We start from the raw sequence: 115343 nt of genomic DNA on the forward strand, positions 1-115343 counted from the left end.
ATGGGGGCGCCATAGCCTCGTTTTCCCCCTGAAGTATGTTAAATTATAGCGATTTTCCTCCTTGTATCTTATCATGGCAGATCAGCCCATGGGCGAATCTCAAAGAAAACTTTGAGTTCGCGCTCAAGATAAATACAACGCCACATCCAAGATGATGAACTTAGTTGGGCCTATCCGGATTCTAGAAAAATAGCGACGTAAGGGAGATGATCCCTTAGCTCGCCAATCCAGATTTTTAATCCGTCAAAATCACCCCATTAAACACCAAACCATCGGGGAGCAAAGTTTATCCATACTAGATCTCCTCGGTCTGCACTCATCTAGCAACCTCAGATCCTTGGCTGACCGCAATACGCTCGGCGATCTGGCTGGGAATGCGAGTGCCTAGACTGTATTTAGTGTTGCTACTGAGCTTGCCCCCGGCTATCGTACGGACCCAGCGGCTTTTCGAGCTCTGCAGCGAGAATTCAAACAAAAAATTCCCTATCACGTTAGGGTTCACTCAAATAATGACAGATGCGAATTTATCAATTCGATATTATTGATATAATTCGAACTAAATTCAAGAGCGCATGACGAAGCCCTTGCATGTTCCTCGAAATCCATGTTTACATATCGTTGGAGGCTTAGGGCAAAATCTTCCGGCTTATCCAAAGAGATCACCATTCCCCCTCCGCAGCGGGCTACCTCTCCCCAAGGTGTACGATCCGAGATCACAACGGGACATCCCGCCTGCAAAGCTTCAAATATCGCGTGACCGAACCCTTCCCCGAGCGTAGGAAGAAAAAATAAATCATAACTCCCTAAAATCTTTTTGACTTTAGCTGACGTTACCGCCCCTAGATAATTAACCTTAATGTTATCGGAAAGCTCCCGGATCAAGGTAAGACATTCTTCCCAGTAGGGCCCATCCTCAATTGGCCCGTATATGTCGAATTGCACCTCTCCCTTAACATTTCGAAGAGATGAGATGGCGAATTTCAAATTTTTCATTCTGCATATGCGCGATAGAAATACGAGTCTTAAAGAACCGCGTTGTTTGGGCATTTTCTCGAAAATGGGTTCCTCTCCGAGCTTAGTTGCAGATGGGAAATCCGGAGCTACGATCACCAGAGCTTTGGGTCCGAACACCTTGACGATCTCTGCTTCTTCTTTAATGCTTGAAGCCTGCCAGATTACATCCGAGTAAATGCCAAACCATTTCGCTAACGCTATGAATACCTTTTTCTTTAAGGGCTTTATAGATAATGCGCCCTCGGAAAACTCTCCTCTTGGAGCCAATACGGTTCTCTTTAAGTGCACTTTAAAGCATTTATTCCAAGTAACGGGCAGTATGGAGTATTGGAACGAAAAAAAACTGTTTAAGTATAAAACATCGAAATCCGTTTCGCGCATGATTCGTATGAGTTTTGTTCCGTTCCGTCCCGATAAGTAATAGATGTCGGGGACTCCCGGGATCCAGCGATTTAGCGGAAGCGGATAAGGATGTTTATCGCCCAAGTCTCTGTCGGAAGTTACGATCTTAAACTTTACTTTATCGAATAAATGATCGACGGAATTACGGATCGTCGTGGTCGGGCCTCCCGCCTTAAATCCCGGTTCGAAATACGGAACAAGCGTGAGTACCTTCTTTGGAGCGGCTTTTCCCCCTTCCGTCACGCTTATGATTTCCTCCAGATCGTTCGATTTACAATCGGAGTAAAGCTCTGGATGAGCTTGATCACTTTGCTCGCTACGTTCGAATCCGCATAATCGCCGACTAGGGAATAGGCTTCATCGTTATCCCACATTTGCCTGCACAGTTCAACCGATTGCATAATTTCGTTTGTCGTAATTCCGCCGATCAGAATGACGCCCTTATCGAACGTTTCCTGCCGCTCGGTAGAAGTTCTTATCGATACTGCCGGGAAGCCAAGTATGGAGGCTTCTTCCGGAAGTGTCCCACTGTCTGACAATACGCAGTACGCGTTTAATTGGAGCTTATTGTAATCAAAAAATCCGAGGGGCTTTGTTGTTCTAACCAGAGGGTCGAAATTATAATTTCTCTTTTCGATCATCTTCTGGCTTCTGGGATGCGTCGAATAGAAAATTGGGATTTGATATCTACGAGCGATTTCGTTAAGCGCGTTCATTAAGGAGAGAAAGTTATCCTCGTTATCGATGTTCTCTTCCCGATGAGCCGATACGAGAAAATAGCCGCGTTCCTTAAGCCCAAGGCGCTCGAGAACATTGCTATTCTCAATATTGTCCCGATGATGGAGTATGACTTCGGTCAGAGGAGACCCCGTGACGAAAATATGCTCGCTTCTGCACCCTTCCGCGATCAAATTTCTTCTGGCATTCTCGGTATAGGGCATATGAATATCCGAAATATGATCCACGATTCTTCGGTTAATCTCTTCGGGGAGATTCTCATCGAAACATCGATTGCCCGCTTCCATATGAAATACGGGAATCTTTAAGCGCTTGGCGGCGATCGCGGATAACGCCGAATTCGTATCCCCAAGAATCAGCAGCGCTTCCGGCTTAATCTCCGACATGAGCGCATAGGATTTCGAAATCACATTCCCCATCGTCTCGCCCAAATGATCTCCAATACACTCCAAGCAATAATCCGGAGGCCTGATGCCCAACTCCTCGAAAAACACTTGGTTCAGCGTATAGTCCCAATTTTGTCCGGTATGAACGAGTACGTGATCGAAGTAACGATCCATTTTCTTGATCGTTTCACTCAATCGGATCACTTCGGGTCTTGTCCCTACAATAGTCATGACTTTGAGTCGATCCATCGCCCATTTCCTTTCAATCTTTATCGTAATGCGGATACAACTCTTTATGCTGTTCCATCCAATCCTTCATGTCGGCGACCATGGTTTCGTATGACGGTACGACAAATTCAAAGTCCGACCTGTTGTTAATTAGTGATTTGTCCACAACGAGACTTTCGTTGGGATGAATGATCCTTGTGTTATCGGTGAAATGTTTATTAAACAGTTGTAACAAATCGAACTTACTAATAGACGTTTGATTAACAAGATGATAGATCCCGCTTAGCTTAACGATAGACGCCTTTTCTATCGCTTTCGCTAGCGTTAAAGTCGTAACTCCTGTCCATATTGCTTTGACGAATCCGGCCATTTCCTTCTTCTGTTTCATATACCAGTTCAATAATCCGATACCGTCGGGGTTTAAGTCCGGTCCGACCACAGAAGTACGAAAGGTAAGATCTTTAGGGTTGTCGATTTCACCAAGCGCTTTAGATCGACCGTATAAAGAAATTTCGTCCCGGTACACTTGTTCCGAATATCCCCCCTGAAGGCCTGAAAAGACGCAATCCGTGCTAATGTGAATAACTTGCGTATTCGTGTCCCTCGTCATATCACTTAAGTGATGGGGCAGAAAACTATTCACGAACACGGCTTCAGATGGCCGGGAATCGGCTTCGCGGTTAAGAATTCCGGAGCAATTGACGATTGTATCGTATGGTTCAGCTATAATCATTTCATTCAATCTTTTCAATTCTCTCACATCGCAAACCGTATGGGGAGTAAACGACAGTGGACGTCTGGCAACCGCGGTAACGGAATGACCTTGCTCGCTTAAGTAAAGGGTAACCGTGTGGCCGACCATACCTCCAGCGCCGATAATTAAGTATTTAATAAAACTTCCTCCCCCCGTTGCCCGATTGCTTCTTGTATACAATCCAATGTCAGTAATTTATTTTTAATCTCGCTTAATTGCAGCCGTCTGGCGCTGCTTGAAGAATATTCCCTATCAAGATAAGGAAGACTGTGCCTGCTCACGTAATCATTGCAATAATTCAACTCCCGATGATCGGCCGGAATTCTATAGAAGCTATTCAATTCTTCCGCGATCATGGATTCCTCATTCGTAAGTAACTTTTCATGCCACTTTTCTCCGTGCCGTACTCCTGTAACGACAATGTCATTGCTCGCTTTCAATAATTCTTTTATCGCCGTCGCCAAGTCTCCAACCGTACATGCTGGAGATTTATTGATCAAGATATCCCCGGTTCGGGCATGCATAAATGCAAATAGAACCAAGTCGACCGCATCCTCCAAACTCATCATAAACCTGGTCATATCGGGATGAGTCACCGTTATCGCACGTCCGGCTTTAATTTGCTCGATGAACAAGGGGATAACAGAGCCGCGTGACGCCATTACATTGCCGAAACGGGTACACCCGATCACCATATCTTTCGAGGATGTATGCCTTGATTTGGCAACTGCCAGCTTCTCCGTCATCGCTTTAGAAATTCCCATCGCGTTGATGGGATACGTGGCTTTATCCGTAGATAGACAAATCACTTTCTTAACCTTGTTCTCGATTGCTGCGTTCAATACATTTTCCGTTCCGATAATGTTGGTTTTAACGGCTTCCATCGGGAAAATTTCGCAGGAAGGAACTTGCTTTAAAGCCGCCGCATGAAAAACGTAATCCACATCGTAGAAAGCTTCTTTCAGACTGTGCGAATCTCTGACGTCGCCAATGAAAAATTTTAGCTTTCGATCTCCGAAATGCTTCCTCATATCGTCTTGCTTCTTTTCATCACGGGAAAAAATCCGTATTTCTTTGATATTCGACTGTAGTAACCTTTTCGCTACCGCATGTCCGAAAGATCCCGTCCCTCCGGTAATGGCAATCGTTCTGTCTGCTAACATTCCCGTCTCCACCTTAACCATATTTTTGCATCACTTTATTCAGCCTCTTGATAAACAACGTTTTTGAAAAGTGGTTATCATAATAGCTCCTAGCGCGTTGTCGAAAATGTTCATGTCTATTATTTTCGGATGCAAACTTGCGGATAATCGACGCTAGTCCCTTGTAGTCCTCCGCCGCTGTACAATATCCACATCCCGATTCTTCAATGACTCTTCTAGTCTCGCCATTGATAGCGCCTAATATCGGCTTGCTTGCAGCCATGTATGATTGAACTTTGTTCGGAAGCGTGTAGGATAGCGAATGGTTTGCTTTAAGAGTGACGATCATGGCATCCGCCATTTTATAGAAGAATGGGAGCTCATCCAAGGAAAGATGTCCATAGAAAGTCACATTAACTACGCCCAAATCCTCGGCCAGTTGTTGGCATTTCTTTCGGGATGTACCGCTTCCGACAATATGAAAGTGAATGCGATTCTCATCGATTAACTCTTTAGCCGCATACAGGATGGTTTCGACGCTTTGCATCTCTCCAATGTTTCCCGCGAAGACGAAATGGGTTTCCTCACAATTTCCCTTATCTAAATTGATTTCTTCGAAGATCGATTCGGCAAAAACCGGTAGATAGGCGAGCTTTCGCTCTATTCCCAATACATGGCGGAAATAATGCTCAAATTGTTTCGAACTGATGATAATTTCATCAGATTTTCGGTATAACCATCTGCTCATGGTCAACAGGAACCGGTAGAGAATGCCCCCTTCCTCGATTCCTCCCGCGGAAGCACTGGCCGGCCATAAATCATGGCAGTAGAGGATGAGGGGCTTTCCTGTTAGCCGCTTAAGAATAATTCCGGGTAATGCCATAGTGACCGGCGACAACTGATAAACGATGATTACATCGAATTTTTTTCTTAGAAATAAGGATTGAATGGAAGCCGAAATTGCAAAACTCAAGTAATTGAGCGATAAAGTAATCCGATTACGCCCTCGTCCCAAGATCGGCACGCGTTTTACAGTAACCCCGTGTATTTTTTCATTTCGTCTTTTGAACCGCCTGTATTCTGAATGGATGATTCCCCCAGGATAATTGGGGAGGCCGGTCAATACGGTTACTTCTGTTCCGGAACGAGCCATCTCGAAGCACATCTCGTTCACTCGGAACTGTTCTGGATAAAAATACTGGCAAACGACCAATACTTTCACAACAATTCCCCCTTTCCCCGATCAGCGCCTGCGCCCTCTCCCACTCTCTCTCTGTTTACCACTTTCATCATTGTCAAGAAAATAATCTTCAAATCGAGCAAAGTGCTCCTATTTACAAGGTACTCGCCGTCAAAACCAACTTTGGCATCGATCGAAAGAGTGTCCCTGCCATTAATTTGAGCCCATCCCGTCAAGCCTGGAATGATAACATTCACGCCGTAGCGCTCCCTTTCGAGAATCAAATCGTATTGATTCCACAGCGCCGGCCGAGGACCTACCAAACTCATTTCGCCCTTTAGAATATTAATGAATTGCGGCCATTCATCCAGGCTAGTTTTCCGCAAAAAAACCCCGATTCTGGTTGTATGCTTGTGAATATCGTCAAGCAGCAAGTGAGTAGGTACATCGCAAGGAGAATCTTCTTTCATCGTTCTGAATTTCAGAATCGTAAATGGTTGCTTGTTCTTGCCGATACGTTGTTGCTTAAATAACGCCGGCCCCTTCGATTCCGATTTTATCAAGATAACGATGATTAGCGACGCTGGCAAAAAACAGACAAGAGCGATTATCGAAACCAGGACGTCAATAAACCTTTTAATACAAGCATATCTCTTCATCGTCGTTTACTCTCCGTGGACAACCGTTCGCGTTCCGCTTTTTGCAATGCTTCCATTACATCCAGCATTAGAAACTGAGCTTGAAGGTTGTCATTAACATCGAAGACTCCTCGGCTCATTAAACGCTCGGTTTCAGGCAATTTATCTATCATTCCGATTCTTCTCTCGATCTCGTCAACCAGTAGACGAGCCTCATTTGAATACTCCCTGCGCTTATCTGCCAAGAGAGAAGCATCGGATCCGAGCCTGAGATTAAGCTCTATGGCGTTCTCGTAGAATCCGATTGACCAAGGAAAGAGTGCGACGGCTCTTCTTGCAACCTCATGAGCTCGATCGAAGTTCATCCTATCCATATCCAAATCGTAATTTATCTCTACTGCTTCGATGTTATACGGATCAATGGCTTTCAACCTGTTCAAAGCGTACTCCGCGGTCTTCGAGAAGCTTTCGTTCTTCGTTTCGCGATACATAAGTTGATTTAATTGAGCCATGGATAAAAGATATTGGGAATGTCCAGGCATCAAGTTCTCCGCTTGCTCTATTGCGGATTGAAAAGCATCGTATTTCCCCGCTGCGGCGAGCACGTTCATTGAGGATCTATAATATTCATCCGCTCGTAATGCTACAATACACTTGTAAATCATGAATATCGCTACCAGGAACAAGCCTGAGGCAAAAACCTTCGTTACTTTTCCTTTGCGCCAGATAGCTGCTATCGGTCTATTCGAGATTGCCGCCGTAGCTCCCAAAGTTAGAAAAACAAGGGAAGACATATAAAAGAAGCTCATGTCAAAATCGACGAGGCTGTGGCCTAGAATAACGATAGAAAAAACGGGAAATATCAACCACCGAATATCATCATTGGTTTCTCTGATCTTCTTCTTTATTTGACCGATTAATAAGACAAACACGTAACATAGGATAACCATAAGAACGATCAAGCCGAACAATCCCGATTCTAAATAAGTTTCTATATAAAAATTATGAACTTTGGAACTCGAATAAGGATAACTTTTGAACGACTCGGACAATACCGACCACGCGCCGCCTCCGGCGCCGAATACCGGATAATCCGCTCCTGCCCTTATTGCGTCTTCGTACAATGTATTTCTTAAGAAAACGCTAGTAGATTGAAGATTGACCCCCTCCAGCCTGGCGGCAATTCCAGTAGGCAGGACTTTGCTGAATGGAAAGTTGGATAGGATCAGAACATATAACGCCAGACCTAACGAGACAAGAACGAACGGTAACGCCAAACATTTAGGGCTCCATAGCTTGTCTGCTTTATTATTATCTAACCTGCCGAACCGCAGCCTTACGCCAAGAACAATCAAGCTTGCAATCGCGGCTATTCCTAGCACGAGCAACCATCCGAGTAATGATATCCCTTTCGAGTAATTTTCGAACAACTGCCCCCTTGTCTTGACTGCAAAACCATATATGGAAAATGCAGCTATCCCGACAATCCCTAGTTCCACCACGCTTATGAGTTGTCGTTTCCAAGGGAGCAAGGACAAATAGAGAATCAGAACGACAAATAGAACAAGCAGCGCCCCTCTGGAAAGGGTAAGCAGTAAGGACAAGAACACAGGTACCAGCATAAAAGCATGAAAAGCAACATATCTTTTCTTCCGAGAGGATTGAACCATGATCAAGGCGCATATCGCTATCGCGATTAAGTAGGCCGCATAAGCGTTCGGGTACTGAAAGACGCTAGATAATCGATCTGCTAGAACCGCATCTTGATAATGAGCGTTGCCGAACCAGTTCAGTAAACCAAACATAACGACCACATAACCTGAACCGATTAAAGCAAACAGTAATATCTTATAACCAGCGGAATGACGGGTTACATAGTAGCCAAGAACAAAAAATACGCCCCAACCCAATCTGACGAGAGCTTCGATGAAAGCCCATTGTCTCGTTATCGCCTCTAACGTCGCAATGAAATAGGATATCGGTATGATCCATATCAGAGCAACAAGAATGTCCCCGTGAGAAGTCATTTGCCAATCTCGATAAAGATAGACGCAAATGAATGTTAGACATACCAAGCTACAAACAAGAGCGACATACAAAGGTCTTTCGAAAGTGACTTCGTACCCCACGAACAACCCCTTTTGAAATGGCGCGAGGAACAAAAACATAACGGCGAAAACGGACGTTGCAGCGAAGATCCAACGAGTCGTCTTCCGATTAAGGTCGTCTTTCATCCCTTCCCTCCCTCGGTGCCAATGACCAATAAGTCCCTGGCTCGTTCCAGCCTGATCTTGTCCTTGGGCGAATAGTCCCTACTCGAAAGAACCCCCCCTACCCCGTTGGCCATTCCGACAATTTGAGTGGGTTGTAGAATGCGATCAACGATAATATCACCCCGGTTGCCTATGATGCCACCGGCTATTAAGCGAATGTTATCGTTAAAGCGCTCTCCCCTTACATTCATGTAGAAATTCGATACGTCCGGGCTGGACGACAGCAACGAGTACACAAAGCCTAGTCTGACATCCATGCGATTGCAAATGACGCCGTTCTCCCTGCTTGCCTTCAGAAATCCCGGAGAAAAATTATTAATGCCCCCGTCAATCGCGATCCCGCCTCTCTTCACGAGATAAGCCATTTCCTCTTGAACTACACCGTCAGCGGCAACGAAGGAAACCAATCCGTCAAATACAGAATCATTCGGCAAACTCTCAATCCCCTCAATAGAAGATCGAGAATATTTGGGCAGAATGGCATTCAATCCATCGGCAACCGTCCTCGCTTTGCTATAATCTCTGGATAGCATTTTAATGCTGGCATTCCTTTCGCATAATCGCAGAGCCAGCTTCGCCGATATATTCCCCGCTCCCAAAATCAATATCGTTTTCCCGCTTAATTGATCTTGGAAATGTTGCCTGACTAGCAGATCGGCAGCCTCAACACTGGCATCGTTGGGTTTATAAGCTACGATAGAAGAATGCTGGATATGCTTGGTGGCAATCTCCATCAGATCCAAGCTCTGTTTCGCCTCTACGTCCACAAGCACGATATCCACGATGCCATCCAGACGCTCAAAACAAAAACTCGCATCTTCCGGCCTAGAAACTAGAAAGTTAATACACTCAAAATGCTCATAAGATCTCCTTGGCAGTACCAGAAACTCGGCAAGTAGACGTGAGGTCGATCCGACGGAAGCGACTTTTAGTTTTGACGATCTGCGGATATTATCGACCTCGCATAAGACCTGATCGAAAATTCTAGAATCCATCTTAGATGTTCCCTTCTGAACGCTAATGAATAATTAATCCAAGCTTTCTAAGTAAGCGTCGCACACTGAAGCGGCATCGCCGAAATGAATCAGTTCTCCTTTGTGCAACCATGCCGCTTTCGTGCACAATTTTTTTACGGATTCCACGGAATGAGATACATAAATTACGCTCGCGCCGTTGTTCACGATCTCTGCGATTCGGGATTCGCACTTTTTCTGAAACTTCATATCGCCGACGCTCAAGATTTCATCCGCGATCAGAATATCCGGTCTGCTGATCGTAGCGATCGCAAAACCAAGCCGAGCCACCATTCCGGAAGAAAAATTCTTTATCGGAATGTCAATGAAATTCTCCAACTCGGAAAACGATATAATTTCATCGAAATTCTCGTTCACCTTCGCTCGGCTATGTCCGAGAATTGCACCGTTCAAGTAAATATTTTCCCGTGCGGTGAGGTCAAAATCGAAACCGGCGCCCAATTCGATTAGAGGGGCGATAGACCCTCGAACCTTTACCCTTCCCTTAGCCGGCTGCAACACTCCCGCAATCAACTTAAGCAACGTGCTTTTACCGCTTCCGTTCAAGCCGATGATCCCCAACGATTCCCCTCTCATCATCCGCAGAGAGACGTTTCGAAGAGCCCAGAACTCATCGATCGCCAGTCCCCCTTTTAGGCCGCGGATCAAATATTCCTTCAGGTTATCGGCTTTCTCGCGACTGATATTATATAGCATCGAAACCTCGTCGACTTCTACAAGGGTATCGGACATAAACACCTCTCCGTTCCATGTCTTACATGTATAAAACAAACCGATTTTGCGTCCGGTTGAAAATAAGCCAGCCTATGCCGAGCGAGACGATCCCGCATATCAAACAGATAAGATTAGGAACCATTCCGGGCATAACCCCTTCGAGAATCAATGATCTTAAGTAATCTATGTAGTAGTACATTGGATTCCATTCGTAGATCCAGGAGTACTTATCCTGGATAATGGAAATCGGATAGAAGATCGGGGTCATATACGTCCATAAAAGTGCAAGTACGCCGTACAAACTGTTAACGTCGCGGAAATAAACCGTCAGCGCGGATAAGAGCAAGGATAGCCCAGTCGTAAAAATAATCAGATAGAGGATCGGGATGAAGCTCAATAACAAGGTCGGTTTAAAGGGCGCGCCCGTTACCAACATCACGAGCAGCAATGCCACGAAAGCAAATGCTAAATTGACTAGCGAAGACAACACTCTGGAGAGAGGGAACAAATACTTAGGAATATATATTTTTTTCAACAACCCGGCGTTACCCACGATAGACATTGCCGCGGAAGTCGTCGCCTCGGTGTTAAACGAGAATAAAATGCTTCCAGTCAAAAAATAGACCGCATAGTTGGGCAACGTATTAAATAGTGAAGAAAATACAATCGTCGTGATAATCATAGTCAACAACGGATAGAGCAACGTCCAAAGCAATCCAAGCACCGATTTTCGGTATCTTACCTTAATGTCTCGAATGACTAATTCCTTAATTAAATTAGTATATTTCCAAACAACAGGAAGCCTGCTGTAGAGCTTTCGCACGGCCAAACCTCTCCTCGATGATCAATTCATTGTCTAGCTTTATCTCTATTTACCGAAACGCTTATGCCAAAGCCCCTTCAGTTTAGACGTCGCCTTGCCTATCGTGGCGCGCATCCCGTAATCCCTAAAGTGGTTTACGAGTTTCACGGCAATCGTCTCGATTTCGTCCAGTTGCATGCGTGTCGTGCGGACTTTAGGCACGGAGGAAACCAAAACCGCCGTCCGTTCGTATTCTTGGACGATCGTTCCGCAGAACGCCTTCTTGTTAACGACCTCGCCCATAAATCGTTCGGCCAAAATCCGGTTGACATCCGCTTGATCCGAATGGGATAACACGACTCGGATCAGTTCTTCCCAGCGAGGTCCGACTTGTTCAATGGAATATCTTCCAACCATTTCGCGCGCATTCGTTGACATTCTCTTCAATAATTCCGAATCGTCGAACAACGCCGATATTTTCGCAGCCATTGCCCGCATATCGTCTTGCGGAACGATATAGCCGTTCTCTCCATCCGCAATGATATCCTCAAGTCCGGGTATATCCACAATTACGGCAGGCAGCCCGTAACTTCCGGCTTCATTAAGAACTAACGGAAATCCTTCGCTATCCGATGTTAGTACGAATACGTCGCCTTGGTTATAGAAATCTTGCGTTCTCTCTTGTTCTCCGACGAATCGTACTTGTGAGTCGGTTACTCCCGTTCGTCTAAGCAACTCGCCTATCGTTTCCTTGGCATTTCGGGGAATTCTCCCTTCCAAATCATAAGAGCCTACGATCAATAGCCGCGCATCGGGATGACTTTCGAGCAGGTGGCGAAATGCGGTTAACACGCGATCCAACCTCTTTATCGGATCTGAAAACCTTCCAACGGCAATAACCGTTTTACCGTTTCGTTTATCGGAATCATAATCCGGAACGGAGAACGAGGTGAGCCCTTGCATGACTGCGGCGTTAGGATAAGCCATTCCGTAAGCGTTGGCGCTGAATCGGGTAAGAAAACACGACGCGTTCGCCTGAGCCAGCGCCTCGCTTCTGGCAATTACCGTGGAAGCCAATTCCGGAATTCTGTGTGGGAAAAAATAATATTCCAACGTATAAGCAATCGTTCGGATTCCGGATTGCCTGAATACGGGGTAAACGGCGGCTAGCTCGGGGATGCTGTTATTGTGGCCGATAAACAAATCGGGCGACAGCAGTCCGACTAGCTGGATAAGTCTCTCGATCCTTCGATCGTTCTCCAAAATAGGCACAAAAGCGATTGAAGGGTCCAATTGGAAGCCATTACTCCGGACCGGCTCAAAAACGGATATGATGATCCGGTATTTTTTGCGTGTCAAGTAATTGGTTAACCCTGCAATAAGCCGCTCCGCTCCGCCGAATTGCCACCCGTATGCGTGAAACAGCAGTACCGGCTCGCACCTCTCTTCGTTCAACAGGGGTTGAATGAGTTGCATTAACAATTCCGATACTTCGCTGAGCTTGGAGGTCCGAAAGATCGTTTCATCTAACAGCCGTGCCGCTTCATGAATCTCATCGGTCGTTCTGGCAAGTCGGCATGCGGCGATCAAGTTATTCATTCCGCGTTAACCTCTCACCCTGGTCTTAATTTTTTGCCCTGCTTTTCGCATAGCAACGCGAATTCCGTCATTTCTGGCGGAAACATAAAAACGCTTGCACCAACGTAGCGGTCTCGTCACTTTCCAGGAAATCGTATTGGAAAATTCCTGCGCTGCTTGTTGATAAGCCTCCGCATGAATGCTTGCCCGGAAATTCTTTTCGATCTCTGCCGCGATTTCCGAATGACTATCCGATTCCGTCTCAAGTTGCGGCTGAGGCACATTGTGCGCCCCTTTGTTTTCAATTACCAAAGAGATGTTTCTTTCGTACTCGCGAATGACTTTTCTCGAGAAGCTATCGTAATGCGCAGGAGGCTCCATAAATCGGTCGTTCAATATCGAATTCAGTTCGTCTTGGCCTTTGACCGACAGCACGGTGTCCACCAGCCTCTCCCATCTCTCGCAAATCCGTTGCCGTGCGAAACGTTCGACCAGCTCGTACGCCCGATTGCCCATTCGATCGCGCAGAACGAAGTCGGATAACAGTGCCGAGACTTTGCTGGCCATCAGATCCAAATCTTCTTGAGGAACGATATAGCCGCTTTCTCCGTCCGTAATCATGTCTTCCAATCCGGAAATATCGCTAATAACGCAAGGCAACCCGAATGTGCCCGCTTCGTTAAGAACCATCGGAATTCCTTCGCTCTCCGAGGTTAACAGGAGAACGGAAGCCTTCATATAGTACGGTTCGACGTTCTCTTGTTCTCCGACGAATAACATTTTATCTCTCGGTATTTGCAAGCGCGCAATCAGTTCCCCTATCGTTTCTTTGGAACGATTATCGGTTCGCGCGTTTAATTTGTAAGGTCCGACCAGATGCAATTCGGCATCGGGATGGCTCGCCATTACTTTGGCAAACACCTTCAGAATCCTATCCAATCGCTTAATCGGGTCATTGAACCTGCCAACGGCGAGCACGACTTTTTTATCCTTGGGTGCCTTTATCGGAGATTTCGGAAAAGTATTAGGCGTCGGCAGCAAAGCGCTGTTGTCGTTAAGCTGGGCATAAACGTTCGCGCTGTAAGAAGTAAGCCACGTGACGGCGTTCGCTTGATTGAAAGCCTCCGTTCGGCGTTCGATGATGGGATACAAATCTTCGATAACGTAAGGAAGGAAATAATGGCCGAAATTGCATGCGATGCTTCGAATTTCCATCCCTCTTAATTTCTCGTAGACGGAAAGCAGATTGATGTCGAAGTTCGGGCTGGCCAAGAACAAATCCGCGTCGAGCAAGGAGCAAACGACCGTCAGCTGAGTGGATAGATTCTCCATCGTCCCGACTTTTAATCGAATATGCGTAATCTCTTTAGCAATAGGGAAACCTTCTTTATTCAGAAGATCGTTGGAAACGATAAACCAATCGTACTTGTCTTTTAACGTCTCGGTTATCGCGGAGAATACTCTTTCGCCACCGCCTCGAATCCATACCCCGCTATAGACGACAATACGAGGTTTGCTTTTCTTCCTAGCCAATAGGGGAGATAAATTCCGTTCCCAGTTAATCGGGGATTGATCGATTTCCTTAATCCCGACGTCCGCCTGGATAAGAGCCGAGACCCTCTCTTGTTCTTTGGGATCTAGCGTAGACGAGCACAAATGTTTAAAGAGACGGTAGGCGCACATCTCGAATCCCATTTTTTTGAAAGAGTGATACCTGTGTTCGAGAATCTTATACGAATGCCCGTTGTATAGACCGACTTCCTCCCTGGATAAATCCCGAATCATTCGGCTCATGACGCGGTCGGCTTCGCGCGCGAGCCCGTCATGATACCTCTGGCTGTCTTGTTCTTCGTGCTGACGGGAACGGACAAGAACCTCTTTGACGTGCAGGAATGGAACGTTGCCGGCCATGCGGAACCACATATCGGCATCTTGGGTATATCGAAGCGCCGGATCGAACAATCCGAACCTATCGAAATATTGACGAGGAATCAGAAAAGCGCAGCCATGAAAGCCGACTTCATGCGAGATGGCTAGCAAAGCGCGAGTATTGTATGTTCCATGGGGGGAGACCAGATAAGTATGAAGCAATTTTCCCGCGGGGGAGATATGGCAATAATCGCTGAATACGACCGCCTGATCGCCGAATTGGCGCAAAGCATTCATTTGCTTTTCGATTTTATCGGGAGTGTACATATCATCATGGCTTAACCAAGAGAAGTAGTCTCCGGTCATTTTTTCGAGACCGAAATTCAGCGCCGTAGCCACTCCTCCGTTCTCTTTGGAGAAGTAACGGATTCTGTCGTCGTACGAGAGAGCGATTCGTTCCGTCTCTCCATCGTCGTTCGAGCCGTCGTTAACGACGACGACTTCAACGTTCAAATACGTTTGCGCCAAAGCGCAGTTTATGGCTTCATGCAAATAGTTCGCCCCGTTATACACGGGAATGACAATGGATACTTTAGCTTCCGCCGACACCAAATCATACACCTCTATATGTAAGTTTGCTCACAGAGTACATCATCCGAATTTCTAGATCCGCTCATTATTTTCGCAACTCGATTCCTTGAAACAACTCTTTCCAAACATGATCGCTATCGTTCCATAATTTATCGACGTGCGGAACATTCACCGAGCAAACTCGCTCCAAAGGCCAGTCATTTTCCTCGATTCCGTCCGCTTGGCCAGGGTCGAGAAACAGCAAAACATAATCGTTGCGCACGAGATCGTCCAGAACCTCTTGCAATTCTTTCGCTTCCTCGTACGTCCCGCCGCTACGGACAAAGAGAAGCCTTTCGGCCGTGGCTGCCTTCTCTAAAAAACGAGCTACCCGGCGGTCGTATTTGGTCTTGACGCTCGGATATGCCTCCAACAGCTTAGGATCGTTCTGCGCGATAAAAAAGTCATGATTGGAGTAAATGTCGTACAATTTGTCCTGCACGAGATAAAGTTTATCTCCCGCGGTTCCAATACACTCCATCTGATGGCGATCCATGAAGCCCTCGAACCGGTTCCGCAATAATCTATTAACGCTGCTTAAATTGGGAGATCCTACCCAGTCCAGCACGCCCGAATAGGGTCTAAGTCCGTTTTTTTCCAATTGTATGGAAATATAGCACAGTTGCCCTAAGCTAAAAATGTCGTCGTATTTACCTTTAATGTCGGCGATTCTCAATGAGCCTGCACTTCCTATCGTTATTTAGATAAAACGGTTCCTTTAAGAAGATAAGGACCAATGATTCTAGCCCTCGTACCGAGCGATTTGACCGTCAAAACATAGTTCTGAAAAGACGACTCTTCCCCCGTACTTACATCTATCTTGGTTAAAGCGCTATTAAAGCAATTTTCTTGAGTCCATTCGACAATTTCGCCGTTCAAGTCTTTTTTTCGAATCATGATTTCCAATTCGCCCAGATCGGAGGTGATCGGTTTATCCCATCCGATTTCTATTTCAAGCACGATTCGACAGGAGGGATCTAGTTTATCTAGCCATAGGCCCGTAAGCACGACCTCTTCGTCTCCGATTTCAATAGGCTCGAAAGTTCCAAGCTGAGCCCCCGAAGAAGCCAAATGTATAATCATGTTTAACTTATTCCTCCAATATTTGAATGTGGGAAATGGCGGAAATGCTTCGTTTATCCCGTCCCCCGAATCGTAATGATTCTCTCCGGACGGGCAGGGTCAACCTCGATTTTCTTGCGTAAATTACTGATGTGTACAGCGACCGTTCTGACATCGTCGCCGCCATAGGATAATGCGCTAATTTCACCTCGTCTTCCTCACGGCTGCTCAGAAACACGATAAGGATGCGATATAAACAGCATCCCCGCAACCTCTCAGATGAGCTTTCACCCAAGCCAATAGCCCGCCACGCAATGTGACAGGATATTTAAATTTTACAATTATGTATTTATATCGCTCCCGGTTTGCGCACACCGATTAGCTTGCGATCACTGCAGCATTTGAATAAAGTTGTATAACAAAGTCACTGCTGCACCCTGCTGCCCACAGCTACTGTCACCGTATCTGGAATCATATATATTTTATCATGGTAGATCGGCCCATTTGTGAAATGTAAAGAAAACTTTAAGATTGCGCTTGCAACGCACTTCTGGCAATCAGCATATATCCGGCCCCAAGAGATGTCCGAGCACATCGGACGATCCGAGGGTGATTATGGGGTATTGGATAGCTCGGTGCAAAGTCGAGGCGGAGAGCGTATTGGGTCACATCAAGGGCAACCGCTCGTTACGTCGCTTCTTGTGGCTTTAGCCCCCAACCTTCTGAAGGTGGTGGACATACGCCTCTCCACTTTTCTAAGAAAACAGCTACACAAAAAGGTTGGACAGAAAACTGTACGTTTTCTAGCCCAACCTTTTTATTTTGGGGACTTATTAGACAGCACATTCAAGATGATCTGCAACGTGGATCATATAGATTGGGATCCTGTCGCTGTAAATAGTCCATTTCGTCAGTGCGTAGCTTCTTGCCCAGCATGAGTATATTTCGAATAGATGCCAAACGCGATTGATCCTTCGTCTCACGCGCGTCCTTGTACTGCTGCATTGCTTTGAAATAATCACTGACCGGCTGCACGGATTTTACATTCACGCCATTCCCTCCGTCCATAACTTACAAATATTACTTCTAATTTATCATAGCTGATCCGTTCATTTGTGAATTGTAAAGGAAACTTTAAGTTCGTACCTACACACCTTGAGGGTGAACGTTTTGACAACTACCAAACCCGAGCCGAGCAGAATAAACCCCATTATTTTCGATATTTCGCCCTGCTTAAGCTACCGATCTTAACGCTAAGTTCGCGCTTACACCGAACCTCTGGCAACCAGCATATATCCCGTCCCCCGGATCGTCACAATTCTCGGGATTGGCAGGGTCGGACTCGATTCTTAGAACTACTGAATAATTGACCGGTACAAGGAAGCGATACAGAGAAGATCGACCCCGTCTTGCCGTCGCTCTCCGCTCGAACCGTTCCTCCATGCGCTTGTACGATTTCCCTGCATATCGCCAGCCCGAGCCCGCTTCCCTCTACCCCCATCTCCGCGCCCGGTTGATCAACCCTGTAATTGCGATCGAAGATTTGCTCGAGCTGCTCCGGCGGAATCCCCATACCTGAGTCTTGCACGCTAATGATCGCATAGCGGGTAAGATTCACCGCATCCACAGCTAGCGCAATACGCACCGCCCCACCCCCTGGGGTAAACTTCATTGCGTTCGACACCAGATTGAACAACGCCTGCTCCAGTCTTTGCCCATCCATCACGACAACAAGCGAATCAGATCCTTGATCTTCCTCATCTCCGCAATCCAGCCTGAAATCCAGACCTGCGTCACGCACAACCAGCTCATATTGTTCATAGAACCGGCGCAAGAAGTGAACCACATGAACCGGCTCCATGCGGTACGAGACTTGCCCCGTCTCCAAATGCGACAAGAAGCTCAACTCCTCGATCATCCGGTTAATCCTTATCGTGTTATCCCGGATATATTTCAGGTACTGATCATTGCGTTCCGGCTTGACTCTGTCCTGCACAGCCTCGACATAACCCAGCATGCTGGACAACGGCATGCGCAGATCATGCGTAATATAGGCAAGGAGCTTCTTCCTCCCTTGCTCGGATTGAAGCAACTGGTCATACGATAAGCGGAGATCGTCATGAGCTGCGGATAAGGCCTGTGTGCGTTCCTGCACGGTCCGCTCCAAATTCATATTCATTTCGGTCAGCTTGTTGTTAGCGCCCTGCAGCTCGCGCGCAATCCTCTCCTCGTTCGCTGCCGCCCTCGTAAATCTTGAAGAAAGCAGCAGCATCTGCGCGATTGTAAACACCAACAGACCAAGCGGAGAGGTATTTCCGATTAGAGACCATTCGTTGTAATATAGAAAATCGTTGATGACCGTCACTAAAGCAACCACCGACACCAGCAGGAAGACCAGCGCTCCCTCCGTACGCCGCAAAGCCGCTTGGACCAGCCCAACCATCAGATAAACCATTTGCAGAACAACCATCACACCGATCAGCGGTAACATTTTGGTATAGATAATAGCTGGGGCCGCTACTACAACGATACAGAATGCGCCGGTTAAGATCCGCGTGCCATGCCGGAACCACCGCGATATGTAATTTGGAAAGATGCATTCCGAGTACATCGTGATGATGTACCCACCGCTGCACAGAATCAGGTACTCGATCTTGAACTGCAATTCCCACGGAAAAGTCGGCCACAATTGTGTGAGCAAGAGCTCGCCGACCAGCAACGAGCGGATGCCAAACATTAGGGTGAACAGCCCAAAGAACAAGGGTGCCCTGTCTTTGCGTCGCAGGGCGAACAACAGCAAATGATACACGCCAATGACCAGCAGGCTTGCGATGATGAACACTTCAGCGGCGATGTTCAGATGGGTCCTGACCGTTAACGCATCACTACCGCCCAACTCGATAGGCTTAGTGATGCCGCCTCGATGATGATGGAAATTGGCAACTTGCATAACCAACTCCACCCTGTCATTCTCGGGCTGGAAGAACACCAGCTTCGTTGTCAGATGCGGAATCGCCATACTCTTGTCCCGACCAACCGTGCCGACTTCGGCCAGCAGCTCGCCATTTGCCCATAATTTATAGGCGTGAAAAATCGTAGGCAGCCGCAGAGCAAGCCGCTCGTTCCGATCCTGCTCGCTAAGGTTTATAACAACCCGAAAGGTTGCATAACCTGTACCGCTCAGCCGCTGGCCGTCTAACCGATAGCCTAGCCAGGAGCTCGGGATGCTGATCCAGCGAACATGATCGCCGTCCCTTGCCAGGCGATTCTGTATCTCCTCGGGCGACAGCAGCTCTTGCCAGTAGAACTCCCACTCCCCTGCTAACTTTAGCTGATTCTCACTGACATGAACCTGCGTTAAATCCAGAATGCCTTCTTTGCTTTCGAGCTTGGGGGAGTCCGGTGCAGGCATGACGACATAACTTGCAACCAAACCGACAGCAACGGCAGCAGCGATATAAAGCAGGATCTTACGAGAACCGAAGCGGAGAATTTCCCGCATGATGAAATCGACCCCAATCTACAGGATGCGAGTAAGATGATTCTCTTAATGATAACATCATTAAAGGAAATTGTGCCCTGCAAATCTGTGCGGAGCGTAGAATACAATTATCATGATGCGATCCTTTTTCTCCCGGCACAAGCTATGGTCCATGCCGGGCTCAAAGCAGAACAGCCCGCTCCGATGGGAGCAGGCTGTTCTGCCGTTCTGTGCCGGCGAAGATGACTGAAGATTACGGAGAGACGGACTGCCCCTGCGGATCATACTTCAATACGGTCACTGCGCTTGGGGCGGTTTCGCCGTTTTGGTTGTGCGTATAGATGACATACATATTGTCGTTGTTGTCGATCGCAAGCTGTGCGTCCCGGAGATTACTCACAGAGAAGCCACTATTGCCTACATAGCTCCACTCTTCCTCGTCGTATTTAACTACGCTCAACTTGCCGCCCGTGAGCGCATCCTGATACAGAACATAAGGGGCGCCCAATCCGTCGAAGGCGATATTGATCCTGGTTGTGAAGAACCCTAGGCCAGATGTCGTCCAACCGATCTTGAATGCGCCGGGATCACCGACAAGCTGCCAGGTTTCGTTAACAGAATCATATCTCTTCACAATAAATTCAGACGTTGGATCTCCTGCAGCGCTCTGATCTCTGTAAACGACATAAGGTGTGCCGTCCGGAGCAAGCGCAAACGATGCTATGTCCGTATTGTCTGTGCCGAGCGTCCTCCACCCGTTTGCTTCGTACTTCATCACAATCCACTGCATACCTTCTCTGGAGTCGTTAGGGTTTTTATCGTATAGATGGAATAGATAGGGCGTATCGTTCCGATCGAACGCGATGGTCGGGCGCTTGCTAGCCAGCTTTAACGTTTCGCCGCCGCTTACATCTCGCCAATCCCCTTGCTCTCCCCCATTGCCTTCCTCATACTTCACTACAATTAATGGATCCGCGTTCATCACCCAGCCGCTATGAGCCAAATAAGGAGTGTTCCCGTTGTCTAACGCAATGGTTGCATAGGTGAAAGGAAACGCCCTGCTGCCTACACGTTCCCATTTGCTGCCTTTATATTTATCCACCACTAACGCATCTTCACCGCTTGAATTTTTTCCCTGTGAAACAAGATAAGGAACATCGGCGCGATCCAGCGCGAACGCGTAATTAGAAGAGGTCCTGTCGAGAGGAGTACCCTCGGCGTTCCTCCACGCGCCTTGCTCGTATTTCTTCACGACAATTTGTGTCGGTCGGCCAGGTGCGCCATATGGGTCAGTCACATAAGTGACATAAGGAGTGCCCCGACTGTCGAATACGAGTCTTGATACATAACCTGATCCAACTATGTCACCTACTTGCTGCCACGCGGACTGCGTCCACTTCGCGTACAGCGTAATATCCGTCGTCACCGCAGTCGCGAAGTCATAGGCAGTCGTCCCGGCGAGATCGATGTACCAGCCCTCAAAAGTATGACCGGCCCGAACCGGCGCATTAGGAGCCGTCGCCGTGCCGCCAACACTCACCGTCTGGCTCGTCACCGCCGTCCCGCCGTTGCTGTTGAAGCTTACCGTGTAGCTATTCAATGTCCACTTCGCGTACAACCTGACATACCCCGTCACCGGCGCTGTGAAGCTGTAGCCATCCGTCAAACCGCTGTTGCTGAACCAACCGCCGAACGTATAGCCGCTCTTCGTCGGTGTGGCAGGCATCGTTGCCGTGCCGCCATATTCTACCTGCTGGTCAGCCACACTCGACCCGCCGTCACTGTTGAAGCTGACGGTATAAACTGCAGTCCACTTGGCAAATAGCGTACGGTTTGCCGTCACCACTGTCGCAAAATCGTAGGCTGTGTTCAGAGCGGCAGTTGTGTACCAGCCTTTGAACGCATAGCCTGCGCGCGTCGGAGCGACTGGCGCTACAGCCGTATATCCATGATTTACTTGTTGGGAATCCACGCTCGATCCGCCATTGCTAACGAAGCTCACCCAGTAACTATTTATCGTCCACTTCGCGTACAGCATGAGGTCGCCCGTCACCGCTGCGGTGAAGCCGTAAGCGTCGGTCAAGCCGCTATTGCTATACCAGCCGTCGAATGTATAACCGACTCTCGTCGGCGCGGTAGGCGCCACAGCCACTGCGCCTTCTTCCACCGTCTGGTCAGCCACCGCCGTGCCGCCTTTACTGTCGAAGCTCAAAGTGTAGCGGTTTTTCTGAACAATCGACCACTTCGCATATAGTGTGAGGTTAGCCGTCACCACCGCTGTCGTGAAGTCATAAGCGTTCATCAAGGCGCTTTCTCTGTACCAGCCGCTGAATACATAACCTTCCAGCGTTGGCGCGACTGGCGCCGTAGCTTGGGCGCCCTCGTTCACTGTCTGGCTTGTCACAGCCGACCCGCCCTTGCTATCGAAGCTTACCGTGTAGCGATGCAGCCACTTCGCGTACAACGTCACGTCCGCCGTCACTACCGCTGACGTGAAGTCGTAAGCCGTTGTCAGGCTCCTGTCGCTGTACCAACCGGCGAATGCCATGCCGTCCTGCGTCGGCGCATCCGGCAAGCTTGCCTTGAAGCCATATCCGATCGTCTGAGCATTCACCGTCGACCCGCCGCCACTATCGAAGCTCACCGTGTAGCTGTTCAGCGTCCACTGAGCGGTGAGCGTAACATTGTCCGAAGGCATTGTTGCCGGAGGGGCAGGCGACCATCCCGCGAACGTATGCCCCTGCCAGGCCGGATCGCCCAAATGTAACGATGTCGTTGCCCCATACGGCACGTTAACAGTTTGTGTCGCGATACCGGCTCCATTGTAATCCAGCGTCATCGCGTAATTATTGCGCTTATAGTACACCTTCAGAACCGTCGTGCCATCGCCCTTGATTACGGCCGCCTGTAACGTTCCCGGCACGCTGTGGTCGATCGTAAAGCCCGCATAGGATTTGAGCGTTACAGTTGTCGTATCGGCCATCGCACCAGTCGTCCCGCGATACGATTCCGTATCCGCAACCGTATACGTGTCGCTTCCGATATTTTGCAGCAAATAGACGACTTGGTAAGGCGTGTCCGCTCTCGCTGTCCACTTCGCGGTATAGGCGGTGTCCGCATTCGGCATCGTGCCCGGAACTTCCGGCGACCAGCCGGAGAACGTATACCCTTGCCTTGTCGGCTGCGGAATCCGTGCGGCGATGTTCTTGCCGACCAGTTCTGTGAACGTACTGCCAGGAGCGCCCGCATAGCCCAGATCGAACGTCATCTTGCGATTCGCCGGGTAGTAATACAGCTTGGCAACCGTCGAGCCGTCACCCTTGATTAACACACCGCTTAATGTGCTGCTCATATAGCCCTGACCCTCGTACTTGTTCGAGTTGATCCGGATCTCCGTATCGGTTGTTCCGGTCTTCGATTCCGTATATTCGGGAGTTGTCGCTGTTCGGGTGTTCGCGTCGATCAAATAATGTTGAACCGTATACGGCGTATCCGTGTTCGCCGTCCAATGCGCGTACAGCGTGACATCCTCCGCCGGCATGCGGCTCGGAATTGTCACCTGCGCGCCGCCGGAAGCAGCCGTATACCAGCCGTCAAACGTGTATCCCGCATATATCGGGGTTGCCGCGTTAACCACCGCGTTGTACGCGGCAGTGACCACCTGCGTCGCTTTGCCATTCTGTGGATGCAATTGCAGCGTATAGTCGCCCTTCCTGGCGAGATAGGTGAGCGGAATTACGCGCTGGAGCGGCTCGGACGTGAAGGACAGCGGCGCCCCCTTCCAGGTGATCACCAGATTGCCCTCGCTCACCGGATTGTTCTTGTTCACCACTTCGATCTTCTGGGTATACCTGTCATATCTGAAACTCGGATTATCGACCTGAATATCGAATCTTGAAGGGTCATACGTCTGGGTATCCGTCTCACCCGTCTTCAAATCGAATATGCTCATCGTGAGCCATGACTTGGGCACAAACGTATAGGTGGCGGAGCCTGACAAAGTGACTCCGAGTTTATCATCCTGCGGATAGGCGAAATCATCGACGTTCAGTTGCTCCCCTACCGAGTACAGCGGCCATGTGTTGTTGTAGATCGGCACGCTGGTCGAGAGCAATCCATCGCCCAGTGAGGCGCCTATTGCACTTTCCAGATAGATACCCATCTCCACAAACAGGGCGCCCAAAGATTTAGTGGATCGCACGCCATCCACATTTTTTAGTTGATAGTAAAAATATCCCCATAAGTTCACATAGGCTCCAGGTTCAACCGAAATCCCGATGCTATTGAGCTTAACGCTGCCAATTCCCGCTTTCAGCTCCAGTTGAATGCCCGCCCGCAATCCGATCGTCCCCATGACATAGAACGTAAACTGGTAATTGCCGTCGCCTGGCAAGCTTACGGTACTGCTCGTGGCTGTGAAACTAAGCACGCGCACGGTAGCGGAGAAGCGCTTGGCCGTCGTGTAGTTGAAATCAGCCCCGATCGTCAGGTTCACTTTGGCGCTGACCACGAACTCTGCTGAGAAGTTGACTTCAATGAGGCCAAAAACCACACGCACGCTCTGCTCAAAGAGCTTCTTCTTGATTAACGGCACCCACTCGGTGTCGTCCTCCAACATCTCTTTATATTGTTCCTTCAGTGCCGCTATGTCTACGGACGCATCTTGCACGCCGTCGAGCAGCGCTTGAATCTCTGTCGCAATGTCGCGCATCTTGCCTAGCTTGCCGTCGTAAAGTGCTTTATCCCAGTCGTCCAGCACATCCTGTAGCTTATCATGTTCGACGGTAGCGATCTTAGCCGTAATGTTGAGCCCTGTATAGCTATAGGCATCCAGATTGGCGGTGATCCGATAATCGCGCGGGTAAGGCACGCAGAGAATCCACACGCAGGCCTCTCCCCATTCCGTCCCCCCATTGACGCCGAGATTCAAACTGATCTCCTGAAGAAACGTGCCGGTCATATGAATGACGAGGTCGCTCTCTTCGTGGATCCGAATGACAATATCGGCTCCGACTTGAAGCGAAGCGCTGACTCCGGAAGTTTGTCCGGAAATATTCTTCACTTTCGTACTAAGTGAAGCGACGACGGTCAGATTCTCTACTTTTACTTTACCCACGGCTTTGGCCGATAGCATATTCACTTCCATCAGCGTCTTGAAGGCATCTGTCTCCGTGGCCAGAGTAGAGAGATAGTCCGCGGCTTGATCGACGAATCCGCTAGCGAGCGCTTGCTGCTCAATTTGATCCTCAAGCTGGGCGATCTCCTCATCCGACAGCAGCGTATCGCCATCAATCGCTTGCTGCTGATAGATGTCGAAAGTATGCTTGATCTCTTCTTCCGTGGCATAGTCATATGTAATAACGTCCATCTCCGCTGCGGGCGTAATCGACGTAATACGTCCATAACCGATTACTCTGGAGGCATCTTCGACTTTTGCACCCTCATAGAAAGCGATAAAATCCCCCACATCAACGGTAGTAAGCTCGCTCAAGCCGAGTGGCGCATACCCACTGTCGCTGTAGTTCATCGCGGTGTGCGCTACCGTGATGGAACGGTTGTTCGGATCTCCGTCCGTGTCCGCTTCTACGCTCACAGGAAGCACATCCGGCTTGAACAACACTTGCTTGACATCCGCGTGATCATAGGTGTAGGTCGTACCGTTCACCGCTGTAATCTGGACGTAGGCGACAGCGCCGTCGGCGGCGCCGGTTGTGCCTACCGTGCGCAAGTCGGGACGAACCCCTTCATAGATGGCAACGGTATCGCCAACTTGAATCGTCACAGCGCTTCCGGTATACGTGAACGTTCCGCTGCCCGCATTCGCTGCGGCCAGACCGCTTTCGCTGCCGCCCACCGTTGTCGTGACTACCGGAATGGCGGGCGAACCGACTTCCGCGCCATCGAGCATCATATTCGTGACATCTGCGAAGGGCAGATAGATCAAATTCGGATTGAGCGGAATTTTCATGACTGCTTGTTTGGCAACGCTGAACACATAGATGCTCGTCGTCGCATCTTGACCTTGGAAAGACAGATTGTCGTCCGTCAACGTCAGTTGATAGGTATTGCCTTCTGTGAACAGACTGTCTTCGGCTGCGGACGCTACCGTGAAGAGACCGTTCCCGCCGGTGACGGTAATCCCCGCGAAATCAGGGTCAGAGGTATCCTCGAACGTTATACGCTCTTGCACATCGAGTGCCGTCAGGCTGCCGCTCGCATCGTTGACAGCGATCGTGAAGCTCGGCGCCACATTCAGCACCGAGTAGCTGGGAATGCTCTGTATGGCTTTACTCACACTATCGATATACTTCGCATACAACTTCGTATCCTCGGTAACGCTACTTCCCTCCGCGAAGATCAGCGACAAATCGCTGTCCCTGAACCATCCTTGGAAGATATACCCCTCTTTCGCCGGGGCAGGCAGTTTACTCAGCGCTTCCCCTTCTCGTACCGTTTGGGCAGCTACCGCCGAGCCTCCTTTACTGTCAAAGCTCACTGTGTAGTGGGCAAGCCACTTGGCATACAACGTAATGTTGCCCGTAACCGCTGCCGTAAAACCGTAGTAGCTTGTCAAGTTGCTATCGCTGTACCAGCCGCCGAACGTATAACCTGCCCGCGTTGGGGCGTCGGGTGCCGCAGCCACGGCGCCTTCTTCCACCGACTGGTCAACCACTCCCGTACCACCGTTGCTGATGAACTTTACCGTATAGCTATTTTTTTTGTCAATCGACCATTTGGCATACAAAGTGATATTACCCTTCACCACAGCTGTGGTGAAGTCGTATGCGATCGTCAAGTCGCTATCACTGTACCAGCCGCTGAACACATAACCGTTCTTCGTCGGTGCGCTAGGTGCCGCAACCTTAGCGCCTTCGTTCACCGTCTGATCAGCTACCGCCGACCCGCCGTTACTATCGAAGCTCATCGTGTAGCGGGCAAGCCACTTCGCGTACAACGTAATGTTATCCGTCACCGTTGTAGTGAAGCTATAGGCATTTCTCAATATGCTGTCGCTGTACCACCCGCCGAACGTGTAACCTGTCTTTGTCGGTACTTCAGGTTCCACAGCCTTGGAGCCATATTTCACCGTCTGGCTAGTAACCGCAGTACCTCCGTTGCTCTCGAACGTAATTAAATGCTGAGAGTTATTGATATTGCCGCCACTTCCGCCGCTGCCTGAGCCACCACCGCCCCCGCCGGGTCCGGATGTCGGCATCGGTGTCGGTGTCGGTGTCGGCATCGGTGTCGGCGTCGGCGTCGGTGCTGTTGGATTCTGATTTTTCCACACCTCCACAATCGCGTTGTTGCGCATGAAGAAAACAGCCGCTTCCGCACGAGTCGCCTGTTGATGTGGATTGAAATTGCCATTGCTATCCCCGTCGAACACCCCCGCTTGCCACAGCTTCACAACTGCATCCGCCGCCCAAGAAGACACGTTCGCGAGATCGCCTGGCTGCGTAGTTACGGGATTGCCAGTTAGATAGGGAATCCGATAGCTTTCAAAGTAGCGCAAAGTCAGCGCCGCCATCTGCTCCCGGGACACGGTTGCATCCGGAGAGAAATTGCGAGCTCCCGTGCCGGAAGTAATCCCCTTCTTAACCGCCCACGCGACATAGGGCGCATACCAAATGCCCTCCGGCACGTCGGCAAAGCTCGTGGTGGAATACTCGCTTACATCCACGCCGGCCATTCGTCCAAGCGCCGTCACATACATGGCGCGCGTCATCGTTCCCTTGGGCGAGAAGAGACCGCCGCCCGTTCCGCTGAATATACCATTCTTCCGGACATAGGCGGCCGCTTCGTAGAACCAGTCCGTTGGTCTCACATCCTGGAATCCGCTTGGTTCTACCGCTGCCACCTGCTGCATCAGCAGCTCGGGCTCTATCGCCCGCTGTACTGGGAGTTCGGCCCCTGCCGCCTGCTGTACAGGCAGTACGGTCACGATCATGCTGACGATCAGCATCCACGCCAGAAGCCGTGATTTCGACGTCCATCCCCATTTTTTTGCCTTCTTCACACTTGTTCATCCCTTCTCATAGCTGGATATAGGAAAAATGATGTCGATTTTTCTCCTCTATTCTAGCAGGGCAGTTGGGACAACTTGTGAATTACAAAGAAAACTTTAAACTCGCTCTTGCAGTACAGGTAATGCGGCTCTTAAAGTTTTTACGAGTTATTGACGATACTATTGAGAGATAGCCCATACCGCAGTACCCCTATTGAAAGGAATTGGCTGTGTGAAAAATAGAAAGTTTCTCTCTCTAATTCTAATCGCTATCACTCTCTTGACGACGTACTTTGTTCTTCATTCCTTTCGCATATTCGAATCCAATAATACATTCACGGCGAACAACGGCGTTCTTTCGTTGGAGCATTGGGATCGTCAGAATGAACTTGAGCTTGATGGAGAATGGGACTTCTATCCGGAACAATTAATCGCCCCAAACCCGGACGAGGATGTTTTTGATCGTTATAAGACTCAACGCCAATCCATACCCGTACCCGCAGCATGGAATCGCTATAAATCCGAGAAGGCAGCTCCATACGGGACAGGCACGTATCGCTTGCTTATCCATGTTCCGGAAGATGACCTGTATGGCGTCAAGCTGAATACGATTCGCAATGCTAATAGAGTGTTTATAAACGGGCAGGAGCTTGGCTCGGCAGGCGTTCCTTCCCAAAGAGCCGAAGAATATCGCTTCGATTACAAAAAGTATGTCGTGCTGGGAAACAGTAAAAACAAACAAATAGAGCTTGTTATCCTCGTTGCCAATTATGACTATGCTGTTGGCGGGATTGTCAGTTCGATCGATTTCGGTCTAGCCGATCAAATATTAACCAAACAAGGACGCGTAAAATTCACGGAAGCCTTTCTCATTTCCGGTTATCTGCTGTTTTCGTTTATATACTTTACGGCCTATTTACAACACAAACGGAGATTTCGGTATGAGCTCTATTTCAGTCTATTCTGTTTAGCGCAGGCTTTACACATATCGACGATAAATGAAAGGTGGATCTACTTACTGTTTCCGGAGTTAGGCCCCTCTTCTCAACTAGTAATACAAGCCATCTCACTCACGCTTTTCGTATTGTTTTTCCTATTGTTTGTGTATCATTTCTTCAACAGGACCGCCAGCAGAAGGATCGTCGCCGCATTAAGCGCAATGCTTGGAATTCAGGCCTTGGCTGTATTTACGTTAAGCATGACGATCGATCTAATGGTAAACGTTTCATTTACGCTCATTCAACTCATTGTTTCAGGGACTACCGCTATCGGTTACGTGTATATTTTTATCATGCTGCTGAAAGCCTACAGGCAAAAAACGGATGAGTCCAACTATGTGCTGATCGTTGTTTATACTTTTGGTCTTTATGGTATCCTGCTTCTCATTGTCCTGCTATTTGAGGTGGATATCGAAATACCGTCATTTCTTTTATTCTTAATTATGGTGATGAGTTTGGCGCTATTACTGAGTCACCGTTCTCAGCAGGCGTATAATAAAGTAGAGGAAATGTCGAACGAATTGCTTGAATTCGACCGCATGAAGGATGAATTTCTGGTCAAAACCTCACATGAGCTTGGCACTCCGCTCCATGGGATTATGAATCTTTCACAATCGCTGCTGGAGGGGGTAGAGGGACCTTTGAAAAGGAAACAGCAAGAAAGCGCAATATTAATACACTCGGTTAGCAGAAGATTGGCAGGGTTGGTTAAGGATCTTTCATTCATTTCTAAAATAAAGCGAGGCGAGGTTTCTTTTACAGCCAAACCGATCGATATCCGAATGGTTGAAGAAGTGCTCGCTGAGATTGCCTATGTCATGCCCCCCTCTCCGTCTGTTCAAATCATCAATAAGATCCCGGCAAATTTGCCGCTTGTTTACACGGATGAGCAGAAGCTAAAGCAAGTTTTCTTTAATCTGATCTACAATGCGTTTAAATTCACCAAACAGGGAACGATCGCGATCTCAGCTCGAATCCTGGAGGAAGAGGCGCACATATCGGTTGAGGATACGGGTCCGGGCATTGCTGCAGAGCACCACGACCTCATCTTTACAACCTTCTATCAAGTTGATAGCAGCCGTGCCAGGGAATCGGAAGGACTGGGTCTGGGATTAAGCATTACCAAGAAAATTGTGGAGAGTGCAGGCGGGCGTATTTGGGTAACTTCCGAAATAGGTAAGGGCTCTTGCTTCACCTTCACAGTCCCGCTGGCTACTAACGAGCAACTAATGGGACATAAGGAAATAAGCAACTTCGTAGCGAACGAACAAGCTGCGACTGCCCAAGGGTTAGATCGTGAGTTGAAGCTGTCGCAGCCTGCCCTGTCTACAAGAGTGGAAGGATCAAAACCGTATACCCTATTAGTTGTAGATGACGAGCCTGCCAACCTGAAGGCGCTTATTAATATGCTTCATTCGCTTCATTATAGTGTAATTGCAGTAGGCAGCGGGCAGGAAGCACTCGACATCATTGAATCGGAACAGGTGGATCTATTGGTTTTAGATTTGATGATGCCCCATATGACGGGATATGAGGTCTGCCAAACGATAAGACAGAAGCTGGACTTGGTGGATTTGCCTATTATCATATTAACAGCAGCCGGACAGTTGTCCGACTTAGTGATATCCTTCCAATTAGGGGCCAACGATTACTTGCAAAAGCCTGTTAATTTGAAGGAATTAGAGATGCGAATCGAGTCGTTGCTATTAATGAAAAAATCAGCGCACGATGCTGTAGAGCATGAACTCAGCTACTTTTACGCTCAGATTACACCGCATTTCTTGTACAACACACTCAATTCGATTATTGCGCTAAGCTGGTCTGACCAGGAAAAAACCCAAACGGCATTAGAGCATCTCTCTACCTATTTCCGGGGAAAGCTGGATTACCAAAAGCAGCGCTCGCTTGTCCCTTTGGAGGAAGAAATACAATTAGTGAAAGCTTACTTGGCGATCGAACAAATGCGCTTTGAAGAAAGACTTCGAATCGAATATAACATTGATGAAACCATTCACACCTTTATCCCGGCACTGACCCTTCAGCCGCTAGTGGAAAACGCTGTGCGTCACGGGATAACCAAAAGAAACGATGGCGGAACGCTGCGTCTTACGATCGAGCGGGAGCAGCAGCAAATCAGAATCACGATAGAAGATGACGGGATCGGAATTCCACCGGAAAAGCAGCAAGAGCTATTGCGTGGGCGTAACGAGCGATTAGGCTTTACTAATCCATTTAGAAAGCTTGCGCTAGTTAAAGGAACTCGATTTCAATTGAATAGCGAGATGGGCAAAGGGACAACCATCATTATTCATATGCATGAGATCAAAGACAATTGAATGAGCGATCGCTAAAATTGGGGGCCCCCAAGATTAAAATATCATCAATTCATAATCTGTCGACCTTCCGCCGTGTTCATTCCGGCTTCCAGCAGCTTGACAATCCGATCTACGTCATAGACGCATCCCCGCCAAGTGCCGCCGCTCGCTGCTTGCAGCGCTGCCCACAGTCGCGTATCGTCGGGAAGTTCAGGGTCTTTCGCAAGATCGGGATGAGGCATTCTGGAAGCTAATATTTTCGTTCCGGCTTGCGAATCCTCCGGTTCCTCGCCGCAGCCCATCATCTCGATATGCCCCTCTAAGCGATGCAAATCGATACGAATATCGATCCAATCGCCGTTGCGAAGCTTGCCGACAGGTCCGCCAGCCAAGGCTTCGGGCCCAATATGACCAATACAAGCGCCGGTTGATACTCCCGAGAAGCGAGCGTCCGTAAGCAGCGATACATCCTTGCCAAAGGGCAGATGCTTAAGCGCTGAAGTCAGCTGATAGGTTTCTTCCATCCCGGTACCCGATGGGCCGCGTCCAATGAGTACCATAATATCTCCGGCAACGATGCCTTTGTTCTTAATCGCATGAATTGCCGCGCGTTCGGTCGTGAACACCTTCGCCCTGCCAACGTGGCGATAGACGCCATCGCCGTCAACCCTTGACGGATCAATAGCGGTCGATTTAATGACAGAGCCCTCGGGACTAATATTTCCGGTCGGGAAGGTCACTGTAGAGCTCAATCCCGCTTGTTGGGCACGTTCCGGACTGAAGATCACGCGATCGGGGTCAATTCCTTCGTTCTCGTGCAAGTGCCGGCGCATACGGTAACGTCGTTCCGACGATTCCCACCAATCCAGCGTCTCGCCGATCGTATTGCCCGTTACCGTAAGCGATTTCTCATCCAATACGCCAAGCTTACGCATATGCAGCATAACCTCGGGCACGCCGCCGGCAAGGAAAGCTCTTACGGTCGGGTGGTGCTCGGGTCCATTAGGAAGAACGCTAACCAATCGCGGTACAGAGCGGTTCATGGCCGCCCAATCCGCGACCGTAGGGATGGAAAGCCCGGCCGCATGGGCGATCGCAGGAACATGGAGGAGCAGATTGGTAGAGCCGCCGAAGGCCGCGTGAACGGCCATCGCATTACGAATGGCGCGATCCGTGACGATCATGCCTGACGTCAGTCCGATTTCCGCCATTTTGAGCGCAGCTCTCGCCGATTGTCTTGCCATCTCCTCCCACACCGGCTGTCCTGACGGCGCCAGTGCCGCATGAGGTACGGTCATTCCGAGAGCCTCCGCAATAACCTGTGCCGTCCCCGCCGTCCCCAGAAACTGACAGCCTCCGCCTGGCGTTGCGCAAGCGCGGCAGCCAAGTTCAGCCGCTTCCTCCAGAGATAGTTCACCGTTCGTATATCTCGCGCCAATCGTTTGAATCTTGCCGGCATCCTCGCCATGGGTCGGCGGAAGGGTAACGCCGCCTGGAACGATTACGCCTGGAAGCTTGCTCATCCCTGCCAGAGCCAGCATCATGGACGGCAATCCCTTGTCGCAGGTTCCTACACCCAGAACAGCCGAACGTTGCGGCAGGGAACGAATAAGACGCCTTAATACCATTGCGGCATCATTCCGGAACGGCAATGAATCGAACATACCTGTCGTCCCTTGAGAACGACCATCGCAAGGATCGCTTACGAAGCCCGCGAAGGGCACTCCGCCGCGGGTCGCGATTTCTTCGGCCGCGGCTTTCATCAAGATTCCAACTTCCCAATGGCCCGTATGATACCCGAGCGCGACGGGGCGACCGTCTTCCTCTCGAATTCCGCCCTGAGTTCCAAGGATGAGGATTTGCTTCCCTAGAAGCTTCGCGGGATTCCATCCCATGCCGACATTCTGCGTCAAACCGAATAGATCCCCGCTAGGCGAATGGCGCAGCATATCCGGGGTAAGCGGCAATGAGCCGCCTGGCCCCGGAGCGTGTGTATTGATATCAAAGTAAGAATCGATGTCCATCCCCATAATCGTTTCGAAACCCGAATTTGTGCTTCCCCCATCCATTCCCTATGTCGTCCTTTCGTTACGGCTTAATGAATACGGTTTTAATCGAAGTATAGAATTCAATGGCTGCCTGGCCTTGCTCTCTCGAATGCGAGCTGGACTGCTTCATGCCGCCGAACGGCGCTTGAAGTTCAACACCGGCTGTTTCTGCGTTAACACGGACAAGACCTGCTTCCACTTCTTGAACGAACTGCAAAGCGTTGCCGATATTGCGAGTATAAATTGATGCGCTAAGACCGTATTTGGTATCGTTCGCCAGTTCTATCGCTTCTTGCATATCGTTCACTTCGATTAAGGTAAGCACAGGTCCGAATATCTCTTCCTGAGCAATCGACATTGTCGAAGTCACTTTATCAAATATCGCAGGAGTCACATAGAAGCCATCGGATAAATCGCTATCCGTAGGACGTGTGCCCCCGTACAGCAATACCGCCCCTTCTTCTACACCTTTGCGGATATAAGAGAGCACCGTTTCCATTTGCTTTTCATTCGCGCACGGACCCAGCCACGTTTGTCCATTCAATCCATTCCCAACCTTTAGTTCGGCAACCTTCTGAACCAGCTTCGACTTGAACTCCTCGTATACGTCCTTCACCACGATGACTCGGCTGGTCGCCGTACATTTCTGCCCCGTAGAACGAAGACCTCCGCTAATCGTCGCTTCAACCGCCAGGTCGACGTCCGCATCCGCCGCAATAATGATCGGATTTTTCCCGCCCATCTCAAGCTGATACTTAGCTCCGCGCGACAGCGCCGCTTGCCCTACCGCTTGGCCAACCGCATTGGAGCCGGTAAAGGTAACCCCGTTAATATCTGCATGTTCAGCAATCCCTTGCCCAATGACGCTGCCGCTCCCAACGACCATATTCAGCACGCCTGCGGGGAATCCGGCATCGTGGAAGCATTGCATCACTTTTGCGGCCGTGACCGCTGTTTCCGTTGCCGGCTTCCATACGACCGAGTTGCCATAGATGAGCGCAGGGGCCAGCTTCCAGACGGGAATGGCCACCGGGAAATTCCAAGGAGAGATTACCCCTACCGTTCCGAGCGGCGATCTGGTCGTATACAGGAAAGCAGCCGCATCGGAAGAAGGGATAACATCGCCTATTTTACGCATCCCTTCGCCTGCATAATAACGCAAAATGGCTACGCCGCGTGCGGTTTCTCCCTTCGCCTCGGGTAATGTCTTCCCCATTTCCAAGGTCATCGCTTCACCGATCTCATTCGTTCTGCTTTCCATAATATCAGCGGCTTTGAATAACAGATTTCCCCGATCTGTTCCAGCAAGCTTACGCCATGCGAGCCTGACCGCCTTCGCAGCTGCAACGGCATCCTCTAAATCCTGTTTAGACGAATCCGGGATGATCCCTACGATTTCATTCTTATTTGCCGGATTGATACTCTTCTGTGTTCTGCCGCTCTCGGAGTTCCTCCATTCTCCATTAATATAGTTGTCATATACCGGGGGGGGGATATTAGTCATGATAATCGTCCTCTCTTTTATTCATTGCTAATCAGGTCATTACAGCAGTGTTCACTAGAGTTCCAAGGCTAGTGATTTCAATTTCAATCCTATCTCCAGGCGCAAGCGTGAATTGATTCGGCGGAACGATGCATGTTCCCGTAAGAAGAACGGTGCCGTCGAATACGACATTATCCCTGCGCAGGAAGGAAACCAGTTCCTCCAGCTTGCGCTTAAGTTGTCCGGTGCTTGCCGATTCGTCGACGACTTTCTTTCCATCTCTATAGATCCGCAGAGTAATCTGCAACCGATAGGGATCCTGAACCGTTTCGGCCAATCGGATGGTCGGTCCGATCGAGCAGGATTGCTTCCAGACCTTGGCTTGCGGAAGATATAACGGATTCTCCCCTTCAATATCCCGGCAGCTCATATCGTTGCCGATGATGTACCCTACAATATCGCCGCGCTTATTTAATACCAACCCTAGCTCCGGCTCGGGAACTTGCCAGTTCGAGTCGCTTCTTAAGCAAACCGGATCAAGAGGGCCGACCGTTCGCGCCGCCGTAGATTTCAAGAACAATTCCGGCCTCTCCGCATCGTACACTTTGTCGTAGAAGGTCGTTGCATCCATCCGGCCGTCCGTCGCCTCGTAATTTCTTGCTTCCTTGCTGCGCTCATACGTCACTCCGGCCGCCCATACCTCCGGGGCATCCACAGGCGTAAGCAGTTCAAGGCTATCCAACTCCCTGTCCAGCTGACGAGTTGAACGGATTTGATCGTCCACGTCTTCAAGCGGTGTCTTCCCGGCCTTCTCGATTCTTTCAAGGAAGGATAGGAAGTCCGAATCCGCCAACGGGTATACTTTGCCTGCGTCGGTTACGGCTGCCATACAAGATTCCTTGCCATTTCGATATCGTATAATTCTCAATTTTATCACCATTTGTTTTATAATATAAAACTACGTTCTGATTTCAAGAGACAGATCGAACCGCATGAACTCCCATTCGATCTGTCCTGAGCTAGATTAAATAACCCAGTTGCCGGGAAATGCGACTCTTCTCCTCCTGCAGCATTGCGATTAGTCGCTCGAGTTCAAGATCGTCCACATGAGCCACCATCGTGGATACGCTTAACGCCGCGATCACTTTCCCGTTATGGTTATAGATCGGAGCGGCGGCACAGCGAACCCCTGGTTCATTCTCCTCATTGTCAATCGCATAGCCCTGCTTCTTGACTTCCTCCAGCTCTTTCATGAAAGCTTCGATGTTATCGATCGTCTTATCCGTATGCTTGACAAACGTATACCCTGCCATCATCTGCATCTGTTCTTCAATAGGCCGGAAAGCCGCCAATACCTTCCCCACCGCGCTGCTATGCAAGGATACTCTGCGACCAATCCGGGAATAGCGGATGGCAGCCTTCTGCCCCTCTACCTTGTCAATATATATGCCTTCTTTACCGTCCATAATAACCAAATGCGTCGTCTGGCCGGTCTCGGCAGACAAAGCTCTTAGATGAGGTCTCGCGATTTCCCGTATATCAAAATGATTGAGAAGCAATTGCCCTTTCTCTACAAACCTCATCCCAAGGCGGTACTTCCCCGACTCCTCGTCTTGTACGATGTATTGGTGGGCTTGAAGCGTTTTCAACAAAGCATGAACCGTACTCTTATGCAAGTTCATGGCCGAGCTTATTTCAGTCAGCTTATATTCCATACAATGCTCATCGAATAATTCGATAATCTTCATCGCTCTATCCAGTGCTTGAATGATGGGCATATCTTTTCTCTGTCTCCCCTCCTCATTAATGGTTTTATATTATAAAACCATGTTTTGTAATTGTATGCGTCTATGATAGCAGACAATAAATTCGATGTCCATCTCCTTCCTTAGACATCGGACCGGGTTCGAGCGATATTCCCCTCATGGACAATTTGATTCTTATGATGAATGTCATGTTCTATAAATTCGTAGATGATGTAGAGCAAGGAGTAGGGAGTGCCAGTACGCGGGCAATTCTCTACGCCGTTAGCGGTCACATGTTTAGCGGCAACGTCCGGCTCTGTAAGCAGGATCTCTATCAGCTTAAGACGGGTTTGCTTGAATTCGTCGAGCAAACTGTTTTTAGAAATGCCCGAACGGGCATACTCATAAGCCTTTTGGTTGAACGAATCAAAATTCGGAAAGACCATTCCTTCGCCATTTCTAATAGCTGGAATAATCCTATTGATGAGATAGTTATCCCAATTTAGAAGATGCGAGACGATCCCCGCGACGGTTGCTTTCCCTTCTGCGATTGGAGTTAACCAAATGTTATCGTCCAAATCACGTAATGTATCCGTCCACTCTATAAATTCTTTATACCGATGAAGCGTTTCATTGCCTAAGATAATCATATCGTTAGCCTCCCGAATATCAAATCAAAAAGAGAACTTACGTTCTTATATTATTCTATATTCTCCCAAAAATCAAGGAAGATATGGTTTCTTCAAACCTGAAGCGAGCAGCAACGCGATAAATCCGCCGCCTATCAGCCCTAACACAGCCGCATTGGAGCTAACCGCATCCAGTCCTCCGAAGTACATGACTTCGCGAAGGCCGGACGCCGCAAAGCGAAGCGGAGTCCAGGAATAGAGCCAAAAACGGGAACCTTGCGACAACATTTCTGGTGCCATATTCAAAATCGGCATGGAGAAGAACATAAGCATAACAAGAATGCCCAATGCACGAAATCCAATCCAATTGAGCAGCGAGGACTGCAGCGAGAAGAACGTCGAACCCGCGAGCCACAGAAATAGCCATGTTGATCCTTGCAAGGATCATGGTTTGATGAAGTATATGGATCAGGCTCTGTTATACGCTAGCAGCCCATATTTCGATTTCGATTTTAATCTCAGGCAAGCCCAATGCACTTATATAGCCAACTGTCATCGCAGGATATTTATTCCTGAATAAGCTATCCCACTCTGCGTCAAAGAAATCCCAATCGATCTGTTCAGTGGCCCAGATATTCACTTTGATAATATGTTCGCTATTCAAGCTTTCTGATGGAACCATTTGGACACACTTCCCCGTAAAGCATGGCCCCTAGAAAAAAACAGCAATAGAGTATCCGTAACCAGATGATAAGCTTTTACGCGATCTCTTTTTCATCTGCGGACACTCCCCCTCTCTCAAAATGATGAAATTTTCTAGGTCGTTGGGTGTAGTCAAAACGCAAGTGTTTCTATAGGGTTTTCGACACCCGTAGCAGCTTCCGTTTTGTCACTTAGATGTTGTTTAATATATTGATAAAGCTTTTGACTAGCAGATTGCAATGGGTAGACAGATGCTTTGCACAGAACCCCCAAAGTCATATTGATAAGGCTTCCGCTAGTCGTCCTTATTGTTGTTCCACTAGCAGCGGGTACTGCTATAATCTTCGGGATAAATGCGATACCTAACCCGCTCTCCACGAAAAATTTCAAGGCGGTTATACTCCCTACCTCCATTGTATCGATCATCAGGCTTCCCGTTTCCTGCATAACCCTCTCTAGCTTTCTACGATACGGACAGCTCGCTGATGTAAAGAGCAAGCGGAACTCTCCAATATCCTCCGGTGCGAGTACCTCCTTGAGCGCTAACGGGTGGTTTTCAGGCATTATAGCCACGAACTCTTCCTTGAATAAAGATTCAAAATACAGGTCGGTCATTAAATCCGGTGGTGAGCACAGCGCAAAATCAAGATCTCCTCTACGGATTCGCTCGCTCAGTATCGGAGTGCTTGCAATTTCGACGGATATGCGTATGTTCGGATACATCGACATAAATCCCTTTAGAATATTAGGCAAGCGATAACTTGCAGTTGGCTCCGTGACTCCAATGCGAATATCTCCTGCTTCACCCATTTTTATATTCAGCAAGCTCGCTTGTATTTGTTCCATATTCTTCACAATTTGCAAGCTTTGGTCGTGAAATAATTTTCCTGCTTCTGTCAACCGGAACTCTTTCCCATTTCCACGATCGATCAACTGAACGCCCAATTCGGATTCAAGCTTTTGCATCTGCATCGTGACGGTGGATTGCACATAGTTTAATTCTTTGGCCGCACGGACAAAGCTATTATATTTCACTATCAGTTGGAACGTATATAATATTTTTAGATCCACTGCGAACCCCATCTATATTCAAGATATTTGAATATAACATTCATTTCCTTCAATTATACAAAACAAATAGGATAACTTACAATGAAAATGATCCAATTACGGTAAGGAGCGAGTCCGACATGGAAATGAAGAACAAGGTAGTTCTTGTTACGGGCGGCGGCACGGGGATTGGCAAAGCAACAAGTCTCATGTTAGGTAAGCGGGGTGCCATCGTTGCCGTGAATTATTCACGCTCCCGAACCGATGCCGAAGAAACCGTTCGATTGATCAACCATCAAGATGGGCGGGCTATAGCCGTCCAAGCAGATGTATCGCAGGACGAAGAAGTTCGGAACATGACCGACACTATCGTTCAGCAATTCGGAACAATAGATTTACTTGTTAATAATGCCAGTATCACCAGGCATATTCCTATGGACAATCTGGAGGCAGCAACCGGGGAAGTATGGGATGAGTTGTTTGATGTCAATGTGAAAGGCATGTTTTACTGCGCGAGAGCTGTTGCCCCCTTCATGAAGAAACAGAATGGTGCGATCGTCAATCTTGGTAGCATAGCTGGACAAACAGGATTAGGCTCCTCGCTTCCCTATGCCGTGTCCAAAGCAGCCGTTCATGGACTTACGAAATCGTTAGCACGTGCGCTCGCCCCTGATATAAGAGTTAACTGCATCGTACCCGGCGCCGTCGCGACAAGGTGGTGGACTGGGAGGGAAGCGCAAATGAACCGTCTCGCGCCTAATCTTCCTTTACAGCGCATTTCGACACCTGAAGACATCGCTGCAATGATCTGCACGGCCTTGGAACAGGAGGCAATGACCGGTCAGATCATAACAGTGGATAGCGGTCAAACCTTGTAAATCTGGCCTCTCGCCCCAAAGTGTATTCGGCCATAGCAGCCCGTTAGCTACGGCCGACCTTCGGAAACAAAGTCGATAAGCGCGTCTACGGCCTTTTTGCCGCTTTTTGCACGTTGCAAGGCTGTTAACTCCTTGCTCATCGTACTGTCCTTGTTGGAGAGCGTGCCATCGGAGTGTTGAAGAAAGGCCCCCTGCCAACCGGCTTTTACATAATAAGTATCCGGCTCCCCGTCTTCTTGTTTCCCCAGAAACAAAACATAGATTTGTCCGAATTCCAGCACATCTCCGACCGATTTCATCTCTTCGTCGACTCTTCCAATTTGATAGAGCCTGATCTTTTCGAATGATTGTCCTTTTAAAGTTTCTTCCACTTCAACATTCGAGATGACTCCGTATTCCCGTTGCTCGAACACCGATACGGGCTTACCTATTAAAATGACATCGGCGTTTTTCCTCATTTCTTCCAGGCTGTCCGAGTAGTCGCCGTAAGTGGCGTCAATGGCTTGGAAGGAAGGAGCTGATGAAGCCGTTGCCGAATCATTATGAACTGGAAGAGCTGGATTCTGCCATGGTTTCGACCCCTTGTTAGCGAATAAAACAAAGCATCCGATCACAAGAACGGAAAGGGCGATAACGACTGTTTTCTTGGTCATCGTCATTCCTCCTTAAGAGTAAAATTTATGATAAGAGTTTCGGATATGCGTAAAATCCCTGGTTGTCGGAGCCGTCAATTGCCAACTATCATAGAAGGTTCCGACGGCGGAACTCATAATAGCTTTGTTGTTGATGCTCGAGGTTGAATCATGCCCGATATACCCAAGAGCATGACCATATTCATGGGCAATGATGGACTTCCATTTGTTTGTCGAATAGAACATGGTTGTGCCGTTCCAAATCAGATACACCTTTGATTTCGCGAGTCGGGCTACGTACTTCGTCACATTGGTGTTTGTCTTTGCGTAATACAAGACTTCCGACGTTTCCCATGGAGAGTAACCGACCGTATTGGAAGGTAAGCCCAATTCCGTTGCCTCTAGCCCACTTATGCAAGTAGTAAAAATATGATAATCGCTGGACGTTGTCGACGTTCTGCTAAGCGAAAGCGAAGAGCCCCACTGATCAAAGCCGTAAGTGGATAACGTGGACAACGTAGACGCATCCATCAGACATGCTGAAGAGGCTTGTGTTTTGATTTTCAACTGCGTCGTTCCGCTTTGGCTGTGAGGAAAATAGCCGATGGAGCCGTAATCGGAATACCAGTTGTTCGGAAAAGTTCCCGCGTCTGTCGGTTGCGCGGCAAAAACATGCGAGCCGAATAAACTAAATAACAAAGTCGTTAAAACAACTATTTTCGCCCTCATCATCAAACCAACTCCTTTAATGTAATATTTTAACTATAAATCCAGTATGCCATCAGATTTGTTTTTTGGAAAGAAAACGTTTTCTTCATCTTTATTTCCGGAAAATCGTCGGCGATGTAGAAACCGATTGCGCTTGCAAGACACAAGAGGCCACTCCTGCATCCGTCCGGATGAAGGAGTGGCCTTGTTTGTTTGATTGATCCGCCCAATATCGTTTAGTCCTTTAAGCAGGTCGGCAACTTTTCGGGAGGGGGAGCACTAATCCATGCAGGTGTCTTTGACTTTCCCATAATAATCGACGAATTTCACTGGCGAACCGCCACCAGAAACCGACTGCAACGACAGCGCGAACAGCGAGCTCCAAGTCACCGCGTCGTAGACGTCGACCGCAGGCTTCCTGTCCTCCTGTATGGCAGAGACGAATTCCCGGATCACAAAGAAATCGCCTCCGCCGTGGCCGGTATGGAGAGCTTCTTTCTCCCACGCTCGCCAATCCGGATGATCCCATTTGGCCTTATGATTCCACAGCGAATCCCATTGCGGATCGGTTCCGGGATTGCCGGAAGCCTCGTTGTGCAGCCAAATGAGCGGGTCTTCTCCTTCGAAGCGCGGCCCGAGATACGCGCCTTCCGTCCCTTGCAGCCCATAGTGCACCATATTGTGCGGACGGGAGGACTGGATATCGACGCGGAGCGACACGACAACGCCCTTCTTAGTGCGGATAAGCGTCGTGGAGCTATCCCCCTGCCGCCAGAAATCGGGCTGTGCGCCCGGGTGATCCGGTCCGAACCGTTCCCGAAAATAGTTGGCCGTCGAGCGGCTTTTGGTATTGAAGGTGACCAATTCCTCGAAGCGATCACCGCCAGATTGATCAATGCCGAGCCACTTGGCGATCGGACCGAGCGAATGAGTCGGGTAAGTACAAGCATTAAAATCGTGTACACATTGTCCGCGCCAGGTCAAGCTCCCGTCCGCGCCATGCAGCAAATTCCGGACATCGTGAATGTATCCGCATTCCGCATAGGTAATCTCGCCGAAGGCGCCTGCGTCAGCCATCTGCTGAACCATTTTATTCTCGCGCGTATAGCAGTAATTTTCCGCCATCATGTACTTCAAGCCGCTCACTTCTACTGCTTCGATCAGCTTCCATCCGTCTTCAATCGTATGCGCGGCAATCACTTCGCTCAGAACGTGTTTCCCCGCGCGGAGCGCCTGAATCGCTTGATCGGCATGAAGCAACATCGGGGTCGCCAGGAAAATGGCATCGATCAACGGACTTTCCAATAGCTGATCATAGCTGGAAAACGTAATAATTTCGGGGTACTTTATCTTCCAGTCCTGAAGAACCTTTTCGTTCAGATCGCAGACAGCCGTCAGCTCCAAGCGATCTGCGAGTATCGAAAGCGCATTGTCGAATGCCCCGCCGCGCGAGCCGCCGATAACGGCTAATCTCACTTTTTTTGCCAATGTCATTCCTCCGGTTAATCATCGTATTTCTATTCTATTTGCGAATATTCATCCATACATCGGGATCGCCCAAATCATTGTGCACCTGAAGTCCGTTTACGCCAACGTTCGCGAAGATCGCCGCATCCTCAGCGCCTAGCGAAATGTACACCTGGTCGCTGACTTGCGGGAATACGGAGCTGTCCAGCCACAGCTTTCCGCTAATGTGTCTGATCCGATAGGGATTTCCGGAATAAGTGTCATGGTACTGCTGCAAAGTTACGCTGCCCGGACCGTTGAATTGCGATCCGTTCTGTGCGGCCCAAGCAATTGTGTTGAAAAACTTGACATCCCCTGTAAATGTATGTGCAGTGTTGATGTATCTTTTATTGCCTCCTCCGATTGCCGTAAGCTGGGTGTTAATAAAGTTAATATTCGTGCCCGAGCCGCTCAGCTCAACCCCGTGCTCCGCATTGTCCGCTCCGAAGCCGTACACCTGGATATCGGACGAGTTTCCGCTGATGCCTATTCCATAACCGACTCCATAAGAAAAGCTTTGGAAAACATTCACATGCGACGCGTTATGAATCCGGATGCCAGTTGCCATCGTCGACGGGGTGTTCATCCACCAATTGATACGCGGAGCATTGTCTTCGCGTCCTGCATCCTGCCAGTCCCCAACCGTATTCATCAGATTGCGGATATATCCCGGGTCGCCGTTCACGCCGTCGAGATCGATAAACGTTTTGAGCGCAACGCCCCTGACATAGTCGATCAAATAGTCGCCTTCGTTCATTTTGATTCCCGTATAGGAATCCGGAAGCGTTACATCCTTCACATAAGCCCCGGCTCCATTTCCTTGAATCGTTGCGGGATAGGCAATAGGTGCGCTGAAGTTTTGAATCGGATAAAACACGCTGAGACCGCGAACGCCGGCATCCTGACCCAACGCGAGGAAGGGATCGCCGCTTTCGTCGCCTTGATTTTCCGATGCCAGCAGCACCGTGCCTTTCCGTTTCGAACCGTAATGGTAAGGTCCGTCGCTGACGCCTCTCAATTCCACGTTGCCAGGTACCGACAGATGTCCGGCTAGGTTATAACGACCAGCCGGCAAGTAGACGGTTCCCCCGCCTGCTGTCCCGGCGTCGTCCAGGGCGTCCTGAATCGCTCCGGTATCGTCGGTCGTTCCATCGGCCTCGGCATTGTATGGCGCTTTCTTCACGTTGAAGAAATTCGACGTCGACGGCTTGCGATTGGCCGGGATGGGCGGATCGCCCGCAGGCAGCTGCGGAGAGAAGGCCGTTCCCGCGTCGTTGTTAAACTTGATGTCTCCCGAGCTGAGGCTATGGACATCGGGCGAGTTGCCGGCAAATTCGTTGCCGACCATCGTCAAGGAGCTGACTCCGGAACCAAGCCAAACTTCAGGCTGGTCCACGCCGAATACGGAAGACGTAATAATCAGCGTTCCGTCCGACGCTTCGACAGCCCTCCCTGATCCCCAATCCGAAAAAGTCGCATGAGCGAAGCTAAGCGTCCCCGCGCCATCCATCTTGACCGGAATACCGTCCGGCGAACCGAAAGTCGTCGAGTTGAAAAAGACGACCGCTTCCTCATCGAAGGTTGAAGGCGCTTCCACAGAAATTCCATCGCTGCCCGTCGTGTTGATAGTGCTATTGCTAATGGTTATTCCGGCACCGCTCGGATCGGCGAGCTTGATCCCGATCTTGCCGTTTTCGGTGCGAAGCTTCTGAATCTGTCCGTTGTATTTGCCGTATATGCCTTCTTCGACTAGCAGTCCTATCCCGTAGCCTTCAAGAAACACATCGTACATGTAACCCCAGTCGTTCTTCTTCTGCACGACTCCGGTTCCGTTCGCTCTCTGGTAAGCCATAATGGAAGATTCGGTCGGCGGCGTTCCCAAACCGCTGTCCGCCCAATATTTGGGTCGCAAATGGACGGTTTCCATACGGAGAATATCGCCGATCTTATCGATCTCGAAGCCTTGCTTCAAGACTGTGCCATATATGTTTTTTGAGTAGCTGCACGCCGCAAGAAATAAATTGAAGCCTTTGTACGAATTGATGAGCGTGATATTTTTTAGCGTCGGTCCGATTCGCGTTGTCAAGTCGGCTGCAATCGTCCAAGGGTAGGCTTGGATATTGCCGATATCGTCCTGTTCCGGATACCAGATCGTGACGTCGCGCACGGTCGATGACTGCTTCGTGGAAATGAACGCAGCGCCATTCTCGTTCCCTTTGTTCTCGTAAGACATCAGAATGGTTCCTGTTCCAAGCCCGCCCTGTTCAGGGTTCTGCCATTCCCCTCTTAGCGTGACCAGCTCCGGAACGGAAAGATGGCCTTCAAAGACGTAGCGCCCCGCTGGCGCGAAAACAACTCCGCCACCGTAGAATGCTGCGGCGTCCAGCGCTTGCTGAAAAGCAGCCGTATCGTCGATCAGATCATTCGCGACCGCGCCGAAATCGGTTACACTGTACATCGCCACAGGCACGTCCTCGGACGGAAGCGTCAGGGGCATCACGCGCGGATCTGGTGCGGGCGGAACCACACCTCCCGTCGGTCCGGGAAGCAAGGTCATCGCCAGAATGTGCATGTTCCATTCATTGGGCAGCACGATGCCGGATACCGATTTGGCTGTGTCGACTGCCAATTCGTACACAAAGATGTAGTTGGTCACGGATTCGTCCGAACCGCTGCCTCTTGGGCCGGTATGTCTGTGATTCAGGGTTTGCAGGATATGTTGTCCGGATGGGTTGGCGGTGGCCCAATCCTTCATCGTCACGGACATGTCGTCATACGTTCCATCCGTATAGAGGATGCGAAACGTTCCGGTTTTATCCCCTGCGGTAGCGGACCCTGCCACTTGAACGGAAGAATAGTTGTCCGGACGAAGCGGAATGGTTTGACCGACGGCAGCGACTGCATTGTCGTAAGAGTCCTCGAACAGGCCTAGCGAATAAGAAACGCCATCGAGCGCATTAATTCGATGTACGAGATTGGCCGAGTACGTTTTCCCGCTCCCCGCAAGAGAATCGTAAGCGCCATCCCCGATTTTCCGATTTCTCCAAGGATGTGTATCCGTATCGTAGCTGAAACCGTCATGGTTATATTCGCTGAACAAGTCGACCGAAATTCCTACAAACAGCGTCATCGCAAAAATGTTCAACTGCGCATTGTTGGGTAGAATCAGCTTATCCAGCTTCTTGCCCGGTTCCGGCGACAGATTGTATTGGTACAATCTCGCGTTCTCCATTATATCTGCTGTTTTGCTGTGATGATGAGTCATCGTCTGCACCGTTTGTTGGTTTTCGAGGTCGAAGGCGCTCTGGCTTCGATAATCCAGCATTAACAGCGTTTCCTCGGATGTCGTCCCGTCGGCATAGACAAAAGTAAATTTGCCGGAAGAATAGCCCGTTTCATCCGTACCCGAGGCCGCTCCCAATACCCGAATCGAGTTGTACGGCTCATCGTCCAGTTCCATAATCTGGCCGCCCGGTTTAATGTTATTTTGGCTGCCGTCACTCAAGGGGCCCAGCGTGAATGGCGCGCCCGCATAAATCGGATTGACTTGAACAAGATCTGCGGAAATCGTATTCCCATTCCCATCCAGATCGCCGTTGCTGCGGTTCGCGTCGTAGCTGAACGCATCATTGTTAAAATAAGGCGACAAGTCCAATTGAACCGGTGACGTACCGGACGCATAAGCTTTCGAATACGAACCGAAATCTTCTCCGGCGCCTCCCCATACAGAAAACAAAAGTGCGATGACAAGCGTGACTCGCGCTAGCTTGATAAACATACGTCTTCCTCCCCGCGCATGATTGCACTCCCGAATTTATTAAAAGCGATTTTCGGCAGATCGACCTCGGCGCCGGCACCCGGCGCATCCATCTCCAAAAAGCCGCCTCCAGCCTTTCGCATGCAGACAATGTTGAATACTCGTTTTTCTCCCGGCATGAGCGTAATATACGCCCGCTCTGCAACCATCCAAAATGCGTTTGTCGTCTCTTCCGGATATACGTGAAGCGCCATGTCACCTCCCGTATTGGTTACTTCAAAGCTTCGCATCCACCTCCCTTCGGTTCCAGTCAGGCCGCACTGCCAATCATTCATTGCGCGTATAGACAAATCGGCACCCGACAAGCTTAGCGCGGATTCGTAATACAGCTTTCGCTCCGAGGAAAAATAATACATATTCTCGGCCGTTTCGCCATTTGCGTACAAACGCAATCGAATGACGAACATAGCGGGACAGGGATTGGGAAGAATGAAGGAAAAAGCGCCTGCATTCAGGCATCTATCCCCGGACAGCGTTCCCGAGTACTCCCGCTTTATCAGGATGTTCCCCTGCCTATCAAGCGCCTCGGCGGCAATCCTGAATTCCCCTGGCTGCTCCCCATCCGCATAAATATCGCATGCAAACCTTTCGTTCGCGCTGAAATTCAATTTGCTGTAATTCAGGGAGACATGAAGCTTCCCGTAAGCGTTCAGCACCCAGTAATAGGCCATTTTCGCTTCACCGTAATATTCCGTTAAGGAGGTGCTTGATACATTGGGCCAAGGCTCGTTTAATTGCCAGACGATGCTGCCGCTGTTCGCGAATTTACGTCGGCGATTCGCTTCTACGATATAGCGCAGGCCTTCGGCCTGCAGCCATTGGCTGCATTGTACAAATTGCTCCAATCCGGCCAGCGGTCCGAAAAAAGTTTCATCCCGGTCCAGCGTATCCCACCATTCGCCATGATGCCGCCATACCTCGCTTTGCTTCATGGAAACCGGAAGCCGATGGCCGGGTCCGAGAAATTTTACGAGACTTTTGACCGAGCTGGCGCCATCCACGCCGAATTCACTGTGAAATAAATTATCCGAATTGCCATACAATTCGTAGTGTTCCGGGTTCCCAGCATACTTCCATTGACCGTGAACGTCATGAGAGACGCCTTTGTCTCTCGTAATAAATTCCACGGGACCGGATGCCGATGTCGGATAGAACAGCCGCTGCGGATCCAGACGAGCAACGATTTGCTGCAGCATGGCCAGGTTCTCATCCTCGTAGGTGGACGGTATATTGAACTCGCTCGTCAGTTCATTGCCGCCGCTCCAAACGGACAGGGAAACATGATTTCGCCGTTTCCGGACAGCCGATTCGGCGCTGCGTGCCAACAGGTTCAAGTAATCCGGATGCTTGGGCGGCGTATTGTCGATGCCCGAGCTCGATTGAATGAATTCCTGCCAAATCATGATGCCGTACCGGTCGCACAGCGCATAAAAAATTTCCTTCTCGATGATGCCCCCGCCCCATACTCTGACCAGGTTCACATTGGCATTTTTCATCAGCAGCACAAGCCATTCATAATGAGCCGACGATACGTTGCCGTACAACATATCAAGCGGCGTCATATTGACCCCTTTCACATAAACGGGGGTGTCGTTAATGACGAATGTATAAGGAAGCGCATCGTCGGTACTTCTCTCGTTCCGGGCATACGCAAGCTTTCGAATTCCGGTTTTCATTCGGCGCGTCTCATAGGCGTTCCCTTGTTCCATTAGCGTCAAACGAATTTCGTACAGCGGCTGTTCGCCGTATCCGTTCGGATACCATAGCTTGGGGTTAGCGATCTTCAACCTGTTTCTGATGTACAATCGTTCCTCGGAAAAAGGCTCTTCCGCGGAATAAACGACTTCGCCGTCCGGGCTCACACATTGGATTTGCAGCGTTTGCGTTCCCGGCACGAGCGTTTCCGGACCATGCAGTCGAATTTCAGTCTCCAGCTTGATCAAGCCGTCTCCGTCCTCCGTGTCGGAAAGCACGTACACTTCCCCCAAAGAACAAGCCTCGTGAACAACAAGCTTGCACGTATCCCATATTCCGATATTGACCATGCGAGCCGAGAAATCCCACTTGTAATTAAAGCGGCTTTTCTGCGTATGCGTCTCTGAAGTTAAGCCGATTTGAGACATTTCATCCGTAGCGTGCTCGAGCAATACGTCAATCGTCAGCGACCCGTGCTGCTTGACTTCGTCCGTTACATCGAAAATCGCCGGATGGAACATGCCTTCATGAACGCCGAGCAGCGACCCGTTCAGGAAAATGCGGGCTTTATAATCCAGACCTTCGAATACTAGCTCGACTTTATGGCCTGTTCTCTCCGGACGGGGAACGACTGTCCTGTACATCCACCAGCGATTCTCAACCCATTCGCACTTCAGGCTGTTCAAATCCGTGTGCGGATGATCGATATACCCGGCTCTAAACAGATCGTAATGTACGCCGCCCGGGACGGAAGCCGGAATCCAATCCGTGACCCCCAACAATTCGCGCCCCGTTTCCGTTCCGAACTTAAGCAGCGGAACCCATGGATAAAAACCTTTAACAGACCACTTGTGCGCCGACAATAAAAATTCCAACTAAGACGTCCTCCCAAATTTCCATTATCCTTTAACCGCACCGCTGGTCACGCCTGCAATAATATACTTTTGCAAAAACACGTATGCCGTCATTAACGGGGCCGCGACAACGATAATCCCTGCGGCCAGTATCGTCCAGTTCGTAGAAAATTGGCCGAAGAACATGTACAGACCGGCCGTAAGCGGCCGCATGCTTTTATCCGTCATAAACAGGAGCGGATTAATAAAATCGTTCCAAGCGTTCATGGCCGTCAACATCGCCACCGTAAAAAACGCCGGTTTGATCAAAGGAAATACAATGGTAAAAATAAATCTCAAGTAGCCGCATCCATCCATCGCGGCAGCTTCGTCCAGTTCCCGCGGCAACGATTTGACGAAGGCGACAAGGATAAACACGGCAATTGCAAGGCTGCCCCCGGTCTTGAATAAAATGAAGCCGATGTATGAATTCATGAACCCCAGGTTATCCATGATGACGACAAGCGGAACTAAACCAACCGGCAAAAACAACGCGGACATGAACAGCATGTGAACAAACCGGGAGCCTCGATAATGCTCTCTGGCAATCGGATAAGCCGCCATCGTTGCCACGATGCATGTGCATGCGGATACGAAAAAAGTGATAATGACACTGTTTTTGAAATAGAGCCCCATCTCCGCTTGCAGCCAGGCTTCTGTAAAATTGCTCCATTCCAACTCCTTCACGAAGGAAAGCGGCGAGTTCAGAAATTCCACATTGCTTTTCAAGGCCACGTTAACGAGCAGCAGAACGGGCGCGAGGATCAGCAGACAGAAAACCAACAACACCAGATGCGCCAATCCGTATTTCCCTTTATCGCGCGCAGCCATTACTGATCAACCTCCCTGCGCCGCAGATAATACTGCACAATGACCACAACGAACAAAATGAGCGCAAACTGAAGGATGGAGAGCGCAGCCAGGTAGCCCTTGGACAGCCCCGGCAAATACAGATTTTTAAAAATATAGAGCCCCAGCGTCGTAGAGGCCATTCCCGGACCGCCATTCGTCAGCACGACGATAATGTCGTAGGCGCCAAGTGTGCCGATAATGCTAAGCAGAACGTTAAGTGTGATCGCAGGTTGCAGCAGAGGCAGCGTGATGTGTCTGAAGTTTTGCCAATCCGAGCTTCCGTCGATGCGAGAGGCTTCGTAAAGCTCTTCCGGAATATTTTGCAGACCGGCCAAGTAGATGATCATCGAGTACCCGGCATAAGACCAAATCATGACAAAAACAACCAAATATAAGGCGGCATTCGGACTGCCCAACAGCGGCGAGTCGTAGCCCATCGACTGCAGCAGCGCATGCACCGGACCCGAGAACGGGTCGAACATCAGCGTCCAGATCAATCCGATCACCACGACGCCCAGTACGCTAGGCATAAATAGAACCGAACGGTAAATATTACGCCCGCGGAGCTTTATGTTCACAAGAACCGCGAGAAGAACGGCCAGCGCGTTCTGTCCCAGGGTGACCAGAATGGAGAAGATGAACGTATTTTGTACGGCTTCTCCAATATTGCGAAAATCGGACGATAGAGCCTGCATGTAGTTTTGCAAGCCAACCCAACGATGCGGCACATGAATATTTCCGTTAAAATCGGTAAACGAAAAATAAAAATTTCCAAGTGCGGGCAGCAAAACAAAAACTCCAAACAACAGTAAAGCAGGCAGCGTGACAACAATAGGCCATAGCTTTGCGTGTCGACTTTGAAACGGCGCCATTTGATCTCCCCATCAGGCAAGGCTGCAAATTCAAGGCAGCCTTGCCGCATGAATTCATTCCGGTTTTATTGCCAGTTGCTTTTACTTCCGAGGAGCGCTTGTTGAGACTGTTCGGCAGCCTCCGCAGCCGTCAGCCTGTTCATAATGATCTCTACGCCGATTCTTTCGAATTCGTATTTGGCGCCTGGAATCCGGTAAAGCTCCCAAATCGGCATCTGCTTCTTCAAAAGGGCGGAAACTTCATTTGCAACCGGAGAAGTCACCTGAATGCCGTCAATGACCGGCAGCATTCTGACCATATCCATGTACTTCTGATAATTGGCCGGTTCCATAATGAACTCCAAATACTTAACCGCAGCTTCTTTATTTTTCGAACCGCTGTAAATATTCCATCCGAAGCCGAATTTCGTGGTCGCAATACCGTTTGCTTCCTCATCGTTGCTGCCAGGCAGCAGGAATGCGCCTACCTCGAAATTAGGCTTGGCGTCTTCAATCTGCGACAAACTCCAGGAGCCGTCAATCATCATCGCCGCTTTGCCTTGGGCAAACAATCCTGGCGCCTGGCCGTAATCGAGGCCAAGTGAGTTCTTGATCATATACTTGCTAATAACGCCCAGCTTCTCGAACACTTCAACCCAGGCAGGGTCGGTAAATTTGGTTTCTTCCGTTTTCATTTTGTCGTAGAAAGCCGGATCTTGGCTTCTTACGATACCGGCTTCCAGAGCGCCGATAACCATATTGATCGGCCATTGGTCTTTCCCCCCGTACATGATCGGTTCAATCCCGCCCGACTTCAGCTTTTCGCTTACGCTTACGAACTCATCCCATGTTCGAGGCACGCTCAGCCCCAGATCGGCAAAGATCTTCTTGTTATAGAAGGTCACAAGCGCGATCGAGCTCATCGGCAGGAAGTATTGTTTGCCGTCCAACTGACCAGCCTTTAATGCATCCGGATAAAATTGATCGAAGAACGGATGCTGGCCGATATCCGCCATTTGCTGCCTCAGGGCCGGATTGTAAATATCCGCCTCGCCTCCGCTCCCCATGATGTCTACGTCTCCAGTCGTAATACGCGCTTCCTTAAAAGCAGCCCAATCCTTTGTCGGAACCGCATCATACTTAATCTTGATGTGCGGGTATTTTGCTTCAAACGCCTGATTGACTTCATCGAAGAAGGCTTTGTCCTCGACGCGGAAGTTAATGACCTTCAGTTCCACATTTTCCTGCTTCTCCGGTTCCGGGCTGCCGCTTGCTGACGGACTGGCGTTCGCCGAGCTCGGCGTCGTCGTACCGTTCGTTTGATTGTTGGGATTTCCACACGCGGTTAACAGCAGCATAGTTGCCATTATGGCTGCAAGCATCGTTTTCGTCGAAAATAATTTCAAAACAATCTCCCCCATTAGCTCATGTTTGAATTGAAACTTGTTGAATTAAATTTAAATAAACTTCAAACAAAAAGATAATCCCCCGAGCCAATCCACTCCTCTTCCCAGAATTAATGCGCTTTCAAATGGTTCATACACTCAATTATACATAGGCAAGGGCAAATTTCAATAAAAAAATTGATATTTGTTGAATTAAATACTTCAACAAATATCAACTTTAACATTATCTATTTGCAACGGAATCCCGTTCCACAATTTGCGTCATCACATTGATTTGCTCCGGTCGTAGCTCAGGGTCTTCCCATCTTCGCATCAACATCTCTACCGCCCGTCTGCCCATCAGCTCTTTACAAGCGTCTACAGACGTCAAGGGCGGAATAAACAAATTGCATTTATTCACGTTGTCGAATCCAATCAAAGAAATATCGCCGGGGCATGAAAGATTGAACTTCCCAAGCAGCTGCAGTAAATTAAAAGCAACGGGATCGTTCGCGCAGACGATTGCGGTCGGTCTCTCCTCTTGTACAATCATCGCTTCAAACTCAGGAACGGAGAACGGAATCACTTTCCCCGCCCGAGATCCCGTACATTCAAACATCCGAATATCTTCATCCGGTCGATCGCGGCGATAATCTTGGGCTGCTGCGGTAAAGCCGCGGTAACGCTCTTTGAAACTCGCCGCATAAGACAGATCGCCCACAAACCCGATTTTCCGATGGCCTCGATCCAGCAAGTACCATGTCGCCTCGTACGCCCCGCCATAATTTTCAGCCATAACCAAATCCAGTTTAATTCGACCTGGGGAGGAATCTACCAACACTGCGGTAATGTCGGCAGCATGAATGGCCTGAACGTAAGTATACGGAATCTGTCCCAGAATGATGACTCCGTCCACTTTTCTTTCCGAAATGCAATGCGGCATTCCATCCTCAATGGCGATCGAGGTGTCAATCCCGGCAACAATCATGCTGAATTGCAGCCTGCTTAGCTCCTCCTCGATGCCGTGAATGATCTTCCCCCAGTAATCGGAATCCTTCAAGTCATCGCGCGGAAGCAGCACCGCGACGTTCCCCGTTTTACCTATTCTGTTCGTCTTCAGAACCGGAACAGCGCGATAGCCCATCCGGATCGCTGTCCTTCTTACAAGCTCTTTCGTCTCATCGCTAACGCCTTGCAGGTTGGCCAGCGCCTTGGATACGAGAGACTTCGAAATATCCAGCTCATCCGCTATCGCTTGCATGGTCACCTTTTTTTTCATTACAAAACCTCTGATTCAATTATTTTTCTTTTCAACTCATCATACGCTTGTTTCGTTATTTATTCAACATTTTTCACCTTTAGGAAGCATCACTATTTCCCGTCTTTCCGATAAGCCATCGGGGACTTGCCCATTCGCTCGGAAAAAACACGGGCAAAAGTCGGATAGGATGAAAACCCAGCCTCATAGCAGACGTCCGTCACTTTCATCCCGGTGCCAATCAGCAAGCTGCACGCGTGAGCCAACCGGATGCGTTCCAGAAATCGCGAGTAGTTTCCCCCTGTCAGCTTCTTGAATTCCGCGCTAATATGCGCTTCAGTGTATCCGTAGGTCGCCGCCAAGCTGCTCAGCGAAATCGGATCGCGAAAATTCTGGTACACATGCCGAATGACCGTCCACATGCCTCCTCTGGCGTCGTTCCTGCCCCCGGCTCCTGCACTGCCGCCGAGACGCCGGCGAAATCGATCCACAAGAATGAACAGCTCGAACAGCTTGGACACAAACATCGCCTCACGCCACGTCCGATCGCTGCGAATTTCCTCATGCATTTGAACAAGCAGCCTGTACACCGAATCCGCATAGGGTTCATCAAGCGCATAGGAGGTGTGCCAATCCGACTCCGCCTCCTTAAGCAGTCCCTGCAAGGACATCAGAGGATGCGATCGATTAAAAAAAGCCTGAAGTCCAATCGCTCCATTGTACATGAACAGCTCCTGCCCCGGCGCGATTCGCAGCTCGTGAACTTGATGAGGGAACAGCAGCGTGAACGCTCCCGGCGCGATCCGCCGCTCGATTCCGTTGATTATCTCGATGGCTTCGCCTTGGAAGACGTAGGTATACTCGAGAAAATAATGCACGTGTGACGGAACATTGCCGGTCAGATGATGGATTTTCAACGTGTAGGGAAACTCTCCATGAATCTCGATATCTCCGCTGTAGTGATGGGGAATCATCTCACACCAGGCTTTCATCATAAAAAATGAGAGGTTTTGTTTAATTTTAACACGTATTTCAAAAAACAAGCACCTACAATGGGGAATATTCAAATTGAAAAAGAGGTGCGCGAAAGATGGAACGATTGTCCTATGTCAATCCGCTGCAAGGAACCGCTTCCGTATATGAATATTCATACGGCAACACGCTGCCGCTTGTTTCCCGTCCGTTCGGCATGGCTTCCTGGAGTCTGCAGACAAGGGAAGTGAAGGATGGCTGGTTTTTTCATCCGTCAGACCGCCGCTTGAACGGGGTTCGACTGACCCGTCAGCCGAGTCCTTGGATCGGCGATTACGGCCAGCTGCTGCTGCTGCCGCAAACCGGACCGTCCTGCCTGGCGCCGGAGCTTCGCCCCAGCTCTTATGAGCCGGAGAAATCGACACTGCGGCCGGATTACTTGTCGGTGCGCTTCTCACGCTATCGGGCCTCGCTGGAACTTACACCCGCAGAACGGAGCGCCGCGATCAGGCTAGCGTATGAAGATCCGCGAAATGCCAGACTGCTGCTGGCGACCTACGAAGGCGAATCAAGCTTTCAGTTCGACTACGCCGCTCGAACCTTATCCGGCTTCACGCGAACGAGCAGAGGCGGAACCCCCGACAACTTCGCCTTGTATTTCGTAATTGCGTTCGATTGCGAACTGGAGGAAACGGCGTGCGACATCTACAACGCCGAGTTCGCGCCGGTCGGTGCGCTCAGCCATGCAGGTGAGCAGCTTAGCGCTAGCGTCGGCTTGAAGCTGCCGACCGATGGAACGACTCAGGCAAAGATTGGCCTGTCGTTCATTAGCCTCGAGCAGGCGGCGCTGAACATGGAACGCGAGCTTGGGGACGCCGATTTTGACGAGCTGCGCAGTCAGGCCGCCGCTGAATGGGAGGAGCGGCTTGGCACAATCGAAATAAAGAGCGATGAAGCCGTGGATCAGCTGCGCACATTTTATACGTGTCTGTACCGGACATTTCTGTTTCCCCGGAAATCGTACGAGTTGGACGCCTCAGGCAGGACCGTTCACTATAGCCCATTCAACGGCAAGCTTTGCGAGGGGCCGATGTATTCGGACGTCGGTTTTTGGGATGTGTACCGGACGACAGTCCCCCTGTTCAGTCTGCTCTGTCCCCGCGAGCTGGGCGAGATGCTGCAATCCTGGGTGATCGCCTACAAAGAAAGCGGCTGGATGCCCAAGTGGGTGTCGCCGGGAGAACGCGGCGCTATGCCGGGAACGCTCATTGACGCTGTATTCGCGGACGCCATTGCCAAGGAAATCGACGGCTTCGACGCTCAAACCGCATACCAGGGACTGCTGAAGCATGCCACCCTGCCGCCTGATCGCGACATGGTCGGACGGGAAGGTCTTGATCATTATATTCGACTGGGCTACTTGCCGGACGAGCTTGTCCACCATAGCGTAAGCCACTCGCTTGACTACGCCTATGGAGATTTCTGCCTATCCGTCATTGCCCGGGCGCTGGGAGACGGCGAGTCGCAGCTTGCCCTGTCGGAACGCGCCCGCAACTATCGCCTGCTGTTCGACGCCGAGGTTTGTTTTATGCGCGGGCGGCAAGAAAGCGGAGCATGGAGACCGGACTTCAATCCGCTGGATTGGGGCGGCCCTTATTGCGAGGGCGGGGCCTGGCAGTGCAGTTGGGCTGTTCAGCACGATATTCGCGGCTATGCGGAGCTGTTCGGAGGCTCTGAGCAGATGGTTCGCAAGCTCGACGAGTTGTTCGCGGCGAAACCGCATTTTAATGTAGGTTCATATGGAATGGAAATTCACGAGATGTCGGAGATGGCCGCGGCCGATCTGGGGCAGTTCGCCATCAGCAACCAGCCCAGCTTCCATTTCCCCTACTTGTTTACGGCGCTTGGGGCTCCCTCGCGCACGCAATATTGGGCAAGAAAGACGATGGAGGAGCATTTCAGCGCGGAACCGAACGGACTTCCCGGAGACGAGGATAACGGAAGCCTGTCCGCCTGGTATATTTTTGGAGCGATGGGCATGTATCCGCTCTGCCCCGGCGTGCCTGAGTATACGCTCGGAAGCCCGCTCTTCGGCAGCATGAGCGTCAAGCTCCAGAATGGACGTAGGCTGGACATACAGTCCGTAAACAACAGCTCTGATCATAAGTATGTAAAATCGGTTGCCCTTAACGGTGAAACGCATGAGAAGTTGTTCTTTACTCATGCTCAATTAACGGAAGGCGCTAAAATCGTTTTCCAAATGACGGACGAGGCGATTCTCCAATCCTATTCGCCGCAGCAGCTGCCATTCTCGCAATCGGATGTCTCTGATCGCGGATAGAGAATGTTTGCAAACCTAATGTCACCAGCTCCAGAAGACGCCGGCCAAGTCTCGCCAAAGAGATTCATCTTAACGTTTTTATGAGTTATTGACGATACTATTTAGAGATGGCCAAAAACCGTGCCCTTCATCGACTATCACTCTCTTGACAGCTGCTGTATGATTACAAAATTATGCGATTACCTGCTTAGCGGGATAGGGGGATTTACCGGCCCACGTCTCGCTCTTATTTATTTCTGACCGGCACACCCAAAAAACAGGGGGAGCAAATAATGCTTGATTCTAATCCCGATTGGCTTGCACATTGCACGGAAATAAAAGATTTAGCCAAATCGTTATCTAAACAATCGAGTATGCACCTTGACCAAGCTTCTCTCTTTTTTAGTTACGGATGGCCAAGCAACGCTATCGATAAATGGGCATGAAGAGCATATTATATTTGGTCATTTAATTGCCATTGCAAGTGGTTCCGTCATCCAACTGACAAAAACCAATCACCTCGATTTTTCGGGCTATATCATTAGCTTCAATACGTATGACATGAAAATGAAATCGCTCTGCGATTGGGATGTAAATACGACGACGGGCTATTATGTTCAAAGAGTGCCTGAAACGGTCGTAGCAGATATTCGAATATCGCTCGCTGAAACCACGGATCATCTCAATACAACCATTAAGCAATACGTTTTATACCATTTATTAAAAGAATTAGATCCAGAACAACAAACCGATGAATACACGCTTGAACAAAGAATTGAGCGCACAGTAACGTATATGCAACAAAAATATAATCAAATGATGACAAGAAACGAGTTAGCGGCGATCGCCGGATACAGCCCATTGCGCTAAATGAAACAAGACATTTATGATGTCATTATTATCGGCGGCGGTCCCGCGGGAATGTATGCTGCTTTCTATAGCGGCATGCGTGAAATGAAAACAAAAATAATCGAAGCGAAACAGGAATTAGGCGGGTTTATGCGTACATACCCTGAAAAGTTAGTGTGGGATGTTGGTGGCATTGAGCCTGTCCGCTGTGAAGATATTATTCATTCTTTAATCAATCAAGCCATGACATTTATGCCGACAATCGTATTCGGTCAAGAAATTGTTGGCATGGACAAACGCGCCGACGGCATCTTTATGTTAACAGCTAGAACAGGCGAGACGCATTATACGAGAACGATTATTTTAGCTACAGGACGCGGTATTACAAGTATTCAGAAATTAACGGTTGAAGGGGCTGACCGTTATGAACTAACCAACCTTCACTATACAGTAACGAACATAAACAAGTTTAAAGATAAACGGGTGCTCATTTCCGGTGGAGGCGACTCCGCTGTAGATTGGGCTATTGAAATGGCTCCTATCGCCAAAAAAGTGTATGTCGTTCATAGACGAGACGACTTTAGCGCTTTTGAATCGTCTGTAACGCGTATGAAGTCTCTCGCAACAACCTTTGTTCCTTATACCGTTTCTCGTTTACATGGCAATAGCAACGGCAAAAAAATAGAACATGTCACATTACAGCGTGTTGATTCCAATGAGACGACAGAAATTGAAGTAGACGAAGTGCTTGTTAATCATGGGTTTGATCGAAACTTTGGCGGCGCGATTTTGGATTGGGGCTTAGCCTCGGAAGAATGGGGCATTTCCGTTACGCCAAAAATGTGCACGAGTATGCCAGGCATATTTGGCGCAGGCGATATTATAACGAATGAAGGGAAAGTAAGACTTATTGCAGGCGCATTTAATGATGCCGTCCTCGCTGTAAATAGCGCCAAACTCTATATCGATCCTACAGTATTAAAAATGGCGGGCGTTTCTTCTCACAATGACCGTTTCGCTGAAAAAAACGATGAGCTGCTGCAGAAGAACAAAGTCAGTAACTAGGCAGCTGTTAGCGAAGAAAACATTTCCTTTACAAACGTCGCTTTTTCTTAGAAATAACCGCGAAAGTTAACCGCGCGAACTTCGAGTCTTGCATTATCCGATTGCATAAAACAGTTAAAATCCGCCGGGGGCCGCCTTGCCCCCACTGCTGTCTGGTTAAGCGGACAATTCGTATTCCCAACCTGTGTCCCTTCAGGGCACTTTTTTGGCCTCCACGTCCTCGCCAGTGTCCCGTCAGGGGCAATTTTTTGGCCTCTACGTCCTGGCTAGTGTCCCGTCAGGGCACTTTTTTGGCCTTGCCCCTCCTCATCCTAATGCTCGGATTTTGATCTGGCCTAATTCGCGTCTCCCTCCTGCTCCGCAAATGGATCGGACATCAGCGCAATCGCCAGTTTCGATCCATCGCGCATCCCCTGCAAATATAACCGTTCATTTTCCAGGCCTCTGTAGTGATGGTGTTTGTCTTCCCATTCCGAATACTCCGGACATTGCGTCATATTTACACAGGAGAACAACGCCTCGAAAGCGCCCTTTTCCTCTAAGCGGTACTTTCTCAAATCCGGATGGAACTGAATTCGTGCGGATACATCATCCAGCCGTTCCTGTATTGCGCTATGGAACCATGACGGAAATTCCATGGCTTCCCTCCTCCCCACAAACATGTTTTATCGATTCCCTTGCTCCCTTTCAACCGTTTTTTGAACATAAAATCGGGCAACTAGCTCATCGACCTTTCGGCTCTGGGCCAGTACTGTTTCATTCGCTGCAAGCGGAATCCCCTGAGCCAGTGACTCCTGGCCAAGTTCGTTTAGCTTCGTCTTTTCTTTCTCGTATTTGTGCATCAGCTCTTTCATCGGTTTGCCCCGCTTTCCTTCCTGAGCTCCTTCTGACTGTACCTGATGCACATTCATTTTTTAATGCGAATATCGGTTTATTTTATTTTAATGCGAATATCGAATTAAAACAACTATATCCTCACATACTATTTAAGTAACATGTGAGGTGGCAGAAATGAAGCACCGAAAAGATCCGCCGGGCGATAAAAATATTATCGGCACTCAAGTTGTCGCAATTCGAAAAGCTAAAAGAATGAAACAAAAAGATTTTCTTGCCCGGCTACAAACATTCGGTCTTGATATCAGTCCAACCAGCCTGTCCAGATTGGAGGGGCAATACCGACTTGTCCAGGATTATGAAGTCGTTGCAATTGCCAAAGCTCTCGATGTTTCCTTTGAGGATCTATTAGGAGGAGAAACAGAGTCTTAATTTGGACTGTTTGGGTTAACCACAACAAGGACAATTCTGCCGAAACACGATGACCGAGGAAAAAAGGCAATTTATTTCTGGCTCAACCTCAAAATCAGTGCTTGATTAATAGCTTAACATCCGATGGCGGTTACATTCGATCAGAATGCCCGCTTTATAGCGACTGCGATTCCTTGTGAAATAATGGCGGCGTTGAAAGGCTTTAATACGATTATGGCGGCCTTCTACGGTTGCGTTTGTCCATCGGCATTGATGGTAATTCACGATTTCTTCCTGCCAATTGCGCATGGTCTTTAGCGCACTTTGGACGGCAGCGTGGTCGATCTGATCGCCTTGCGTACACCAACGCTCAAATCCCAGCTTGGCAACAGTATAGTTTGGCGAGCAGTCATACCAAGTCGTGAACGCTTCTTTCCATTCCCACATGCTGCGTAGCAGCGGGGAGTAATTCAGCATCGTGTCCAACTTCTTTGCACTTTCTTCACTCAGTGATTCGGCAGGCGGATTTAGCAGACGGTGGTTTGCTTTTAGATAAGTTTTGGCTCGCGGAGATAACGTTGGCTGAACAGTTTTACGAACTTCCTGTACGCTTTCAATCACATAACCGTGAACATGGAAACGGTCTGCGATGCGAATCGCTTTCGGGAAACACTCGCTGATCCAGGTGTGATACGCCTGAGCCAAATCCATGACCACTGCCTTCGGATCAAGCCGAAGGAACTCAGGGTGCGCCTGAGCGTACGCACGCAGCGCTTCCAGCTTTCGGCCCGGCAACAGGTCCAGCATCGTCTCGCCTTTGAGGTTGTGAATGCCGGTGTTATACGTATGACCCTTCTTGATCGCGAAGTCATCGACACCCAGAACCAGTTCAGCTGTTTCTTTTGCTTCTTCCCACACTTGTTTGTAAAGCGCATCGCAAAGAGCAGGGACCGCCTCGTTATGCATACGTTGTACGGTACTCGCCGGCGCTTGCTGTATCCGAGCGCCATGCGCGGCCGTGGACCCAAGCGCCTGTTCGACCGTATGGGAGCGGAAAAGCCTGCTGTAGCGCTGTTTGGGACCGACGAAATCGTATGCCCATACAAATCCGGCTTCACAGTTACTGCAAAACATACGAATGGTCGGCACGTGCAGATAGGTTTTCTTCTCAAAAACGGATAGATGTCGGACGGTTCGCATCCCATTGCTTCCCTTCCGAATCACTGCTTGATCTGAATCGCAGCATGGGCAGATTTGCTTGTCGTCTAGCGGCAAGGCTTCTATGTGAACTTCATCGTCATGAATGGATAACAGTTGATGAATCTTTAGCTCTGGTATGTCGAGCCATTCATTGATATACTGAGTTTGCATCTGTCTATTCCTTTTTGTTGTTGGGTAGGACTTACAACAATACAGGAGTAGCAGATGTTTTTCCATTTCTATCCTCAATTCATTTCGTCAAGCACTCATTTCGGTTTTGATCCTTATTTCTTATATCGAAAAAATGTAATCATTTTTTTTAAAAGGACCTCAATTATTCTATAAACGAAAGTTGTCGGAGTCGGAAAGCGATTTACTATGGACTCAACTAAATAACAAGTGGGACATTGAAAAGAGAGAACAATGGATACCGCTTAATGGGTATTGAAAACAACAAATTCCAGATTTTATGGATGACTACTTTGAGTTAAAAAGAGGATTATAACCTTCATCAAAAAAAACCTCGACATGAGGGGGCTAGACACCGATGTATCTTTAAAGCGCAAGCGACTTGCGGTATTTCACAAATTCGCTGTCCAACACGCTCTGCACCTGATCGATTTTCCATCGCAAATGCGCGACGTCCGTCATATACTCCATGCTCGGTTCCCAGCCGAGCCGTGAATCTGCTTCCACTAGCGGGATTGTCGCTTCGGCGTTGGCAATTTCGCGTCGGGCCAGATCTTCCATGCGCTCAAGCAAGGCCAACGCTTTGTCGGTATCCCCTCCACTCAGCAACTCCCTCTTCAGCTTCCACCACATCTTCACATGGATCGTCGTCTGAAGAGATCTGGCGATAAAGTGCCCAATCCCGAGCATGAACGCGCCGTCCTCCCGTTTGCGGTCCGGGGTCAACTGCAGTGCCTTTCCCAGCGACGAATTGCCGTCTTCCATCCGTTCCAGCATCCTTTCAAGGCTACGAATCTCCACATCGATGCGGGATGCCCCAACCGATTGCCGCGGATCTTCGAGCGGCTCGTAGTTCGTAAAGATGATTTCATTGCCGAACATCGCATGTTTAACTGCCGGCATCTGCACATGCCTGCGGAAAATAAGCGGATAAGACGGCCCAACGCGAAACGGTCCGTATTAGTCTCCGTTCGTCGGAATGTAGTGGCCCATCGCTTCGCTCCATGGCGCGAAGGAGCTTGAGCCGATCCTCCTTCGGCGCATATCCCCAATTGTACGTCCAGAACACGATGTCCGCATCCGGGTTGTGCGCACGAATCGTGCCTGACAGCAACTCCAGCCAATGCGGAAAATCCTCGCAAGGCCACCAGCCCGGGCTTGGCTTCGTTTGCGGCTGATCGGCCGGCCATTCGAGCCGCAGCTTAATGTACAGCGGACTTGGTGAAATGCATATCGAGAGCACAGAAGGGTCTGGGACAATCGTGATGATTTTTCTTCCCGCTCAGGAGAGCATCTTGGGAACGAAATTTTCTACCTGCTCATGCATCGCTTTCCGATACAACCGATACGAGTTAATGCTAATTAATGCCATGATCAGAGACACGATTAAACAAATAATGACCGACAGCCTCAGCGCGAAGGGCCAATTCCTGAACTTCCAATGGATATAGGTCACACGGCTTTGCAATCAAGTCCCCCCCCCCCCTTGCTGCCAGATGAGCGACAATGACAATAATCTATCAGCAGAGCTCCTAAACTGCAAGAAGCAGCGCCCAATTCGCCTGATTACGCGGACGCTGCTTCTCTTTTGGATAATACCCATGCCTTTATATCAACTTTTCTACCTATTTTCGATTTGGCTATTGATCAACCCTAAGGGCAGCGAATTTTATATTTGCCGATTTACCACAAAGAAGACCGATGATCACTCATCGGCCTTTACCTTCTCTGTAATTTTTCAGGGCTCTCCCCCAAGGGTGAACCGTCTTCCGGTAATCTTCATTATTCCGAATACCCCATCATCCCGATGTAAGCCAGATTCGGCTGAGCGATATCCATTCTCCCGTACTGAATGATGACATTCTTGTCGCTGCGGAACCGCAAGGAGTATTGGAGCTGCCGATCCAGGGCGATTCCGCCGATGTCCTCCGGACGATCCATACGGATGCATTTGACCCTCTCCGCCTGGACGGGAATGAGAATGTCCCGGTCGGGTTCGCGATCCTCGTAGAAGATGTCCATACGCACCTCGGCGTCTTCCTCCTGGCAGTTCAGAATCATGATCGCCTCGTGGCCTTCGAAAATTTCTCCTTCAACCTTGCCCTTATAAGGTAAGTATCCATCGATGATGTACCAGTTTTTCGCGCCCTGTCCGCTCATGCCGCGCCTCCGTCCTCGGGAGCCAACGCCACGACGCCGCGCTCCTTCCACGTCCGGCTAAGCTGGCGGACGAGCGCAGACATCGATTCGTAGCCGTCCTCCCTCACGACAAGGCTTTCTTCCACCCGGTTCGACCCGTGAGGATGTCCGAACAGGCTGATGTCGGTGTTCACCGTCATGCCGACTTCAAACCGGGCCGCGCTGTTCTCATCGGGATACGGCGATTCCGCTTCGGCAAGTCCGCAACCGTGCAGGGGGGGATACAGATCGTAAGCGGTAACGCCCTTGTCGGCAAAATAGGCTTTGACGGCGGCAACGAGTCCGCTCATGTCGTTGCCGGGAGCAAGCCGGGACAGAGCGATATCTTCCGCCTCGACGAGAAGCGATATGAACGCCCGCTGCTCCTCGCTCATCTGTCCGGCGACGAACGGAAATCCGACGGTTGCTACGTAGCCCTCGTATTGAACCGCGATCGCCGTCATGATCATTTCACCGTCCTGTATCACCTTCCGGGTCGGCCTGCCGATGATCGTGTTCACCCGCTCGCCGCTCGCCATAACGATGAACGGCACGAACTCCGCGCCCGCCTTCGTGCATTCCATGTAGGCATACGCGGACAACTCCAGCTCGGTCATGCCCGGTCGGACGTTGCGGATCATCGCCTTGTAGCCCTCATCCGCGATGCGCGCCGCTTCCTTCAGACAGGCGATTTCATGCTCCGTCTTCGTCATCCTGAGCCGGAACAGCAGCTCTCCCGCATCGATCCATTCCACGCCTTCCGCGCTGCCTTCGATCGTCGCCAGCAGCGAGGCGGACATCGCGTCGAGACCGGCAATGCCGATCGCATGAAGCGGATTCGCCTCATTCAGTTCGGCAAGAATCGCTTTCAAGCTCGTATAATTCGCCTGCGGATACTCGATCTCATCCGGCACCGTGACGCAGGTGAACTGGGGCAGCAGCCGCACATCGGACCACGCCGTCATTTCGCGGCACATAAGCTCCCCCTCCGGAGCGGCGATTACGATCGGTTCTCCAACGAGCGGTACCAGCACCGCGCCTCGTTCGAACAGCGGCCAATAATTGCTCATGTAGCGCAGGTTTTCTTTGCGATACTCATCCCCATAGATAAGGCAGGCTTGCAGCCCCTTCTCTCTCATCAACGCGCGCAGTCTGTCGGCTCTGGCGCAATATTCTTCGACCGGTATCGAGGCCATTTCCATCCCGCTCCTCTCTGATGCTTCCTACAAATACGTGACTTTGCGAATTCCCATAAAGTCGGCGACATACGACAGTTCTTCCGTCAGATCCCCGTATCCGATAATGCAGTGGTGGGCGAAGCCTTCCTTGATCAATTCCGCGAGAAAAGCTTTGATCGGCACCGGGAATTTCACGACGGCCGTAATCTCCTCGCACGGAATGTTGTCCGCGATATCCAGCGCTTCGCCGCGAACGATCAGCATCTTGTACCCTTCGGCATCGACGATCAGATGGCTGATCGTCACGACACCCGGCTTCAGTGTGTATTCAAAGCCGAAGCCGGCGCCCTGCAGTCCCCACTGCTCGGGAGAACGATTCACCTTCACCGAGCTGCGGTCTCGCGCATATGCCGGATTAGCGTACCCGTGGTGGACCATCAATAACGCGTTCAGCCGCTCGTCGTATTCGCCCCATTCCGCGAATGCCGGCACTTCCCCGCCCAGCTGCCGCATCAGCGTCATCATGATCAAGCCGTGTACGTCGCCCTCGGTGTTGACGACATAGCGGCCTTCCTCGTGAAGCAGCGTGTTTGCCAAATAAGGCGTCGTTCCCGTCTTCTGCTCCACATAATGCTGCCCGAGCAGCGTAAGAGCGTCCAGCCGGAACCGCTCCAACGTACCCCGAAGGGCTGCGTAAAGGCGGGAGGCTTTGCGGATGTCGTCCTCTTCCAAACCGACTATATTGAAGCTCTTCCGGGCCAAAGCGACACCGTCCGCAACCTCTTCCTCCGAAACAGCCTCAAAGCGGCTCAGCAGATGATCGAGCTGAATGGAAATGAGGTTCGGACCGAGCGTGCCCTTGATCGTCGTCTTGTCGAACTCGAAATCGTACATCCCCCTGAACACATGGCCGATGACGCCGATATTGACGCTGCGAAGTCGGACATACGCCCGGTAAGCCCGGACGTACCGGCCCATCTCCGCATAGGCATCCTCATCGCCGATTGCTCCGACAACGACTTTAAGTCCGCCAAACCAGCCCATTTTACGGAACGTCGCGGCAAGCTGGAGATTGGCGATTAAGGCGCTGTTGCGCAGGATGTTTTCGTAGTCTGTCTTCAGATTGATCTCGCCTTCGCCCTGCGTATTGAACATCAGCAGCGGCAGATGGCGAAAGTTCTCCAGCGCCTGGATCGCCATGTAATCGGGACAATAGGTCCCGGCGACGTAGACGATCAGGTCGACGGCTTCTTCCTTCAGCTTCCGCCCGGCCGCATCCGCCGCGTCCAACGTATCGACCAACCCCGGCCAGACGACCTGGTCATCCGGCAGCGCCGCCTTCAGCCGTTCGTATACGGCGGTCAAATCCGACGTGACGTTCGCGTGCAGACTGCCCGGGAACATCCGCCAATATTCGAAAAATCCGAGCGTCAGCAAGCCGACCTTGAGCGGTCGATGCTCCGCCCGATTCGTCAGCAAGTCGCCGAACACGTTTCCCTTGGCGGTTTCAAACGATTCAATGATTTCATTCATGATGAGTTCTGCTCCTTTTCATATGCGATGTTGCTCCTGCTTCGTTCCGTAAGCGCTTGACTACGATCCGGTCTCCGTCCGGCAGCCTTTCACCGTCCGCCCCGGTTGCCGGATACGAGCCGCACGGCGTTGTTCCGGATAATGTTGACGATGTCGTCGTCGCCGATGCCGGAGAACAGCACGCTTCCCAGCATATAATTCGGGTCGTACCAGGGGAAATCAGTGCCAAACAGCACTTTCTCCGAACCGGCCTCGCGCACCATTTTACCGATCATTCCGTTCAGACGTCCCGTATCGCAAAGCTCCAGATAGACGTTGGGCAGCTCCTTCGCCAGCTTGATGGCGACATCCGTTTCCCCCGGCGCGGAGTGCCCGAGCAGGAACGTTATATTCGGATATTCGCGCGCCAATTGTCCAATCATCTGCGGCGGATTGTACGAGCTGTGTCCCCATGTATGCGACAGCAGCAGAAGTCCGCGCTCGTTCGCGAATTCATACATCTTTCGGTACTTCTCGCCGGTCAGCGGGTACTTGTGATAGTCCGGGAGCACCTTGAATCCGACATAGCCCTCGACTTCGTCATAGTCGGCCAGCTCCTCGTCCAGATTGTCGACGTAATGCGGATTGACGACAAAATAGCCTTTGATCCGGTCGGGGTGCTTCGCCATCGCCGCGCGAATTTCCGAATTGCGCCCGATCGGATCGAACAATGCGCTGTGGGGAGCGGAGATGATCCATTCGATGTTCTCCCTGTCCATCGTCGCAATCATCGTCTCCAGATCGGCCTCCGGCAAATACGTCCCGTAGAACGGTCCCATATGCGTATGCATGTCGATGTAGGACAGGCTCGACAGCCTGCCGGTTTCCGCGAATTCGCGCGCCAGCAGCGACGGGTTGGTCATCGGCACTCTGCTCATAAGCTCACCTCGCCCAGCAGTCTTTCCGCGTTTTTGAACGCGATATTCTCCAGTTCTTCTTGCTTGATGCCCGAACCAAGCAGACAAGCCAGCGGTCCGCCGATCGCGTTGCTCGGAAACTCGGAGCCGAACAGCAGCCGTTCCGAGCCGAATTTGCCGCAGATTTCCTTGATTTCCCCTGCCGCCTGCATGTCCCCGGTCTCGATGTAAAAGTTCTTGTAGCTGCGCAGCAGCGGGAACGTCAGCCGGGCATGGCTCCACAACCCGTAGTTGCACAAAATGACGGTAAGCTCCGGGAACTCCTGCAGCACGTCGTAGACGGGCTCCCAACCTTCGCTCGGGGAGAGAAACAGCGGAATGCGAGCGTCGGAGACGGCCGACAGCAGCTCGCCCATCGCCACCCGGTTCAGCATGTAACGGTTACGCTGCGGGTAGGCTCTCAGCAGCTTTACGCCGTTCTTTTTCATCGCCGGGAACAGCGCTTCGGGCGCATACTGCCGTTCCGTGACAGGGGGCAAGATCGTCCAGCTCGGCAGCAGCCGATCCGGCGCCTTCGCGGTTTCCTCTACCACAAGCCGATTCCCGTAATCGGGATCGACGTCCGCCATCGCGTTGTGGCTGACGACCGCTTGGGCGATGCCGCAGAAATCGAGCTCGGCCAGCAATTCCTCCGCATCGCGGGCCTGCTTCACCTTCTCCCGGACTAGCAAATGTTCGTGGTTTACGACTTCGTAATTCAACGTCTTGTACCCGATCGCACAGCTGCAATCGATCATTTTCATGTTCATCCCTCCCGATCTGTCTTTCGCGCCGCTTATTATCCTAAGTCACTGTCCAGAAAGCGCGCCGGATTGTCGCACATGAGCTCCCGGATCTGCTCCGGCGAGATTCCTTCGTCCTCCATCATCGGGACGATGTTCGTCAGAATATGGTCGTAGCCCCAGCCGCCGTAGCGATGCAAGCCGATCTTCAGGCAGACGTCGTTGGAGACGAGAATTTGCCGCAGATAGCCGCAGTCGATGAGCTCCTTGATCGTACGCACCCTATCGATATCCCGTGCGAACACCCCCTTCAGGACGCTCTTGTGCCGCCTGTCGGCATAGAACTCCTTGCCGAAGTTGTCGAACTCGATGTACGCTCCCCGGTCGAGCAGCGCCTCCAAGTAATCCGGCACGATATCGACGTCCACATGGTTGATGCAGATTTTGTCCGCAGCGGCTCCGTGGGCCGTCAGAATATCGATGACCTCAAGACCGCGCCTCGCCCACAGATCCGTGTGTACATGAAGGCCCAACCCGGTCTCGCTTTGCACCATCGCCGCCGCGATCAACGTTTTCTTCTCATTCGGGTGGATGACCGCGCTCGTCCCGATCTCCCCGATGACGCCGGCGCGAATGTTCGTCCCGTCCATCCCGACGGTCACTTCCCGATGAATTTCCTCGGCGATGGATTCAACCGTCTTGTCATCCATATCCAGCGGGTGGGAAGCGTGGATGTAATATCCGCAGCCTGCGACGATCGGAATTCCGACTTCGCGCGACACGCCCGCCAGCAGAACCGGATCGCGTCCGATATCCCGCAGCGTCAGGTCGACGAACGCGCCGCCTCCGGCCCGTTTGAACGCCATGAGCTCGGCCTTAACGATCTCCTCTTCGTCGATCACGGCGTTGTCCAGAACCGCATACGGATTGCGGGTCAATACCCCGAAATTGGCGAGACTCACCTTCTCCGCAGCCAACGACTTCGCCCCGATCGCCTGGGGTTCAGGCACCAGTGGGCGCAGATCGATGAACGCATGCTCATGCGGCAGAATCCAGCCCAGGTTTTCCGTTTCCATCTTGCCTGTTACCGTTATGACGGACATATGACGCCCTCCTCCCCTGTCCCGTTCGACTTGCAATCAGCTTCCATCCTTAAGCCGTCAGATCAAGAAATCGAAACAACGTTTCCGCCATCAGGTCGTGACCGTATTCATTCGGATGGATGCAATCGTTCATCAACGTCCATTGACTGTTCGGCTCCTTCTCTCTTCGCTCCTCGAAAGCCTGATAGACATCGCATAACGGCACCTGTTCCGCGCCAGAGAGCTCTCTCATGGCTTGAATATAGAGAGGGTAGCTGTCTCGAATGAAATTTTCCTCCAAGCTGGTATTGATCGTATTGGGCGTCAACAAAATAAGCTTGCTGCCTGCGGATCTGACTTTTTCCGCAATGGAGGACAGATTGGACTTAAACTGCTGCACTTCACCGGCTCCCCGAAGGGAGTCGTTCATGCCGATCATCAAAGCTACGACATGCGGCTGAAACCTTAACGCATCCCGATCCAACCGTTCCAAAATCTCCCGCGTCGTATCGTCGCTTACACCGGCATTCAACACCAATTGCCGCCGGCCGAACCTTTTGAGCAGTTTTTCTTGAAGCTGGCCCACGTAGTTCAGCTTTCCATGCGTATGCTCGTTTTGCTCCGTGATTGAATCTCCCAAGCAGACAATAAATGCCTGATCGGCACCTCCAAGCATTTCACTCAAACATTGCATTCTCTATACCTCCTGATGCGCACTGCGGGCCTGCTTTACCTTCTCCCGGACAAGAGAAGGTTGAAAATCAGCTTCATTATACTAAGCGGGATATGGACCCACTACTTTCCGATTTCCACTTTCGCTATCTTTTGTCCACGACTACTTGCAAAGGAGCTGTTAAAAACGTAAACAGCCGACGGCAGCAACGACCATCGGCAGTGTTTTACGGCTCTTTATTCCATTCTTCGGAGCAAGTCGCTAGACCACATAGGGGTCTCCAACTTAACGATTCAGCTTGTTCATTTGCACTTCGACAATGACGATCCCGCGACCGGGAACGTACAGGCTGAACTCCGAACCTTTGGGGAAAATCGGAATGCCCGGAAAGTCGGTCAGCACTTTAAGGTTCGCAATGGAGCGGCCGAGATCCAGATGCGCCGACTTATAATTGATGTGCAGGTTTCGAATCAGCAGCCGCCACCGACCGGGTTGGATTTCCAATACGGCTGTGCGAATGTATGGCGAGTTGCTAACTGTCCTTGGCGCACCTGTACAATCCGTCAGCACCTGAACGCAGCGATTCAAAAATTCAGCGGATACCTCGCGGTAAAATAACGGCTCCAGCCAGCTCTTGATGTCGTTCAAAGCGGATAGATCGCTCTGCTCGCCGAACGCGCGACGATCCGCCTCGTCCCCGACAAACACTGCGATTATTGCACCGTTCTCATCGCAAGCGACGCCAAACAGCTGATTCAGCTCGCAGCCTACCTGCAAGCCCCTGCTATCAAATGCTTGAGAAATCCGCTTCGTCATCGTGCCGACAAGGACCGACGGCCCGCTCCGGTAAGACAGAACCCGATCCAATTCCTCATCGTTCAATAGCTGCACATCTACTGTGCATATCGCACCGCTCGTCTGCGGCAAATTTTTCACGTTCACTACGGAGTGAAGCGGCGCGCCTGCTTCAATAAGCTCGGTAAGCCATTTATGCGCCGACCAGCCCCGGCTTGCGGGATACGCGTCCAACGAACGTTGCAGCGCTTCGTCGGACCAGACATAACTCGCGCCGATAATCCGCTCCGGCGCACCGTCGAAACCCAGATTCCATTGACGCACAATTTTGTCCCAGCTCATCTTCTCGATCCCGTCGCCCAAACAGGCCACAAACCCCGACGCGCAGCGTCGCAGCCCTTCCCGGTCCTGCAAATAGACATTGGAGAAGGCGTAAATATCTCTTTCAACAATAGTCGGCACGTGGCTGATACCGTCCCACTGCTCGTTCGTGTCCTGGATCGCGTTTAAACAGATGAGCTTCATGTCGGGGGTATAAGCTTTAATCGCCATAATCATCGCCATGAATTCGGAGCCTGGTTCCTTATATTCGCATTCCCCCGCTCCCGCGGAAAGCGAGGCGCCAACGGATTCAATGACAAAGCCGTTAACGCCGGACTCGGCCAGCAGCCGGTAATCGACGCCGTAACGATATAAGGCTTCAAACGGGTCACGCGTCCAGACCGAATTCAGTACGGCTTTTTTACCTGCGTTGCGTATCGCCGGCATTATTTTCTGCCAGAGCTCGCCCCAACGGACGGCATAGAAACGAATCCAGTCCATTCGCTGATGTGTCCAAATCCAATCTGCGCGTTTCTCCAATGCAAGTGGATCACCGTCGCATACCGCCTGCAAACCCGACGCCAGCTCCACACCGCTTATCCGCACGAACTGCTCAACCATATCATCCGAGTAATCGGCTTCAGCCAGACTGAGACGCGGGCTCGTGTAACCGTCGGCGCCGTGGTAGCCGTCGAATTCGTAATCTCGCATAACGGTCATCAGATCGCGGACAAATACATCTTCGTAATACGTCCCGTCCTTGAAACGCTTCAGTGGATTAATGACAGGAAACGCTTCTCCCGTCTTCCGCATTTCATAAAGCTCGGGGTGCGCTGCGCACCACTCGCTGGCCTTCTCTCTACCCTCATCACTGAACAGAAATAAATTAAAAAAGCTGCAATAGACGTTAACGCCATGCTTTTGCAATTCCTTAACCAGCCCGTGCAATTGGTAGTTCGTCCACTGCTGCCGATCGTGTAGCTTGCCGTAAGGACGCGCGGCGTAAGAACACATCTCGATCGGCAGGATGTGCTCCCGCTCCATTCCTTTATGGGCGTGTACAAAGTCCGGCGTAAAAAAAAGCAAGGAAATGCCGTCCGGAACTGTGCCGACCGTGTCCAAATATGCCGCAACGCCGAAATCGCTTGCTCTATTGTCGAAGCCGATTAATTCGATCCACACCCATTTTTCATAACTTGCTGTAGTCATCTTATCTCCTCCGAATTGCTGCTTCTACGAAATTATCCTTTAACGCTGCCCAACACAATGCCTTTAACAAAGAAACGCTGCAGGAACGGATAGACGATCAGCACAGGCAGCGATGCTGCAAAGATTTGCGCCGCTTTTAACGTCTGTTCCGAAATTCGCGACAGAAGGACGGCGTCATGAGGAGACAGTTGCGTCATTTCACGTCCAATGATTACCGTTTGCAAATAGCTGCTAAGCGGATAGTTGGAGGGGCTATTCATCAGAATCAACCCATCGAACCAGGAATTCCAATGCCCCACAATACTGAACAACGTAAGCGTTGCGATCGCGGGCAGCGACATGGGTAAGAACAGCCGAAATAGAACAATTCCATGCCCGGCGCCATCGATAAACGCCGCTTCTTCCAGCTCGCGCGGCAAGCCGCGAAAAAAATTGAGCAGCACGATCGTGTTGAATACCGCAACAGCCCCCGGAAGGACAAGCGCCCAAATCGTATCAATCATGTGAAAGGTTCGTATGGTCATATACGAGGGAACGAGTCCGCCTGAAAATAAGATCGTCGCTACGAAAACCCAGGCGTATGCGGTTCGGAATCGGAATTCGCTCTGCTCTTTGGACAACGGATACGCAGCAAGCACGGTCAATAGCATGCTAATGGTTACACCAAGCGCTACCCGCTCCACAGAGACACCCATCGCTTTAATAAATTGGGCTTTGCCGAATACATAGCGATAAGACTCCCACGTCCAATCTATCGGCCAGAAGGTAACCTGACCGGCGGTGGCGGGGGCTGCGCCGGACAAGGAAACCGCCAATACGTGAATCATGGGCAGAATGCATAAGATCGAGAGGACAATAAGAACGAGGTAGATCAGCCAAATGCCGGCTCGTTCCATAGGTCGCTGTGCATACTTCATTGCGATAGCGCTCCTTCTAGAAAATCCGATAGTTTGCTAGCCGATAAGCAAGCCAATAAGATATGGAGATCATGATGAATGAGATGACCGACTTAAAAACGCCTACAGCAGTCGCCAGGCCATACTTGAATTCCACCAAGCCCGTACGATAAATCAGCGTATCGATAATATCTCCTGTCTCGTAGACAGCCGTATTGTACAGGTTAAATACTTGATCAAAGCCAGCGTTGAGCACATTGCCAAGACTTAAAGTCGTCAGCAGCACGATAATCGGGATGATCCCGGGAATCGTCACGTTTAATGTCTTTTTCCAACGGCCAGCGCCGTCTACTGTGGCAGATTCGTAAAGGGCCGGATTGATGCTCGTAATGGCAGCAAGATAGACAATTGTGCTGAATCCGAATTCCTTCCAGGCATCGGAGAGCACAAGTACAATTCGAAACCAGCTATTGTCACCCAGAAAAAAGATCGGTGAAATGTCGAATACGCGGGTCAAAAAGACGTTAACCAAGCCCTTCATGGACAAGAGATCGATTAATATTCCCGCCAGTATGACCCATGATAAAAAGTGGGGCAAATAAATAATGGTCTGAATCCCTGATTTCAACAACTTGTGGCGTACTTCATTAAGCATGATGGAAACGATTAAAGGCAGCAGGATCCCGACAATGATCTTCATCCCTGCAATAACGACGGTATTGATGAGAACTTGATTGAAGTTAGGCAGCAGGAATAAATAGGTGAAGTTATCCCATCCGATCCATTTCGAACGCCATACGCCTAGACCCGGATTAAACTTCTGAAACGCAATGACAATTCCAGCCATCGGCAAGTAGCTGAACATCAACAACAGCACAAGCGAGGGCAGCAGCATGAGATGAAGAGGCCCTTCTTTCCTCCATTTTCGAGCTGGCATATATACAGGCTCCTCCATTGCCAACATGAGTCGGCTTGCTCCATGGAAGCAACCGACTCATGATCAGGCATCTTGATTTACATGGTTTGTTTCCATTCATTTACTTCTTTCGTAACCTGGTCTCCGCCAAGCTTTTTCCAATTTTCCACGAATTTATCAAAGTCGTCGATTGGCGCAGCATTCATAATGATCTTGGAGAACGTCTCCAGCTCAAGCTGGTCAAGCGTCGCTTGTTTATCCGTCATTGTCGGTGTCGGAACGCCGTAGAAACCGTTGTTTACATACAAGCCCTTGTTCATAAGGTCAAAATAGATTTTCCAGGCATCGGAGTATAGCGTCCAACCGTATAAGGAATGCTCGCCCTCTCGCGCTTTCTTCGCGTTGGCGATTACAAGCTGGGCCGTTGCATCCTTCGCAAGAGTCGGATCATTCGCTTCCGTGGCATCGATGATTTGCTGGAATAACGCATCCGTGGAATCATTGGAGAAGACGGGAGCAAAATTCCAGATCTGAATCGTTCCGTCTTTCGGATCGTACATGTATTTATCATAATTTTCTTTCGTCGCTCTCTCGCCAACGGTGATATCGAAAGCCAGGTTCATCATTTTCACGATAACTTCAGGATTGGAATATCCTTTGCGCACAACATATTGTCCCAACGTCGGCGAATTCAGCGAGACCTTCGCCTGGCTTCCGTCCAATCTCATCAGTGGGAATGGTTTCCACTCCACTTCGGGGTGCTGAACCTTCGTTTGATGAATAAATTGTCCGAAGTAATGCGGTCCGAAGGCGATTCCGGCCTTATTGGCTACCAGCGTTTCAATTACTTTTCCAGCGTCCTTGACGATGAATTCCTTATCAAGGAGTCCTTCCTTGTACAGATCTTGTAAAGCCTGCAATGCTGTTTTTACTTCCGGTTGAATGCTGCCATAGACGAGATTTCCGGTGCTATCCGCTATCCAGGATTGCGGGAAAGCGTCGAAAGAGTTAAACAAGCCGCGATTGCCGAGACCGCTGGATAAGAAACCTTTTTCGAATACAATTCCTGTCGTATCTGCTTTACTATTTCCGTCAGGATCGTTCTTGGTGAACGCTCGAGCGATGGCGAACACATCTTCAAGCGATTTTGGCTCCTCCAGGCCGAGCTTCTTCAGCCAATCGGCACGAATCCAAATCAAAGTGCTTGGCGCACCGCCAATAGCCGAGGCCGCATCTGGTAGAGCATACAGCTTATCGCCGATCATTCCTGTTTTCAGCGCAATGCCGTCGCCAATAGCATGCTGCTTTTTCATTTCCTCCGAAGCGTATTTCTCGTACACCTCCGTTAAATCCGCCAAACTGTCCGATTCCAGGAGTTGCTTGAATTGCGCAGAAGAAACCTTCATCAGATCGGGCAAGTCGCCGGAAGCGATGGACATGTTTAGTTTGTTATCATACTGTCCGCCATCGACATTCCACAGTACTTTTGTATCAATTCCGTACTCATCGCGTAATGTACGCGTCCAAACATTGTCTTCATAAGTTTGACCTTCGGGAAGCTTCATATCGGCAGTGATTGCCCTAACCGTTGTTACCGTAACTGGCGGATCATACTTCGCATTCGGATCAGGCGTTGCTTCTCCGCTAGACTCTGAAGATGCGGAAGATGGCTCACTGGAAGCGGTGCTTGACGAAGCGCCCGGTGAAGCGGAATTGTTGGAATCCGAACACGCTGTAAGCAAGAGGGAACCCGCAAATACAAAACACATTAACAGCACTAAACTCTTTTTCATGCTCTTCCTCCTTAGTGGAATACTGAACGATTATGAAGTACGATTTTTATTATAGGTTGACTGCAAATGGGCAACCACTTGCCATATTCCACTTTCTCTATCTTTTCTCCACTATCTTTGTAAGCGCTTTCCATTTAACGCAAGCTCTTATACCCGTCCGCGCCTTGGAAGCCGCCGAAGTCAGGCGACCACGTGCCGATGGCCGCCTTCGCTATCTTCTATCCAACCAACCGCGCTAGACGGTCGCACACGAGCGCGATCTCGCGATCCTGAAGATGCAGCGGGTTAACGAGAATGGCCGCCTTGTCTTCGGACAAACCAACCCAAATCGCGGGTTCCCCGCTCTTCAGCTCAGCTTGCAGGCTTTCCGCCGTATAGCCGCACGACGGGTCGGGATAAAGCGCCGCGCGGGGATAGCTCTGGCCTGTAGGGCCCGGATACAGCCTCTCGGCACGGAGACCGAGCCTGCGGGCATGCGCACAGATCGTCTCGACGGCGAATTCGTACTGCCTGGACAACTCTTCTTGATCCAGGCCCACGTATCGTTCGACAGCCGCCAGCAATCCAACCAGACTCTCTTTGCTTACCTTCATGGGACGGCCCACCGACGAACGCGGGGAGGAGTGGGCGCGGCAGGCGGCGATCAAATCCGCTCTGCCGACGACTAGTCCGGTATTTTGCGGTCCTCTCAGCGTCTTTCCGCCGGAGAAGATGACGAGATCGACGCCCATCTCCGTATAGGCCCACAGGTTGGAGACGGGCGGCAATTGCGCCGCCGCATCCACGATGACGGGCACGCCGCGTTCCCGGCAGATGGAAATCACGTCGCCAAGCGGTGGGGCGTACCTTTCAAACTGTGTGGATACGAAATAGAGAAGACAAGCCGTCCTGGCCGTAATCGCTTCGCGAAGCTGCCGGTCGGAGTCGGGGTTGCGGTCCTCCAGCTCGATGACCTTGGCTCCGGTCAGACGGACGGCCTGGACGAATCCGTTATTTTGACAGCTGTATAGAAGGATTTCATTCCTGCCCGCCTCGGCGCAAGGAAGTTTCCCGGCCAGTTCCCCATCGGCACCTGCCATGCATGCGGCTGCAGCGATCGCCATCGCGGCCGCCGCTCCGCCCGTTACCATCGCCGCTTCGTTGCGCGTAAGCTCCGCCAGCCTTTTCCCCACCGCATCATGCAGCTCTTCGATAGACACGAACGCCCGTGCAGCCTCCGACATCGCTTCTATCACTTCATCCGGCATCAAGGACCCGCCGATAATCGTGTAGGAGTCCGCCGCGTTAATCATTTCCTTCACGCCCAACCGCTTATAGATGTTCATGTGTCCCGCCTCCATGCAGATCCCGATAGTCTTGAGGAGTCATACCCGTCGCTTTGCGGAAAAACCGATAGAAGTAGGGCTCCGACAGAAAGCCGATCGCGGCTGACACCTCATAGATTTTCATATTCGTATCCTTCAGCATCTCTTGAGCCTTCTTCAGCTTCGTACCGCTAATATAGGCGGACAAATCTTCTCCCGTCGCCTTCTTGTACAGCCGCGACAAATACTTCGAATTGTGGCCGATCACATCCCCGATGGCCACGAGAGACAGATCGCCGCCCAGATGCTCCTGAACGTATCGCTGAACCTTGTGCACGACGACATTCTCTTCCCGCTCCATCCCGCCGCGGCTCTCCGCGAACATCGAGGAAGACAACTTCCGCAGGTACTCCATCGCCTCGTTCCACGAGACATGGGCGCCCAGCCCCGTCAGCCTGCCGATGTCGATGAGCCCCCTCTGCTCCTCGCCCGATAACCGATTCAACTGCGAGAGGAACATCGGAACGAGAGAATAATAGATCTCCTGCTGGATCGACGGATCGGCGGTAAAGCGTCCTCCCTCGGCAACGATGTCTGAAAGCACGCCTTCGAAAGCATCCTTCTGCCCATTCTGAAAATAAAGCGTCATCAAATCGATCCGGCTGCGAAGCTGTCCGGAATGAAACGGCGTATGGCGCCCCTCATGAGGCATCGCCGTCGTCTCGTCATAGATCCACAGAAACTCGGAGCCCATCCCCAACCCTCTGGACAGCAGCCGGTTGTACTCCTCATAAAGATCGCCGACTTCCGCCCAAGGAACCGCTATCTCCTTCATGATGAAAGACAGCGGCATGTCCAGCAGTTCCCTGCACGTCTGCTGAATGAGCTCCAGGCAACCCCCGGCGTACGGCAGGGCGTTCACGCTCAAACCGCCTCCCTCTCCATCTGGACACGGCTGCATAAACCACATCATCCGGGAACGATCCAACTCAATGGATACCAGACTGACAGAGTTCGTCAGCACCTCCTGCGCAATGTTCTGAATGCTGTAGGACAGCAGGCTTCGATCGTAAATGCTGTGAAAGCGCCCGAAATGATCGTATCGAACCATCGCCATCATCACAGGCGCGTCCGATGCGAACGGAACGTTGAGCTCTCCGAACAACGAGTCGAGCCGGGTAACGGAATGCAGATCCCCTTGCAGAATATGGCTCAGCAGTTCCTTTTGCAGCGAGGGAATCGCCAGCTTCAGCTGCTTGTCGGCCTGAACAATCAGCTCCTCCTTGCGGATATCCTCCTTGATCTGCTCGATCGCCTTCTCCAGCGCCTGAACGACGGCGTCGTCTCCTTCAGCCTTCAAGACGTAATCTAAGCCTTGATGGCGCATCGCCTCCTGGACATAGTCGAAATCGTTGAACCCGGTCAAAAAAATGATTTTGCATTTCGGCCATCGACGGACGATTCTTTTCTGCAGTTCAAGTCCGTCCATCTCCGGCATGCCGATATCCGAGATGACGATATCCATCCGGTGTCTGTCCAGCATCGCCAAAGCCTCTTCGGCGGATAGGGCGCCGTACACCTCCAGAGGCCAACGTTCCTGCTGCGAAATAAAGTCGACAAGCCCGTGCACGATCAGCGGCTCGTCATCGACGATCAACAAGCGATGCATGTTTAATCCCTCCCCGATCTGAAATTCCGATAACAACCTTCAACCCGCCGAGCCGGCTTCTAGCAAACTTCAACCCGGCCTCGTCGCCGAAATACAGCTGCAATCGGCGGTGCACGTTGAGTAATCCCGTGATCTCCTGCCCCATCTCGCTGTTAAGCAACGAACGGTTCAGTCGGCTTAACGTCTCGTCATCGAGATGATCGCCGTTGTCTTCAATCACGATCCGCACGCTATCCTCGTCTTCTTCCCACGAAATTCGAAGCGAGCCGCCTCGGGTCTTTCTCTCTAACCCGTACTTGTATGCGTTTTCCAAAATCGGTTGAATGATCATGCGCGGAACGCGAAGCTCCTTGTGACGCACTGGAAATTCGGGCCATTCCACTTCGATTCTGTCGGCGAAACGGATTTTCTGGATTTCCGTGTAGATAACCGCGTGGTTTAATTCCTCGGCGAGAGTGACGGCGTCCGCGCCCGTGCGCGTCAGGAACAGAAAGTATTTGCCCAGAAAGTCCGTAAATCTCGTCACATCGGGCAGCCCGTAAGAGGACGCCATCCGATGCAGTACGAAAATCGTGTTATACAGAAAATGGGGATTGATCTGCGACTGGAGCTGTTTGAGCTGCGCCTGCTGGGAATGAATCCGTTCCTCGTACGCTTCGCGAATCAACGCGCGCAGACGGCTGACCATTACGTTGAATTGTCCGAACAGATACTGAAATTCGTCATGCTTGCCGTGGCTTAGGGCGATGTTCAAATCGCCGTCCTCGACCTTTCTCAGCGCGCGCACCATCACCTGCAACGGGCGGTGAATGATCTTGTACATCCGGTAGGAAAACACGATCACAATAACGACCGTGGCGGCCGACAGCAGCCAGAGCAGCGCATTGTACCTGTCCAACATGCCGAAAATCCGGTTCTCCGGAACGGCGACAAGCAGCATCGTATTCAAATACTTGGAGCTTTGATAAGCCCCGAAGAAGGGTTGTCCTTCCAGCTTCCAGCTGCCGAACCCGCTGTCGGATATTCCTGCCGTTTCCTTCAACAAATTCTCCAGGCTCGCCTGAACGTCATCCGCAGCGAACTCCGAATTGGACAGCATCCAGGTTCGGCCCAGATCCGTCATATAAAATTTGCCGTCCTCTTTGGCGGTGACCTGCTGAAGCGTTTGCAGCATCGCGTCCCGGGACAGCACGATTTTCATGTAGAAATTACTCCTTGCGCCGGAAAAGGGAGGATCGAACAGCGCCAGGATGAGCTGGCCGCCCCATGGAATGATTCTCGGACTGCGCAGCGTATTCGAATCCCGGATCATCTTCATTTCCGATTCGCTCATCGGTTCGGAATAGGAGGATACGCGAATCGTTTTCTCCACGTTGGGGATGTAGACTTGAATGTCCTCGATGAGCCGCGCGGATTCCTTGAACGTCAGCAGCTTCTTCTTCAGGCGGTTGATCGCCGTCAATCTTTCGTAGTCGCTCAGTGTGACCGATACCGTGCTCAGTTTCTGCAGGTCTTCGTCGTTCAGAAAATCGGTCTTCAGCCGTTCGATATGGTTGATCTCGGAATCGATCAGGGCCGAATAGGAGCCGATTCTCGACGCCATGGACCCGGCGATTTCCTTGCGCAGAATGCTGCCGCTCGTATGATTAATGACGAACACGAGCAGATAGAGAGGAAGAATGAGTACGAGGAACAGAACAACGATTCTGACGAAAATGTTCGGATGCTTGAATGCCCTCAACTGTGCCCACCCCGCTGCCATCCAAGTCGTTTTACAAGATTATACGAAATTGCACCTTCTGCACGCTACTACTCATTTTCTATTTTAACTCTTTTTTGTCTACCTTTCGGGCCTCGTCCAGGATCGGCATCTAAAGGGGTGGAGAAAGGATAGGGAAAGTGGAATATGGGAAGTAGTCATCTATCGTCCCCCTTTTTATAATTTTCGCAGAAAGGCGTTTTCTTTACCCTTTTCAGTCCGAACGACAATCACCGTCAACGTCAAAGAAAGCACAAGGAGTGAGGCATTATGGAGAAGCTCAAAAACGGAAAGGTTTTTATCTGGATGCAAATGCTCGGCTTCGAACGCAACGATTCCGACCGAGGTGCCGCAAGATTTCTGAATCAGACCGGATTTCTCCCCGACGGGGCTTGCGCGCTGCTGTTCCATCCCGACTTCGTCCACCAGCACAAGGGAATGGACGAGGAGTATGTGCTGCCCGCCGACAACTGCGCCTACTATGGCATTCCGCGCAATTCCGAGCGGGAGCGACAGCCCTGGAGCAATCATGACCTGCGCGATCTCGCGCTCAATCTCGCCGACGCCGGTACCGGACTGTATGCGGGGATCATGGGATCTACGATCGGCGACGGATTCCATCGCGAGTGGATCGCCGACCATCCGGAAATTTACAGCCATCGCCGCAACGGCAAGCGACACGGACACTTTGCGCTCAAACGGTTTGCAGACGGGACCTATTACGAGGACTTCTTCATCGATCAGCTTTGCCGTACGCTGGTCGATTACGGCTTTAAGGGCGTCCATCTGGCGGATGGCTTCTGCCCGAACGGGAACATTTATCACGGCGACTACTCGACCGACCTGGTGACGCAGTTTGTCGACCATACCGGCTTCGTCCTGCCCGAGGACATAACGGCGGGTCTCGGCAACGACGAAGCCGCGACGGAGGATGCCCGCGGGGACTGGATTTGGCGGCACGCTCGCGCCGAATGGATTGAATTCCTGTGCTGGCGCTGGGAACGCTTCTTTGAGAAAATCTGCGCACGAGTGCACGCCGTCGGCCTGGAGGTAATGGTGCTTGGTATGTATTGCACGGATCCGTTCGAGACGAAGTATTGCCTCGGTATGGATATGGCCCGAATCATGCGCGCGGGCGTTGATTACCTGACGGCGAACATTCTGCCGACAAGCTGTTATATCTCTTCTCCTTGGGAGAGCCAGGATTACTTTTTCCACCGGTATATGGCTATCGCCCCGACGACGGCGGCGCATATTCGCGACGGTCATCTGATTTCCATGGCCGGCGTGCAGGATGCGACCGAAGAATGGGACGTGATGAAGCATGCTCCTTGCCTGCATGAACGCGACTTGTATACGATGATGGCCTACCAGCTTGCGGAGAAGGGCGGTTCGCGGCGCGCGTTGGAGGGCTACTTCCTCTGCCTTGGCGACGGTATCCAACGCGAAGACTGGAATTGGGAGCGCGAGCGAATGGAGATCGCCTTCTCCGCCGATGTCGAGCGTACTCTGTCCCCCGTTATGCTCTGGTCAGACTATGCCTACGAAAAGATGCTGATCGAGTATATCAACACCCGCCGCTGGACGCCGTTCAAGCTGTTCTACGAGCTGGCCAAAGCCGGCACGCACTGCGGCGCCTGCGTTCGTTCGGAGGATCTGGACTCTTTTACCGGCACGCTGCTTGTTCCCGATTTCGATATGCTGTCCCCCGAAGAGCAGCGCAGGGTTGCGGCCTATGATCGCGGAACGGTTATTTGCACCGCTCTCGGCGACATAAAGCCCAAGGCTTACGGTATCGAGCCGATCCTACTCATCGCCGACCGCTACAGCAATCGTCCGTTGACCGCTTTCGTCTTCGGAGCTAACGTTTCGGTCTCGGACGAGCTCCGCTCGGCGGTCGAGGCGCTGCTAGCAATCGATGATGGCGCGCCGGATCTGGAAGGCAACCCCGTCGACGCGGAGGATTTCCCTTACACACTTATCGACACGCTTCCCTTCGCCAAGGTGACGACCGGCTTCCGTGACGCGCTCGCGCTATTGTTGAAGGAGTTGTCCGACTGCCCGCTGACCTGCGACATGCCGCATATGGCCTTCCAACTCGCCAACGGCGCTTACCGACTCTATCTGTTCAATAACGTTGACCATCAATACCGCCGCGCCTTCGTCACGATGAAGCCGATCGTTGCGGACACGAGCGTCGTCTCAAGCTTCCCGATTCTGCCTGTCCGCTACAAAGACGATGCAACCGGCGGACTGGTTCACCATTACACAGGCGAGATATCCTCCAAGCAAAGCTTCGAGGTCAAGCTGCAGCCGGGCGGCGTCACGATACTGGATGTGCATCTGGCCGAATCCGATGCAAGCTCGAAGCCCGTTGCAGCGCGGGCCAACGGCTAAGGCTTCGACGCGGATACTCCAAGCGTTGAATCGGAGAATCCGATGAAGGAGGAGAACGAGCCGTATTGGCGACATGCTATTACGAACTCGTCCTCCTCATTGCTTTGTTAAATGCTCAGCGCCGCTCACACGACATCCCTGCCTTTTCCCACTCTTCAAATAGCAAGAATGCCTCCCAGGGAGACCCCCGGAAGGCAAACTGCAGTCATACTCATACGATTTTTGTTAGCTCACTGTTGATTACTCGATGTGCAGCAACATAACGATCTCTCGGACTTATCCCAAACGATGCAAATTGAACCTTCAATTGATTTGTAATAAATTGAACTTCATACTGCTTCGCATTTCCCACGAAAAAGCTATTGTATGTGGACTCATTCGGTTTCACATTAAATGCAACGTTATGAATCAATTTTTTCTTTCCATTTAAGGCATACACTTTGATTCTTACTCGGGCATTCTTATGCTGATGTTGGTTTAGCGAGTTCACAACAATATCTTTAGAGACAGTCTTATCCTTCTCCGTTAGGTTATTTAGCGGTCCAGTCGAATATTTACGAATCATCGCATATTCTCCCTTTTATAAATAAGATTTTGTGAAAAAGTCATGTCGCTGTATGTGAATATCTTATTCATTCAAGGGTTTATCCGACTGGACGAGACAGATGACTATGTCAAATAAATATCTGATCTGCGTCCAACTGGAGACTTGCTTATTTGTGTTGATTTCGACAACCTATTTCCGTCTGGCGAACGTCCTGTTCCGTTCACGGAAAATCTCGTGGTGGGAGGACACTCCAGCCATCTTGTTGGCCGTAGGATCCATATACAACGCGGCGCTATTTACGGCCAGTACTGCATCGTTGAAGGCTCCGGCAATCAGCCGAACCTTGCTGTCATAGGTTACGAAGTCTCCCGCTCCAAAAACACCCGGCAAATGGGTATCCATCTGGCCGTCGACGATAATTCCGTAGTCTGAATGCTCCATTCCCCAATCCAACAGTGCTCCATAATTGCGTTTGTAGCCGTGATTAACGACGACTTCATCGACCTCAAGCCGCTCTATTGCGCCCGTCTCCATATGTGTCAGGTCAACATGACTAATTTGCTCGCCTTGCCCATACAACTTGGAAAGATTTTTTTCATCGATCATAGCACTGAAAACCATTCTCAACAACAGACAGGCTCGTTGCCCGCGGACTCGACGTGATCTCCGGTCGATTGGATAGCATGCAAAAAGAGGGGCTCGTCGCCCCTCTTTGCTATTTCCGCCCGCACATCTCGGATTTAATTTTTCTTTTGCGCTAATTTAACTCATCAATAACATGCCATAATCTTAGCAGCAGCACAGCTGCTTCCGCTCTAGTCGCCGGCTCCAACGGACTAAATCGATTGTTTTCACGCCCATTCAGTAAACCTCTCGCAACAACATCTTGGATATACCCCTTAGCCCAATGCGGAATATCGGCATCATCGCGGAAGGTTGTGTTCCCTGGTAAGTTCCCCCACTTCATCGCTCTCCCTATCATCGTCGCCATCTCTGCTCGACTCACGTTATGCAACGGTCGAAGCGAATGATCCGGATATCCGGATAATAGCCCCTTCTCCACCGCAATATGAACCGTAGATGCCGCCCAATCGGGAATTTGATCCTGATCCACAAAGCGATGCTCGGTCAATGTGGGAGCTGATGAAGCCAGACCCACTGTTCGGAGCAAGATCGCTGCGAACTCGACTCGTGTGATGCCGCTTTGAGGACTAAACCTCGTTTCCGTATGACCGTTTACAATTCCTCGCTCGAAGGCTTCGCATAGGAAGGTCTCTGCCCAGTGACCCGTTATGTCAGAAAATGAGCATACCGGAGGTTCCAACGCTTTCTGTGTTGCTACACGATAAATCGTCAGACGATAGGTCTTGAGCGTCCCGTTCTCTGCCTTCACGATAAGCTCGAACACATTGTCTCCTTCTTCAAGAGCGACCGTTTTCTCTCCATCTATCCTTTCTTTTCCCAAGGAAACCGTAGCTTTTGCATCGGAAGGAGTCACTTTAATCGTTGCCTTACTAGACCTTGTTTCCGCTCGATAACTCGTCTCCTCTAGCGCAAACTCTGGTGATAAGACCAGCTTCTTCCCCTCTAAGATAACGTTCAAGTCGGCAAGATTGGCGTTGTTAGACTGCGACCATCCCGATCCGCCGCCCTGTTGATTCCCCGGTGTTGTTGGAACACCCTTACGATGAATCGTCAGGCTATAGGCTTCTGTCTCACCGTTCTCTGCTGTCACGACAAGCTCAAACCAATTGTCTCCTTCGACAAGAACGACTGTTTTCTCTCCAGCCAGCTCGTCTCCTTCCAAGCTCACTGTAGCTCTTGCATCAGAAGGAGCCGCTATAATCGTTGCTTCCCTTGACGCGGTTTCCACTCGATAACTTTTCTCCTCTACTGCAAATTCTGGAGATAACGCTAACTCTTCACCAGCCGCGATAATCTTAAGATTTGCCAGATTCGCATTGTCCGAACGAATAGGCTGCCAATTGGCATAGAGCAGCAAGCTGCTAGTTAATTGTGTCGTATCACCGATCCCATAGGGTACACCACTGCCATCAGACTCTGTGTTCCACCCTTGGAGGAGATGTCCTGTCCTTGTCCAATCAAGATCCTCTATAGTTACTAAAGAGCCAGTCTTATAGGGCTTACTTACATACCATCCACTATCATCGTTCGAATCATTCCCCATATAAGTTAAGAAAGCTTGCATGCTCTCCATTCCTATTAAATAAGGATATCCGTCATGATGCTGATCTACTTTCCATAAGGTATCGAAGTCCCAGCCCTCGTAGTTGGCCATATCTTTCATTTGTTCAGAAGTTAAGCCCTTACCGATGTTATCTGATTGCCCCGATAACTCCTTATCGTAATAACTGTTCGCGATGTTTCCTTCGATATAGCGGTTGTCACCCACTAAACCACCGGCTCTAGTGATCTGCCCGATTATCGAACCTTTCGCAAAACTATTTTCAATGGTTCCGGAATTATCCCCGACGAGACCTCCAATTGAATCAGAGCTTGGATTGCATATCCCTGTTAAATTAACAGTAGCATAGCTATTGGATATTTTCGCTTGATCATTATCACCCACTAATCCTCCGATATCATCACAACCAGACACATTCCCCGTTGCAAAAGAAAAAGAGATGTCACCCTTCCTATTTCCTCCGACTAAACCGCCGGCGTCTACCTCACCTGCGACATTCCCTGCAGCATAGCTGTAGGTGACAGAGCTATTTACTAACTCACCGATCAACCCGCCCGTGTTTTTATGACCCTTTACTTCGCCTGCAGCATAACTTAAGGTAACGTCGCCCTCTTGGAAGCTGCCCACGAGCCCCCCTTCATTACGGCTACCCGTGACACTCCCCATTGCAGAGCTTTCAGTGATCGTGCCCGTTATATATTCACCAATCAAACCGCCTACACTTCTATCGCCCCGAACATCCCCGAATGCAGAACTATTTGAGGTGTTTCCTTCTATAATTAATCCCGCGAGACCTCCTACATAGTCCTCGCCGGTAACGGTTCCCTCTGCGGAACTGTTGATAATATCGCCCCGGGAGCTGTCGCCGATCAGACCGCCTACGTTCATAACTCCGGACACATATACATCGGCATGGCTGTTGAATACCCTGTGTTGGCGATTAACGATTTGATTATTAAAACCGACCAAACCGCCTGTACTTTTCTGCCCATATACAGCTCCTGTAACACTGACATTTTCGATAGAGCCAAAATTGGTGCCGGCCAGGATACCTACATTATCCATCCCCTGAACTTGAGAGGCATGGACTTCCAAATTATGTACAATCCCATTACTCAAAGCACTCCCAACTTTGGCGAACAGTCCGACGTTGTTTCCTGTACTTTGAATATACAAATTCGTAATACGATGACCTTGGCCGTCCAAGCTGCCTGTAAAGTCAGGGATCGGAACCCAGTCGGAAGATGCGCTAGACGTACTTAAATCGATGTCATTGTTTAGAACAAAATGACTCGATGAATAATTCCTGATCTCATAAAATTGTTCTGCTGTTGCGATCTGAAACGGATCTTCAGATGTTCCGCTACCCTCTGCAAAAGGTCCCGCTGCATGAGCGGTTCCCGTTAACCCTCCTGGGTAAGATCCAACTACCAGCATGCAGATGACTAAAACCAAAACGCCTTGTTTCTTCCACTGATTCATAATTCTCCTCCTAGTGCTATAATGCCACCTGGTTTTCAGCGCCATCATAACATAGAGCAGTGAAAGAATTATGAAAGACTCTCCCCCTTCAGGTTCGGTCCCTGTGTGCTCCCGGCTGTTCAGGACTCGGGCTGCTTCCTCAAGCCAGCCGCATACAACGGACCGTGCATCCCGACCATGATCTCTTCTTCGCATTTGGAATGTGGCCCTAAATCACTGTGTTTTCACTAGCGACACACAGCATTCAACATGCCTTCTATTCCTAAACTGTCATTGGATTGAACTCATTAGCTCGTGAAAGTATTTAGGTTCATGAGTTTTATTAAGACGATACCAAGCGTCTAATGTTTTGGGAGAAAACACATCTAGCGCTTTTAAAACATGAACAGAAAATTCTAATGGAGCTACTCCGGATGCAGTGATCAATCTCTCATCTGTGACAGCCGATTCCATGTTGTAATATTCTTCTCCCGTGTAAGAAGGGCAAACCATTTTAAGGTAGGCCAAATCATTGCTTGTGTGCCCATGTGAATCCAGCAATCCTGCTTGAGCAAGTCCTAAGGTAGCGCCGCAAATTGCTCCAACGACTATCCCTTCCTTTAAACACATCTCGGCTATTTTTAATATAGGTACGTGAATAGCTTCTGTCCATGTATTTCCACCAGGTAAAATCAGTGCATCTACGCTTTTAATGCTGCACTCATCCACTTTGATGTCAGGCATTATTTTCAATCCGCCCATTGTAGTTACTGGAGTCTTTTCTATCCCAACGGTGACGATTCTGGCAGGAGCCAGCCCCTGTCTGAAGTATCTTCCAGAGTTCAGTTCGGCGGCTAAATAACCTATTTCCCAATCGGACATGGTATCAAACACATAAAGATATACGGTATTATTCATTTCTAAGTGCTCCTCATCAAGTTTATTAGGTAACAGCAACCATTCATTTGTAATGAGTGGTTATCCTTATAATAAAACAGCTTCACTGACAACTGCTGTCAGTGAAGCTGTTACACTTGATAATATTCCATTAACTCTGAAGCAACCGCCACAAGTCTATTCTTTAGATTCTGAGGCTCTATAACTCGAATGGATTTCCCATAAGGAAGAATGATTAACGGAACATGTGTATACAGTGCTTCTTCCTCAAGTAAAAAAATGGCTTGCGTCGATGTCCGCTCCTGCAAATGATGCTCCAAAAACCAATGTATGCATAGATCATCCAACGCCTCTGCCTTGCCACTAATAATTAAAGAAATGTATCCAGATTTACCTGCTACATCTGGTAACAGATTATTCATAAAAAAAGTACGCGCTGAAAATTCATTGGGACGCCTAAATGAGAATGGTGTGCGTGTGATGCTCAGAATTCGTTCTACCCGAAAGCTGCGGATCTCATTCCGCAGGTGGCAGAATGCAATGGTGTACCACTTATTGTTCCAATTAACCACGCCATAGGGGTCTATTACCCTATTGGGGGACTGCTCTTCATGACTGTTACGATAAGAAATTTCTACAGACCATTCATTTGCTACAGCGTGCTCCAATTCCTGCAATACCGGCTGTACAGCGGGGTATCCCCTGCGGTTTATGACTTCAAATCCGGCTAAATGATGGCTTAGTAAACTTTCCTGCTCCTGATTCGAATACATTTTCAACTTGGATGTTGCATTTTCTAATGCCTCACTCAAAGGATACCCGGCTTCTTTTGCAAATAGGGCAGCATGAAGCAATGTCTTTTTTTCATCCATACTAAATAACAGAGGAGATTTGATAAAATTGTGCAGCAAGCTATACCCGCCATTGTGCCCGGTGTCGGATATGATAGGGACGCCACTGGCACATAATGCATCCATATACCGATAAACTGTTCTTATATTTATCTCTAACTTTTCCGATATTTGCTTCGCAGTCCATTTCTCTCCCGAATTCAACATCCATAGAATGGTTAGCATATTATCATTTTTTGGCATAACATAACCCTCACCTTTGATTAACACATAATTAAATTCTAACAAACACTTTAAGTGTTTGCTAATCAACTGTATTCCTTCTTACCGGGAAGAAATAGCAAGCAAACTTTGTTGCGTCGATGGCATCAAGACGTTCAAGAAATGCCGAACATTTTAAACTGATTCGTTTAACCCTGTTTCCGGTCCCATTTTTGATGTTATTTTAGAATGTTTTTATCCAAATGTAATTGTCGAAGAAACAAAAACAAGGGAGACCCAGTGAAGGACCTACCAGTAGCGTACCTGCAATCGGCAGCCATAAATATTTGCAAAAGCTCCGATACGCGTACTGGTTATGGCTTCAAATAGGAGAGTCAAATCGAGGCCGTTGCGCACGATCCAAGGGATGAATTGCGAATAGGGCAAGACGAGTCCCAAAAAAGATAATACTCCGTAAAGTACTTCATTTATAACCCTCCATTATTTTGTAATTCCACAAAGCTCGCAAAAGTCCGTTTGCTCTATCTTCGCTTTTTGTAGTCACCTATTATTTCCTCAAAAATTGAGTGGTAGTGAGTGCTGTCTTTAGCCAAGTAGACTTTAATCTCAGACTCCTTATCTGTAATTAGTGTCCGTAAATCTTTTTCGATACCTCTTTTATGGCTCAACCTCAAAATCAGTGCTTGATTAATAGCTTAACATCCGATGGCGGTTACATTCGATCAGAATGCCCGCTTTATAGCGACTGCGATTCCTTGTGAAATAATGGCGGCGTTGAAAGGCTTTAATACGATTATGGCGGCCTTCTACGGTTGCGTTTGTCCATCGGCATTGATGGTAATTCACGATTTCTTCCTGCCAATTGCGCATGGTCTTTAGCGCACTTTGGACGGCAGCGTGGTCGATCTGATCGCCTTGCGTACACCAACGCTCAAATCCCAGCTTGGCAACAGTATAGTTTGGCGAGCAGTCATACCAAGTCGTGAACGCTTCTTTCCATTCCCACATGCTGCGTAGCAGCGGGGAGTAATTCAGCATCGTGTCCAACTTCTTTGCACTTTCTTCACTCAGTGATTCGGCAGGCGGATTTAGCAGACGGTGGTTTGCTTTTAGATAAGTTTTGGCTCGCGGAGATAACGTTGGCTGAACAGTTTTACGAACTTCCTGTACGCTTTCAATCACATAACCGTGAACATGGAAACGGTCTGCGATGCGAATCGCTTTCGGGAAACACTCGCTGATCCAGGTGTGATACGCCTGAGCCAAATCCATGACCACTGCCTTCGGATCAAGCCGAAGGAACTCAGGGTGCGCCTGAGCGTACGCACGCAGCGCTTCCAGCTTTCGGCCCGGCAACAGGTCCAGCATCGTCTCGCCTTTGAGGTTGTGAATGCCGGTGTTATACGTATGACCCTTCTTGATCGCGAAGTCATCGACACCCAGAACCAGTTCAGCTGTTTCTTTTGCTTCTTCCCACACTTGTTTGTAAAGCGCATCGCAAAGAGCAGGGACCGCCTCGTTATGCATACGTTGTACGGTACTCGCCGGCGCTTGCTGTATCCGAGCGCCATGCGCGGCCGTGGACCCAAGCGCCTGTTCGACCGTATGGGAGCGGAAAAGCCTGCTGTAGCGCTGTTTGGGACCGACGAAATCGTATGCCCATACAAATCCGGCTTCACAGTTACTGCAAAACATACGAATGGTCGGCACGTGCAGATAGGTTTTCTTCTCAAAAACGGATAGATGTCGGACGGTTCGCATCCCATTGCTTCCCTTCCGAATCACTGCTTGATCTGAATCGCAGCATGGGCAGATTTGCTTGTCGTCTAGCGGCAAGGCTTCTATGTGAACTTCATCGTCATGAATGGATAACAGTTGATGAATCTTTAGCTCTGGTATGTCGAGCCATTCATTGATATACTGAGTTTGCATCTGTCTATTCCTTTTTGTTGTTGGGTAGGACTTACAACAATACAGGAGTAGCAGATGTTTTTCCATTTCTATCCTCAATTCATTTCGTCAAGCACTCATTTCGGTTTTGATCCTCTTTTATGATTCAAAAGTGTTTGTCCCACTAATGGACGTAGTTGAAAGGAAAAACAAACTGGCAAGATGAGCCGATATTAATGTCCCTCACTCTTTCTCCTCGTCCCCTTACTTTTTATTCGAATCAGGGCGCCGCGGATTAACCGTGCCAAAGCTATGATACGGTGTTATCCCATTTGCAAATAGGCTATCTACCAACTTGACCAATTCTTCCGACGATAGATCTTTGCCGTTGCGTATCCAAAGGCGAAATATAGATATTAGTGTGGATATGTAAAACTCAATTATGTAGGGTGCTAAGACCTCATTTGATGGAAAGTTCACAATCAATTTCTCAAAGGGGATTTCTCTTTTCAGGCGTTCAACAAAATGAACAGCACCATAGTCGCCCAAGAGGGCTTTAAAAACAGAAATTTCCTCTGCATTTTCCAAGCATTGAAGTGCATCTTGGAAAGAATGTGTAGAAAACTCTCTGCTTGCCATTTCCTCGTTAATGGATTTCATGACACGCTCTTCAACGTAGTCCAGCAACTCATAGATATCCGTAAAGTATTGATAAAATGTACTGCGATTATATCCTGATTGGTTGGCAATTTCTTGAATGGATATTTTTTCGATTGGTTTTTGGCTATATAAATCACAGAATACATTTACAAATGTTTGCCTTGTCTTGTCCGTAATTTCAGGTTGCTTTTTCATTTTTGCCTCCATTTCCTGCTCAATCGATTATACGACAGATATTAAAAATCTGATGGTTGATGACCCTATAGTGAATCTATACAATAACATCATACAACACGTTGTTTGATCATCAACAAGGATTATCAACTATTTTAGGGAGGCTAACATGAGAATTTTATTTTTCGGTAGAGGTGTGATATCGACCCAATATGCTTGGGCTTTTGAACAGGCAGGGAATACCGTTGAGTTTTACGTTAGAAAAGGGAGAAAGGAAACCTTCGGAAGCCATATAGAGCTTGAAATGTGGGACGCACGAAGAGGAAAACAGCTAATAAAAGAAAGCTGGAACGTCAAATTGCATGAGGAACTGAGCCCGAATTACGATCTCATTATTGTAAGTGTCAACACGGAACAGCTTCCAGAAGCGGCCCAATTACTATCGACTGCTGCTGGAAACACCCCTGTCCTGATATTCAATAATGTTTGGCAAGATTTGAAATCATCGATCTCGCCATTGTCTATGAATAATGTTGTTTTTGGCTTCCCCGGAGGAGGCGGCGGCATAGCGGACAATAGGCTTAGAGGTGGCTTTTTGAAAATGATATTTCTTGAAAAACCACGAGCAGGCACCGAGCATATTAACCAATTGATCAAGGAATGCTTTGAAAGTGCCCATTTTAAAATTAATTGGGTAAAGGATATGCAAAACTGGCTATGGAATCACTTTGCCATGAATGCGGCTATGGAGACCGAGGTGTTAAGACTGGGAAGTTTTCCAGCGCTCATGAACCATAAGACCTCATTTGCAAATGTTGGGTTAAATATGAGAGAAATGATCCCTGTACTTAAAGCAAGAGGGGCAAAACTTGATGCCATTTCCCTCCTGCTGACTAAAATTCCACCGATACTCCTCGGCACACTTTTTAACAAGGTTATTTTTGCAAAAGGCAGCTTACCGCGACTTTTTGTGGAATACAACAACAGTAAAGCAGGTTTTGCGGTACTTGAAGTTCTGAGAGAAGCAAAGAAGTTAGGCATACCTTTACCGCGTCTTACTATGGCATTTGAAAACACAGAGCATCACAAAGCTATTAAAAATTCCATATCATAGAAATTTTACCCCTAACCAATAACACACAGCACTCCACATGCACCGATTGGCCAGTCGGGTTCCATACTCCATCAAAACTTTATCACCGATGAATTTTCCAATTTTATTCTGTTGGAATTTCGTGATACAACTCGATTAAGTTTCCTGCGGGATCTCTGAAATTAACGCTTCTTATCCCATATTGTCTAGAAATCGGCTCCGACATAAAGTTGACTTTTTCCTTCAGTTCAAGAAATGCCTTGTCTACATCATTCACCTGAAAGACAATTACTGCCCGATCATTAAAATGATCGTGTTGATCGTGTACTGAATAAGAACAGTCGACCGCATCAGCCATGGATTTTCTATCATAAAGAGCGAGTGTGGTATTACCTGTATTGAAATCGGCATATTTGCCCTCTTCTGTTCCCCAAATGGGTTCAAATCCCATCACATCCCGGTAAAAAATAAAACATTCCTTAAAGCAATCTACGAGCAAGCGAGTATGGGTTAACTTCATTTCTAATCTCCCCCTGATCTTAACCATTATTACAATTCAGCACTTAACTCATTCGATGTATATAGGTTTTTCCCTCTTTTTGGTTTTGTTAGAAAGGGCAACAGCAGACTCTCTGGAAAAGAGATACTTTGTGTTACAATAAAGGTACCTCTTCTGAAGGGGCGTGATATTGTGAGCATTAACAGAGAAGAATTGAAGCGCATCATTGACCATATACCTGAGCAGGACGCCATTGAAGTTGCCGTTTTCATTGGATACCTGAACGCAACACGAGAACGTGAAGCATTAAAAAATCTCGAACACGCCAGCCTGACCAGCATGGAATTTTGGAATAATTCAGTGGACGATGAGGTTTGGAACAATGTATAGACAAGGAGATATTGTAAGACATACACGATACAAATAACTGCCTCTGATCTTGATGAAGGGCTATTGCGCGCCACGTCTGCTGTCCGTGCGGATAAAGTATATACGTTCTCGAATCAAATTGTTATTAAAAAATTCGGACACCTAAAACCTTCGCTTTCACATGCAGAAAAGTTGGATCTAAAAACCGTGTCTTGACAATAGGGTCCACCTTATAAATCTATTCGAAGTATTCACTGGGCTACGGTATCCCCATATTCCTGTATAAGGTATAATTATATGTATCCAAAGTTCAAATAGATGACCAAAATACTACAAAGGTGTGATAACAATGCAATGGCAAGAGGTTCGTACGATTTATCCTGATCAGTACGTATTGCTTGAAATTCTTGACTCTCATACCAAGGATAACATTCAGTTTGTTAATGAAGTCGCTCTAGTACGAGCGATTCAAGACCCTGATGAAGCAACGAGAGAACTGTTCAAATGCAGAAATAATAATATTGTTTATCATACCGGTCAGGAAAAAATAACCATCGAACTTAGGAATAATCCGCTATACAGGAGTAGATGAAATGCAGATTGAATATGCCCACAATTTACTTCAAGCTTCCATGACAATTTGCTATAGAGGGCGCTCCTTAACCATTGACAATCTAATCATTGATACTGGGGCGGCGCATTCCTTGTTAGCCTCTGATGTCGTTTCCGAGATAGGCATTAAGTTTGAAAATGGTGATAAGCTTCTACGGAGCTTTGGGATCGGCGGAGACGAATTCTCTTTCCAAAAACGCGTTGATCACATCCAATTAGGTGAATTAATCATAGAAGACATCTCTATTGATTTTGGTGTTTTTCATGAAGATATTAATTACATTAACGGCCTCATTGGTCTGGATATTCTTAAAGGCGGCAATATGATCATTGACCTACATCGAATGGAAATGCACCCAACTAACCTCAAACACGGGTAACATGGAGTGCGAAAATTGCTCGCGTCCCCATGCTGCTCCCATCGCAATCGACGCACCTGCTGAGACCATTCTATTCTGCCCTGCACTGGACATATTTCACAGTCCAAAGAAATAGCGACAGTAGCTGCATTTCAAGGATGCTTCTGCCATTACCGAGTCCATTATTGATGCAGTTGGAGGAGAGACACTAGATTATTCACCCGCTGTTATCGATTTTCAACAAGAGACAGCCGCAGAGAGTAAGCTTTTACTCTTTGCGGCTTCTTTGTTTAATAAAGCGAATCTTGCAGGTTGAGTTGTCCACAAAAGGAGAAATATCGCCTCCTCCTTCGTAAAGCCCTTTACTCCAGCTCTAGCAAACGCAGTATCAGCGTCGCGGCTTCTGCTCGGGTTGTCGTCGCGTCAGGATTGAAGCGATTGCTCGCTTGCCCGCGTATCAGACCCTTGCTCCTCGCTGCTTCCACCGCTGCCTTGCCCCAAACCGGAATATCTTCGGCATCCGCAAAAGAAACCTGCTGTGCATCGCCAGGCTGCAGCTCCAATGCCTTTGCGATAATCATAGCCATCATGGTACGAGTAAGCGGGGCGTTCGGACGTACAGTGCCGTCCGGATAGCCGGTCAGCCAACCCGCTTCCACAGCCTTCAGCAGCGGCGAATGTGCCCAGGCGCCAACCGTTTGCAGATCGGAGAAGCTGCGACTCGACTCGCTTCCCTCCAGCCCCAACGCCCGTTGCAGCATCACAATAAATTGTGCGCGAGTGACGGCTTGTTGCGGACGGAAGGCGCCGTCCTTATAACCAACAATAATTCCCCGGCGGGCGGCTTCCATAATGGAAGCCTTAGCCCAGTGCCCCTGTATGTCGTTAAACTCAATGTTACTGCCCTGCGGCGTTTCTTCTCCGCCGTTTGCCGATGGCTTTGCTTCTCCTCCGTTATCCACCGGCGTCTCTTCCCCACCTTTGCCTGGCGATGTTCCCCCACCGCCGTTCCCTGGCGATGTCCCTCCCCCTCCGTTGCCTGGACCTCCGCCTTGTTGCTCATTCAAAGCAACGGTGACCGTTGCATAGTTGGAGCGATCCTTGCCGTCGATGGCATAGTAAGTAAAGGTATCCGTACCGCTCGCTCCATTTTTCGGCGTATAGATGAACTGATTGGAGTGGCGCTCCACCCGCACCGTACCTTGTGCAGGGTTGTCCAGTATACGGAACGTCAGTGTATCTTCATCCTCATCCGTGGCCGGCAACTCCCCCTGAGTCCCCTGTCCGGCAGAAGCATTCAACGACACATTCTGGGCTACAGGGGCATGATTGGCCGTATAGCGCAACAAGCTGAACGCTTGGATGGTGTTGTCGTTCCCTACTACATATACACCGATATAGCTGCCTTCCCCTAGTGGCAGATCAGCCGCCAAGTCGAGATTGCCGCCCGTGTAAGGGTCAATCACATCGCTGCCGGCAGGCGCAGGGTCGCCCACATGCGGCGTTGCAAACCGTTCGATGCTGCGCTTATACATCTGCTCCTTGCTCGTCTTCAGCACCAAGCGCTCGTTCTGCCCGGCTGAAGCCGCGATGCTGACTTCCCCGTTGTGGATCGCGATATTCGCTCCCCCCGCTACTGCTGGCGCATAGGGAACTATGTTCACGTACACGGTAGCGGTCTCCACATCGGAACCATTCGACACCTGGTAGCGGAATGAATCGCTGCCTTGCGCCCCCTGATCCGGAACATATTCGAAGCTGCCGGTAGAGCTGTCCAGGTAAACAATGCCGTGGGACGGATGTTCTACTGTGGAGTAAACCAGGCCGCTTGCCGGCAAATTCCCCTTATAAGCTTCACCTTGCTTGACGGACACATGATCGTCAGAGGAGGACAAAGCATACGCCATTTCATAGAGCCTGCCCTCTCCGGCAGCTAATGTGGCGCTGAAAGTCCCGCTCGCTTCGTCATAATTTCCCGCAGGCACACGTTCGCCATTGGCCTTCGAGATTTCCATAACTTGAGCCGGAGCGGAAGGGATCGTAAACATGAATTCATGCGCGTTTTCAGTATCTTTGTTAACGACCATCCAGTACCGCTTTCCTTTGTTGTCCGTAAAAGTGCTGATCATCGCTCTCGAAGTATTGGCAGGGAGCTGCACCCAATCGTCCGCTTGCATCCTGCTGACGCCAAGCTCGGGTATGTCATTGGCCGGATAGGCATGATAGACACGATTAAGCTCCAATTGCAGCAATACTTCTCCCAAATGTCCAATTTCACTGTTCAGTTGTTGGGCCCAGCTGTAAGAAGCCGCCTCGCTTCCATCTCTGTTCACTAATGCATTCGTATAACGGTTATCGGAGGCGTATGCGGAATACAGCAATCCTTTGGCGCCGTATGCCAGTGAGGCATAGGCCTGAAAGCGCATTTGACCTTGTGAAGGTACAGGAACAGGGACGGGCTGGAAGGTTTCCGCGGCGGACTGAATCGTTGCCCACAGCGGCACGCCTTTCTTCCTTGCCTCTTGGCTGAACTGGTCGAGCAGCGCGAAGTAATTGTCCAGTTGGACACCGCCATGATGATAGTTATAGGAATCCATGACAAGCAAATCCGGAGCGGCGGCTGCAGCCATCCATGCTTGGATCCGGTTGTCCTGTTCTTCCCCGTTTATGGTGGTAAACAGCCTGCCGCCCTTCAACTGGCCGTCTACCTCCAATGTCCCGTAAGGATCGATTCTCCAGTTGGCCCACACTTGGCCCTCGTAGCCTGGGTCAAGGTCAAACTCAAAAATATATTCCGTATTTTCAGCCACTGCCAATGCAGGACTAAACGTAAATGTAGGTTGGCTGTCGGTCGGCCTGGAGTGAATCTGTTCGGATTGCCCGATCAAGCTCTCCGTTGCGGCATCATAAACCTTCACTCTTGCCGGCGCCCATATATTGGTGCTCAAGCCATTGCTCATTTTAATAGACTGCAGTGTAGTTTGTCCCGGCTTGGTGCGGACCCGTTCGCGAATCAACTGGGAAGGGGTGAGAAATCCTCCATTCCGATCTACGCCCGGCAAGCTTACGTAGGATATCCGGTTCGCATCAATCGACTTCAGATAGGAGGCGGCAGAGGCCAGTTGGTCATAGAGCCCGCTGAATGCCCGCCGTTGCAGGCTATAGCCGAGCAATGCGTCATATGTGCCTAATTCGCCGGACAACCAATCCCAGTATGCGTCGGATGGACGGCGATCCGGTGCAAATGCAGCCTCTTCCGCTTGATCATTCAAGGTTATTTCATAAGCAAGATCCTCATAATTCCGATACTCGCCATGTTGTGAGGCATGACCGCCAAAGTAAGCCCCGCCCTTGTCATAGCCGGAACCGGCCTGATTATAATAACCGATCCCGGTATTGGATACGGTATCTGTCATCAACTGCATGTAATAGACTTTATCCGGCTCTAGAGCTGCATCGCTAAATTCGAACTGGCGCATATGCTCCCCGGATTCACCGGCCGGCAGAACCAGTGAAGCTCTGGCAATTTCGTTGGTGCGATCCGGAGATTCATAGACGACCAGCTCCAAATTGACGGGATTCGTCAACGGCTCTGCAACATTAATTTGCGTGTTGAGAGAAATGGCCTTCAAGCTCCAATTGCTGCCATTGGCCGGCGTCCTAAACAGCTGGCCGTGCCAGTGCCATGGAAGAATACCATAGACCATATTGACTTCAGGCTGGCTGACCGTGACCGGAGGCGGCGCGTATTCATGCCCCGCCAGCACTTTCATCCCGGAATTACCCGCTTCCAGAAGCAGCTGCTGTTGATCGCCGATGCTGTCCACAGCGCCGGAAGTGATCATCAAGTTTGCATTCATCGCCTTGATTTTGTTCACTTGCTCTGTGAAAGCGGCTCCTTCCTGCGACTTAACAATATGATGGACACCCATTGGGAACTGGCCGTTAAAGGCAACGCCGATCTGGGTTTGAAGGTTACTTTGCTTAACAGGCAAGAGACTGAAACCCACGATCTCATTATTGCCGTCCACTTCATAAACCGCAACATATTCGCCTATCGCAGCCGGCACATCGTTTCCATCATAGACAGGGAGTTGCGGCCCCACGCTTCCGACTGCAGGAGCGCTCGCCGGTGTCTGTACGACCTGAACCCGGATCATATTGCCGTTCTCGAGCTGGGCTGCGACGACAGTCGTTCCGGCTGCGCTGCCCGGCGACAGGAAGGCTTCCTTCACCGTCGGCACGCGCGCAAGTCCGGACTGCCCCTGTGCCAGCGCCACTGTAACCGTCGCGGGATTGGAGTTGATCTTGCCATCGCCGACGATATAGGCGAATGAACCGGCCCCATCGAAGCTGCCGTTCGGCGTAAAAGTAAATGCACCGTCGCTGCCCAGCGTAACTTCTCCGCCTACCGGATTGCCGACCAGCGTATACGTCAACTCATCGCCGTCGGGATCGGCCGCATTCAAGCTGCCTTCAACCGCCTGTAAGCCGGCAAGCTCTTTGTAGAGGCTGTAGGCAACGGGCTGGCGATTCAGATCGGCGCGAAGATTCGTTTTGTACAATTTCCCTTCGCCTGGAGCAAACTCTGCCGACAGCACCCCGGTCGAAGCGTTGAACAGAGCCGGTATCTCCTGGCCGCTTTCCTTGGAGATTTCTACAACCTGATTAATCGACGAATCCAGGTTGAACGTAAGCGTTCGGTTGCCGGGCGAAGGCCCGCCTGTCACATTAATGTCGCGATTAACAACCATGACGTAGATCGTGCCTTCTTCATCATGGAAGGTGCTAATCATTTGCGGCGCATTGGCCTGGTTGGGCTGCCAAAAGAAATTCTGGGGGAGAGCCGTCGTTCCTCGCGGCAAATTTCCCGGGCTGTGGTGATACACCTCTTGCGAGGTAAGCCGCTTCAGCGTCGGCCCCAGATGCAACAATTGCTCATTCAGCTTCCGCGCCCATTCATAGGATGGATATCTCGTGCCATCAGGACGAATAATGCCGTCGATAAAATACGGATAGGGCGGCGTCTGATACGCGAAATACATGAGTCCCTTGGCGCCGTACGCCAGATTGGTGAAAATATTGTAGCGCAAATCGTCTTCATTCGGCACGCGCGCACTCAAAGGCTCATTCTGATCGCCAAATCCGATCGATTGCAAAAAGGACCAAAAATCCAGCCCCGACTCCTTCGCATTCCTTCGTATCGTTTCCAGATTGTAATAGTACGCTTCGAACAGCCCATTCACTCTGAACGGATAGGTGTCAAAAACGACATAATCCGGCTCCGCCCTCGTCCATCTGTATACATAATCGTCATAGGTAAAGCCTTCAATAACCCGATCAATGGAGTACCAGAAGTCTGCCTTCACATTGCTGCCTTCAATGTAAGCGTTTCCGTAATTGTACCATTTGTACCCGCTTACCGAACGAGTAACCGCAATGGCATCATTGCCGCCGCCGTTATGGGTCAGTTCCATATAGTACATCGCGCCCGGCTCAACTTCGGCATTCAACGTGAATACCGGCCAATTATCCGTAACCTCTGAACGGTTCAGCGTTTGCCGCGCCACAATCTGTTCCTTGTTCTGCGAATCCCACAGCGTGAGCGTCAGTTCCTCCTCATTGGACCAGGTCGCCTGATCGACAAACCACTGCACCGTATGCAGACCGTCCTGTTCGCTGCCTGTGCGGAAAGTCTGCCCGAGAGGCTTGACCGAGCTTAGCTCCTCCGTTGTTGCATTGGCGTCTATCTTCAATTGATCCCAGCGCAAATCCGGCGCTTGCGCTTCACTGGGGTACAGATTAACAAACGACGAATTGTACGGGTCCGACTCCTTCATCCTATTCATGGTTGCTTCCACACCGGGAAACTCATCGGCGGAAGGCTCGTCGAGCAGCGTGTAGCCCATCATGGCATGATGGTGCTTGAAGTAATCCGCCACGGTGCCCAGCGCTTCCGGTGACGGCATTGCTCGTTCGGTGCCCTTGAAGCCTTCCTGATACAGATGCGCGCCAAAGTCGACTTTGAACCTGAGATCTCCCGCCTGGGCAGCGCCATTCAGATAGGACACGCCTTCCGGATACACATTGGCGGAATTCGCCCTGATCTTGATTCCTTCCGCATGCGTCGTGCTCAATTCAAAATAATACGTTTTGCCCTTGTCGACCGGAAACCCGCCGAACCCGATTTTAGGAATCAGGTAGCCCTCTTTATCCCTGGGGATATAGGACACATTGGCGAGCTCTAACACCTGTTCGCTCGTTCTTGCGCCGCTTACGGAATCAGAACCGTAAACAACGACTTGGAGCAGCGCATCTTCGGGCCAATCCGACACTGTAAAGTTGACATCATAGATGCCCCATCCCTCGCCCTCAAGTGGGACCTGGAAAGATTGCACCCAGGTTTGCCCGGGGGCGATTGTCACTTCTTGATCGCTGTTGAACTGATTAATAAACTCTTCCTTAAAAAGAAAGCTGGTGTGCGCCACCAACAGATCCAGATCGTTCTCAAAGGATAGATCCAGCATCTTTTGATTCGTGTCGATGTAATAGTTGGAATTGCCGCCGACGATAAAATTGACGTTCATATCGGCGATTTCCTTCATGACTGCGCTGTTGCTCTCATGCGGCGCCGGCGGAATATAAATGCCGATCGGAAAAGCATGCCTGTCCAATGGCGGATCGGCAGAAGCTGCTGCAGCTTCTGCTAGATTGGCCGAGATGCTTGCATTTGCAATAAGCGAACTGAATAATGTCAGCATTAGAACCATAACGCTTGATTGTTTGACGAGTTTAGTGATCATGCGCCATCTGCTCCTTTAGATAGTTCGAATATCATCGGCAGATCCGTTATCCTTTGATTGCCCCCAGTGTGGCCCCTTCCCTCACCCGGTTCTGGAACGCCATATACATGGCAATCAGCGGCACCATCGTAATCATCAGCCCGGCGAATAACGTGACCCAATCGGCTCTGTAGTGCATAATTTGATTGGCTTGATACATCGCTACGCCAACCGTATACTTGCCTGGATCGCTGAGATAGATGAACGGCCCCAGAAAGTTATTGTACAAATTCAGAAATTTGAAGATCGCTACCGTTACAATTCCGGCAGTGGACAACGGAAGAATAATTTTAAAGAAAGTCTGAAATATAGAAGCGCCGTCAATGGAAGCGCTCTCCTCCAATTCCTTGGGCAAGGACTGCATAAACCCGCCAAGCATCATTAAGTAAAACGCGCTTTCGCTAAAGCTGTCGAGAATAATGAGACCTGTAAGACTGTTCGTCAGTCCCATATCGCGCATAAGCACATACTGGGGCACAAGCGCATTAATACCTGGCAAAAACAAGGACAGCATAATCAGGCTCCACAATACCGTTCGCCCTTTGAACTTCATACGCGTCAAGACATAGGCGTTAATTGCCGTCAGGAACGTGCCGATAACGAGGCTAACGCCTACATAATACATCGTGTTCAGCATCGCCTGCCCGATCCGATACTCCTTCCAGGCATCGGCATAATTTCCCCAGACGGGAGAATTGGGCAGCTTCCACACATCTTGAAAAAATTCCTGGTTCGTCTTCAGCGATTCGTAAAAAATCCAGGCGAGCGGGAAAACAATGGTTAATGCCCACAGCAACAGCGCAAGACTCCAAAACCAATTCGCTATCGATCCTTTTTCCTTCACTGCAAGTCCTCCTACCAAGCTAATACTCCGCATCCCGGCCAGCCGTAAGCCTGTCAATGATCAGCTTGGCCAATACGAGAATCACGAACAGGAACATCCCGATCGCGGATGCGTAGCCATAATTATGGCTGCCGGTGCCAAATGCGATATTGAACATATACAATCCAATGACATCGGTAGAGCCGGACGGTCCGCCGTTTGTCAAAATCAAAATATTTTCGAAGCCCTTGAACATGCTCAGCATGAGGAAGATGGCCGAAACGCGAATAATCGGCATCAGCAGCGGAAACGTAATTTGCATGAGCCGCTGCCGATGAGAAGCGCCCTCCAAAATAGCTGCCTCGTACAACGACTTCGGTATTCCGGCCATGGCATTCATGAAGATGACAAAATAGAAACCGACGGCCCACCATACCGTAGGCGGGATGATGGCCCACAATGCCGTTTTCTTTTCGCCAAGCCAGTAATAACCTCCGGGGTCAATGCCAATCAGCTTCAGGCCGGCATTAAGGATACCGAATGAGCCATCGTAGACAAATGCCCATAGCAGAGCAACGGCAACCACGGACAAGACATTCGGGAAAAAGAACAGCACTTTATAAACACGATTCATGCGATAGTTCTTATAAACCAACATATAAGCCAGGACGATTGAAATGATAATGACGAGCGGCGGCACGATAGCGCCATACAAGATGTTGTTTTTTAACGCCCGCCATACGAACGGATCTTCGACCATAGCGATAAAGTTGTTAAAGCCAACTAATCTCGGCGCACGGATGCCGTTCCAGTCCAGCAAGGCGTAGTACACAGACAGCAAATTGGGATACAAGGTAAACAGAATATATCCCCCAAACGCCGGAACAGTCGCGATTAAAATAAAAATCCACTTTTGTGTCGCTTCCTTGCTCTTCCAGTTCGTACGGACGCTATAACTTGGCGACATGGCAAGCTCCTGTTTTTGGGCCAATCTACTCTACTCCTTCTAGTTGGCCAGGCGCGGCCTTCCCGGCAAGCGCCTGGCCAATGCCATGCTATTTTTGTGCGGATTCGATCGCTTTTTTCAGCAAATCATCCGCTTCCTGCAAGGTCGTAGACGGATCAAGCCTGCCTTGCGCAACATCGTTGAGCATTTCTGTGACAATCGTGTTCGCCCGATCGGCATTGATGTCCGTAACTACAATATCGCGAGAGCTGCTTGCGCCCTTTACTTTGTTGTTTTTCATATATTCCATAATGGCTTTAGGTGCGTCTTGCAGCTTGTCTACCAACTCGGGGCTGTTCATGAAGTCGTTGCGCACAGGCAGTGAGCCGGCCTTCTCCGCCACGAGAGATTGCACATCGAGATTCCAGAGCCAGATCAGGAATTCTTTGGCCCATTGCTTGTTCAACTCCGGCTTGGCAGACCAGATATAGTGACCGCCTTGCGTGTAGCTCATATGATACTTGGCGTCATCCGGATTTTCTGTCATCGGCGCCAGCATGAAGCCCCATTTAAAGCCATCCGGCGTCGATTCCTTCATTTCGTTCTGTACCCATTCCCCGGTAGAAGCCATCGCAGCCTGCCCCTGCAGTAATTGCATCTGGGATTGCGTATGCGTCAATGCAGCTACACCGTTCGGGAAAGCGCCCTTTTTACCTAACTCATAAATATTTTGATAGAGCTGCTTGGTTTCTTCGCGTGTAAAGTAGGGATGCTTGTAGTTGCGATAGGCATCATTGAAATCGTCCAGTTTGCCATTCGCTTCGGCAAGCGAATATTGCTGAGCCAGGCCAAAGCTGAAGCCCAAATAACCCGGATATTTGCCTGGATAGGTAATTGGCGTCAGCCCGGCGGCTTTGATCTCATCCACTAGCGCCACAAACTCTGTCCATGTTTTGGGATTCTGGTTCCAGCCTTTTTCTTCAAAGCGATTTTTATCGTAAAACAAGCCGGTAATGCTTTGCGTGGTCGGCAAGGAGTACATAACGCCTTCTATTCTGCCCGAACCCTCGTATACGCCCGACTGCAGCTCTCTCAAGGCTTTGTCGCTGTCATAGGCTTTGCGATCCCACAAATCGTCTTGCGGCTCAATTTTCTTGGCTTCGGCAAGACTTTGATGAATGCCTTCCCCGGCAATGGAGGTCGAGAAAATATCATACATGTCTTGGTCGTTATTAGCGGCAATCTTCGTCGCAATAATGGTTTCTATGGTCGGAGAATACGTGACTTCAAAGCTGACATTAGGGAACTTTGCCGTAAAGGTTTGAATCGCGTAGTCGATCCATTCCCGGCCGCCGCCATTTTCCCAAAAAGCAAATTTCAACGTGACTTTCTCCTCTTTGGACAAGCCGTTCTCAGCATACACATTTGCCTCTGGCTCGGCAGAATTGCTTGCGCTGCTCGCGCTGCCGGCAGTTTCCTGCTGGCCCCCTTTATCTCCGTTCCCAGCGTTGTTGCCCCCGGCACAAGCAGATAATAACCCGACAATCAGCAAACAAATCAAAGCAAATTGCCAACTCGTCTTTCTTTTTTTCATGTTGATCCCCTTCCGAGCGAATGTGATTTTTGTTGCCCAGCCAACGTACCACCCGACGCTTGCCGACGTATATAGACGATTTCTTAAGCATAGATGAAATCCGTAATCCGGCCGCATAGCCCCGGATAGACCTTTTATGTACAAGCGCTTTTTTTTGCGCTTTTCCTGATATACTGCGCTTTTTCACAAGAAAAACCGTGTAAAAATGAACAAATGGCGACTCTAGGGAGGTCATCCCTGCGTCGCCATTTTTCGATTTCGGTCTATCTCTTATTCGCTTTCGTTTCTAAGCTTCTTTCGATATTGGCCCGGCGTCTCCCCGGTATGCTTCTTAAACACACGAATAAAAGTCAACGATTGATCATAACCGACATTGCGCCCAATATCCTGGATCGTTTCATCTGTCTCGGCCAGCAATTCCATCGCTTTGTCCATCCGCACCTTGGTGACGAACTCGATAAATTTCATCCCAAAGGCTTCGCGAAACAAGCGGCTCAAATAACTGGTGCTGAAATTGAATACTTCGCTCAGATGGGATAGCGACAATTCGGAATTGTCGTACCGCTCCTCAATGTACTGTTTGATAAGATGCATTTGCTGATGGGCCGATCTGCTCTCGCGCAGCTGGCTGATTTTCTCAAACCCTCTCTGCAGCTGCCGCCGGTAGGCGGTAATCACTTCTCTCTGCGTTTCCTCTTGTAAAATCAGTTGCAGCGACGGATGGACTTCACTCATCCACATCGCATGAATTTCGTCCCCCAGCTCGGCCATGTCTTTCTGCAAGTAACCGACCAGCACTTGCATCAAGCTAATGACATCCTCCCTGGTGTTTAATTGCCCGCTTAAAGCTTGCAGCATCTCTTCGTAGTACGCTTGCCACTTGTCCTCGCCCTGCCGAATCGCCTTGCTGATGGCCCGTACATATTGCAGTTGTTGAAACAGCTCCCCCTTGGGCTGGGCGCTCATATCGCTCGGCACAATGAGTCGGTTCATTCCGAGTGAAAATTTATAGCCCACCGCAGCAAGCGCCCCTTGGAAGGATTCTGCTGTCGACTCCAGCCGCTGCGCCATGCTGCCGATGCCGATCGTGACCGTAAAGTCCAAATTATTCGCAACCCAGTCGCGCAATTCCTCGCAGCGCCCGTATACTTCCTGCACGCTCTCGCCTTCATGAAACAAATAAAGCATGCCCATCTTCGCATTGGAGATCCACTCTGTCCACACCGTATAAGGCTGATTCTCCGTCAACTCCTTGACGGCTGCGCCAAGAATATATTTCAGCAGGTGCTGGTCTCCGCGATACTGGTTGGCAAACTCCTCGTAGCTGTCAATCTCAACGACAGAAACCAACAAGCCGGTAACCGGCTTATCGATTCCGAGCCGCTGCATTTCTTCAGCCAGGTAAGAACCGAAATTGGCTTCTGTATGTACCTCTTCCATCAGACTGAGGAACAGATGGCGCTTATGGTAAATCGATAATTCCTTTTGCTGCTCTTGCAGCGTATTCGATTCATCCAGCAATTCCTCAATGGCCGCACCGATGAGCTTGAATTCATCCTCTTGTGCAGATTCGGCGGCGGCCTGCCTCCCTCCTTGGCGAGCGCGTTCAGCCAGGCTGATTAAGTCCTGAACCGGCTTGTATTGGCGGCGAGATACATAGATGATCCACGAGAAGCCCGCGATGACAATAAATGCAGCCACACCCATCCACAAATAAAATTGCGAGGAGACAAAGGAGAACAAGCCTACGTTGCGGTTACCGCTGGCAATAATCCAGCCTGTCTGCTTGGAGACGGCTGCTGCCAGCACATCGCTAGTATTGGCCGCTGTCCCGGTAACCGCTCCCTCAACTGTGGAGACGATAAGATTGCCTTGTTGATCCATAATGTGGACGAAGGTTAACTGCCTGTCTGCCATGCTTGTCATCCACTCATATAGCAACTCTATGCGAACATTCGCAACCAGGATGCTCAGCTTTTGCAAGTTGGTCGTTTTGGCTAGGCTGATGACCGGCAATCCGGGACTGTCGTCTTCGAGGCTTTGCGGCAGCCAGCGTGCAGTCCACTCATAGGGTTCGCTGCTGTTGACCATAAGTCCAATCTGCTCGCGATCCGGGAACTGCTCCAGCTTCGTGCGCGTATCCGGCGTAAGCACCGTCATATCCGGTGTACGATACAAGTACAACGAATGCAGCATCGGGTTGTTCTGCACGAATTCTTTCAGAAAGGCGGACGCCTGAACATCAATGAACTGTTGCTGCGGGCCCGCTTTATCGGAGAAAAAATCTCGCAGCCTGGCATTGTTGCGTATCTCGTATAGCAGAAGCGCATCCATACTTGCGAGATTACTGTCCAACAGCTTGGCAATATTGCTAGTCAATGCCTGATTGGTACGGATTGCCGACTCTCGCGACATTTCGTTCAAGGTATAATACGTCATAAACAGCAGACTTAAACTGATCATAAAAAACACAGGCAAATACGAAATTAGCAAACGATTAAACCAGTTGCTTCTCACTAGCATCCTCTCTCTTTGCATGCTGCCTAGGCGCGTATTCTACCATCATCCGGGTGGGTTGCGTTGATTTTCCTCTGAAAATCGTTTACTTTAATTAAAGCACTTGGACCTAACAATTATCAATAACGTCTTGAAAGCGGTTCATAGATACGTGGTAAGGAGGACAACATGCGTACGATTCGGCGGTCTTACTTCGTTATGCTTCTGGCAGTCCCGTTTCTGCTGCTTGTTGCCCTGGTTTGGATGATGGGTTCGCGGCAGACGCCCCTGCTGCAATTGTTGGCAGCGGACAGCGAATTTCCCGAGAAGGCAATTACTCTGTTCGTTCCCATCCCTTCGAATGCGAAGCTCCCTGACGGAAACGAGGATTTTGTCCGCCAAGCGATTGAGGAGAAATTCGGCCTTCAGGTTAAGCTCATAAGCGCCCCGCAGGGTCCCGCCTATGCCGCAGAGCTAGAGGCGATGCTGCTCGCCAACAATCCGCCCGACTTATGGATTGAGCAGTCTGAGGATCTCGGCGCTACACTCGCCTTGTACGGCGTCCTTGCCGATCTGGGCCCTTATATTTCCCCTGCTACCATGCCGAACTATTTCAAGTATTGGGTAACCGAGCAGGAGTTGAAGCAGTATCGCATTCATAACCGCTTCTATCGCGCGCCCCTTCCCTATGACAAAAACTCCTATCGCAGTTACTATATTCGCCAAGATTGGCTCGACGCTCTTGGCTTGAAGCTTCCGGCCAATTACGAGGAATACGTCTCTATACTTCATGCCTTTACCTATGATGATCCGGATGGCAACGGGTTGAAGGATACGTATGGATTCTCGGTATCGGGGAACAGCAGCAGCCTGACCACCGATTGGCCGGAATATGGTCACCGCGGCTTGGTATACCCTGCCTATATGAGCCAAAACAAATTAGTCGATATGGAATCGGATCTGCGCATGCAGGATGTCGTGGAGGATATCCTCGCGGTGATTAAGGCTGGCGTGGTTGATCCCGATTGGTTCCTCAATTCGGAGCGTTCGCATCTGGCCAAGGCAGCTCAGGGCAAGGTGGGCGTCGTCTTCGGGCAAACGGCGGACTTCGCGCTGGATGCCAATCCTGCCAGCCTGCAGTCCCTGTCTCGCATCCATAATCCGCAGGCGAATTGGGTGCCGTTCAACCCGCTTGGGACAGAACCGCTAGGAACTGTCCCTTCTCCAGGCGCTCCATTCGTATTCTCCAAGAAGGTGGTAGACAAGCATCCTGAGAAAGCCAAGCAAATCATTGCGATGTTGGATTGGCTGGCCAGCGAAGAAGGCTTCCTGCTCACCCATTACGGGCTTGAAGGAAAGCATTACACGCGAAGCGGCAATACCATTACATTGCTGGCGGATAACAGCGGCACAGGCAGCGGAACGCCAGAGGCGCCGGACTGGCTGTCCACATGGAGCTTCTTCACTCCCGAAGCCCCTATGGCGCTTGGTTTGCAGGTCATCGACCCTAGCTTAACCGAGCGGGATAAGGAGATTCGCGAATTTCTGGCGCAATTGCCGACCAAGCCCAAGCTTGGCGTAACATTGTCCCCGCCGATCGGCATCGATGTCAGCGCATTTCGCTCCAGGCAAAATGAACTGTTGATCACGCTGCTGTTCTCCGATAAGTCGGGTGCGCGCTGGCCGGAGTACTATGCCGATCTGATGGACAACTATTATGGCAAAGAGATTATCGCCAATTTCGAACAGCAGGTTCGGGCGGCGGCTAGTTAGCCGGTTTGGCGGGCTTGTGCGGGGAGGGGCTTCGGAAGACGCATGTTGTCAGGCCATTTCTATCAACATGATTATGCTGGGCATATCTTGCTGGCGTTACTCACTTATCTGCGTAAAAGAAAATAACCCGCCCAGGTTCGTGCCAAGGGTACGGGTTATTTTCGCTCTTATTCTGTTGGAGGTTTCCCACCCAAATATGTTGTGCAGGGAGTCGGATGGCCGTCCGACTCCTTTTTCTATCTTAATCATAACACGGCTATTTCATTCATGCAATTTACCGCTTCTTACACATTCATTCACAAACATTCCGGTCGGTGTTAATCCCAAACCTTTTTTCCTATGTGCTTCCTGTGACTATATCGATTGCTATAACGTTATTGAACCTACAGGTTCCTACAATAACTGCAATCGCTATACATCCCTGAAAGGCTGGGACAATCATCGTTTGACACTTTCTTCCCCCGCTGATACCGGTATCCCTCATCTGTTACGGGTTCCTATGATGCACTATAATGATTCTGAAAGCTTGCAACACGCAAATAGGAATACGCCTAAACTTCTCAACGGGAGGGGCAAAATTCATTGAAAAAGGTTCTTATCACTGGAATTGTAGCCAGCGGTAAAACAACACTCGCCAAGCGGCTATCCGAAACACTAAACATTCCTTGGTATGAGTTAGATCGTATCGTTCATCATCGAACGGAGACCGGAAGGTATAAACGAACCGCAGATGAGCAGATTGAAGTTATTAAGGACATTGACAGCCATGGCGAATGGATAATCGAAGGGACAGACCGACCGTCCTATCGTTGTTTATTTGAAATGGCGGATACCATCCTATTTCTAGATACGCCTTTATGGAAACGTAGAATAAGAATCTTAACCCGGTTTCTCAAACAAAATCTTGGAATTGAAAAGTGTGACTATAAACCTGATATAACGATGTTGAAAATGATGTATAAGTGGACGCGAGACTTCGAAGAATACCGCGCGGACTTCGAATCCCGGTTACAGCTATATGAAGAAAAAGTTATTCGACTTTCTGATAGCAATGACTTGAGCTGCGCAAAGCATTTGCATCACCCAATTGCTTAGAACAGTTTACATCCGACAAAAAAGAGGGGTGCGCCTGCCCCTCTTCATCCTAATGCTCCGATTTTGATTTGGCCGAATTCGCGTCCCCCTCCTGCTCCGCAAACGGATCGGACATCAGCGCAATCGCCAGCTTCGCTCCGTCTCGCATCCCCTGCAAATATAACCGTTCATTCTCCAAGCCTCTGTAGTAATGGAGTTTGTCTTTCCATTCCGTAAACTCTGGACATTGCGTCATATTTACACAGGAGAACAACGCCTCGAAAGCGGCCTTCTCCTCTACGCGGTACTTTCTCAGATCCGGATTGAACTGAATTCGAGCGGACACTTCATCCAGTCGTTCCTGAATCGCTCTCTGGAACCATGACGGAAATTCCATGACCTCACCTCTCCCCACAAACATGCTTTATCGATTCCCTTGTTCCCTCTCAACTATTTTCTGAACATAAAATCGGGTAACTAGCTCGTCGACCTTGCGGCTCTGGGCCAGAACTGTTTCATTTGCTGAAAGCGGAATTCCCTTCGCGAGCGATTCCTGTCCAAGTTCGTTAGCTTCGTCTTTTCTTTCTCGTATTTGTGCATTAGATCATTTGTCAGGCGTCTCGCTTCCCTTCTCAAATGAAAGATCTACACATATCCATAATTACTTTATTTTACTTTTTGTTGAATACTTTATCTGTCATCGATAGTATAACAGATTGATAATGGACAGAAAAGGAGTAACTTTCCTTGAGCGATCCGTCCAATATTATCAAACAAATTATCGGAAAAACCTTCAAAGCGATTCGCCTCAAGCAAGGCTTAAGCCAAGAGGATCTTGCGCATGAATGCGACGTTGACCGATCCTACATTTCGATGATCGAAGTTGGCAGAAACGAGCCTTCCGTCACGAAGATATTCGACCTTTGCAGAGGTCTGAAAATCAAACCTTCCGACTTTTTTAAGCTTGTTGAGGGTGAGTATGAGAAGGCATGGAAAAATGGATGAAACGAAAATGAGGGCGGGACAGGAGGCTTTGAAGGCCAACGTCTCGCTCTTTTCGTTTTTCGGGGGTATAGAAGGCCGAATCATTTGCAAGCGTCTCGAAGCCCGGTAGACTTATCGGAATAAAAACTTACGGTCTGAACGTGAATATGCTCTTTTCGGAAGTTCCCTTAAATTGATTTAATAAAATCATCCAAAGGATATGCAATTAAAATATTAATAATACTCACTAGAATAATTGAAGTAGGAATTGAGTAGTTTTGTATATGCTCTTTTTTTATTTTCATTTTTAATATCAATACATCATTCTTTTTATAAATATATGAATTTATTTCATAAAACACTTCAAAGTAAACGTAAAAAACTGTACATAATACCAAAATAGAACCTTGATCTAGTGAGCTCAATTTAGAGAATGTAATCACCAAAACTATCCATACGGTTAGGAGTAACCTAAACACTGATTTAACAATCAGCATTAAGAATTCCAAGTTCGCATAACAGACTAATGAAGACAGGAGAACTGATAACTGTACAAACTGAGTCAATTCCTTGCCCAACTCTTCAAAACCATTTTCAGATAGCTTGATCGTGATATATAAGTTTGATAGAGAAAGTATGAAAATACTTATTACGTATAGAACAATTAGTATCGGAATTCCCAATATTTTTTTCTTAAAATCTCTCTTAATTCTGTTTATTCTCTCGACTCTTGTTTCCATAAGCTGTTGCTGCTAATGCATAATGTCCGTAGGTTGACGGTGTAAGTTGTCCTGATTGTGACGGATAAGCTGTCCATACAAGGTTAAAAAAACAGGGAGAATCAAGATAACTCTCCCTCGATCACACGCTTAACCATGTGATCGTCAATGATTCGATGTTTGTTCTGCGAACCGTAGATTAAGCAGTGCGTACAAACCTTGTTAATGACTCTAGCTGAGCCACTTGAGAAGCGATAAATCTCATCCATTGCACCGTCGGAGAAGATGTCTCGCTCTGCGCCTGCATAAGTCATGTGCCTTTGAATGTAAGCACCGCTCTGAGACCGATCGTAATGCGGCAGCCTGCACTGCAAATCAATGCGTTGCCTAATCGCTGCATAAGATTGTAGCCCTAACCGATCCCACAATTCACTTTGACCAACAAGGATAAGGGCCATTGGACTCTGTGCATCCATCTTAAAGTTGAGTAAGAAACGAACTTCTATAATGGACCCAAGAAACTAGACACGAAGAAGAGAGGATTTAAGGTAGATGACCAGCCGCAAAAGTTACACCGCAGAATTCAAAGTACGAGTTGTGCTTGAGATTCTAAAAGAAGAAAAAACCTTAGCCGAACTGTCTTCGACTCATGGTGTTCATGTCAATCAGCTGCGGAACTGGAAGAAAGAGTTTCTCGAGCAGATGCCACAAATTTTCTCCAAGTCTGACAAAGCCGAACGTAAATCAGTGGAATACGAAAAGCAGATTGAAGATCTCTACGCCGAGGTCGGGCGCCTGACGACGCAGTTGTCATGGCTCAAAAAAAAATCTGGCCTCTAGCACAGCTCGCGGCAGCCGCCTGGAGATGATCGAATGGCATTCCGATGTGCCTATTAAGATGCAAGCGGATCTCCTTAGTTTGAACCGCTCTAGCCTGTATTACCGGCCTGTAGCGCCTTCTACTGAGGAACTGGCGATTAAGAATCGGATCGATCAGATTTATACGAAATGGCCGTTTTTCGGCTCTCGCCGGATCTCAGCCATCCTTCGTCAGGAAGGTCGTATCGTGAACAGAAAAGCCGTGCAAAGGCAGATGCAAGAGATGGGTATTGCCGGAATCTGCCCAGGTCCAAATCTCAGTAAACGGCATTTAGAGCATCGTGTATTTCCGTATCTGCTTCGCGGATTGCCTATATCGCACGTCAACCACGTCTGGGGAATTGACATCACCTACATCCGCATGCAAAAGAGTTGGATGTATCTTGTGGCCGTGATCGACTGGTATTCCCGATACGTCATCAGTTGGGAGCTTGATCAAACGCTGGAGTTGCCGTTTGTCTTGCAAGCTGTAGAAAAGGCGCTACAGCAGTACAAACCCATCATTCTCAACAGTGATCAAGGGAGCCACTTCACTAGTCAAAAGTATATTGATCTAGTGCAAAGTAAGGAAGTCAAAATCAGTATGGATGGCCGGGGTAGAGCCCTTGACAACATCTTCACAGAGCGTTTGTGGCGTTCATTAAAATACGAAGAAGTCTATCTCTATGATTACCAGACTAGGGCAATCGCTTACGAAAACATCAAAACTTTAAAGGAAAAACCTGAAGCAAGATCGAATAAATAGCTCAACGAAAAGAGAAAGAAGTTGAGCTTAGATGCCAAAATCATTACTGGACCTCTTTAGCGAAATCCCAGAACCCCGGAAAGGGAACGGAATCCGACATAAGCTGGAAGAAGTGCTTGTCATCGCCGTGCTCGCGACTTTATGTGATTGTCAAACTTATGTCGATATGGAGAGCTTCGCAGAAGCCAGAGAAGAATGGCTAAGATCATTCCTTGAGCTACCTGGAGGCTGTCCATCTCACGATACGTTCGGAGATATTTTATCGGCGATCGACCCGAAGTACGTGCAAAAGGCCTTCCAACAGTGGGTAGAAGCTGTTCGCCATCGCATTGCCGGTGAAGTCATCGCCATCGATGGAAAAACGATACGCGGCAGCAAAGATGTTGCTAATGGCAAGCGCCCGCTGCATGTCGTCAGTGCATGGGCAAATGAAAACCAATTGGTGCTCGGACAGCTTGCCGTCGAGGAGAAAAGCAATGAAATCACGGCCATTCCGGAATTGCTGCAGCTGCTGTATCTCAAGGGTTGTATCGTTACGATTGACGCGATGGGTACGCAAAAAGAAATTGCCACAACGATTATCGAACAAGGTGCCGATTACGTGCTGCAGGTAAAGGATAACCAGAAAACGTTGCGAGAAGATGTCGACTTATACCTGGAGCAAGAGGTCATGAAGCAACCCAAATCAGAATTAAAGGCAAACGGGCAGTGGGCACAAACACGAGAAAAAAATCACGGCCGGATTGAAACACGTACGTGCTACGTAACGGAGAACATTGACTGGTTGCCTGCTAAAGCGGACTGGAAAAGCTTGGCCGGGATTGGTGCTATTGTCTCGGAACGTCTGATTGGTGAACAGGAAACGATCGAGACGAGTTATTTTATCTACAGTAAAAAAGGGGCAACAGCTCAAGAGTTGTTGCATGCACGTCGCAGTCACTGGGGCATCGAAAACAAGCTGCATTGGGTGCTGGATACTGTAATGCGTGAAGATGATAACCGTGTTCGAGATAGAAGAGGAGCGGAGAATTTGAGTAAACTCCGTCATCTCGCTCTGAATTTGGTTAAGCAGGATACCTCAAAGAAAGGCAGCATGCGCATCAAACTCAAAATGTGTGCATGGAATCCTGATTATCTGCTTCACATTCTTCAGCTTCCGTTTGCAGACTAATTTCGTAAGCGATTGCCCTGATTACCAGACGCCAAGAGAAGCCCGACAAGGGATAGCTCGATATTTCCAGATGTATAATTTTGAACGTCCTCATCAATCCCTGAAATACAAGACACCGGCTACCGTATTTAACGCTTGAAATTTTCGCCCCCTCGGGGGCACTCCTCCCCTTAGGGGATTAAGATAAATGTACTTATAAAATCTAAAAACCGTGTCTTGACAATAGGGTCCACCTTATTCCTCTAACATTTCACGACTAAGTAAGTGCGCCTCATCTACGACCACTATTGGCTGTAACCGATGAATTCCCCGCATGAGCTCAATCTCACGATGCAATTGACGTTTAGCGTCACCGCGATAGAACTTCGATTCACATCCAAGCTGATCTAGTAATCCTTTGTAGAAGTTTCTAGGTGTCAACTTTGAATCTGCTAGATAAAGAACCTTGAACTTCGCGGTGTCCAGAATCTCAGAAAATCGCCTTATTGTCGTTGTTTTCCCCGTTCCACAGTCACCTGTTACAACTGCAAACCATTGACGCTCAGCCGCATATTCCAATCTACCCACAATTTCTTCCTGAATGATAGATTCATATAGTTCTGTCGTGGGAATATCTCTTGAGAAAGGAGTTCCTTCATCCACGTTACGAGCTTCGTTAGCCCCTCCTGGTCATTATGGAACACGCATTCTTTACCTAGTTCGATCCCGCGAAAATCTACCGCGCGAGCTACGTGCACTTTCTTGGCAATGTCCGCACCGACCACCAGTGTCGATTCGGTAATTCGTGTAATCTGTTGATTCTTCTTCTGCTTCAACTTATACTTCATTGTGAGCGCCTCTTTCGTATGTGGGATTTGTTCT

At 49.7% G+C, this 115343-nt stretch carries 82 protein-coding genes and 5 pseudogenes; 17 read left to right on the forward strand and 70 right to left on the reverse strand.

Features of this window, described 5'->3' with window-relative positions; all coding sequences use genetic code 11:
* Positions 1–498 precede the first annotated feature (498 nt).
* The 17 genes and pseudogenes from J4772_RS24310 to J4772_RS24390 form a co-directional block, all read right to left on the reverse strand.
* A complete protein-coding gene (locus tag J4772_RS24310) occupies positions 499–1659 on the reverse strand; it encodes a glycosyltransferase family 4 protein (RefSeq protein WP_209071763.1) in 1161 nt (386 codons plus the stop codon).
* A 2-nt stretch (positions 1660–1661) separates the two neighbouring features.
* A complete protein-coding gene (gene wecB, locus J4772_RS24315) occupies positions 1662–2789 on the reverse strand; it encodes a non-hydrolyzing UDP-N-acetylglucosamine 2-epimerase (protein WP_209071764.1) in 1128 nt (375 codons plus the stop codon).
* Between the two features lie 13 nt (positions 2790–2802).
* A complete protein-coding gene (locus J4772_RS24320) occupies positions 2803–3630 on the reverse strand; it encodes a sugar nucleotide-binding protein (protein WP_247740838.1) in 828 nt (275 codons plus the stop codon).
* A gap of 17 nt (positions 3631–3647) precedes the next feature.
* A complete protein-coding gene (locus J4772_RS24325) occupies positions 3648–4685 on the reverse strand; it encodes a UDP-N-acetylglucosamine 4,6-dehydratase family protein (RefSeq protein WP_209071765.1) in 1038 nt (345 codons plus the stop codon).
* Between the two features lie 13 nt (positions 4686–4698).
* Entirely contained in the window at positions 4699–5886 is a 1188-nt protein-coding gene (locus J4772_RS24330; protein ID WP_209071766.1) for a glycosyltransferase family 4 protein, read from the reverse strand.
* Positions 5883–6503, reverse strand: coding sequence for a sugar transferase (locus J4772_RS24335; protein ID WP_209071767.1), 621 nt, complete (start codon positions 6501–6503; stop codon positions 5883–5885). The genes J4772_RS24330 and J4772_RS24335 overlap by 4 nt, the downstream gene beginning before the upstream one ends.
* A complete protein-coding gene (locus tag J4772_RS24340; protein ID WP_209071768.1) occupies positions 6500–8716 on the reverse strand; it encodes an O-antigen ligase family protein in 2217 nt (738 codons plus the stop codon). The genes J4772_RS24335 and J4772_RS24340 overlap by 4 nt, the downstream gene beginning before the upstream one ends.
* Positions 8713–9750 carry a Rossmann-fold NAD(P)-binding domain-containing protein gene (locus J4772_RS24345; protein WP_209071769.1) on the reverse strand — a complete coding sequence of 346 codons (1038 nt, stop codon included), beginning with the start codon at positions 9748–9750 and terminating at the stop codon, positions 8713–8715. The genes J4772_RS24340 and J4772_RS24345 overlap by 4 nt, the downstream gene beginning before the upstream one ends.
* Positions 9751–9783: 33 nt before the next feature.
* Positions 9784–10521, reverse strand: a complete 738-nt coding sequence (locus tag J4772_RS24350; RefSeq protein WP_209071770.1) for an ABC transporter ATP-binding protein — start codon at positions 10519–10521, stop codon at positions 9784–9786.
* 22 nt (positions 10522–10543) lie between these two features.
* On the reverse strand, positions 10544–11326 hold the full coding sequence (locus J4772_RS24355) for an ABC transporter permease (RefSeq protein WP_209071771.1): 783 nt from the start codon (positions 11324–11326) through the stop codon (positions 10544–10546).
* Between the two features lie 45 nt (positions 11327–11371).
* Entirely contained in the window at positions 11372–12904 is a 1533-nt protein-coding gene (locus tag J4772_RS24360; protein WP_209071772.1) for a glycosyltransferase, read from the reverse strand.
* A gap of 6 nt (positions 12905–12910) precedes the next feature.
* Positions 12911–15361, reverse strand: a complete 2451-nt coding sequence (locus tag J4772_RS24365) for a glycosyltransferase (protein ID WP_209071773.1) — start codon at positions 15359–15361, stop codon at positions 12911–12913.
* A 67-nt stretch (positions 15362–15428) separates the two neighbouring features.
* Positions 15429–16058, reverse strand: coding sequence for a DUF1796 family putative cysteine peptidase (locus J4772_RS24370; RefSeq protein WP_209071774.1), 630 nt, complete (start codon positions 16056–16058; stop codon positions 15429–15431).
* A 20-nt stretch (positions 16059–16078) separates the two neighbouring features.
* Positions 16079–16465, reverse strand: coding sequence for a hypothetical protein (locus tag J4772_RS24375; protein ID WP_209071775.1), 387 nt, complete (start codon positions 16463–16465; stop codon positions 16079–16081).
* 53 nt (positions 16466–16518) lie between these two features.
* Positions 16519–16620 (reverse strand): annotated as a pseudogene (locus tag J4772_RS24380) (helix-turn-helix domain-containing protein); the annotation flags it as partial.
* Between the two features lie 1136 nt (positions 16621–17756).
* A complete protein-coding gene (locus J4772_RS24385) occupies positions 17757–19946 on the reverse strand; it encodes an ATP-binding protein (RefSeq protein WP_209071776.1) in 2190 nt (729 codons plus the stop codon).
* A gap of 232 nt (positions 19947–20178) precedes the next feature.
* Entirely contained in the window at positions 20179–27942 is a 7764-nt protein-coding gene (locus tag J4772_RS24390) for an InlB B-repeat-containing protein (RefSeq protein WP_209071777.1), read from the reverse strand.
* Between the two features lie 349 nt (positions 27943–28291).
* On the opposite strand from J4772_RS24390, the gene J4772_RS24395 reads away from it, so the two are divergent.
* Entirely contained in the window at positions 28292–31264 is a 2973-nt protein-coding gene (locus tag J4772_RS24395; protein WP_209071778.1) for an ATP-binding protein, read from the forward strand.
* Positions 31265–31308: 44 nt separating this feature from the next.
* Here J4772_RS24395 and J4772_RS24400 read toward each other — a convergent pair whose 3' ends face one another.
* From J4772_RS24400 to J4772_RS24430, 7 genes and pseudogenes are all read right to left on the reverse strand, one after another.
* Entirely contained in the window at positions 31309–33312 is a 2004-nt protein-coding gene (locus J4772_RS24400; RefSeq protein WP_371822735.1) for a YjhG/YagF family D-xylonate dehydratase, read from the reverse strand.
* 19 nt (positions 33313–33331) lie between these two features.
* The gene (gucD, locus tag J4772_RS24405; protein ID WP_209071779.1) at positions 33332–34795 is read right to left on the reverse strand and encodes an alpha-ketoglutaric semialdehyde dehydrogenase GucD; all 1464 of its coding nucleotides are present in this window, start codon (positions 34793–34795) and stop codon (positions 33332–33334) included.
* Positions 34796–34826: 31 nt separating this feature from the next.
* Entirely contained in the window at positions 34827–35702 is an 876-nt protein-coding gene (locus J4772_RS24410) for a fumarylacetoacetate hydrolase family protein (protein ID WP_209071780.1), read from the reverse strand.
* A gap of 91 nt (positions 35703–35793) precedes the next feature.
* The gene (locus J4772_RS24415) at positions 35794–36552 is read right to left on the reverse strand and encodes an IclR family transcriptional regulator (protein WP_209071781.1); all 759 of its coding nucleotides are present in this window, start codon (positions 36550–36552) and stop codon (positions 35794–35796) included.
* A gap of 110 nt (positions 36553–36662) precedes the next feature.
* The gene (locus J4772_RS24420) at positions 36663–37169 is read right to left on the reverse strand and encodes a DinB family protein (protein WP_209071782.1); all 507 of its coding nucleotides are present in this window, start codon (positions 37167–37169) and stop codon (positions 36663–36665) included.
* A gap of 457 nt (positions 37170–37626) precedes the next feature.
* A pseudogene (locus J4772_RS24425) lies at positions 37627–37830 on the reverse strand (RidA family protein); the annotation flags it as partial.
* 152 nt (positions 37831–37982) lie between these two features.
* Positions 37983–38921: a LysR family transcriptional regulator gene (locus J4772_RS24430; protein ID WP_209071783.1), complete on the reverse strand. Its 939-nt coding sequence runs from the start codon at positions 38919–38921 to the stop codon at positions 37983–37985.
* Between the two features lie 119 nt (positions 38922–39040).
* On the opposite strand from J4772_RS24430, the gene J4772_RS24435 reads away from it, so the two are divergent.
* Positions 39041–39778, forward strand: coding sequence for an SDR family NAD(P)-dependent oxidoreductase (locus J4772_RS24435; RefSeq protein ID WP_209071784.1), 738 nt, complete (start codon positions 39041–39043; stop codon positions 39776–39778).
* A 47-nt stretch (positions 39779–39825) separates the two neighbouring features.
* On the opposite strand, the gene J4772_RS24440 is transcribed toward J4772_RS24435, so the two are convergent.
* The 10 genes from J4772_RS24440 to J4772_RS24485 all read right to left on the reverse strand — a co-directional run bounded on the left by J4772_RS24440 (position 39826) and on the right by J4772_RS24485 (position 54349).
* Complete coding sequence (locus tag J4772_RS24440; protein WP_209071785.1) at positions 39826–40431, reverse strand: hypothetical protein; 606 nt, start codon at positions 40429–40431, stop codon at positions 39826–39828.
* Between the two features lie 12 nt (positions 40432–40443).
* Complete coding sequence (locus tag J4772_RS24445) at positions 40444–41142, reverse strand: hypothetical protein (protein WP_209071786.1); 699 nt, start codon at positions 41140–41142, stop codon at positions 40444–40446.
* Between the two features lie 255 nt (positions 41143–41397).
* Positions 41398–42606, reverse strand: a complete 1209-nt coding sequence (locus J4772_RS24450) for a Gfo/Idh/MocA family protein (RefSeq protein WP_209071787.1) — start codon at positions 42604–42606, stop codon at positions 41398–41400.
* 34 nt (positions 42607–42640) lie between these two features.
* On the reverse strand, positions 42641–46402 hold the full coding sequence (locus J4772_RS24455) for a glycosyl hydrolase family 28-related protein (RefSeq protein ID WP_209071788.1): 3762 nt from the start codon (positions 46400–46402) through the stop codon (positions 42641–42643).
* The gene (locus J4772_RS24460; protein WP_209071789.1) at positions 46387–49011 is read right to left on the reverse strand and encodes a glycoside hydrolase family 2 protein; all 2625 of its coding nucleotides are present in this window, start codon (positions 49009–49011) and stop codon (positions 46387–46389) included. Before J4772_RS24460 ends, J4772_RS24455 begins: the two co-directional genes overlap by 16 nt.
* A gap of 24 nt (positions 49012–49035) precedes the next feature.
* A complete protein-coding gene (locus J4772_RS24465) occupies positions 49036–49860 on the reverse strand; it encodes a carbohydrate ABC transporter permease (RefSeq protein ID WP_116061311.1) in 825 nt (274 codons plus the stop codon).
* Positions 49860–50669: a carbohydrate ABC transporter permease gene (locus J4772_RS24470; RefSeq protein WP_181917693.1), complete on the reverse strand. Its 810-nt coding sequence runs from the start codon at positions 50667–50669 to the stop codon at positions 49860–49862. The genes J4772_RS24465 and J4772_RS24470 overlap by 1 nt, the downstream gene beginning before the upstream one ends.
* 149 nt (positions 50670–50818) lie before the next feature.
* Positions 50819–52138: an ABC transporter substrate-binding protein gene (locus J4772_RS24475; protein ID WP_209071790.1), complete on the reverse strand. Its 1320-nt coding sequence runs from the start codon at positions 52136–52138 to the stop codon at positions 50819–50821.
* 223 nt (positions 52139–52361) lie between these two features.
* Positions 52362–53396, reverse strand: a complete 1035-nt coding sequence (locus J4772_RS24480) for a LacI family DNA-binding transcriptional regulator (protein ID WP_209071791.1) — start codon at positions 53394–53396, stop codon at positions 52362–52364.
* Positions 53397–53488: 92 nt separating this feature from the next.
* A complete protein-coding gene (locus J4772_RS24485) occupies positions 53489–54349 on the reverse strand; it encodes an AraC family transcriptional regulator (protein WP_209071792.1) in 861 nt (286 codons plus the stop codon).
* Between the two features lie 116 nt (positions 54350–54465).
* Between J4772_RS24485 and J4772_RS24490 the strand changes: the two genes are divergently transcribed.
* The 3 genes from J4772_RS24490 to J4772_RS24500 all read left to right on the forward strand — a co-directional run bounded on the left by J4772_RS24490 (position 54466) and on the right by J4772_RS24500 (position 58581).
* On the forward strand, positions 54466–56688 hold the full coding sequence (locus J4772_RS24490; RefSeq protein WP_209071793.1) for a GH92 family glycosyl hydrolase: 2223 nt from the start codon (positions 54466–54468) through the stop codon (positions 56686–56688).
* Positions 56689–57048: 360 nt separating this feature from the next.
* Positions 57049–57537 (forward strand): hypothetical protein, encoded by a 489-nt coding sequence (locus J4772_RS24495; protein ID WP_209071794.1) that lies wholly within the window; start codon positions 57049–57051, stop codon positions 57535–57537.
* Entirely contained in the window at positions 57538–58581 is a 1044-nt protein-coding gene (locus J4772_RS24500; RefSeq protein ID WP_209071795.1) for an NAD(P)/FAD-dependent oxidoreductase, read from the forward strand. It begins immediately after the preceding gene.
* A 335-nt stretch (positions 58582–58916) separates the two neighbouring features.
* Here the strand turns inward: J4772_RS24500 and J4772_RS24505 are convergent, their stop codons facing one another.
* Positions 58917–59219 (reverse strand): hypothetical protein, encoded by a 303-nt coding sequence (locus J4772_RS24505; RefSeq protein ID WP_209077668.1) that lies wholly within the window; start codon positions 59217–59219, stop codon positions 58917–58919.
* A gap of 27 nt (positions 59220–59246) precedes the next feature.
* The gene (locus J4772_RS24510; RefSeq protein ID WP_209071796.1) at positions 59247–59435 is read right to left on the reverse strand and encodes an aspartyl-phosphate phosphatase Spo0E family protein; all 189 of its coding nucleotides are present in this window, start codon (positions 59433–59435) and stop codon (positions 59247–59249) included.
* A 157-nt stretch (positions 59436–59592) separates the two neighbouring features.
* On the opposite strand from J4772_RS24510, the gene J4772_RS24515 reads away from it, so the two are divergent.
* Entirely contained in the window at positions 59593–59847 is a 255-nt protein-coding gene (locus tag J4772_RS24515) for a helix-turn-helix domain-containing protein (protein WP_209071797.1), read from the forward strand.
* A 105-nt stretch (positions 59848–59952) separates the two neighbouring features.
* On the opposite strand, the gene J4772_RS24520 is transcribed toward J4772_RS24515, so the two are convergent.
* The 17 genes from J4772_RS24520 to J4772_RS24600 form a co-directional block, all read right to left on the reverse strand.
* Positions 59953–61263, reverse strand: coding sequence for an ISL3 family transposase (locus J4772_RS24520; RefSeq protein WP_247740839.1), 1311 nt, complete (start codon positions 61261–61263; stop codon positions 59953–59955).
* A 318-nt stretch (positions 61264–61581) separates the two neighbouring features.
* On the reverse strand, positions 61582–62118 hold the full coding sequence (locus J4772_RS24525) for a hypothetical protein (protein WP_209071798.1): 537 nt from the start codon (positions 62116–62118) through the stop codon (positions 61582–61584).
* Complete coding sequence (locus tag J4772_RS24530; RefSeq protein ID WP_209071799.1) at positions 62105–62458, reverse strand: hypothetical protein; 354 nt, start codon at positions 62456–62458, stop codon at positions 62105–62107. Before J4772_RS24530 ends, J4772_RS24525 begins: the two co-directional genes overlap by 14 nt.
* 539 nt (positions 62459–62997) lie before the next feature.
* Entirely contained in the window at positions 62998–63375 is a 378-nt protein-coding gene (locus J4772_RS24535) for a sensory rhodopsin transducer (RefSeq protein WP_209071800.1), read from the reverse strand.
* Positions 63372–64589 (reverse strand): M24 family metallopeptidase, encoded by a 1218-nt coding sequence (locus J4772_RS24540; protein ID WP_209071801.1) that lies wholly within the window; start codon positions 64587–64589, stop codon positions 63372–63374. Before J4772_RS24540 ends, J4772_RS24535 begins: the two co-directional genes overlap by 4 nt.
* A gap of 27 nt (positions 64590–64616) precedes the next feature.
* Positions 64617–66104, reverse strand: a complete 1488-nt coding sequence (locus J4772_RS24545; protein WP_209071802.1) for a hypothetical protein — start codon at positions 66102–66104, stop codon at positions 64617–64619.
* An 89-nt stretch (positions 66105–66193) separates the two neighbouring features.
* On the reverse strand, positions 66194–67021 hold the full coding sequence (locus J4772_RS24550) for an amidohydrolase family protein (protein WP_209071803.1): 828 nt from the start codon (positions 67019–67021) through the stop codon (positions 66194–66196).
* Entirely contained in the window at positions 67018–67803 is a 786-nt protein-coding gene (locus tag J4772_RS24555) for an amidohydrolase family protein (protein WP_209071804.1), read from the reverse strand. Before J4772_RS24555 ends, J4772_RS24550 begins: the two co-directional genes overlap by 4 nt.
* Positions 67804–67838: 35 nt before the next feature.
* The gene (locus J4772_RS24560; RefSeq protein ID WP_209071805.1) at positions 67839–68885 is read right to left on the reverse strand and encodes a phosphotriesterase family protein; all 1047 of its coding nucleotides are present in this window, start codon (positions 68883–68885) and stop codon (positions 67839–67841) included.
* A 49-nt stretch (positions 68886–68934) separates the two neighbouring features.
* Entirely contained in the window at positions 68935–69558 is a 624-nt protein-coding gene (locus J4772_RS24565) for an SGNH/GDSL hydrolase family protein (RefSeq protein ID WP_209071806.1), read from the reverse strand.
* Between the two features lie 264 nt (positions 69559–69822).
* Positions 69823–71862: a hypothetical protein gene (locus tag J4772_RS24570; protein ID WP_209071807.1), complete on the reverse strand. Its 2040-nt coding sequence runs from the start codon at positions 71860–71862 to the stop codon at positions 69823–69825.
* Between the two features lie 32 nt (positions 71863–71894).
* Positions 71895–72779, reverse strand: a complete 885-nt coding sequence (locus J4772_RS24575; protein ID WP_116061292.1) for a carbohydrate ABC transporter permease — start codon at positions 72777–72779, stop codon at positions 71895–71897.
* A gap of 16 nt (positions 72780–72795) precedes the next feature.
* Entirely contained in the window at positions 72796–73695 is a 900-nt protein-coding gene (locus J4772_RS24580; protein ID WP_116061291.1) for an ABC transporter permease, read from the reverse strand.
* Positions 73696–73772: 77 nt separating this feature from the next.
* The gene (locus tag J4772_RS24585; protein WP_209071808.1) at positions 73773–75467 is read right to left on the reverse strand and encodes an extracellular solute-binding protein; all 1695 of its coding nucleotides are present in this window, start codon (positions 75465–75467) and stop codon (positions 73773–73775) included.
* A 218-nt stretch (positions 75468–75685) separates the two neighbouring features.
* On the reverse strand, positions 75686–76792 hold the full coding sequence (locus J4772_RS24590) for an aminotransferase class V-fold PLP-dependent enzyme (protein WP_209071809.1): 1107 nt from the start codon (positions 76790–76792) through the stop codon (positions 75686–75688).
* Entirely contained in the window at positions 76779–78440 is a 1662-nt protein-coding gene (locus tag J4772_RS24595) for a response regulator transcription factor (protein ID WP_209071810.1), read from the reverse strand. Before J4772_RS24595 ends, J4772_RS24590 begins: the two co-directional genes overlap by 14 nt.
* A complete protein-coding gene (locus tag J4772_RS24600) occupies positions 78415–80181 on the reverse strand; it encodes a sensor histidine kinase (RefSeq protein WP_209071811.1) in 1767 nt (588 codons plus the stop codon). The genes J4772_RS24595 and J4772_RS24600 overlap by 26 nt, the downstream gene beginning before the upstream one ends.
* A gap of 288 nt (positions 80182–80469) precedes the next feature.
* Between J4772_RS24600 and J4772_RS24605 the strand changes: the two genes are divergently transcribed.
* The gene (locus J4772_RS24605; RefSeq protein WP_209071812.1) at positions 80470–82596 is read left to right on the forward strand and encodes a hypothetical protein; all 2127 of its coding nucleotides are present in this window, start codon (positions 80470–80472) and stop codon (positions 82594–82596) included.
* A 211-nt stretch (positions 82597–82807) separates the two neighbouring features.
* Here J4772_RS24605 and J4772_RS24610 read toward each other — a convergent pair whose 3' ends face one another.
* From J4772_RS24610 to J4772_RS24645, 8 genes are all read right to left on the reverse strand, one after another.
* Entirely contained in the window at positions 82808–83161 is a 354-nt protein-coding gene (locus J4772_RS24610) for a hypothetical protein (RefSeq protein WP_209071813.1), read from the reverse strand.
* 171 nt (positions 83162–83332) lie between these two features.
* Positions 83333–83749 carry an FAD-dependent oxidoreductase gene (locus tag J4772_RS24615; protein ID WP_209071814.1) on the reverse strand — a complete coding sequence of 139 codons (417 nt, stop codon included), beginning with the start codon at positions 83747–83749 and terminating at the stop codon, positions 83333–83335.
* Between the two features lie 151 nt (positions 83750–83900).
* Positions 83901–86831: an S-layer homology domain-containing protein gene (locus J4772_RS24620; RefSeq protein ID WP_209071815.1), complete on the reverse strand. Its 2931-nt coding sequence runs from the start codon at positions 86829–86831 to the stop codon at positions 83901–83903.
* A 270-nt stretch (positions 86832–87101) separates the two neighbouring features.
* Positions 87102–87728 (reverse strand): type 1 glutamine amidotransferase family protein, encoded by a 627-nt coding sequence (locus tag J4772_RS24625; protein WP_209071816.1) that lies wholly within the window; start codon positions 87726–87728, stop codon positions 87102–87104.
* A gap of 110 nt (positions 87729–87838) precedes the next feature.
* On the reverse strand, positions 87839–88801 hold the full coding sequence (locus J4772_RS24630) for a helix-turn-helix transcriptional regulator (RefSeq protein ID WP_209077413.1): 963 nt from the start codon (positions 88799–88801) through the stop codon (positions 87839–87841).
* Between the two features lie 267 nt (positions 88802–89068).
* Positions 89069–89218 carry a hypothetical protein gene (locus J4772_RS37140; RefSeq protein ID WP_371822737.1) on the reverse strand — a complete coding sequence of 50 codons (150 nt, stop codon included), beginning with the start codon at positions 89216–89218 and terminating at the stop codon, positions 89069–89071.
* Between the two features lie 249 nt (positions 89219–89467).
* A complete protein-coding gene (locus J4772_RS24640; protein WP_247740839.1) occupies positions 89468–90778 on the reverse strand; it encodes an ISL3 family transposase in 1311 nt (436 codons plus the stop codon).
* Between the two features lie 156 nt (positions 90779–90934).
* Complete coding sequence (locus tag J4772_RS24645) at positions 90935–91525, reverse strand: TetR/AcrR family transcriptional regulator (protein WP_209071817.1); 591 nt, start codon at positions 91523–91525, stop codon at positions 90935–90937.
* Between the two features lie 148 nt (positions 91526–91673).
* Between J4772_RS24645 and J4772_RS24650 the strand changes: the two genes are divergently transcribed.
* Positions 91674–92618 (forward strand): ketopantoate reductase family protein, encoded by a 945-nt coding sequence (locus J4772_RS24650; protein WP_209071818.1) that lies wholly within the window; start codon positions 91674–91676, stop codon positions 92616–92618.
* A 103-nt stretch (positions 92619–92721) separates the two neighbouring features.
* Here the strand turns inward: J4772_RS24650 and J4772_RS24655 are convergent, their stop codons facing one another.
* Positions 92722–93117: a VOC family protein gene (locus J4772_RS24655; RefSeq protein WP_209071819.1), complete on the reverse strand. Its 396-nt coding sequence runs from the start codon at positions 93115–93117 to the stop codon at positions 92722–92724.
* 171 nt (positions 93118–93288) lie between these two features.
* On the opposite strand from J4772_RS24655, the gene J4772_RS24660 reads away from it, so the two are divergent.
* From J4772_RS24660 to J4772_RS24670, 3 genes are all read left to right on the forward strand, one after another.
* Positions 93289–93486, forward strand: coding sequence for a DUF2281 domain-containing protein (locus tag J4772_RS24660; RefSeq protein ID WP_209071820.1), 198 nt, complete (start codon positions 93289–93291; stop codon positions 93484–93486).
* A 328-nt stretch (positions 93487–93814) separates the two neighbouring features.
* On the forward strand, positions 93815–94057 hold the full coding sequence (locus J4772_RS24665; protein ID WP_209071821.1) for a hypothetical protein: 243 nt from the start codon (positions 93815–93817) through the stop codon (positions 94055–94057).
* A 1-nt stretch (position 94058) separates the two neighbouring features.
* On the forward strand, positions 94059–94457 hold the full coding sequence (locus J4772_RS24670) for a retropepsin-like aspartic protease (RefSeq protein WP_209071822.1): 399 nt from the start codon (positions 94059–94061) through the stop codon (positions 94455–94457).
* A 341-nt stretch (positions 94458–94798) separates the two neighbouring features.
* On the opposite strand, the gene J4772_RS24675 is transcribed toward J4772_RS24670, so the two are convergent.
* The 5 genes from J4772_RS24675 to J4772_RS24695 all read right to left on the reverse strand — a co-directional run bounded on the left by J4772_RS24675 (position 94799) and on the right by J4772_RS24695 (position 107158).
* Positions 94799–101239: an Ig-like domain-containing protein gene (locus tag J4772_RS24675; protein ID WP_209071823.1), complete on the reverse strand. Its 6441-nt coding sequence runs from the start codon at positions 101237–101239 to the stop codon at positions 94799–94801.
* A gap of 46 nt (positions 101240–101285) precedes the next feature.
* Positions 101286–102122: a carbohydrate ABC transporter permease gene (locus tag J4772_RS24680; RefSeq protein WP_209071824.1), complete on the reverse strand. Its 837-nt coding sequence runs from the start codon at positions 102120–102122 to the stop codon at positions 101286–101288.
* Positions 102123–102141: 19 nt separating this feature from the next.
* The gene (locus J4772_RS24685) at positions 102142–103092 is read right to left on the reverse strand and encodes a carbohydrate ABC transporter permease (protein ID WP_247740840.1); all 951 of its coding nucleotides are present in this window, start codon (positions 103090–103092) and stop codon (positions 102142–102144) included.
* Positions 103093–103156: 64 nt separating this feature from the next.
* Positions 103157–104641 (reverse strand): extracellular solute-binding protein, encoded by a 1485-nt coding sequence (locus tag J4772_RS24690; RefSeq protein ID WP_209071825.1) that lies wholly within the window; start codon positions 104639–104641, stop codon positions 103157–103159.
* Positions 104642–104911: 270 nt separating this feature from the next.
* Entirely contained in the window at positions 104912–107158 is a 2247-nt protein-coding gene (locus J4772_RS24695) for an AraC family transcriptional regulator (protein ID WP_209071826.1), read from the reverse strand.
* 168 nt (positions 107159–107326) lie between these two features.
* Between J4772_RS24695 and J4772_RS24700 the strand changes: the two genes are divergently transcribed.
* Together J4772_RS24700 and J4772_RS24705 are read left to right on the forward strand one after the other, a co-directional pair.
* Positions 107327–108910: an extracellular solute-binding protein gene (locus J4772_RS24700; RefSeq protein ID WP_209071827.1), complete on the forward strand. Its 1584-nt coding sequence runs from the start codon at positions 107327–107329 to the stop codon at positions 108908–108910.
* Positions 108911–109492: 582 nt separating this feature from the next.
* Positions 109493–110005 (forward strand): P-loop NTPase family protein, encoded by a 513-nt coding sequence (locus J4772_RS24705; protein WP_209071828.1) that lies wholly within the window; start codon positions 109493–109495, stop codon positions 110003–110005.
* A gap of 49 nt (positions 110006–110054) precedes the next feature.
* Here the strand turns inward: J4772_RS24705 and J4772_RS24710 are convergent, their stop codons facing one another.
* The gene (locus J4772_RS24710) at positions 110055–110381 is read right to left on the reverse strand and encodes a hypothetical protein (protein ID WP_209071829.1); all 327 of its coding nucleotides are present in this window, start codon (positions 110379–110381) and stop codon (positions 110055–110057) included.
* Positions 110382–110731: 350 nt separating this feature from the next.
* On the opposite strand from J4772_RS24710, the gene J4772_RS24715 reads away from it, so the two are divergent.
* The 4 genes and pseudogenes from J4772_RS24715 to J4772_RS24735 form a co-directional block, all read left to right on the forward strand.
* Complete coding sequence (locus J4772_RS24715) at positions 110732–110989, forward strand: helix-turn-helix domain-containing protein (protein ID WP_247740841.1); 258 nt, start codon at positions 110732–110734, stop codon at positions 110987–110989.
* A 1250-nt stretch (positions 110990–112239) separates the two neighbouring features.
* Positions 112240–113269 (forward strand): annotated as a pseudogene (locus J4772_RS24725) (IS3 family transposase); the annotation flags it as partial.
* A 73-nt stretch (positions 113270–113342) separates the two neighbouring features.
* Entirely contained in the window at positions 113343–114482 is a 1140-nt protein-coding gene (locus J4772_RS24730; protein WP_209071832.1) for an ISAs1 family transposase, read from the forward strand.
* Positions 114483–114501: 19 nt separating this feature from the next.
* Positions 114502–114621, forward strand: a pseudogene (locus J4772_RS24735) (integrase core domain-containing protein); the annotation flags it as partial.
* A gap of 95 nt (positions 114622–114716) precedes the next feature.
* Here the strand turns inward: J4772_RS24735 and J4772_RS24740 are convergent.
* Entirely contained in the window at positions 114717–115124 is a 408-nt protein-coding gene (locus J4772_RS24740; RefSeq protein ID WP_209071833.1) for an ATP-binding protein, read from the reverse strand.
* Positions 115109–115309: pseudogene (locus tag J4772_RS24745) on the reverse strand (IS110 family transposase); the annotation flags it as partial. The pseudogene J4772_RS24745 and the gene J4772_RS24740, both read right to left, overlap by 16 nt.
* Positions 115310–115343 lie beyond the last annotated feature (34 nt).

This window comes from Cohnella sp. LGH, from assembly GCF_017671885.1.
Classification (GTDB): Bacteria; Bacillota; Bacilli; order Paenibacillales; family Paenibacillaceae; genus Cohnella; species Cohnella phaseoli.

What these genes read in the sequence shown, in the direction of transcription:
- wecB (WP_209071764.1), bottom strand. Translation starts at nt 2,789, where the DNA reads ATGGATCGACTCAAAGTCATGACTATTGTAGGGACAAGACCCGAAGTG.
- J4772_RS24320 (WP_247740838.1), bottom strand. Translation starts at nt 3,630, where the DNA reads ATGGTCGGCCACACGGTTACCCTTTACTTAAGCGAGCAAGGTCATTCC.
- J4772_RS24325 (WP_209071765.1), bottom strand. Translation starts at nt 4,685, where the DNA reads ATGTTAGCAGACAGAACGATTGCCATTACCGGAGGGACGGGATCTTTC.
- J4772_RS24335 (WP_209071767.1), bottom strand. Translation starts at nt 6,503, where the DNA reads ATGAAGAGATATGCTTGTATTAAAAGGTTTATTGACGTCCTGGTTTCG.
- J4772_RS24340 (WP_209071768.1), bottom strand. Translation starts at nt 8,716, where the DNA reads ATGAAAGACGACCTTAATCGGAAGACGACTCGTTGGATCTTCGCTGCA.
- J4772_RS24345 (WP_209071769.1), bottom strand. Translation starts at nt 9,750, where the DNA reads ATGGATTCTAGAATTTTCGATCAGGTCTTATGCGAGGTCGATAATATC.
- J4772_RS24350 (WP_209071770.1), bottom strand. Translation starts at nt 10,521, where the DNA reads ATGTCCGATACCCTTGTAGAAGTCGACGAGGTTTCGATGCTATATAAT.
- J4772_RS24360 (WP_209071772.1), bottom strand. Translation starts at nt 12,904, where the DNA reads ATGAATAACTTGATCGCCGCATGCCGACTTGCCAGAACGACCGATGAG.
- J4772_RS24375 (WP_209071775.1), bottom strand. Translation starts at nt 16,465, where the DNA reads ATGATTATACATTTGGCTTCTTCGGGGGCTCAGCTTGGAACTTTCGAG.
- J4772_RS24385 (WP_209071776.1), bottom strand. Translation starts at nt 19,946, where the DNA reads ATGCGGGAAATTCTCCGCTTCGGTTCTCGTAAGATCCTGCTTTATATC.
- J4772_RS24400 (WP_371822735.1), bottom strand. Translation starts at nt 33,312, where the DNA reads ATGGATGGGGGAAGCACAAATTCGGGTTTCGAAACGATTATGGGGATG.
- gucD (WP_209071779.1), bottom strand. Translation starts at nt 34,795, where the DNA reads ATGACTAATATCCCCCCCCCGGTATATGACAACTATATTAATGGAGAA.
- J4772_RS24415 (WP_209071781.1), bottom strand. Translation starts at nt 36,552, where the DNA reads ATGCCCATCATTCAAGCACTGGATAGAGCGATGAAGATTATCGAATTA.
- J4772_RS24420 (WP_209071782.1), bottom strand. Translation starts at nt 37,169, where the DNA reads ATGATTATCTTAGGCAATGAAACGCTTCATCGGTATAAAGAATTTATA.
- J4772_RS24435 (WP_209071784.1), top strand. Translation starts at nt 39,041, where the DNA reads ATGGAAATGAAGAACAAGGTAGTTCTTGTTACGGGCGGCGGCACGGGG.
- J4772_RS24440 (WP_209071785.1), bottom strand. Translation starts at nt 40,431, where the DNA reads ATGACCAAGAAAACAGTCGTTATCGCCCTTTCCGTTCTTGTGATCGGA.
- J4772_RS24445 (WP_209071786.1), bottom strand. Translation starts at nt 41,142, where the DNA reads ATGATGAGGGCGAAAATAGTTGTTTTAACGACTTTGTTATTTAGTTTA.
- J4772_RS24455 (WP_209071788.1), bottom strand. Translation starts at nt 46,402, where the DNA reads ATGTTTATCAAGCTAGCGCGAGTCACGCTTGTCATCGCACTTTTGTTT.
- J4772_RS24465 (WP_116061311.1), bottom strand. Translation starts at nt 49,860, where the DNA reads ATGGCTGCGCGCGATAAAGGGAAATACGGATTGGCGCATCTGGTGTTG.
- J4772_RS24480 (WP_209071791.1), bottom strand. Translation starts at nt 53,396, where the DNA reads ATGAAAAAAAAGGTGACCATGCAAGCGATAGCGGATGAGCTGGATATT.
- J4772_RS24485 (WP_209071792.1), bottom strand. Translation starts at nt 54,349, where the DNA reads ATGATTCCCCATCACTACAGCGGAGATATCGAGATTCATGGAGAGTTT.
- J4772_RS24490 (WP_209071793.1), top strand. Translation starts at nt 54,466, where the DNA reads ATGGAACGATTGTCCTATGTCAATCCGCTGCAAGGAACCGCTTCCGTA.
- J4772_RS24500 (WP_209071795.1), top strand. Translation starts at nt 57,538, where the DNA reads ATGAAACAAGACATTTATGATGTCATTATTATCGGCGGCGGTCCCGCG.
- J4772_RS24505 (WP_209077668.1), bottom strand. Translation starts at nt 59,219, where the DNA reads ATGGAATTTCCGTCATGGTTCCATAGCGCAATACAGGAACGGCTGGAT.
- J4772_RS24510 (WP_209071796.1), bottom strand. Translation starts at nt 59,435, where the DNA reads ATGAAAGAGCTGATGCACAAATACGAGAAAGAAAAGACGAAGCTAAAC.
- J4772_RS24515 (WP_209071797.1), top strand. Translation starts at nt 59,593, where the DNA reads ATGAAGCACCGAAAAGATCCGCCGGGCGATAAAAATATTATCGGCACT.
- J4772_RS24520 (WP_247740839.1), bottom strand. Translation starts at nt 61,263, where the DNA reads ATGGAAAAACATCTGCTACTCCTGTATTGTTGTAAGTCCTACCCAACA.
- J4772_RS24525 (WP_209071798.1), bottom strand. Translation starts at nt 62,118, where the DNA reads ATGCCGGCAGTTAAACATGCGATGTTCGGCAATGAAATCATCTTTACG.
- J4772_RS24535 (WP_209071800.1), bottom strand. Translation starts at nt 63,375, where the DNA reads ATGAGCGGACAGGGCGCGAAAAACTGGTACATCATCGATGGATACTTA.
- J4772_RS24540 (WP_209071801.1), bottom strand. Translation starts at nt 64,589, where the DNA reads ATGGCCTCGATACCGGTCGAAGAATATTGCGCCAGAGCCGACAGACTG.
- J4772_RS24545 (WP_209071802.1), bottom strand. Translation starts at nt 66,104, where the DNA reads ATGAATGAAATCATTGAATCGTTTGAAACCGCCAAGGGAAACGTGTTC.
- J4772_RS24550 (WP_209071803.1), bottom strand. Translation starts at nt 67,021, where the DNA reads ATGAGCAGAGTGCCGATGACCAACCCGTCGCTGCTGGCGCGCGAATTC.
- J4772_RS24555 (WP_209071804.1), bottom strand. Translation starts at nt 67,803, where the DNA reads ATGAAAATGATCGATTGCAGCTGTGCGATCGGGTACAAGACGTTGAAT.
- J4772_RS24560 (WP_209071805.1), bottom strand. Translation starts at nt 68,885, where the DNA reads ATGTCCGTCATAACGGTAACAGGCAAGATGGAAACGGAAAACCTGGGC.
- J4772_RS24565 (WP_209071806.1), bottom strand. Translation starts at nt 69,558, where the DNA reads ATGCAATGTTTGAGTGAAATGCTTGGAGGTGCCGATCAGGCATTTATT.
- J4772_RS24570 (WP_209071807.1), bottom strand. Translation starts at nt 71,862, where the DNA reads ATGACTACAGCAAGTTATGAAAAATGGGTGTGGATCGAATTAATCGGC.
- J4772_RS24575 (WP_116061292.1), bottom strand. Translation starts at nt 72,779, where the DNA reads ATGAAGTATGCACAGCGACCTATGGAACGAGCCGGCATTTGGCTGATC.
- J4772_RS24580 (WP_116061291.1), bottom strand. Translation starts at nt 73,695, where the DNA reads ATGCCAGCTCGAAAATGGAGGAAAGAAGGGCCTCTTCATCTCATGCTG.
- J4772_RS24585 (WP_209071808.1), bottom strand. Translation starts at nt 75,467, where the DNA reads ATGAAAAAGAGTTTAGTGCTGTTAATGTGTTTTGTATTTGCGGGTTCC.
- J4772_RS24590 (WP_209071809.1), bottom strand. Translation starts at nt 76,792, where the DNA reads ATGAACATCTATAAGCGGTTGGGCGTGAAGGAAATGATTAACGCGGCG.
- J4772_RS24595 (WP_209071810.1), bottom strand. Translation starts at nt 78,440, where the DNA reads ATGCATCGCTTGTTGATCGTCGATGACGAGCCGCTGATCGTGCACGGG.
- J4772_RS24605 (WP_209071812.1), top strand. Translation starts at nt 80,470, where the DNA reads ATGGAGAAGCTCAAAAACGGAAAGGTTTTTATCTGGATGCAAATGCTC.
- J4772_RS24610 (WP_209071813.1), bottom strand. Translation starts at nt 83,161, where the DNA reads ATGATTCGTAAATATTCGACTGGACCGCTAAATAACCTAACGGAGAAG.
- J4772_RS24615 (WP_209071814.1), bottom strand. Translation starts at nt 83,749, where the DNA reads ATGATCGATGAAAAAAATCTTTCCAAGTTGTATGGGCAAGGCGAGCAA.
- J4772_RS24620 (WP_209071815.1), bottom strand. Translation starts at nt 86,831, where the DNA reads ATGAATCAGTGGAAGAAACAAGGCGTTTTGGTTTTAGTCATCTGCATG.
- J4772_RS24625 (WP_209071816.1), bottom strand. Translation starts at nt 87,728, where the DNA reads ATGAATAATACCGTATATCTTTATGTGTTTGATACCATGTCCGATTGG.
- J4772_RS24630 (WP_209077413.1), bottom strand. Translation starts at nt 88,801, where the DNA reads ATGCCAAAAAATGATAATATGCTAACCATTCTATGGATGTTGAATTCG.
- J4772_RS24640 (WP_247740839.1), bottom strand. Translation starts at nt 90,778, where the DNA reads ATGGAAAAACATCTGCTACTCCTGTATTGTTGTAAGTCCTACCCAACA.
- J4772_RS24645 (WP_209071817.1), bottom strand. Translation starts at nt 91,525, where the DNA reads ATGAAAAAGCAACCTGAAATTACGGACAAGACAAGGCAAACATTTGTA.
- J4772_RS24650 (WP_209071818.1), top strand. Translation starts at nt 91,674, where the DNA reads ATGAGAATTTTATTTTTCGGTAGAGGTGTGATATCGACCCAATATGCT.
- J4772_RS24655 (WP_209071819.1), bottom strand. Translation starts at nt 93,117, where the DNA reads ATGAAGTTAACCCATACTCGCTTGCTCGTAGATTGCTTTAAGGAATGT.
- J4772_RS24665 (WP_209071821.1), top strand. Translation starts at nt 93,815, where the DNA reads ATGCAATGGCAAGAGGTTCGTACGATTTATCCTGATCAGTACGTATTG.
- J4772_RS24670 (WP_209071822.1), top strand. Translation starts at nt 94,059, where the DNA reads ATGCAGATTGAATATGCCCACAATTTACTTCAAGCTTCCATGACAATT.
- J4772_RS24675 (WP_209071823.1), bottom strand. Translation starts at nt 101,239, where the DNA reads ATGATCACTAAACTCGTCAAACAATCAAGCGTTATGGTTCTAATGCTG.
- J4772_RS24690 (WP_209071825.1), bottom strand. Translation starts at nt 104,641, where the DNA reads ATGAAAAAAAGAAAGACGAGTTGGCAATTTGCTTTGATTTGTTTGCTG.
- J4772_RS24700 (WP_209071827.1), top strand. Translation starts at nt 107,327, where the DNA reads ATGCGTACGATTCGGCGGTCTTACTTCGTTATGCTTCTGGCAGTCCCG.
- J4772_RS24710 (WP_209071829.1), bottom strand. Translation starts at nt 110,381, where the DNA reads ATGGAATTTCCGTCATGGTTCCAGAGAGCGATTCAGGAACGACTGGAT.
- J4772_RS24730 (WP_209071832.1), top strand. Translation starts at nt 113,343, where the DNA reads ATGCCAAAATCATTACTGGACCTCTTTAGCGAAATCCCAGAACCCCGG.